This is a genomic window from Janthinobacterium sp. FT14W (assembly GCF_009208755.1).
GTDB lineage: Bacteria > Pseudomonadota > Gammaproteobacteria > Burkholderiales > Burkholderiaceae_D > Janthinobacterium > Janthinobacterium violaceinigrum.
On sequence record NZ_WFLL01000001.1, the window covers coordinates 1 to 115,343 of the forward strand.

At 63.2% G+C, this 115,343-nt stretch carries 99 protein-coding genes and 1 rRNA gene (1 of these 100 running past the window's edge); 67 read left to right on the top strand and 33 right to left on the bottom strand.

What is annotated here, in order from left to right:
- Positions 1-195: 195 nt before the first annotated feature.
- A 5S ribosomal RNA gene (gene rrf / locus GCN74_RS00010) occupies positions 196-308 on the top strand.
- A 183-nt stretch (positions 309-491) separates the two neighbouring features.
- On the opposite strand, the gene GCN74_RS00015 is transcribed toward rrf, so the two are convergent.
- Entirely contained in the window at positions 492-1,064 is a 573-nt protein-coding gene (locus GCN74_RS00015; RefSeq protein ID WP_226938789.1) for an acyloxyacyl hydrolase, read from the bottom strand.
- Between the two features lie 88 nt (positions 1,065-1,152).
- On the opposite strand from GCN74_RS00015, the gene GCN74_RS00020 reads away from it, so the two are divergent.
- The gene (locus tag GCN74_RS00020; protein WP_226938790.1) at positions 1,153-2,055 is read left to right on the top strand and encodes an NAD(P)-dependent oxidoreductase; all 903 of its coding nucleotides are present in this window, start codon (positions 1,153-1,155) and stop codon (positions 2,053-2,055) included.
- A gap of 1 nt (position 2,056) precedes the next feature.
- Here GCN74_RS00020 and GCN74_RS00025 read toward each other — a convergent pair whose 3' ends face one another.
- Positions 2,057-3,250, bottom strand: coding sequence for a M20 aminoacylase family protein (locus GCN74_RS00025; protein WP_152254761.1), 1,194 nt, complete (start codon positions 3,248-3,250; stop codon positions 2,057-2,059).
- A gap of 206 nt (positions 3,251-3,456) precedes the next feature.
- On the opposite strand from GCN74_RS00025, the gene GCN74_RS00030 reads away from it, so the two are divergent.
- The 4 genes from GCN74_RS00030 (at position 3,457) to GCN74_RS00045 (ending at position 10,294) form a co-directional block, all read left to right on the top strand.
- Positions 3,457-5,532 (top strand): molybdopterin-dependent oxidoreductase, encoded by a 2,076-nt coding sequence (locus tag GCN74_RS00030; RefSeq protein WP_152254762.1) that lies wholly within the window; start codon positions 3,457-3,459, stop codon positions 5,530-5,532.
- 52 nt (positions 5,533-5,584) lie between these two features.
- Positions 5,585-6,592, top strand: a complete 1,008-nt coding sequence (locus GCN74_RS00035) for an aminopeptidase (protein ID WP_152255122.1) — start codon at positions 5,585-5,587, stop codon at positions 6,590-6,592.
- Positions 6,593-6,868: 276 nt separating this feature from the next.
- Positions 6,869-8,551, top strand: a complete 1,683-nt coding sequence (locus GCN74_RS00040) for a long-chain fatty acid--CoA ligase (protein ID WP_152254763.1) — start codon at positions 6,869-6,871, stop codon at positions 8,549-8,551.
- A 60-nt stretch (positions 8,552-8,611) separates the two neighbouring features.
- Positions 8,612-10,294: a long-chain-fatty-acid--CoA ligase gene (locus tag GCN74_RS00045; protein ID WP_152254764.1), complete on the top strand. Its 1,683-nt coding sequence runs from the start codon at positions 8,612-8,614 to the stop codon at positions 10,292-10,294.
- A 3-nt stretch (positions 10,295-10,297) separates the two neighbouring features.
- Here GCN74_RS00045 and GCN74_RS00050 read toward each other — a convergent pair whose 3' ends face one another.
- Together GCN74_RS00050 and GCN74_RS00055 are read right to left on the bottom strand one after the other, a co-directional pair.
- Complete coding sequence (locus tag GCN74_RS00050) at positions 10,298-11,887, bottom strand: alkaline phosphatase D family protein (RefSeq protein ID WP_152254765.1); 1,590 nt, start codon at positions 11,885-11,887, stop codon at positions 10,298-10,300.
- A 24-nt stretch (positions 11,888-11,911) separates the two neighbouring features.
- Complete coding sequence (locus tag GCN74_RS00055; protein ID WP_226938791.1) at positions 11,912-12,277, bottom strand: acyl-CoA thioesterase; 366 nt, start codon at positions 12,275-12,277, stop codon at positions 11,912-11,914.
- 136 nt (positions 12,278-12,413) lie between these two features.
- Between GCN74_RS00055 and GCN74_RS00060 the strand changes: the two genes are divergently transcribed.
- The 12 genes from GCN74_RS00060 (at position 12,414) to GCN74_RS00110 (ending at position 26,919) form a co-directional block, all read left to right on the top strand.
- Positions 12,414-14,267 carry an ABCB family ABC transporter ATP-binding protein/permease gene (locus tag GCN74_RS00060; protein WP_152254766.1) on the top strand — a complete coding sequence of 618 codons (1,854 nt, stop codon included), beginning with the start codon at positions 12,414-12,416 and terminating at the stop codon, positions 14,265-14,267.
- A gap of 195 nt (positions 14,268-14,462) precedes the next feature.
- Positions 14,463-15,419, top strand: a complete 957-nt coding sequence (locus tag GCN74_RS00065; RefSeq protein WP_152254767.1) for an amino acid ABC transporter substrate-binding protein — start codon at positions 14,463-14,465, stop codon at positions 15,417-15,419.
- A gap of 97 nt (positions 15,420-15,516) precedes the next feature.
- Positions 15,517-16,266: an amino acid ABC transporter permease gene (locus GCN74_RS00070; RefSeq protein WP_152254768.1), complete on the top strand. Its 750-nt coding sequence runs from the start codon at positions 15,517-15,519 to the stop codon at positions 16,264-16,266.
- Between the two features lies 1 nt (position 16,267).
- On the top strand, positions 16,268-16,960 hold the full coding sequence (locus GCN74_RS00075) for an amino acid ABC transporter permease (protein WP_152254769.1): 693 nt from the start codon (positions 16,268-16,270) through the stop codon (positions 16,958-16,960).
- Between the two features lie 18 nt (positions 16,961-16,978).
- Positions 16,979-17,704, top strand: a complete 726-nt coding sequence (locus GCN74_RS00080; protein WP_152254770.1) for an amino acid ABC transporter ATP-binding protein — start codon at positions 16,979-16,981, stop codon at positions 17,702-17,704.
- Positions 17,705-17,741: 37 nt separating this feature from the next.
- Positions 17,742-19,190 carry an amidohydrolase family protein gene (locus GCN74_RS00085; protein WP_226938792.1) on the top strand — a complete coding sequence of 483 codons (1,449 nt, stop codon included), beginning with the start codon at positions 17,742-17,744 and terminating at the stop codon, positions 19,188-19,190.
- Between the two features lie 151 nt (positions 19,191-19,341).
- Positions 19,342-20,406 (top strand): dihydroorotase, encoded by a 1,065-nt coding sequence (gene pyrC / locus GCN74_RS00090; protein ID WP_152254772.1) that lies wholly within the window; start codon positions 19,342-19,344, stop codon positions 20,404-20,406.
- 7 nt (positions 20,407-20,413) lie between these two features.
- On the top strand, positions 20,414-21,232 hold the full coding sequence (locus GCN74_RS00095) for a DUF3025 domain-containing protein (RefSeq protein WP_152254773.1): 819 nt from the start codon (positions 20,414-20,416) through the stop codon (positions 21,230-21,232).
- 1 nt (position 21,233) lies between these two features.
- Positions 21,234-22,223 carry a Gfo/Idh/MocA family protein gene (locus GCN74_RS00100; RefSeq protein ID WP_152254774.1) on the top strand — a complete coding sequence of 330 codons (990 nt, stop codon included), beginning with the start codon at positions 21,234-21,236 and terminating at the stop codon, positions 22,221-22,223.
- Between the two features lie 11 nt (positions 22,224-22,234).
- Positions 22,235-23,449, top strand: coding sequence for an MFS transporter (locus tag GCN74_RS00105; RefSeq protein ID WP_152254775.1), 1,215 nt, complete (start codon positions 22,235-22,237; stop codon positions 23,447-23,449).
- A complete protein-coding gene (locus GCN74_RS29495; protein WP_257620246.1) occupies positions 23,449-23,574 on the top strand; it encodes a hypothetical protein in 126 nt (41 codons plus the stop codon). The genes GCN74_RS00105 and GCN74_RS29495 overlap by 1 nt, the downstream gene beginning before the upstream one ends.
- A 27-nt stretch (positions 23,575-23,601) precedes the next feature.
- Positions 23,602-26,919 (top strand): DEAD/DEAH box helicase, encoded by a 3,318-nt coding sequence (locus tag GCN74_RS00110; RefSeq protein ID WP_226938818.1) that lies wholly within the window; start codon positions 23,602-23,604, stop codon positions 26,917-26,919.
- On the opposite strand, the gene recG is transcribed toward GCN74_RS00110, so the two are convergent.
- Entirely contained in the window at positions 26,916-29,018 is a 2,103-nt protein-coding gene (gene recG / locus GCN74_RS00115) for an ATP-dependent DNA helicase RecG (protein WP_226938793.1), read from the bottom strand. The genes GCN74_RS00110 and recG overlap by 4 nt on opposite strands.
- A gap of 199 nt (positions 29,019-29,217) precedes the next feature.
- Here recG and queA point away from each other — a divergent pair, with 199 nt between their 5' ends.
- The 9 genes from queA to GCN74_RS28615 all read left to right on the top strand — a co-directional run bounded on the left by queA (position 29,218) and on the right by GCN74_RS28615 (position 37,651).
- Complete coding sequence (queA, locus tag GCN74_RS00120) at positions 29,218-30,279, top strand: tRNA preQ1(34) S-adenosylmethionine ribosyltransferase-isomerase QueA (protein ID WP_152254777.1); 1,062 nt, start codon at positions 29,218-29,220, stop codon at positions 30,277-30,279.
- A gap of 2 nt (positions 30,280-30,281) precedes the next feature.
- Positions 30,282-31,421, top strand: a complete 1,140-nt coding sequence (gene tgt / locus GCN74_RS00125; protein ID WP_152254778.1) for a tRNA guanosine(34) transglycosylase Tgt — start codon at positions 30,282-30,284, stop codon at positions 31,419-31,421.
- Between the two features lie 196 nt (positions 31,422-31,617).
- The gene (gene yajC, locus GCN74_RS00130; RefSeq protein ID WP_152254779.1) at positions 31,618-31,950 is read left to right on the top strand and encodes a preprotein translocase subunit YajC; all 333 of its coding nucleotides are present in this window, start codon (positions 31,618-31,620) and stop codon (positions 31,948-31,950) included.
- A gap of 96 nt (positions 31,951-32,046) precedes the next feature.
- Entirely contained in the window at positions 32,047-33,912 is a 1,866-nt protein-coding gene (gene secD / locus GCN74_RS00135; RefSeq protein WP_152254780.1) for a protein translocase subunit SecD, read from the top strand.
- 90 nt (positions 33,913-34,002) lie between these two features.
- Positions 34,003-35,025 carry a protein translocase subunit SecF gene (gene secF / locus GCN74_RS00140; RefSeq protein ID WP_152254781.1) on the top strand — a complete coding sequence of 341 codons (1,023 nt, stop codon included), beginning with the start codon at positions 34,003-34,005 and terminating at the stop codon, positions 35,023-35,025.
- 74 nt (positions 35,026-35,099) lie between these two features.
- The gene (locus GCN74_RS00145; RefSeq protein WP_152254782.1) at positions 35,100-35,849 is read left to right on the top strand and encodes a hypothetical protein; all 750 of its coding nucleotides are present in this window, start codon (positions 35,100-35,102) and stop codon (positions 35,847-35,849) included.
- The gene (locus GCN74_RS00150) at positions 35,846-36,547 is read left to right on the top strand and encodes a helix-turn-helix transcriptional regulator (RefSeq protein WP_193316913.1); all 702 of its coding nucleotides are present in this window, start codon (positions 35,846-35,848) and stop codon (positions 36,545-36,547) included. Before GCN74_RS00145 ends, GCN74_RS00150 begins: the two co-directional genes overlap by 4 nt.
- Positions 36,548-36,645: 98 nt before the next feature.
- Positions 36,646-37,272: a glutathione S-transferase family protein gene (locus tag GCN74_RS00155; protein ID WP_152254783.1), complete on the top strand. Its 627-nt coding sequence runs from the start codon at positions 36,646-36,648 to the stop codon at positions 37,270-37,272.
- A gap of 214 nt (positions 37,273-37,486) precedes the next feature.
- Positions 37,487-37,651: a hypothetical protein gene (locus tag GCN74_RS28615; protein ID WP_193316914.1), complete on the top strand. Its 165-nt coding sequence runs from the start codon at positions 37,487-37,489 to the stop codon at positions 37,649-37,651.
- Here the strand turns inward: GCN74_RS28615 and GCN74_RS00160 are convergent.
- From GCN74_RS00160 to GCN74_RS00170, 3 genes are all read right to left on the bottom strand, one after another.
- Positions 37,648-38,496, bottom strand: coding sequence for an HDOD domain-containing protein (locus tag GCN74_RS00160; protein ID WP_152254784.1), 849 nt, complete (start codon positions 38,494-38,496; stop codon positions 37,648-37,650). The genes GCN74_RS28615 and GCN74_RS00160 overlap by 4 nt on opposite strands.
- 290 nt (positions 38,497-38,786) lie before the next feature.
- Complete coding sequence (locus GCN74_RS00165; RefSeq protein ID WP_152254785.1) at positions 38,787-39,071, bottom strand: hypothetical protein; 285 nt, start codon at positions 39,069-39,071, stop codon at positions 38,787-38,789.
- 45 nt (positions 39,072-39,116) lie between these two features.
- Complete coding sequence (locus GCN74_RS00170; protein WP_193316915.1) at positions 39,117-39,551, bottom strand: MarR family winged helix-turn-helix transcriptional regulator; 435 nt, start codon at positions 39,549-39,551, stop codon at positions 39,117-39,119.
- Between the two features lie 132 nt (positions 39,552-39,683).
- On the opposite strand from GCN74_RS00170, the gene GCN74_RS00175 reads away from it, so the two are divergent.
- The 10 genes from GCN74_RS00175 to GCN74_RS00220 all read left to right on the top strand — a co-directional run bounded on the left by GCN74_RS00175 (position 39,684) and on the right by GCN74_RS00220 (position 54,701).
- A complete protein-coding gene (locus GCN74_RS00175) occupies positions 39,684-40,628 on the top strand; it encodes a GlxA family transcriptional regulator (protein ID WP_152254786.1) in 945 nt (314 codons plus the stop codon).
- Between the two features lie 141 nt (positions 40,629-40,769).
- A complete protein-coding gene (gene astC, locus GCN74_RS00180; RefSeq protein ID WP_152254787.1) occupies positions 40,770-42,011 on the top strand; it encodes an acetylornithine/succinylornithine family transaminase in 1,242 nt (413 codons plus the stop codon).
- Positions 42,012-42,105: 94 nt separating this feature from the next.
- Positions 42,106-43,137, top strand: coding sequence for an arginine N-succinyltransferase (locus GCN74_RS00185; protein ID WP_152254788.1), 1,032 nt, complete (start codon positions 42,106-42,108; stop codon positions 43,135-43,137).
- Between the two features lie 13 nt (positions 43,138-43,150).
- On the top strand, positions 43,151-44,203 hold the full coding sequence (gene astA / locus GCN74_RS00190; RefSeq protein ID WP_152254789.1) for an arginine N-succinyltransferase: 1,053 nt from the start codon (positions 43,151-43,153) through the stop codon (positions 44,201-44,203).
- Positions 44,196-45,692 carry a succinylglutamate-semialdehyde dehydrogenase gene (gene astD / locus GCN74_RS00195; RefSeq protein WP_152254790.1) on the top strand — a complete coding sequence of 499 codons (1,497 nt, stop codon included), beginning with the start codon at positions 44,196-44,198 and terminating at the stop codon, positions 45,690-45,692. The genes astA and astD overlap by 8 nt, the downstream gene beginning before the upstream one ends.
- 18 nt (positions 45,693-45,710) lie before the next feature.
- The gene (gene astB, locus GCN74_RS00200; protein ID WP_152254791.1) at positions 45,711-47,051 is read left to right on the top strand and encodes an N-succinylarginine dihydrolase; all 1,341 of its coding nucleotides are present in this window, start codon (positions 45,711-45,713) and stop codon (positions 47,049-47,051) included.
- A 150-nt stretch (positions 47,052-47,201) separates the two neighbouring features.
- Positions 47,202-51,929: an NAD-glutamate dehydrogenase domain-containing protein gene (locus tag GCN74_RS00205; RefSeq protein ID WP_152254792.1), complete on the top strand. Its 4,728-nt coding sequence runs from the start codon at positions 47,202-47,204 to the stop codon at positions 51,927-51,929.
- Positions 51,929-52,960, top strand: a complete 1,032-nt coding sequence (locus GCN74_RS00210; protein WP_152254793.1) for a succinylglutamate desuccinylase — start codon at positions 51,929-51,931, stop codon at positions 52,958-52,960. The genes GCN74_RS00205 and GCN74_RS00210 overlap by 1 nt, the downstream gene beginning before the upstream one ends.
- Before the next feature lie 147 nt (positions 52,961-53,107).
- Positions 53,108-54,082: a DUF2167 domain-containing protein gene (locus GCN74_RS00215; protein ID WP_152254794.1), complete on the top strand. Its 975-nt coding sequence runs from the start codon at positions 53,108-53,110 to the stop codon at positions 54,080-54,082.
- Positions 54,083-54,191: 109 nt separating this feature from the next.
- Positions 54,192-54,701, top strand: coding sequence for a DUF1993 family protein (locus GCN74_RS00220; protein WP_152254795.1), 510 nt, complete (start codon positions 54,192-54,194; stop codon positions 54,699-54,701).
- Between the two features lie 6 nt (positions 54,702-54,707).
- Here the strand turns inward: GCN74_RS00220 and GCN74_RS00225 are convergent, their stop codons facing one another.
- A complete protein-coding gene (locus GCN74_RS00225; protein ID WP_152254796.1) occupies positions 54,708-55,277 on the bottom strand; it encodes a glycine zipper 2TM domain-containing protein in 570 nt (189 codons plus the stop codon).
- A 175-nt stretch (positions 55,278-55,452) separates the two neighbouring features.
- On the opposite strand from GCN74_RS00225, the gene GCN74_RS00230 reads away from it, so the two are divergent.
- From GCN74_RS00230 to GCN74_RS00255, 6 genes are all read left to right on the top strand, one after another.
- On the top strand, positions 55,453-56,565 hold the full coding sequence (locus GCN74_RS00230) for an NADH:flavin oxidoreductase/NADH oxidase (RefSeq protein ID WP_152254797.1): 1,113 nt from the start codon (positions 55,453-55,455) through the stop codon (positions 56,563-56,565).
- Positions 56,566-56,727: 162 nt separating this feature from the next.
- On the top strand, positions 56,728-58,311 hold the full coding sequence (locus tag GCN74_RS00235) for an ATP-binding cassette domain-containing protein (protein ID WP_152254798.1): 1,584 nt from the start codon (positions 56,728-56,730) through the stop codon (positions 58,309-58,311).
- A gap of 254 nt (positions 58,312-58,565) precedes the next feature.
- Positions 58,566-59,024, top strand: a complete 459-nt coding sequence (locus GCN74_RS00240; protein WP_070254760.1) for a RidA family protein — start codon at positions 58,566-58,568, stop codon at positions 59,022-59,024.
- 114 nt (positions 59,025-59,138) lie between these two features.
- Positions 59,139-60,569 carry an amino acid permease gene (locus GCN74_RS00245; RefSeq protein WP_152254799.1) on the top strand — a complete coding sequence of 477 codons (1,431 nt, stop codon included), beginning with the start codon at positions 59,139-59,141 and terminating at the stop codon, positions 60,567-60,569.
- A gap of 419 nt (positions 60,570-60,988) precedes the next feature.
- Positions 60,989-62,461, top strand: coding sequence for an amino acid permease (locus GCN74_RS00250; protein ID WP_099666227.1), 1,473 nt, complete (start codon positions 60,989-60,991; stop codon positions 62,459-62,461).
- A gap of 67 nt (positions 62,462-62,528) precedes the next feature.
- The gene (locus tag GCN74_RS00255) at positions 62,529-64,478 is read left to right on the top strand and encodes a S9 family peptidase (protein ID WP_226938794.1); all 1,950 of its coding nucleotides are present in this window, start codon (positions 62,529-62,531) and stop codon (positions 64,476-64,478) included.
- A 128-nt stretch (positions 64,479-64,606) separates the two neighbouring features.
- Here the strand turns inward: GCN74_RS00255 and GCN74_RS00260 are convergent, their stop codons facing one another.
- Both GCN74_RS00260 and GCN74_RS00265 read right to left on the bottom strand, forming a co-directional pair.
- Positions 64,607-66,760 (bottom strand): FUSC family protein, encoded by a 2,154-nt coding sequence (locus GCN74_RS00260; RefSeq protein WP_152254800.1) that lies wholly within the window; start codon positions 66,758-66,760, stop codon positions 64,607-64,609.
- Positions 66,761-66,850: 90 nt separating this feature from the next.
- Positions 66,851-68,539 carry a M14 family zinc carboxypeptidase gene (locus tag GCN74_RS00265; RefSeq protein WP_152254801.1) on the bottom strand — a complete coding sequence of 563 codons (1,689 nt, stop codon included), beginning with the start codon at positions 68,537-68,539 and terminating at the stop codon, positions 66,851-66,853.
- A 149-nt stretch (positions 68,540-68,688) separates the two neighbouring features.
- Here GCN74_RS00265 and GCN74_RS00270 point away from each other — a divergent pair, with 149 nt between their 5' ends.
- Complete coding sequence (locus GCN74_RS00270; protein ID WP_152254802.1) at positions 68,689-69,258, top strand: hypothetical protein; 570 nt, start codon at positions 68,689-68,691, stop codon at positions 69,256-69,258.
- A gap of 69 nt (positions 69,259-69,327) precedes the next feature.
- Here the strand turns inward: GCN74_RS00270 and GCN74_RS00275 are convergent, their stop codons facing one another.
- The 6 genes from GCN74_RS00275 to purB all read right to left on the bottom strand — a co-directional run bounded on the left by GCN74_RS00275 (position 69,328) and on the right by purB (position 75,622).
- Positions 69,328-71,481, bottom strand: coding sequence for a S46 family peptidase (locus tag GCN74_RS00275; protein ID WP_152254803.1), 2,154 nt, complete (start codon positions 71,479-71,481; stop codon positions 69,328-69,330).
- Positions 71,482-71,788: 307 nt separating this feature from the next.
- Positions 71,789-72,058: a GlsB/YeaQ/YmgE family stress response membrane protein gene (locus GCN74_RS00280; RefSeq protein WP_071075198.1), complete on the bottom strand. Its 270-nt coding sequence runs from the start codon at positions 72,056-72,058 to the stop codon at positions 71,789-71,791.
- Positions 72,059-72,224: 166 nt separating this feature from the next.
- A complete protein-coding gene (locus GCN74_RS00285; RefSeq protein WP_152254804.1) occupies positions 72,225-72,800 on the bottom strand; it encodes a YceI family protein in 576 nt (191 codons plus the stop codon).
- Positions 72,801-72,932: 132 nt separating this feature from the next.
- A complete protein-coding gene (locus GCN74_RS00290) occupies positions 72,933-73,487 on the bottom strand; it encodes a YceI family protein (RefSeq protein ID WP_152254805.1) in 555 nt (184 codons plus the stop codon).
- A gap of 42 nt (positions 73,488-73,529) precedes the next feature.
- Entirely contained in the window at positions 73,530-74,054 is a 525-nt protein-coding gene (locus GCN74_RS00295) for a cytochrome b (protein WP_152255127.1), read from the bottom strand.
- Positions 74,055-74,242: 188 nt separating this feature from the next.
- Complete coding sequence (gene purB / locus GCN74_RS00300) at positions 74,243-75,622, bottom strand: adenylosuccinate lyase (protein ID WP_152254806.1); 1,380 nt, start codon at positions 75,620-75,622, stop codon at positions 74,243-74,245.
- A 277-nt stretch (positions 75,623-75,899) separates the two neighbouring features.
- Here purB and GCN74_RS00305 point away from each other — a divergent pair, with 277 nt between their 5' ends.
- Complete coding sequence (locus GCN74_RS00305; RefSeq protein ID WP_152254807.1) at positions 75,900-76,514, top strand: glutathione S-transferase N-terminal domain-containing protein; 615 nt, start codon at positions 75,900-75,902, stop codon at positions 76,512-76,514.
- Positions 76,515-76,694: 180 nt separating this feature from the next.
- Here GCN74_RS00305 and bfr read toward each other — a convergent pair whose 3' ends face one another.
- Positions 76,695-77,171 carry a bacterioferritin gene (gene bfr, locus GCN74_RS00310; RefSeq protein WP_034778875.1) on the bottom strand — a complete coding sequence of 159 codons (477 nt, stop codon included), beginning with the start codon at positions 77,169-77,171 and terminating at the stop codon, positions 76,695-76,697.
- Positions 77,172-77,591: 420 nt separating this feature from the next.
- Between bfr and GCN74_RS00315 the strand changes: the two genes are divergently transcribed.
- A complete protein-coding gene (locus GCN74_RS00315; RefSeq protein WP_152254808.1) occupies positions 77,592-78,272 on the top strand; it encodes a Fe2+-dependent dioxygenase in 681 nt (226 codons plus the stop codon).
- 222 nt (positions 78,273-78,494) lie between these two features.
- Here GCN74_RS00315 and GCN74_RS00320 read toward each other — a convergent pair whose 3' ends face one another.
- Complete coding sequence (locus GCN74_RS00320; protein ID WP_152254809.1) at positions 78,495-79,196, bottom strand: energy transducer TonB; 702 nt, start codon at positions 79,194-79,196, stop codon at positions 78,495-78,497.
- A gap of 17 nt (positions 79,197-79,213) precedes the next feature.
- Positions 79,214-79,429, bottom strand: coding sequence for a bacterioferritin-associated ferredoxin (locus GCN74_RS00325; protein ID WP_152254810.1), 216 nt, complete (start codon positions 79,427-79,429; stop codon positions 79,214-79,216).
- Positions 79,430-79,852: 423 nt separating this feature from the next.
- On the opposite strand from GCN74_RS00325, the gene GCN74_RS00330 reads away from it, so the two are divergent.
- The 4 genes from GCN74_RS00330 to GCN74_RS28620 all read left to right on the top strand — a co-directional run bounded on the left by GCN74_RS00330 (position 79,853) and on the right by GCN74_RS28620 (position 82,558).
- Positions 79,853-80,137: a FeoA family protein gene (locus GCN74_RS00330; protein WP_152254811.1), complete on the top strand. Its 285-nt coding sequence runs from the start codon at positions 79,853-79,855 to the stop codon at positions 80,135-80,137.
- A gap of 2 nt (positions 80,138-80,139) precedes the next feature.
- Complete coding sequence (gene feoB / locus GCN74_RS00335; RefSeq protein WP_152254812.1) at positions 80,140-82,041, top strand: ferrous iron transporter B; 1,902 nt, start codon at positions 80,140-80,142, stop codon at positions 82,039-82,041.
- A 9-nt stretch (positions 82,042-82,050) separates the two neighbouring features.
- A complete protein-coding gene (locus GCN74_RS00340) occupies positions 82,051-82,332 on the top strand; it encodes a hypothetical protein (protein WP_070220612.1) in 282 nt (93 codons plus the stop codon).
- A 64-nt stretch (positions 82,333-82,396) separates the two neighbouring features.
- Entirely contained in the window at positions 82,397-82,558 is a 162-nt protein-coding gene (locus GCN74_RS28620; protein WP_193316916.1) for a hypothetical protein, read from the top strand.
- A 35-nt stretch (positions 82,559-82,593) separates the two neighbouring features.
- Here the strand turns inward: GCN74_RS28620 and GCN74_RS00345 are convergent, their stop codons facing one another.
- Positions 82,594-83,514: an AraC family transcriptional regulator gene (locus tag GCN74_RS00345; protein WP_152254813.1), complete on the bottom strand. Its 921-nt coding sequence runs from the start codon at positions 83,512-83,514 to the stop codon at positions 82,594-82,596.
- Positions 83,515-83,643: 129 nt separating this feature from the next.
- Between GCN74_RS00345 and GCN74_RS00350 the strand changes: the two genes are divergently transcribed.
- Positions 83,644-84,633: an oxidoreductase gene (locus tag GCN74_RS00350; RefSeq protein WP_152254814.1), complete on the top strand. Its 990-nt coding sequence runs from the start codon at positions 83,644-83,646 to the stop codon at positions 84,631-84,633.
- 46 nt (positions 84,634-84,679) lie between these two features.
- On the opposite strand, the gene nagZ is transcribed toward GCN74_RS00350, so the two are convergent.
- From nagZ to GCN74_RS00370, 4 genes are all read right to left on the bottom strand, one after another.
- Positions 84,680-86,221 carry a beta-N-acetylhexosaminidase gene (gene nagZ / locus GCN74_RS00355; protein ID WP_152254815.1) on the bottom strand — a complete coding sequence of 514 codons (1,542 nt, stop codon included), beginning with the start codon at positions 86,219-86,221 and terminating at the stop codon, positions 84,680-84,682.
- Between the two features lie 181 nt (positions 86,222-86,402).
- A complete protein-coding gene (locus GCN74_RS00360; protein ID WP_152254816.1) occupies positions 86,403-88,013 on the bottom strand; it encodes an FMN-binding glutamate synthase family protein in 1,611 nt (536 codons plus the stop codon).
- Between the two features lie 225 nt (positions 88,014-88,238).
- Positions 88,239-89,252 carry a M48 family metallopeptidase gene (locus GCN74_RS00365; RefSeq protein WP_152254817.1) on the bottom strand — a complete coding sequence of 338 codons (1,014 nt, stop codon included), beginning with the start codon at positions 89,250-89,252 and terminating at the stop codon, positions 88,239-88,241.
- Position 89,253: 1 nt separating this feature from the next.
- Complete coding sequence (locus tag GCN74_RS00370) at positions 89,254-90,303, bottom strand: YjgN family protein (protein WP_226938795.1); 1,050 nt, start codon at positions 90,301-90,303, stop codon at positions 89,254-89,256.
- Between the two features lie 165 nt (positions 90,304-90,468).
- Here GCN74_RS00370 and GCN74_RS00375 point away from each other — a divergent pair, with 165 nt between their 5' ends.
- From GCN74_RS00375 to GCN74_RS00385, 3 genes are all read left to right on the top strand, one after another.
- Entirely contained in the window at positions 90,469-91,140 is a 672-nt protein-coding gene (locus tag GCN74_RS00375) for a glutathione S-transferase (protein ID WP_152254819.1), read from the top strand.
- Between the two features lie 71 nt (positions 91,141-91,211).
- Positions 91,212-91,985, top strand: coding sequence for a 5'-3' exonuclease (locus tag GCN74_RS00380; protein WP_034745632.1), 774 nt, complete (start codon positions 91,212-91,214; stop codon positions 91,983-91,985).
- Positions 91,986-92,030: 45 nt separating this feature from the next.
- Entirely contained in the window at positions 92,031-92,438 is a 408-nt protein-coding gene (locus tag GCN74_RS00385) for a response regulator (RefSeq protein ID WP_152255128.1), read from the top strand.
- On the opposite strand, the gene mnmA is transcribed toward GCN74_RS00385, so the two are convergent.
- Both mnmA and GCN74_RS00395 read right to left on the bottom strand, forming a co-directional pair.
- Positions 92,435-93,556: a tRNA 2-thiouridine(34) synthase MnmA gene (gene mnmA / locus GCN74_RS00390; protein ID WP_152254820.1), complete on the bottom strand. Its 1,122-nt coding sequence runs from the start codon at positions 93,554-93,556 to the stop codon at positions 92,435-92,437. The genes GCN74_RS00385 and mnmA overlap by 4 nt on opposite strands.
- A 41-nt stretch (positions 93,557-93,597) precedes the next feature.
- Positions 93,598-94,077: an NUDIX hydrolase gene (locus tag GCN74_RS00395; protein WP_010401817.1), complete on the bottom strand. Its 480-nt coding sequence runs from the start codon at positions 94,075-94,077 to the stop codon at positions 93,598-93,600.
- A gap of 412 nt (positions 94,078-94,489) precedes the next feature.
- Between GCN74_RS00395 and GCN74_RS00400 the strand changes: the two genes are divergently transcribed.
- The 3 genes from GCN74_RS00400 to GCN74_RS00410 all read left to right on the top strand — a co-directional run bounded on the left by GCN74_RS00400 (position 94,490) and on the right by GCN74_RS00410 (position 97,444).
- Positions 94,490-95,602: a Re/Si-specific NAD(P)(+) transhydrogenase subunit alpha gene (locus tag GCN74_RS00400; protein ID WP_152254821.1), complete on the top strand. Its 1,113-nt coding sequence runs from the start codon at positions 94,490-94,492 to the stop codon at positions 95,600-95,602.
- A 64-nt stretch (positions 95,603-95,666) separates the two neighbouring features.
- Complete coding sequence (locus GCN74_RS00405; RefSeq protein WP_152254822.1) at positions 95,667-95,981, top strand: NAD(P) transhydrogenase subunit alpha; 315 nt, start codon at positions 95,667-95,669, stop codon at positions 95,979-95,981.
- Positions 95,982-95,989: 8 nt separating this feature from the next.
- Complete coding sequence (locus GCN74_RS00410; protein WP_152255129.1) at positions 95,990-97,444, top strand: NAD(P)(+) transhydrogenase (Re/Si-specific) subunit beta; 1,455 nt, start codon at positions 95,990-95,992, stop codon at positions 97,442-97,444.
- Between the two features lie 49 nt (positions 97,445-97,493).
- Here the strand turns inward: GCN74_RS00410 and GCN74_RS00415 are convergent, their stop codons facing one another.
- The 5 genes from GCN74_RS00415 to GCN74_RS00435 all read right to left on the bottom strand — a co-directional run bounded on the left by GCN74_RS00415 (position 97,494) and on the right by GCN74_RS00435 (position 103,019).
- Positions 97,494-98,447: a GGDEF domain-containing protein gene (locus tag GCN74_RS00415; protein WP_152254823.1), complete on the bottom strand. Its 954-nt coding sequence runs from the start codon at positions 98,445-98,447 to the stop codon at positions 97,494-97,496.
- 115 nt (positions 98,448-98,562) lie between these two features.
- Positions 98,563-99,705, bottom strand: coding sequence for an FAD-dependent monooxygenase (locus GCN74_RS00420; RefSeq protein ID WP_152254824.1), 1,143 nt, complete (start codon positions 99,703-99,705; stop codon positions 98,563-98,565).
- A gap of 9 nt (positions 99,706-99,714) precedes the next feature.
- Entirely contained in the window at positions 99,715-101,037 is a 1,323-nt protein-coding gene (locus GCN74_RS00425; RefSeq protein ID WP_193316933.1) for an aminopeptidase P N-terminal domain-containing protein, read from the bottom strand.
- On the bottom strand, positions 101,037-101,756 hold the full coding sequence (murU, locus tag GCN74_RS00430) for an N-acetylmuramate alpha-1-phosphate uridylyltransferase MurU (protein ID WP_152254826.1): 720 nt from the start codon (positions 101,754-101,756) through the stop codon (positions 101,037-101,039). Before murU ends, GCN74_RS00425 begins: the two co-directional genes overlap by 1 nt.
- A 195-nt stretch (positions 101,757-101,951) precedes the next feature.
- Positions 101,952-103,019: an aminoglycoside phosphotransferase family protein gene (locus GCN74_RS00435; protein WP_152254827.1), complete on the bottom strand. Its 1,068-nt coding sequence runs from the start codon at positions 103,017-103,019 to the stop codon at positions 101,952-101,954.
- A 99-nt stretch (positions 103,020-103,118) separates the two neighbouring features.
- On the opposite strand from GCN74_RS00435, the gene GCN74_RS00440 reads away from it, so the two are divergent.
- The 4 genes from GCN74_RS00440 (at position 103,119) to rsmA (ending at position 108,768) form a co-directional block, all read left to right on the top strand.
- Positions 103,119-105,368: an LPS-assembly protein LptD gene (locus GCN74_RS00440; RefSeq protein ID WP_152254828.1), complete on the top strand. Its 2,250-nt coding sequence runs from the start codon at positions 103,119-103,121 to the stop codon at positions 105,366-105,368.
- An 88-nt stretch (positions 105,369-105,456) separates the two neighbouring features.
- A complete protein-coding gene (locus tag GCN74_RS00445) occupies positions 105,457-106,869 on the top strand; it encodes a peptidylprolyl isomerase (protein WP_152254829.1) in 1,413 nt (470 codons plus the stop codon).
- 19 nt (positions 106,870-106,888) lie between these two features.
- Complete coding sequence (pdxA, locus tag GCN74_RS00450; RefSeq protein WP_152254830.1) at positions 106,889-107,938, top strand: 4-hydroxythreonine-4-phosphate dehydrogenase PdxA; 1,050 nt, start codon at positions 106,889-106,891, stop codon at positions 107,936-107,938.
- A 50-nt stretch (positions 107,939-107,988) separates the two neighbouring features.
- A complete protein-coding gene (rsmA, locus tag GCN74_RS00455; protein ID WP_152254831.1) occupies positions 107,989-108,768 on the top strand; it encodes a 16S rRNA (adenine(1518)-N(6)/adenine(1519)-N(6))-dimethyltransferase RsmA in 780 nt (259 codons plus the stop codon).
- Positions 108,769-108,854: 86 nt separating this feature from the next.
- Here rsmA and GCN74_RS00460 read toward each other — a convergent pair whose 3' ends face one another.
- Positions 108,855-109,772, bottom strand: coding sequence for a LysR family transcriptional regulator (locus tag GCN74_RS00460; RefSeq protein ID WP_070281784.1), 918 nt, complete (start codon positions 109,770-109,772; stop codon positions 108,855-108,857).
- 238 nt (positions 109,773-110,010) lie between these two features.
- Between GCN74_RS00460 and GCN74_RS00465 the strand changes: the two genes are divergently transcribed.
- The 6 genes in view from GCN74_RS00465 to GCN74_RS00490 are tightly spaced (at most 58 nt apart) and all read left to right on the top strand, a layout consistent with a single transcriptional unit that may run on beyond the window.
- Positions 110,011-111,114, top strand: a complete 1,104-nt coding sequence (locus tag GCN74_RS00465; protein ID WP_152254832.1) for a porin — start codon at positions 110,011-110,013, stop codon at positions 111,112-111,114.
- Positions 111,115-111,172: 58 nt separating this feature from the next.
- On the top strand, positions 111,173-112,195 hold the full coding sequence (locus GCN74_RS00470; RefSeq protein WP_226938796.1) for an ABC transporter substrate-binding protein: 1,023 nt from the start codon (positions 111,173-111,175) through the stop codon (positions 112,193-112,195).
- 21 nt (positions 112,196-112,216) lie between these two features.
- Entirely contained in the window at positions 112,217-113,056 is an 840-nt protein-coding gene (locus GCN74_RS00475) for an ABC transporter permease (RefSeq protein WP_152254833.1), read from the top strand.
- Entirely contained in the window at positions 113,053-113,832 is a 780-nt protein-coding gene (locus GCN74_RS00480; RefSeq protein WP_035822719.1) for an ABC transporter permease, read from the top strand. Before GCN74_RS00475 ends, GCN74_RS00480 begins: the two co-directional genes overlap by 4 nt.
- A 13-nt stretch (positions 113,833-113,845) precedes the next feature.
- A complete protein-coding gene (locus GCN74_RS00485; protein ID WP_152254834.1) occupies positions 113,846-114,877 on the top strand; it encodes an ABC transporter ATP-binding protein in 1,032 nt (343 codons plus the stop codon).
- A gap of 20 nt (positions 114,878-114,897) precedes the next feature.
- Positions 114,898-115,343, top strand: the 5' end (the start) of a protein-coding gene (locus GCN74_RS00490) for a nucleoside hydrolase (protein WP_152254835.1). The gene runs 499 nt beyond the window's last position; 446 of the gene's 945 nt are visible here — the first part of the coding sequence; it begins with the start codon at positions 114,898-114,900; its stop codon lies beyond the right edge, outside the window.

Genomic DNA, 115,343 nt, shown 5'->3' on the forward strand with positions numbered 1-115,343 from the left:
GTGGAAGTGCAGTAATGCATTAAGCTAACCAGTACTAATTGCCCGTACGGCTTGTCCCTATAACCTTAGCAGGTACAGAGGATAAGACGGTACAACGTTGCGTGTGTGTTGATACCATTCATTACCCTTAATCTTTGCTTCTTCCGGATTCAGGCGTTGTCGTCCCACAGGAGACAAACGCCAGTACAAGTTATGCCTGATGACCATAGCAAGTTGGTCCCACCCCTTCCCATCCCGAACAGGACCGTGAAACAACTTTGCGCCGATGATAGTGCTGCAACCAGTGTGAAAGTAGGTTATCGTCAGGCTTGTTATTCGCAGTAGAGAAAAACCCCGCCAGCCATGGCGGGGTTTTTTTTCGTCTGGAGTTTGATCTGTGGCAATGTCGGATGACGCGCTTGCGCTAATCCGACCTACGCGAATCTGGGGTGAATGCAACAGCCGAAAAAAAAGGCAGCGCTGCGCGCTGCCTTTGTCATTTATCAACTCCATTAAAAGTGATAAGCGACTTTGACGTTCATGAAGTTGACGCCGCTATTCGGTTTCTTGTAGCCGCCGTTCGAGAAATGCTGGATCTTCGCAGCGACTTCCCATTTGTTATTGAAGACGTAGCCGACGCCGATATGGTCGCCGAACTGGAAGTGGGTCGACAGGCGGTTATCGTCGTTATCGTACAGCTTGGACAGCATGTGCACGCCAATGCCGCCTTCCGCATAAAAGCCCAGTTTGTTCGTGTTTTCAAAGCGGAACACGGGAGTAAAGCCCAGATCCCACAGTTTTTGATGCTGGCCAGGGACATTGCGATAGCTTTTGCCATCCCAACCGCCGATGCTGGCGTCCCAGTAACCGCTCAGCTGCGTGCCATTCGATACAAACCAGGCCTTGTCCCAGTTCGATGTCACGCCGGCGCGCAGCATTTGCACTTTGACGCCCTTGGCATATTCGCCGTAGACGGAGTCGATCAGTTTGTCGTCGGCGGCAAAGCCGGCGTTGGCGGCCATCAGCGCGGCAACGGCGGCGATGGATTTGAGGAGATTCTTCTTGAAGAACATAGGGGCTTTCATCGTAAAATTGGCCGTTAGGCTCGTCTTGTTTGTACAGGCACCTTGCTTTGCATGCCGCTCTCGCCACTTGTTGATCTCAGGGGTTCAATTGACATTCTCTACAAAAATCGCATTTCTTGGTATCGGTCTGATGGGGGATCCGATGGTCCGGTGCCTGCTACGCGCTGGATATTCTGTCACAATTTGGAATCGCACGCACAGCAAGGCCCAACTCCTGCGTGCGGCAGGGGCGCGGCCGGCCATTTCCGTGGCGGAGGCGGTCAGCGGTGCGGACGTGGTGATCTCGATGCTGGAGGCCGGTCCCATCGTGGCACAGGTGCTGCACGAGGCGCTGCCGGCCCTGCCCGCAGCAGTGGTGTGGATCGATATGAGTTCCACCAAGCAATCAGAAGCCCAGCAATTTCACGCCACCTTGCATGCTGCCGGCCATGCCTTCATCGATGCGCCCGTCTCGGGCGGCGTCGGTGGGGCGCAGGCGGGCACCCTGGCCATCATGGCTGGCGCCAGCAGCAGCGATTACGCACGTGTGGAAACTATCCTGGCCGTCATGGGCCGCCCGACCCTGGTGGGACCGGCCGGCAGTGGGCAAGTTGCCAAGCTGTGCAACCAGCTGATCGTGGGCGCCACCCTGACCATCGTGGCGGAAGCGTTGTTGCTGGCCCAGGCAGCTGGCGCCGATGCGGCTGCCGTCAGGGCGGCCATCCGCGGCGGTTTTGCCGAGAGCAAGATCTTGGATGTACATGGCCAACGCATGCTGGAACGAAATTTTGTTGCCGGTGGGCAGGTGAAAAGCCAGATCAAGGACATGCACAACATCCTCGCGGCGGCCGATGCAGCGCACCTCACCTTGCCGGTGACGCAACTGGTGACGCAGCGCTATGAAAGCATTGCCGAAACGTACTCGACGGCAGACCATGCGGCGGCCTTGCTGGCCCTGGAAGAACTGAATCCGGGCCAGCGCCTGGGCGATGGTCCGGATCAGCTGAGCTGATTCAAGCGACGGGCAGGCTCGCTTCGGCCAGCTTGACCCAGAAACTGGCGCCGATGGGCAGCAGATTGTCGTTGAAGTCGTAGCTGCCATTGTGCAAGACGCATGGCCCCAGGCCGTGGCCGCCATCGCGGTGCTCGCCATCGCCATTGCCGATGAAGATGTAGCAGCCGGCTTTTTCTTGCAGGAAGAAGGCAAAGTCTTCCGCACCCATGGTCGGTTCCACATTCGCGTTGACCTTGTCGGCCCCCACTACGCTTTTCATCACGTCGACGGCAAACGCCGTTTCTTTCGCGTGATTGACCAGGGGCGGATAGTTGCGCTTGAAGTGGAAATCGACTTCTGCGCCAAAGGCGGCGGCCGTGTGCACGGCGATGTCACGCATGCGCTCTTCGATCAGGTCCAGCACGGGCGTGGTGAAGGTGCGCACGGTGCCGACCAGGCTGGCGTCATCGGGGATCACATTGGTGGCGCTGCCCGCATGGATTTGCGTGATCGACAGCACGGCCGTGTCGAGCGGGCTCTTGTTGCGCGTGATGACGGTTTGCCAGCTTTGCGCGATTTGCACGGCCACCATCACGGGGTCGATGCCCTTGTGGGGCTGGGCCGCATGCGCGCCCTTGCCTTTGACGGTGACGTGGAATTCATTGCTGGAGGCCATCATCGGCCCTTCCACCACGCTCAGGGTGCCCGTTTCGGCGCCCGGCCAGTTGTGCATGCCGTAGATGGCATCCATGGGAAAGCGGGTAAACAAGCCGTCTTCGATCATTTCACGGGCGCCGGCACCGCCTTCTTCCGCCGGCTGGAAGACCAGGTAGACCGTGCCATCGAAGTTTCGATGCTGCGCCAGGTAATGGGCCGCGCCCAGCAGCATGGCCGTGTGGCCGTCGTGGCCGCAGGCGTGCATCTTGCCCGGGTGGCGCGACGCGTGTTCGAAGGTATTCATTTCCTGCATGGGCAAGGCATCCATGTCGGCGCGCAGGCCGATGGCGCGCCTGGACGTGCCATGCTGGATGATGCCGACCACGCCAGTGCGGCCCAGGCCGCGTACCACGGGAATGCCCCACTCCGTCAGTTTGGCGGCAACGACATCCGAGGTGCGCTGTTCTTCGTAGCACAGCTCGGGATGCGCGTGCAGGTCGCGGCGGATACCTTGCAGCTCGGATTGAAACGCCAAGATGGGATCAACTAGTTTCATCGGACTCTCCTGTGGATGCTGGCACGCAGCCACGTAGGGCGCGCCGCACCGCGCTTGTTTGATCAAAAACAGGCGCGGCTAATAATGCATTGTAGCCCTTGTTTGCCGGGTAAATCCAGCGCACGGACGTGCTTGCCATGGCGCCAACAGCAAGCGGGCGGAATGGTTTACAGTATCGCCTTCCCCCAACGTTTCTGGATTGCCCCATGACCACCACCCACGTGCGCGCGGCCTGCCCGCTCGACTGCCCTGATACTTGCGCCTTGCTGGTTACCGTGACCGATGGCGTGGCAACCGCCGTCAAGGGCGATCCGGACCATCCCACCACGGCTGGCGTGCTGTGCACCAAGGTGTCGCGCTTCACGGAACGCACCTACCATGCGGACCGGCTGCTGCATCCGCTGCGCCGCGTGGGCAAGAAGGGAGAAGGCAAGTTCGAGCGCATCAGCTGGGAGGAGGCATTGCAGACCATCGCCGCCCGACTGAAACCGATTGCCGCGCGCGATCCGCAGGCAATCTTGCCGTACAGCTACTGCGGCACCATGGGGCTGGTGCAGGGCGAGTCGATGTCGTCGCGTTTTTTTAATCAGCTCGGCGCTTCCTTGCTGGACCGCACCATTTGCGCCTCGGCCGGCGCCACGGGCTACCGCTACACGGTGGGTGCCAGCATCGGCACGGACCTGGAACAGTTTCAGAACGCCAAGTTGATCATCATCTGGGGCGGCAACCCGATCGCCTCGAACTTGCACTTCTGGATGCGTGCGCAAGAGGCCAAGCGCAATGGCGCCACGCTGATCGCCATCGATCCCTACCGTTCGCTGACGGCGGAAAAATGCCATCAGCACGTTGCCTTGCTGCCGGGCACCGATGCAGCGCTGGCACTGGGCTTGATGCATGTCCTGATTGTCGAAGACTGGCTCGATCATGACTATATCGAACGCTACACTGTGGGTTACGACGGCTTGAAACAGCGTGCGCTGGAATGGCCGCCCGAGCGCGTGGCCGAAGTCTGCGGCATCACGGCCACGGAAGTGGTGGAACTGGCGCGCCTGTACGGCCAGGCATGCCGCTCTGGCGAGGGGGCTGCCATCCGTGCCAATTACGGCGTGCAGCGCGTGCATGGGGGCGGCATGGCGGTGCGTAACATCGCCTGCCTGCCCGCCCTGACGGGCGCCTGGCGCCACCCTGCCGGCGGCATGCAGCTGTCGAGCTCGGGGTCTTTCCCCATCAACCGCAAGGCCCTGCAGCGCCCGGACTTGCTGAAAAGCACGCCGCGCACCATCAACATGAGCACCATCGGCGACGATCTGCTGAAAGCCAGCTCGCCCGACTTTGGCCCGCAGGTGGAAGCCGTGATCGTCTACAACTCGAATCCCCTGGCGGTGGCGCCCGATTCCTCGAAAGTGGCGCAGGGCTTTGCCCGCGAAGACTTGTTTACGGTCGTGCTAGAACATTTCCAGACCGATACCGTCGACTACGCCGACATCGTGCTGCCCGCCACCACGCAACTGGAACACGTCGATACGCATGCCACCTATGGCCACCTGTACATGATGGCGAACAACGCGGCCGTGGCACCGCTGGGCGAAGCGAAGGCGAATACGGAAATCTTCCGCCTGCTGGCGCAGCACATGGGCTTTGATGACCCGTGCTTCCAGGAAAGCGACGATGCGCTGGCCGCCAAGGCATTCGATGCGACGGATGCGCGCGCCGTGCATTTCGACTGGGAATCGCTGAAACGCGCGGGCTGGCAAAAGCTGGCCATGCCCGAGGCGCCGTTCGCCACGGGCGGTTTCCCCACGCCATCGGGCAAGTGCGAGTTTTATTCGCAAGCCATGGCGCTGGCGGGCCTCGATCCCCTGCCCACGTATATCGCACCGCATGAATCGCTGGCCAGCAATCCCGCACTGGCGGCCCGCTATCCGCTGGCCATGATTTCGCCGCCCGCGCGCAATTTCCTCAACTCCACCTTCGTCAACGTGAAAAGCCTGCGCGCGGCCGAAGGCGAGCCGCACCTCGATATCCACCCCGAGGATGGCGCTGCGCGCGGCATCGCGGCCGGCGACATGGTGCGCATCTTCAATGACCGCGGCAGCTTTGTTGCCAAGGCCAGGGTCACGGACAAGGCGAGACGGGGCCTGGTGGTGGGCTTGTCCGTGTGGTGGAAGAAACTGGCCAGCGATGGCAAGAATGCCAATGAAGTGACCAGCCAGCGCCTGACGGACATGGGCCGCGCGCCCACCTTCTACGATACGCTGGTCGAAGTCGAAAAGGCCGGCTGAGGTGAACGCGCTGGCGCGCTGGCCGGCCCGGCTGCTCGTCGGCAGCTTGTGCATGCTGCTGGGCGGCTGCACGCAGCTGCGCTACTACACGCAAGCGGCGCAGGGGCAATATGCCTTGTGGTCCGGCGCGCGGCCCATCGGCGACTGGCTCGATGATCCGGCCACCGAGCCGCGCCTGAAAGTGCGCCTGGCCAAGGCGCAGCAGATCCGCCGCTTTGCCGTCAGCGAGCTGGACTTGCCCGACAACGGCAGCTACAAGAACTACGCGGCCCTGCGGCGACCGTTTGTCCTGTGGAACGTGGTGGCCACGCCGGAACTGTCGCTGCAGCCGCTGCAATGGTGTTTTCCCATTGCCGGCTGCGTCAGCTATCGCGGCTATTACAGCAAGGAGGAGGCGCTCGCGTATGCCGAGGAGTTGCGGGCCCAGCATTACGACGTGCAGGTGGGCGGCGTGCCCGCGTATTCCACCCTGGGCTGGTTCGACGATCCCCTGCTGTCGACCTTTATCAATTACAACGATGCGGAACTGGCGCGCCTGATTTTCCATGAACTGGCGCACCAGGTGGTGTACGTGCCCGGCGATTCGGCCTTCAACGAGTCGTTTGCCGGCACGGTGGAAGAGGCGGGCGTGCAGCGCTGGCTGGCGCGCGAGGGCAATGATGCCACGCGTGCGTCGTATGCCCAGTACGCGGCGCGGCGCCAGGACTTTTTGGCCTTGCTGCTGGAATACCGGGGGCGACTGGAGGCCGTGTATGCCAGCGACGCCAGCGATGCGGACAAGCGTGCGCGCAAGGCGCAGGTGTTTTCGGCATTGCAAGATGCATATCAGGTACTGAAGCAGCACTGGGGTGGTTTCGCCGGTTACGACCGCTGGTTCGAGCAGCCATTGAGCAATGCACACCTGGCTTCCGTGTCTACCTACAATGAATTTTTACCTGCCTTCAAAAAATTGCTGGAAGAAAAAAAGAACTTTCGTGCTTTTTATGCTGCAGTGCACACAATGGCCCAGATGAATAAGCCTGAGCGCAGGCGTGCGCTGGAACAATTGTCCAGCCCCTGACCCGTAAAGATTGTCCTGCACGGCAGGGCAAACGATCCTGCAACAGCGTATTTATCATGCTGCAATGCAGCACAAAATACCCCTAGAGTTGCCGCTCGAATACTGTTGAAAGCGCTTGCATGGAAGCGCGGCGCCCGATAGCATCGCATTAGTAGCATAGAGCAAATGCTCGTCAGAATGCTCAAACTGACTGCCGGACGACAGAATCCGCAGCAATGATCCGCGCCGGCAGGGTGCGCCGGCTCCCCCACGATTATTCGAGACAAGAGGCACAGGATGGAAAAAATTTGGCTGAAGTCGTATCCTCCCGGCGTACCCGCCGACATCGATCCTGATCAATATCGTTCGCTGGTGCATTTGCTGGAAGAAGCGTTTCAGAAATATGCAGACCGCAATGCCTATGTCTGCATGGACAAATTTCTTACCTATGCCGAACTCGACACGTATTCGCGCCAGCTGGGTGCCTGGCTGCAAAGCCGCGGCCTGAAAAAAGGGGCCAGAGTTGCCCTGATGATGCCGAACGTGCTGCAGTATCCGGTGGCCCTGGCCGCCGTGCTGCGCGCCGGCTACACGGTGGTCAACGTCAACCCGCTGTACACGCCGCGCGAACTCGAGCACCAGCTCAACGATTCGGGCAGCGAAGCCATCATCGTGCTGGAAAACTTCGCCCATACCTTGGAGCAAGTGCTGGGCAAGACAGCCGTCAAGCACATCGTCGTCGCCAGCATGGGCGAAATGCTGGGCGGCTTGAAGGGCATGATCGTCAATTTTGTCGTGCGCAACGTCAAGAAGATGGTGCCCGCGTATTCCTTGCCGAACGCCATGCGTTTCAAGCAGGCGCTGGCGCTGGGCAGCCGCATGAAACTCACGCCGGTCGAGCTGAGCATCAACGACGCCGCTTTCCTGCAATACACGGGCGGCACCACGGGCGTGTCGAAGGGCGCGACCTTGAGCCACCGCAATGTGATCGCCAATGTGCTGCAAAGCGAAGCGTGGTCGGGCGCGGCGCTCGACCAGAACAGCCAGGAGCAGCTGATCATCGTCTGCGCCTTGCCGCTGTACCATATCTTTGCGCTGACGGCGTGCGCGATGTGGGGCACGCGCGTGGGCGCACTGAATATCCTGATCCCGAATCCGCGCGACATCCCCGGCCTGATCAAGGAACTGGGCAAGTACAAATTCAACTTGTTACCGGCGGTTAATACGCTGTATAACGCGCTGGTCAATCATCCCGATTTTGCCAAGCTCGATTTCTCGGGCTTGAAGATCGCCAATGGCGGCGGCATGGCGGTGCAGCAAGCCGTCAATGACAAGTGGCTGCAAGTGACGGGCGTGTCCATCATCGAAGGTTATGGCCTGTCGGAAACATCGCCCGTTGCCACCTGCAACCGCGCCGACAGCACGGCGTTCTCGGGCACCATCGGCTTGCCCGTGCCGTCGACCGATATCGCCATCCTCGACGATGACGGCAAGGAAGTGCCGCTGGGCCAGACGGGCGAGATCGGCATCCGCGGCCCGCAAGTGATGAGCGGCTACTGGAACCGTCCCGATGAAACGGCCAAGGTCATGACACCCGACGGTTACTTCAAATCGGGCGACGTGGGCATCATGGATGAGCGCGGCTACGTGAAGATCGTGGACCGCAAGAAAGACATGATTCTCGTCTCCGGCTTCAACGTCTATCCGAACGAAGTCGAAGCCGTCGTCGCGGCCCACCCGGGCGTGCTCGAGTGCGCCTGCGTGGGCGTGCCCGACGAGCATTCGGGCGAGGCCGTGAAAGTGTTTGTGGTGCGCAAGGACCCGAACCTGACCCAGGCAGTGCTGGCCGCGTATTGCAAGGAGCAATTCACGGGTTACAAGCGGCCGAAATACATCGAGTTCCGCGATGAACTGCCGAAGACCAATGTCGGCAAGATTTTGCGTCGCGCCCTGCGTGACGAAACGAAGACAGCAGCATAAACAGTGCCGGGGGCGCCCAAGGCTGCGCCCCCTTCAATACAGATAAAGATGAGGCAATTGATGGACAAGATTTGGTTGAAGTCGTACCCGGACAGCGTTCCCGCAGAGATCGACTGCACGCAGTACCGTTCCGTGACGCATTTGCTGGAAGAGTCGTTCCAGAAATATGCGGACCGCAACGCTTTCGTGTGCATGGATAAATTCCTTACCTACCGCGAGCTCGACAAGCTGTCGCAGCAGATGGGGGCCTGGCTGCAAAGCAAGGGGCTGCAAGCGGGCGCGCGCGTGGCGATCATGCTGCCGAACGTGCTGCAGTATCCGGTGGCGATGGCGGCGATCCTGCGCGCCGGCTACACCGTGGTCAACGTCAACCCGCTGTACACGCCGCGCGAACTGCAGCATCAGCTGATCGATTCGGGCAGCGAAACGATCATCGTGCTGGAAAACTTCGCCACCACGGTGGAGCAGGTGCTGCCGCACACCCAGGTCAAGCACGTGATCGTGGCCACCATGGGCGACTTGCTGGGCGGCTTGAAGGGCACGATCGTCAACTTCGTCGTGCGCAAGATCAAGAAAATGGTGCCCGCGTTTTCCCTGCCGAGCGCCATCGGTTTCAACAAGATGCTGGCCGAAGGCGCGCGCCTGACCTTGACGCCCGTGCAGCAGGGGCATGACGATATTGTCTTCCTGCAATACACGGGCGGCACGACGGGCGTGTCAAAGGGCGCGATGCTGTTGCACCGTAACGTGATCGCCAACGTGCTGCAAAACGAGGCGTGGATTTCGCCCGTGATGACCAAGGAAATGCGCGCCAGCTCGATGGGCTTCATGTGCGCCTTGCCCCTGTATCACATCTATTCGCTGACGGTCAGCGCCCTGATGGGCATGCGCGTGGGCGGCTTGAACGTGTTGATTCCCAACCCGCGCGACATCCCCGGCTTCGTCAAGGAATTGTCCAAGCACAAGATCGTCGTCTTCCCGGCCGTCAATACCCTGTACAACGCGCTGCTGAACAATGCCGACTTCGCCAAGCTCGATTTCTCCAGCTACAAAGTGTGCAATGGCGGCGGCATGGCCCTGCAGCGTAACGTGGCCGAGCGCTGGCTGAAACTGACGGGCTGCCCGCTGATCGAAGGCTATGGCATGTCGGAAACGTCGCCTGTCGTGACGGGCAACCGCGTCGATATCACGGAATTCACGGGCACCATCGGCTTGCCGTTCCCTTCGACGGAAGTGGCGATCCTCAACGACGATGGCGTGGAAGTGCCGCTGGGCGAACCGGGCGAGATCGCCGTGCGCGGTCCGCAAGTGATGGCCGGCTACTGGCAGCGTCCGGACGAGACGGCCAAGTCGATGACGGCCGACGGCTATTTCAAGACGGGCGACGTGGGCATCATGGACGAGCGCGGCTACGTGAAGATTGTCGACCGCAAGAAAGACATGATTATCGTGTCCGGCTTCAATGTGTATCCGAACGAAGTGGAAGACGTGGTCGCCTCGTGCCCGGGCGTGCTGGAATGCGCCTGCATCGGCGTGCCGGATGCCAACTCGGGCGAAGCCGTGAAAGTGTTTGTCGTGCGCAAGGACCCGAACCTGACGGTGGAACAGATCCGCGAGCATTGCAAGCATGAATTGACGGCGTACAAGAAGCCGAAATACATCGAGTTCCGCGATGAATTGCCGAAAACCAACGTTGGCAAGATCTTGCGCCGTCAATTGCGCGACGAAAAGAAAGCGGCTTGAATTTTATCTCTGCACGCCAGCCTTGCCGTCCTGCACGGTAAAGCTGGCCAGTGTCGCGATGGGGGACGCGCTGTCGCGCACATTCTCCAGGCCCTGGAACAGGGTCGTGGTTTTCTCTGGCGTGATGTTCAGCAACATGTAGCCGCGTTTGTCGCTGCGTCCGTAGCGGATGTGGGGATTCATCGCCACGTACTGGTCCGTGCGCGCCTGCGGGCGGGAACTCGAGGTGATGGAGGTACCGCAAAACTCGGTGGCCAGCACGGGATTATTCTTGCTGGCGGGGCGCATGGCGTTACGGCTCAGTTCCGTGGCATAAAAGGTGTGCACGTCGCCCGACAGCACCAGCGGATTGCGCGCGCCGCTGCTGCGCAGGGCGTCGAGCAGGTGCTGGCGTGCCATCGGATAGCCATCCCAGCCATCGGTCCAGATGCGTTCGTCGCCGGGCCGCACGATGGGCACCTGGCTCGATTGCGCCATCAGGGTTTGCTGGGCCAAAATATTCCAGTGCGCGGGAGAATTGTCGAGTCCCGCTTGTAGCCAGCGCTGCTGTTCTTCTCCCAGCATCGTGCGCTCCGGCTTGAGCAAGTCGGGGCAGCTGCGCGTGGTGACGGAATTGGAGCCGCCGCGGCCCGGCTTGGCGCACGCGTGGTAGGCACGGTATTGCCGGTCGTCCAGCACGTGGAAGCGCGCCAGGCGGCCCCAGTCGTAGCGCTGGTAGATGCGCATGTCGACAAACCCCCGCCGGCCCAGCGGCAGCAGGCGCAGCGGCATGTGTTCATAGAATGCCTGGTAGGCGGCTGCGCGGCGCTGCAAAAAGGTGGACGTGAGCAACTCGTCGCGGTCATTGCCATAATCGTTGGCCACTTCATGGTCATCCCAGGTGACGATCCACGGCGCGGCCAGGTGCGCGCCCTGCAAATCCCGGTCGCTCTTGTATTGCGCATAGCGGGCGCGGTATTCGTCCAGGGTAAAACTTTCATGCGTGCGCACGGCCCGGCTCGGGTGCTGCAGCTGGTACGGCCCCCATTCATAGATGTAGTCGCCGAGGAAGGCCACCAGGTCGGGCGCGGCCGCCGCGATATGCCGGTGCGCCGCGTAGGCGCCGAATTCCCAGTGCTGGCACGAGGCCACGGCCAGCTTCAGCGAAGCGGGCAGGGTATCGGCGGCGGGCGCCGTGCGCGTGCGGCCCACGGGACTGACGGCGTCGCCCAGCATGAAACGGTACCAGTACCAGCGCCCGGGCGCCAGGCCTGCCACGTCCACATGCACGCTGTGCGCGAGGGCGGGCGTGGCCGTGGCTTGCCCCTTGGCGACGATGCGCCGGAACGCTTCGTCGTCCGCCACTTCCCAGCGCACGCTCAAGGCGATGGCGGGCGTGGCGGCGGCGTGCAGCGGATCGTGGCAGATGCGCGTCCACAGCACGACGGCATCGGGCAGGGGCGAGCCGGAAGCGACGCCCAGCGCAAATGGATAAGCCGCGCCATTGAGGCGCGCGGCCGCGCGCGCGCCGGAACCGGACAGCACGCTGCCGGCGGCGGCCAGGGACGCTATGCGGGCCGCGCTTTGCAGGAAGACGCGGCGCTGGCTATCCATGCCGTCTGAAAATACAACGCGGGATTATTGTGACAGCAGGGTTTCGATGGGCGGCACCTTGCGCGGCTTGCGGTCGGAATCGGTCGCCACATAGATCAGGGTGGCTTCCGTGACTTTCACGATGCACGCCTGCAGGCGGTTGCGCTCGGCATACACTTCCACGTTGACGGTGATCGAAGTATTGCCGACCTTGACGATTTCGGCGTAGAAGGAGAGCAGATCGCCGACGAAAACGGGGTTTTTGAAGACGAAGGAGTTGACGGCAATGGTGGCGACACGGCCGTTGGCGCGCCGCGTGGCCGGCAGGGAGCCGGCGATATCGACTTGCGCCATGATCCAGCCGCCGAACACGTCGCCGTACACATTGGCGTCGGACGGCGCTGGCATCATGCGCAATTCCGGCATTTTTCCGGCTGGGAGGCCGGAGGCGAGGCAGTTATCAGGGCGGTCGGGGGAGGTGCTCATCTTTTATTCTCATGAAAGGCTACAATTGCCCCGATTGAACCATAAAAAGCCGACCTTCGCCATGCGCCGTTCCCAGACTCCCCCTCCGCCCCGCTCGCCAGCCTCCGCCAGCCACAGCGATTTCGCCACCATCAAGACCTTGCTGCCGTATCTGTGGGTCTACAAATGGCGGGTGCTGCTGGCGCTGCTATGCCTGGTGGGCGCCAAGCTGGCCAACGTGGGCGTGCCCCTGATCCTGAAAAAACTCGTCGATGCCATGACCATCACGGCGGCCCATCCGCAAGCGCTGCTGGTGCTGCCCGTGGGCTTGCTGGTGGCGTATGGCTTGCTGCGCCTGTCGACCACCCTGTTTACGGAATTGCGCGAATTCCTGTTCGCCCGCGTCACGCAGCGGGCCGTGCGCACCATCGCCCTGCAAGTGTTCCGCCACCTGCATGCCTTGTCCCTGCGTTTCCACTTGAACCGGCAAACGGGCGGCATGACGCGCGACATCGAACGGGGCACGCGCAGCGTGGGCTCGCTCATTTCCTACACCCTGTTCAACATCTTGCCGACCCTGGTGGAAATCACCCTCGTGCTCGGTTATCTGGTCTTGCATTACGACATCTGGTTCACCGTCATCACGGCCGTGGCGCTGGTGTCCTACATCGCGTTTACCGTGCTGGTGACGAATTGGCGCACGCATTTCCGCCGCACCATGAACGACCTCGATTCGAAGGCAAATACCAAGGCCATCGATTCGCTGATCAACTATGAAACCGTGAAATATTTCGGCAACGAGGATTACGAGGCCAAGCGCTACGACGAGGGTTTGCAGCGCTACGAGTCGGCGGCCGTGAAATCGCAGACGTCCTTGTCCCTGCTCAATACGGGCCAGTCCTTGATCATCGCCACGGCCGTCACCTTAATCCTGTGGCGCGCCACGGTGGGCGTGATCGCCGGCACGATGACCCTGGGCGACCTGGTGCTGGTGAACGCCTTCATGATCCAGCTGTACATTCCCCTCAATTTTTTAGGGGTCATCTACCGCGAAATCAAGCAAAGCCTGGCCGACATGGAGCGTTTGTTTTCCTTGCTGAACGAGAACCGCGAAATCGCCGATACGCCGCAAGCAAAACCGCTCGTCACGCGGGGCGCGGCCGTGCGTTTTGCGCACGTGGACTTCAGCTATGAAGCCAAGCGGCAAATCCTGTTCGATGTGGATTTCCAGATTCCGGCCGGCACCACGACGGCCGTGGTGGGCCATAGCGGCTCGGGCAAGTCGACCCTGTCGCGTTTGCTGTTCCGTTTCTATGAAGTCGATGGCGGCGGCATCACCATCGATGGCCAGGACTTGCGCGCCGTCACGCAGGATTCCCTGCGCGCGGCCATCGGCATCGTGCCGCAGGATACGGTGCTGTTCAACGACACCATCGAATACAACATCGCCTACGGCAAGCCGGGCGCCAGCAAGGACGCCATCGTGGCGGCGGCGAAAGCGGCATCGATCCATGATTTTATTGAAAGCTTGCCTGATGGCTACAATTCCATGGTGGGCGAGCGGGGCTTGAAGCTGTCGGGTGGCGAAAAGCAGCGCGTGGCCATCGCCCGCACCTTGCTGAAGGACCCGGCCATCCTGATCTTCGACGAGGCCACGTCGGCGCTCGATTCGAAGGCCGAGCAGGCGATCCAGTCGCAATTGAAGGAGATCGCCAAAAACCGCACCACCCTGGTCATTGCCCACCGGCTGTCGACGGTGGCCGACGCCCAGCAAATCCTGGTGCTCGACCATGGACGCATCGTCGAGCGGGGCACGCATCCGCAGTTGCTGGCTGCGGACGGCCTGTATGCGCAGATGTGGCAACGCCAGCAGGCAAATCTGGACGATGAGGGGGAAGAGGACGAGGCGCTGGCGGGCCTGGCGCCAGCAAAATAAATCGGGAATGGGAAATCAGTAGGAAAAATGCTACAGCCGCGCCCCTTCAGGCGCGCGTATAGCGCCTATTTGAGGGCAATCGTAGAAAACGGCTAGTCCGGCGCTGAAAATGAAATAAAATTAATTCCATTGGTGGCGTCTGCACCACAGTTGTTTCGTTCGGAGTACATCCGGTTTGTCCGCCCAGGAGAATTTATGAAATTGACCAAAATCTTCGCCACGCTGCTCAGCGTTGGCGTCATCAGCAGCATGTCGCCAGTCCAGGCCCAGGAATTGACCGGCACCTTGGCCAAGATCAAGAAAGCCGGTTCCGTCACCCTCGGTGTGCGCGACGGCTCCGTTCCCTTCTCCTATCTCGATGACAAGCAGCAATATCAGGGTTATTCGATCGACCTGTGCATGAAAGTCGTCACGGCCCTGCAAAAGCACCTGGGCATGAGCGAACTGAAAGTGGTGATGAGTCCCGTCACCTCGGCCAACCGCATTCCGCTGATGGCCAACGGCACCATCGACCTTGAATGCGGCTCGACGACGAACAACCTGGAACGCCAGCAGCAGGTGGCATTCGCGCCCACCATGTTTGTCATCGGCAACCGCGTGCTGTCGAAGAAAACCTCGAACATCAAGACCCTGGAAGACTTGCGCGGCAAGACCCTGGTCGCCACGGCAGGCACGTCGACCATCAAGCAGATGACGATTCTGAACAAGGAAAAGAACCTGGGCATGACGATTGCCGTCGGCAAGGATCACCCTGAATCGTTCCTGATGCTGGAAACGGGCCGCGCGGTGGCCGAAGCCAACGACGATATCCTGCTGGCCTCGCAAGTGGCCAATTCGAAAAACCCGAACGACTACGAAATCACCAAGGAAGCGCTGTCCGTCGAGCCATACGGCATCATGCTGCGCAAGGGCGACCCCGCCTTCAAGAAAGTGGTCGACGAAGCCCTGATCCGCCTGTACAAGAGCGAAGACATCAACCGCATCTACGCGAAGTGGTTTACCTCGCCGATCCCGCCGAAAAACATCAACCTGAAATTCCCCATGCCGCCGCAGCTGAAGGCCGTGTTCATGAATCCGACCGACTCGGGCGACCCGGCTGCGTATGCGGCCGTGCCCGAAGCGCAGAAGACATCGGACAAACGGAAAAAGTAATAAAGACTGCGTAACAAACCGGGGGGCGCAAGCCTCCCGTTTCATTTGCGGGGCGGGCGGCTGGCCGCTGTCCTTGGGTTGCATGGGAAGGATGATCATGAATTACAACTGGAATTGGCGCATTTTCTGGGAGATGTCTCCCGATGGCGTGGGCACGTATATGGACACCCTGTGGTCCGGCCTCGTCTGGACCCTGGCCACGGCCGGCACGGCCTGGATCATGGCCTTGATCCTGGGCCTGGTGATCGGCACCGTCCGCACCTTGCCGAACAAATGGCTGGTCGGCGTGGCCAATGCGTATGTTGAACTGTTCCGCAATGTGCCGCTGCTGGTGCAGATGTTCCTCTGGTATTTCGTCATGCCGGAACTGCTGCCGCCGGACCTGGGCGCCTGGGTCAAGTCGCTGCCGAACGCGCCGTTCGTCACGGCCGTGCTGTGCCTGGGATTCTTTACCTCCTCGCGCGTGGCCGTGCAAGTGACGACGGGCATCGAGGCGCTGCCGCGCGGGCAGAAACTGGCCGGCACGGCGCTGGGCCTGACCCTGCCGCAGACCTACCGTTTCATTTTGCTGCCGATGGCCGCGCGCGTCATCATGCCGCCGCTGACCAGCGAATTTTTGAACATCATCAAGAACAGTTCCGTGGCGCTGACCATCGGCCTGATCGAGCTGACGGCCAGCGCGCGCGCCATCCAGGAGTTTTCCTTCCAGGTGTTCGAAGCGTTTTCCGCCGCCACCATCATCTACGTCGTCGTCAACCTGCTGGTCGTGGTGCTGATGCACCTGATCGAAAAGAAGGTCGCCATCCCCGGCTTCATCGTCGCCGGCGCCAAGACGGGAGGACACTGATATGTTCGGTAATTTCGACTTCGACGTCATTTCCCGCTCGTGGGTCTACCTGTTCCAGACCGGCATGGTGTTTACCCTGAAGCTGACGGCGCTGGCCATGGTGGGCGGCATCGTGCTGGGCACCTTGCTGGCGCTGATGCGCCTGTCCGGCAACCGCATCGTCTCGGGCGTGGCATCGAGCTACGTCAACCTGATACGCTCGATCCCGCTGGTGCTGGTGATCTTCTGGTTCTACTTCCTCGTGCCGTACATCGCCGCCTGGGTCATCGGCGCGAACGAACCCGTGAAAGTGGGCGCGTTTTCTTCCGCGCTGATCACCTTCATCATGTTCGAGGCCGCCTACTATTGCGAGATCATGCGCAGTGGCATACAGTCGATTCCCCGCGGCCAGGTGTGGGCGGGCCAGGCGCTGGGCATGAATTACCGGCAGACGATGGGCAGCATCGTGCTGCCGCAGGCGTTCCGCAACATGATCCCCGTGCTGCTGACGCAAACCATCGTGCTGTTCCAGGACGTGTCGCTCGTGTACGTGCTGTCGATTCCCGATTTCGTCGGCGCCGCCTCGAAAATCGCGCAGCGCGACGGCCGCCTGGTGGAGATGTACGTGTTTGTCGCCGTCGTGTATTTCGTGCTGTGCTATGCCTTGTCGTTCCTGGTAAAGCGCCTGCAGAAACGCGTTGCCATCATTCGCTAACCGAAAAGAAAGAACAAGATGATTGAACTCAATAACGTCAGCAAATGGTATGGCCAGTTCCAGGTACTGACCGATTGCACCACCAAGGTTTCCAAGGGTGACGTGATGGTCATTTGCGGCCCGTCCGGCTCCGGCAAGTCGACCCTGATCAAGACCGTCAACGGCCTGGAACCGATCCAGCAGGGACAGATCATCGTCGACGGCATCACCGTCAACGACCCGAAGACGAATCTGTCGAAACTGCGCGCGCGCATCGGCATGGTGTTCCAGAATTTCGAGCTGTTCCCGCACCTGTCCATCCGCGAAAACCTGACCATCGGCCAGATCAAGGTGCTGGGCCGCAGCGCCGACGAAGCCAATGCCAAGGGCCTGAAATACCTGGACCGCGTGGGCCTGCTGTCGCAGCAGGATAAATTCCCCGGCCAGCTGTCGGGCGGCCAGCAGCAGCGCGTGGCGATCGCCCGCGCGCTGTCGATGGACCCGATCGCCATGCTGTTCGACGAGCCGACATCGGCGCTCGATCCGGAAATGATCAACGAAGTGCTCGACGTGATGGTGGGCCTGGCGCAGGAAGGCATGACGATGATGGTCGTCACCCATGAAATGGGCTTTGCCAAGCGCGTGGCCAACCGCATCGTCTTCATGGACCAGGGCAAGATCATCGAGGATTGCAGCAAGGATGACTTCTTCAACACGACACGCTCGGACCGGGCGCGCGATTTCCTCGCCAAGATCATCCATTAATTTTCCATCACTTTAAAGTAGAGTACCAATGCCTGTCATGAAAAAAATAGCCGGCGCGATGCTGGCGCTGGGCTTGCTCGCCCAAGCCCACGCGGCGGACAAGATCGCCGTCGACATCGTCCTGCGCGACGCCACCCTGATCGATGTTGCCGGCGGCCGTGCCGTCAAGGGACAATCCGTGCTGCTCAAGGGCGACAGCATCGTCGCCGTCGTCGACGATGCGCAGCTGCGCAACTACGCGCCGAAGCAGACCATCCGCCTGCCCGGCAAATACCTGATGCCGGGCCTGTGGGACACGCACGTGCACTTTGGCGGCGGCCCCGAGCTGATCGACGAGAACAAGCAGCTGCTGCCCCTGTACCTGGCGCATGGCATCACCACGGTGCGCGACTGCTCGGGCGACTTGCCCGACACGGTGCTGGCATGGCGCCAGCAGATCAACGCTGGCCAGCTGGAAGGCCCTACGATCTTTACGTCCGGCGCGAAGCTCGAAGGCATCAAGCCGCTGTGGAAAGGCACCATCGAAGTGGGCACGCCGCAGGAAGTCACGCGCGCGCTCGACGGCCTGCAGGCGCAGCGAGTGGACTTCGTGAAGATCACGGAAAACACCCTGAAGCCGGAGCTGTACCTGGAAGCGCTGCACCAGGCGCGCGAACGGGGCATGCGCACCTCGGGCCATATCCCCGTGCAGCTGACCCTGGAGCAGATGGCCGATGCGGGCCTGGGCACCATCGAACACCAGTCCTACCTGCTGCGCGCCGCCACGCCGCGCGAACAGGAGCTGACGGCCAAGGTGGCGGCCGGTACCCTGACCGGCCGCGAAGCCATGCGCGAGAGCCTGCAAAGCTACGACGAGCCGACGGCGCGCAAGGCCTTCAGCTACCTGGCCGCGCGCGGCACGGCCATCGTGCCGACCCTGTGGGGTTCGCGCGTGACGGCTTACCTGGACCGCGAAGATCACACGCACGATCCGGCCCTGCAATACATCGGCAAGGGCTTGCGCGCCACCTACGACTGGCGCGTGCAGCGCGCCGCCAAGGATGGCCCGGAAGCCGTCGCCCAGCGCCACGCGCAGTTTGAAAAGTCGGCGCAGCTGCTGCCGATCCTGCAGCAGCAGGGCGTGAGCATCATCGCCGGCACCGATGCGGGATTCCTGAATTCCTTCGACTATCCGGGCCAGGCCCTGCACGACGAAATCGGCCTGTACGTGCAGTATGGCCTGACGCCGCAGCAAGCCTTGCAGTCGGCCGTCATCAACGGCCCCCGCTTCCTGGGCAAGCTGGATCGCTACGGCAGCGTGGCGGCGGGCAAGGCGGCCGACCTGCTGGTACTCGATGCGAACCCGCTGCAGGACATCGGCGCCACGCGCCAGATCCGCCTGGTGGTCAGCCGCGGCCACGTGTATGACCGCGCCGCGCTGGACCGGATGCTGGCCGATATCCGCGCCTGGGTGGCGAAGCAGGAGGCGCCGCAGGCCAAATCCTGATTCGCGTGCGCTCCTGATATTGAAAACGGCCGGCGCACGCTGGCCGTTTTGTCGTCCGGCAGGGAGCGTGCACGGGCTTCCGCAGCCGGCGGGGCGGCCCCGCGGCTGGTAAAATGGCGCTATTCGCAATGACCGCCTGAGAGCAGCCGCCATGTCCACACTCGATCACACCCAGACCGCCGTTCCATCCTCCATCACCATCACCCGTCCAGACGACTGGCATTTGCACCTGCGCGACGGCGCCGTCATGGCCAGCGTGCTGCCGCACAGCGCGCGCCAGTTCGGCCGCGCCATCGTCATGCCGAACCTGAAACCGCCCGTTACCACCACGGCCGATGCTGCCGCCTACCGCGAGCGCATCCTGGCGGCCGTGCCGGAAGGCGTGAATTTCGATCCGCTGATGGTGCTGTACCTGACGAACAACACCTCGCCCGACGAAATCCGCCGCGCGCAGGACAGCGGCATCGTGCAGGCCGTGAAACTGTATCCGGCCGGCGCCACGACGAATTCCGACCTGGGCGTGACGGATTTGAAGAACTGCTACAAGGTACTCGAGGTGATGCAGGAAGTGGGCATGCCCTTCCTCGTGCACGGTGAAGTGACGGATCCGGAAATCGACATTTTCGACCGCGAAGCCGTCTTCATCGAACGCGTGATGCGCCCGCTGCGCAGCGCCTTCCCGGCCCTGTCCGTCGTGTTCGAGCACATCACCACCAAGGATGCGGCGCAGTACGTGGCCGAAGCGGAAGGCCCGATTGCCGCCACCATCACGGCGCATCATCTGCTGTACAACCGCAACGAGATTTTCAAGGGCGGCATCCGCCCCCATTACTACTGCCTGCCCATTCTCAAGCGCGAAGAGCACCGCCTGGCGTTGATGACGGCCGCCGCCAGCGGCGACGAGCGTTTCTTCCTCGGCACCGACTCGGCGCCGCACGCGCAAGGCGCCAAGGAAATGGCCTGCGGCTGCGCCGGTTGCTACACGGCCCTGCATGCGATGGAAATGTATGCCGAAGCGTTCGAACGCGCCGGCGCGCTCGACAAGCTGGAAGCGTTCGCCAGCTTCCACGGCCCCGCCTTCTACGGCGTGCCGCGCAATACGGACACCATCACCCTGAAGCGCGAAAGCTGGACCTTGCCGGCCTCGCTGCCGCTGGGCGACAGCCATGTGATTCCGCTCAACGCGGGCGAGCAGATCAACTGGAAAATGGTGTAATCGCTCCATGCTGCCATCGATAGACTGGACCCGCCCCTGGTTTGCCACGGTGCTGCCGGCGCGACGGCAGCTGGACCTGCAGCGCGACACGGTGATCGCCGCGCTCAACGGGCAGGCGCGGGCGCTCGACCTGCGCAATCCATCCGGTCTGCCGCTGGCCTTCGTGCCGCAAGCGGACCTGCCCGAAGGCGTGGCCTATGAAGCGTTCATCGGCGCGACGGGCGGCGTGCCCACGCGCGACAATCTGCACGATTTTTTCAACGCGCTCGTGTGGCTTACCTTCCCCCGCATCAAGCGGCAGCTGAACGCGCTGCAGGCGGCGCAGATCGCCCTGTCCGGCGTGGGCAAATCGCGGGGACCCGCGCGCGACGGCGCGACGATCTTTGACGAAAATTCCGCCCTGCTGGTACTGCGCGACAGCGACGCGGGGCGCGCGCTGGAAGCGGCTTTGCGCGGGCATGACTGGCGCAGCGCATTCATTGCGCAGCGCGATAAATTCGGCGCCGGCGGCGACGCCGACGTCTGGCTGTTCGGCCACGCGCTGATGGAAAAACTGGTGGCGCCGCGCAAGGCCATCACGGCGCACACGCGCGTGATCTTCGCGGGCGACACCTACTTTGCGCTCGACGATGTAGCGCGGCGCGCCTGGCTCGACGAGCGGGTGGCGCAGGACCTGGCGCAGCAAGGCCTCACCACGGCGGACTTCACGCCGCTGCCGGTGCTCGGTTTGCCCGGCTGGTGCGCAGACCAGGACGACGATTTTTACAATGACGCGGCGGTGTTCCGCCCGAAGCGCAAGGCAGCAGGCGCAGAAAGAGAGCAATAGCATGGAAAATACCGTCCGCTGGGGCATCCTCGGCACAGGCAAGATCGCCCGCGCGATGGCCAATGGCTTGCGTGATGCGCCCGGTGCGCAGCTGGTGGCGGTCGCTTCGCGCAGTGCTGCCGGCGCGCAGGCTTTCGGCGCCGAATTCGGCATCGAGCGTTGCCACGGTTCGTACCAGGCGCTGGCCCTTGACCCCGGCGTGGACGTGATCTACATCGCCACGCCGCACACCCTGCATGCGGAAAATGCCTTGCTGTGCCTGGCCGCCGGCAAGCATGTCGTGTGCGAAAAACCGTTCACCATGAACGCGCGCGAAGCGCAGGCCGTGGCCGACCTGGCGCGCGAAAAAAAGCTGTTCCTGATGGAAGCCATGTGGAGCCGTTTCCTGCCGGCCGTGCAGGAAGCCAAGCGCATCATCGCCAGCGGCGAAATCGGCGTGCTGCAGCAGGTGCAGGCCGATATCGGCTTTGTCGCCAATTTCCCGCCCGAGCACCGCATGTTCAATCCGGAACTCGGTGGCGGTGCGCTGCTCGACGTGGGCATCTATCCGCTGTCGATGGCGGCGTTTTTCCTCGGCCCCGTATCGCAGGTGCAGGCGTTGGCTGAGATGGGCGCCACCGGCGTCGATGAACAGGTCGTGTTCTCGCTGCTCCATGCGGGCGGCGGCACCTCGTCCTGCGCCTGCAGCCTGCGCGCGCAAACGCCGACGGAAATGAGCATTTCCGGCAGCCTGGGGCGGATTCGCCTGCCCAACCGTTTTTACAAGCCCGACCACCTGATCGTCGAAACGCTGGATGGCAAGCGCCGCGTGGTCGCCGCGCCCCACCTGGGCAACGGCTATGCGCACGAGGCGATCGAGGCGATGCGCTGCATCCGTGCCGGCTTGCTGGAAAGCCCCGTCATGCCGCACGCGGACAGCGTGGCGCTGATGCACAATCTCGACACCATGCGTGGCCAGATCGGCCTCGTTTACCCAGCCGACCAGGCGTGAACAGGAATCCCATGACATTGCACGCATCGCGTCCCAGCCTGAAAACCGTCCTGATCGCCAGCGGCGTCGTGCTGACCCTGGCGATGGGCGTGCGCCATGGGCTGGGCTTCTGGATGCAGCCGATCTCGCAAGCCAATGGCTGGACGCGCGAAACGTATTCGCTGGCGCTGGCCACGCAAAACCTGATGTGGGGCGTCTTCGGCCCGTTCGCCGGCATGGCGGCCGACCGCTTCGGCACCATGCGCGTCGTCATCGTCGGCGCCATCAGCTACATGGCGGGCCTCGTGTGGATGGCGCTCGTGACGCAGCCGACCCTGTTCATCGTCGGTTCCGGCATCTTCATCGGGCTGGCGCTGGCCTGCACGGCCTTTGGCGCCATCAGCGGCATCATCGGCCGCAGCGCGCCGCCCGAGCAGCGCTCGTGGGCCTTCGGCATCTCGTCGGCGGCCGGTTCGTTCGGCCAGTTCCTGATGATGCCGGTCGAACAGCAACTCATTTCCGCCGTGGGCTGGCAAAACGCCTTTTATGTGCTGGCCGCGCTGGTGCTGCTGGCCATGATTCCGATGGCCTTCTACTTGCGCGAGCCGCCCGTGTCGCACGCCAGCGGCCCGCAGCAAAGCGTGGGCGCGGCCTTCGGCGAAGCCATCGCCAGCCGGTCGTTCTGGCTGCTGCTGGCAGGGTATTTCGTCTGCGGCTTCCAGCTGGTCTTCATCGGCGTGCACTTGCCCGCCTACCTGAAGGACCAGGGCCTGATGAATCCGAACATCGCCGTCACGGCGCTGGCGCTGATCGGCCTGTTCAACATCGTCGGCTCCTATTACGCAGGCAAGCTCGGTGGAAAGATCGCCAAGCGCTATCTGCTGTCGGCCATCTACGTGACGCGCGCCGTGGTCATCACCGTGTTCCTGCTGGCGCCACTGTCGGCGTGGTCCGTGTACCTGTTCGCCGCCGGCATGGGCGTGCTGTGGCTGTCGACCGTGCCGCTGACAAACGGCATCATCGCCGGCATCTTCGGCGTGAAGCACCTGTCGATGCTGGCCGGGATGGTGTTCTTCTCGCACCAGGTGGGCAGTTTTCTGGGCGCCTGGCTGGGCGGCTATCTGTACGAGCACCAGGGCAGCTACCACGTCGTGTGGATGATCACCATCGGCCTGGGCCTGCTTGCCGCGCTGATCAACCTGCCCATCGACGAGCGCGCCGTCAAGCGCGTGGCGGTGGCCGCGTAATGGCCAGCTGGCGCACGTGGCTATGGCGCCTGGCCGGCGCCGCGCTGCTGGCCATCGTCTTCCTGGCCTATCTGCGGCCCGACTTCATGCTCGACCTGGCGAACCGCTTCTGGATGTGCATGTAGGTCAATGCGAGGATGGGCAAGTTGATTATTCCTTTTGGTGCGGCCGATGTCGCCGCCAGTTTTGATGCAGGCACCTTGAATCGTGGCCGCGACTATGTGCGCCGTGGCAAGGTGCTGGCCGTTACGGTGGATGGCGATGAGATCAAGGGCCGGGTCAGCGGGAGTGGCCGCCAAAGCTACCGGCAAACGGTGCGCATCAAGCCAGGCAAGCGTGGTATGCATTTCGACGGCGAATGCAGCTGTCCCATGGATTACAACTGCAAGCACGTGGTGGCGCTCCTGCTGCGCTATCTGGAACTGGCGCCGCCGCAGCTTGCTGCCGTGCCTGAGGATGGGCTGACGCCACCTCTGCTTTCCTGGTTGCGCGGCCTGGCGCATGCCGTCGCACCCAGGCCCGTGGTCAAACGTGCAGGCGCTGCGGCGCAATCCATGTATCGCCTGGTGTATGTGCTGATGCCAAGCCCTTCGGGACGCCTGGATCTGTTGCTGTGTCGCGCGCGGCTGCGCGTCGGCGGCGCCATTGCCTCCGTGTCGGTGCTGGCAAACCTCTACGATATCCGTCATCACCCGCCAGCTTATGTGACGGCGGCTGATCGTTACTCGACGCATCTGTTTTACCTGCTGCGTGGAGGTTCCGAGTTTTCCACCGCCATTGCCGACGTGCGCGGCGCCATCGGCGCCGAGTTGCTGCAGGATCTGCTGCGAGGGCAGCGGCTGTTTCGCGCCGCCACACGCGATGAATTGAAGGCCGGCCTGCTGACGCCGATGCAGGCGGCCGATGCGCGCCAGGCGCGCCTGGCCTGGGCCGTACAGGAAGACGACAGTGTCATCCTGCGCTGGGAGTCGGACGATGGCGCGCCGCTGGAACATGTGCTGGCGACGGAGCCGGCGCTGTTTGTTCGGGCTGGAGAGATCGGGCCGCTGCACTTGCCGGAAGGCTTGGCGGGCCTGGCGCTGAACGAATTGAATTTGCTGCTGGCCGGCGCGCCGCGCGTCGCCGGCAAGCAGCGTGCCGTACTGGCGCGTGAGCTGCTGGCGCTAGGACTGGATCGCATCGTTGCGCCGCCGCCAGCGCAGCGCAAGATTGTTCGGCGCGATATCGCGCCGCGTCCTTTCCTGCTGTTGGCCAGCATCGACAGCGATGCCGCCGCCGCGCCGCCGCACGACTTTGTCCTGCTGGCGTTCGATTATGACGGCATGCGCGCGCCGGCCGATGGCGCGTCCCGGCTGCAGCGGCATAACGCCAATGGCAACGAGATGATCGAGCGCGATATGGATGCTGAAAAAGCTGCCATGAGCGCGCTGCGAGCGCGCGGTTTTATCGCCCCCGACGCCAGCATAACGGCGCTGCGTTCGGTGGCCGGCGTCCTGCAATTGCCCAGCCAGGCTGCCTGGCTCGATTTTGCCGCGCATGGCGTGCCTGCCTTGCGCCAGCAGGGTTGGCTGATCGAATACGGCCCCGGCTATCGCTACGATCTGGCCTCGGTCGACGATTGGTATGCCGAGGTGGCGGAAGACGCCGAAGGCGGCAATGCGTGGTTCGAGCTGGAACTGGGCATCGTCGTCAATGGGCAGCGCATCCCCTTGCTGCCGGTGCTGCTGCAATGGATACGCGAGGCGCCCGACCACTTCTATCCGGCCGTGCTGGCCCTGCGCGACGATGACGAACATCTGATTGCCAGTCTGCCCGGCGGCATGCAGGTGGCACTGCCGTGGAGCCGCATCAAGCCGATTCTGCACACCTTGGGCGAGCTGTATTTCAAGGAACGGCTGGGTGCCGGCCTGCGCCTGCCGGCGCTCGATGCGGCACGCCTGGCCGAGCTGGAAGCGGCAGTGCAGATGCGCTGGACGGGCGGCGAGCGGCTACGCCAGCTGGGCGCCAGGCTGCGCGGTTTTGACGGCGTTGCGCCGCTTGCCGCGCCGAGCGGCTTGCAAGCGAGTTTGCGCCCTTATCAGGCAGAAGGCCTGGCGTGGATGCAGTTCCTGCGCGAATACCACTTTGCCGGCATCCTGGCCGACGACATGGGACTGGGGAAAACGGTACAGACCCTGTCCCACATCCTGCTGGAGAAGGAAGCGGGACGCTTGACGGCGCCGGCCCTGGTGGTTGCGCCAACCAGCCTGATGGGTAACTGGCAGGATGAGGCATCCCGCTTTGCGCCTGGCTTGCGGGTGCTGCTGCTGCATGGAGCACAGCGCGCGCAGCATTTCGAACAGATGGGCCAATACGACCTGGTGCTGACCACGTATGCGCTGCTGCCGCGTGACGAGGAGGCCTTGCGCGGCCAGCGTTTCCATCTGCTGGTGCTGGACGAATCGCAATACATCAAGAATCACCGGTCGAAGGCCGCGCAGACGGCGGGCCTGTTGCAGGCCACGCATCGCCTGTGCCTGACGGGCACGCCGTTGCAAAATCACCTGGGGGAGTTGTGGGCACAGTTTCATTTCCTGATGCCGGGCTTGCTGGGCGATGAAAAGAGCTTCAATGCCGAGTATCGCAAGCCGATAGAACAGCTGGGCGATCATGCGCGCAATGCTTTCCTAGTCCGCCGTCTCAAGCCCTTCCTGCTGCGCCGTACCAAGGACAAGGTAGCCAGGGAATTGCCGGCCAAGACAGAGATGGTGCGCGAAGTCGAACTGGCCGGCGCGCAGCGCGACCTGTACGAGACGGTGCGCCTTGCCATGGATAAGAAAGTACGCGCGGCGATTACCGCGAAAGGGCTGGCGCGTAGCCAGATCGTGATCCTCGAAGCCCTGCTCAAATTGCGCCAGGTATGTTGTGATCCGCGCCTGGTGGCGAATGCCGGCAAGAAGGGCGCCGCGCCATCGGCCAAGTTGCTGGAATTGATGGGAATGCTCGAAGCCTTGCTGGCGGAAGGGCGCAAAGTGCTGGTGTTCTCGCAATTTACCAGCATGCTGGCACTGATCGAAGCGCAGTTGCGCGAACGCGGTATCGCCTATGCCTTGCTGACTGGCGATACCAAGGATCGCAGCGCGCAGGTCGACACCTTCCAGCAAGGTAGTGTGCCGCTATTTTTGATCAGCCTGAAGGCTGGCGGTGTGGGCTTGAACCTGACCGCTGCCGATACCGTGATCCATTACGACCCTTGGTGGAATCCGGCAGCGGAAAACCAGGCCACGGATCGCGCCTGGCGTATCGGCCAGGACAAGCCGGTGTTCGTCTACAAATTGATCGCCAAAGGCACGCTGGAGGAAAAAATCCAGGAAATGCAGCGTCGCAAGGCCGAACTGGCCGATGCCGTATTGGCGCAAGGTCCGGCGCAAGCGCTGGCGATCACGCAAGACGACCTGCAGGCGATTTTCGCACCCTTGAAAAGCGTCTAGACTTTTAAAAACTCTTCCTTGCCACCCAGCCAGCGCGCCAAATGCGCTTCCACGGTGGCGGCGGCGGCCGTCGTGGCGGCGTGCAGCAGATCGTGCGCCACGTCGCGCGCCTGGTCGACCAGCCATTGATCCGTTTCCAGGTCGGCGAAACGCAGCATGGCCTGGCCGGACTGGCGCGCGCCAAGGAATTCGCCGGGGCCGCGGATTTCCAGGTCGCGGCGGGCGATTTCAAAGCCGTCCGTCGTTTCGCGCATGGTCATCAGGCGCTGGCGCGCCACGCCACCCAGCGGACCCTGGTACAGCAGCAGGCAGACGCTGGCCGCCGAGCCGCGCCCCACGCGCCCGCGCAGCTGGTGCAGCTGCGACAAGCCAAAACGCTCGGCATGTTCGATCACCATCAGCGAAGCGTTCGGCACGTCCACGCCCACCTCGATGACGGTGGTGGCCACCAGCACGTGGATATGGCCGGCGATGAAGGCATCCATCACTTCCTGCTTTTCCGCCGGCTTCAGGCGGCCGTGCACCAGGCCCACCTGCAGCGCGGGCAGGGCTTCGGCCAGCATCATGTAGGTGTCGGTGGCCGTCTGCAGCTGCAGCGCCTCCGATTCCTCGATCAGCGGACAGACCCAGTACACTTGCCGGCCTTCCAGCGCGGCCGCATACACGCGGGCGATGACTTCGTCGCGCCGGTTCTGGTCGATGGCGCGCGTGACGATGGGGCTGCGCCCGGGCGGCAGCTCGTCGATCACCGACACTTCCAGGTCGGCGTAATACGTCATGGCCAAGGTGCGCGGGATCGGCGTGGCCGACATCATCAACTGGTGCGGCACGGCCGCGCTGTCACCCTTGTTGCGCAGGGTCAGGCGCTGGCCCACGCCGAAGCGGTGCTGCTCGTCGACGATCACCAGGCCCAGTCTGGCAAACAGCACGTTGTCCTGGATCAGCGCATGCGTGCCGATCACCAGCTGCGCCTCGCCCGATTCGATCAGGGCCAGCGCCGCCGCCTTTTCCTTTTTCTTCAGGCTGCCCGTCAGCCAGGCCACCTTCACGCCCAGCGGCTCCATCCAGGCGGCGATCTTGCGGAAGTGCTGCTCCGCCAGGATTTCCGTGGGGGCCATCAGCGCGGCCTGGTAGCCGCTGTCGATGGCCTGCGTGGCGGACAGGGCGGCGACCACCGTCTTGCCGCTGCCGACGTCGCCCTGCAGCAGGCGCTGCATGGGATAGGGCTGGCGCAGGTCGGTGCGGATCTCCTCGAGCACGCGCGCCTGCGCGCCCGTCAGCTTGAAGGGCAGGGCGGCGCCGAAGGCTTCCGAGAGGGGACCGACGACGGGCAGGGAGGCCGCGCCTTTCGAGCGGCGCGCGCGCTGGGCGCGTTTCAGCGACAGCTGCTGCGCCAGCAGTTCATCGAACTTCATGCGCACCCAGGCCGGGTGCGAGCGGTCCATCAGCGCGCTTTCATCGATGTCCTGCGGCGGATAGTGCAGCAGGTGCACGGCGGCGCGGAACGGCGATAGCTGCATCTGGCGCAGCAGATGCTCGGGCAAGGTGTCCTGCCAGTCGATGCGGCGCATGGCGTCGGCGATCTCGCGCCGCAGCACGTGCTGCGACAGGCCTTCGCCCGATGGATACACGGGCGTGAGCGCCGTGGGCAGCGGCGCGCCCTCGTTGACCACCTTGTAGGTCGGGTGCACCATCTCGGCGCCGAAGAATCCGTGTTTGAGTTCGGCGCGCGCGCGCACGCGCGTGCCTTCGGCCAGCTGCTTGACCTGGCTGCCGTAGAAATTCATGAAGCGCAGCAGCAAATTGCCCGTTTCGTCGGCGATCGTCACCAGCAGCTGCTTGCGCGGCTTGAAATTGACTTCGCACTTGGTGACGATGCCCTCGACCTGCCACGATTCGCCGCCGCGCAGGCAGGCGTCGCGGATGGTATAGACCTTGGTCTCGTCCTCGTAGCGCATCGGCAAGTGCAGCACCAGGTCCATATCCGTGCGCAAGCCCAGTCTGGCCAGCCGGCTTTCCGTGCTGACCACCTTTTTGGCCGCTTTCGGCTTCGCGGCGGGATTGGCTATGGGAGGAAGATCGGGCGTTGGATCGGACATATGCAAGGTTTTGGTGCCATTAGCGCAGGTTTTTATGCCGCTAGCGTAAAATAGAGGGTTGTCCGGCACACCCTGTGCGTACCGCAGTCATCGCGTGTTGCGGCGGATTATTGTAATGCCTGTATAGGCGCACAGTATAGTGCCAGATGTTCCATTGCGCACTCCTAATCATTTTTGACGTACTTTTGAAGCAAAACGCATGTATTCGCTTTCCGATTTCGATTTTAATTTGCCGCAAGAAAACATTGCGCAAACTCCGTTGGCCGAGCGCAGCGCCTCGCGCCTGTTGCATCTGGACGGCGAGGCCCTGGCCGATCGCCAGTTCGCCGACATCGTCGGGCTGTTGCAAGCGGGCGACCTGCTGGTGATGAACGATACGCGCGTGCTCAAGGCGCGCTTCTTTGGCGTCAAGGAAAGCGGCGGCAAGATCGAGGCCCTCGTCGAGCGCGTGCTGGACGAGCGCACCGTGCTGGCCCAGGTGCGCGCGTCGAAGTCGCCGCCGCCCGGCTGCCGCATCCGCCTGGCCGACGCCTTCGACGTGACGGTCGGCCAGCGCGCCGGCGAATTTTTTACCCTGCACTTCGACGCCGACGTGTTCGAGCTGATCGAGGCGCATGGCCGGCTGCCGCTGCCGCCCTACATCGAGCACGATGCGGACGCATTTGACGAGACGCGCTACCAGACCGTGTTCAACAAGGTGCCCGGCGCCGTGGCGGCACCGACGGCGGGCCTGCATTTCGACCAGGCCCTGCTCGATCAGCTGAAGGCCAAGGGCGTCAACTTTGCCTATGTGACCCTGCACGTGGGCGCCGGCACCTTCCAGCCCGTGCGCACGGAAGTGCTGGCCGAGCACAAGATGCATACGGAGTGGTACACCATGCCGCAGGAGACCGTCGACGCCGTGCGCGCCACGCAACTGGCGGGACGCGACGTGGTGGCTGTCGGCACGACCAGCCTGCGCGCGCTGGAATCGGCGTCGCAAAGCGGCCAGCTGGTGGCGGGCAGCGCCGATACGGCCCTGTTCATCACGCCCGGCTATGCGTTCAAGACGGTGACGCGCCTGATCACCAACTTCCATTTGCCGAAATCGACCCTGCTGATGCTGGTGTCGGCCTTTGCCGGCTATGCGCCGATCCGCAGCGCCTACGCGCATGCGATCGCACAGAACTACCGTTTCTTCAGCTATGGCGATGCGATGCTGCTCACTACGCAATCGCGCGCGCCGCTTCCGCTGAACCTTACCCATACCGTGAAAGAATAAGAATGCTGGAATTTACCCTCCTCAAGACCGACACGAGCGGCCTGACCAAGGCACGCCGCGGCACCTTGAAACTCAACCACGGTGTCGTGCAGACGCCGATCTTCATGCCAGTGGGCACTTACGGTTCCGTGAAAGCCATGTCGCCGCTGGAACTCAACGAGATCGACGCGCAGATTATCTTGGGCAACACCTTCCACTTGTGGTTGCGTCCTGGCAACACCGTCATGGAGAAATTCGGCGGCTTGCACGGTTTCATGGGCTGGAACAAGCCGATCCTGACCGATTCGGGCGGATTCCAGGTGTTTTCGCTGGGTGCCATGCGCAAGATCACGGAAGAGGGCGTGCATTTCAATTCGCCCATCAACGGCGACAAGCTGTTCCTGTCGCCGGAAGTGTCGATGCAGGTGCAGCGCGTGCTGAACTCCGACATCGTCATGCAGTTTGACGAATGCACGCCGTACGAGATTGCCGGCCGCCCGGCCACCATCGAGGAAGCGGCCAAGTCCATGCGCATGTCCCTGCGCTGGGCGCAGCGCTCGAAGGACGAGTTCCACCGCGGCGAGAACCCGAATGCGCTGTTCGGCATCGTGCAGGGCGGCATGTTTGAAATGCTGCGCGACGAGTCGCTGGCCAAGCTGGAAGAGATCGATTTCCCCGGCATCGCCATCGGCGGCCTGTCCGTCGGCGAGCCGAAGGAAGACATGATGCGCATGCTGGCCCACGTGGGCCCGCGCCTGCCGGCCAACAAGCCCCATTACCTGATGGGCGTGGGCACGCCGGAAGACCTGGTGGCGGGCGTGTCGAACGGCATCGACATGTTCGACTGCGTCATGCCGACGCGGAATGCCCGCAATGGCTGGCTGTTTACCCGTTTTGGCGACATCAAGATCAAGAACGCCAAGTACAAGGAAGACCAGGCGCCGCTGGACGAGACGTGCAGCTGCTACGCCTGCCGCAACTTCTCGCGCGCGTATCTGCACCATTTGCACCGTTCCAAGGAAATCCTGGGCGCGCGCCTGAACACCATCCACAACCTGCATTACTACCTGGACCTGATGCGCCAGATGCGCGAGGCGCTGGACGAGGACCGTTTCCACGCATTTATCTTGCAATTCCATGCGGAACGCGCACGGGGAACTTAAGAAAAGCTTAGCTTGAGCCCTGGCTGCCGCATGGCGGGAAGTTTTGTGTATTGGTGCTTGGACTGGGGCGATAAAGCGTTGCATAATGCTTTTTTAGCCCCATTTAAAGTTGCCATGCCTGCAATTCGGCTTATGGCGTATGGCCAATGCTAGAATACAGCGCTATTTTTTCAAACTGATTAGAACTGGAGTCACCGTGTTTTTCATTTCCAACGCTTATGCGCAAGCCCCAACCGACGCCCTGGGCCTCGGCGGCAACCTGACCAGCTTCCTGCCGCTGGTATTGATGTTCGTGGTCATGTATTTCCTGATGATCCGCCCACAGCAAAAACGCGCCAAAGAACAACGGGCGATGATGGACGCGCTGACCAAGGGTGACGAAGTCGTCACCGCCGGCGGCATGCTGGGCCGCGTTGTCAAGGTAGTGGACGCTTACGTCACTATCGAAGTGGCGACCGGCACCGAAATCACGGTGCAAAAGAGCTCCATTACCACCTTGCTGCCTAAAGGCACCCTGAAGGCGCTGTAATTCCTCGCTGTCATTGCCTCGGCAATGATAGACCGGGGTGGCTATCCGCCGCCCCTCGCGACGCCTCCGACGCTCAACACTGAACGCTGAATCACTATGAATCGCTATCCTGCCTGGAAATACATCATCATCGTCGTCGCCTTATTGCTGGGCGCACTCTATACGGCACCCAATTATTTCGGTGAGTCACCGGCGCTGCAAGTAACCAGCGGCAAGTCGACTGTCAAAGTGACGGGCGAGCTGATGGCGCAAGTCGAGCAAATATTGACGAAAGAGAACGTCAAGTCGGAAGGCGTCACCATGGATGGTGCCGGCAACCTGGCCTCCGTGCGCGTGCGTTTTGCCGATCCCGATACCCAGTTCAAGGCAAAACTGGTGCTGGAAAAGGATTTGAATCCCGATTCCACCGATCCCGCGTTCATCGTGACGGTCAACCTGCAAGCCAATACCCCGATGTGGATGCAAAAATTGCATGCCTTGCCCATGTTCCTGGGCCTGGACTTGCGCGGTGGCGTGCACTTCCTGATGCAGGTCGATGCGAAAGCCGTACTGAACAAGAAAGTCCAGGGCGTCCAGTCCGCCGCGCGTAGCGTGTTGCGCGACAAGAATATCCGCCATGCGGGCATCGAGCGCGTGGGCGATAGCGTGCAAATCAACTTCCGCGACGCGGAAACGCGCCTGAAAGCAAAGAACGTGCTGTCCGACCAGATGACGGAACTGGCGTTCGCCGATGCGGGCGAAGGCAGCGACCTGAAACTGAACATCACCCTGAAGCCGGCCGCCCTGAAAGCAACCATCGATGAAGGCGTGAAACAGAATATCTCCACCCTGTCCAAGCGTGTCAACGAGCTGGGCGTGGCCGAGCCGCTGATCCAGCAGCAAGGTCCTGACCGTATCGTGGTGCAACTGCCTGGCGTACAGGACGTGGCCCGCGCGAAAGCCATCATCGGCCGCACGGCCACCCTGGAAGTGCGCCTGGTCGATGAAACCATCGTGCCTGGCACCGAACTGTCGAGCGCCATCCCGTTCAACTCGGAATTGTTTACGGTTGGCAAGGGCGTACCTGTCGTGCTGGCGAAAGACGTGATCCTGACGGGCGACTACATCTCCAGCGCCACGGCCAGCTTCGACCAGAACCAGCAAGCGGCCGTGTCGATCGACCTGAATGGCGACGGCGGCCGCAAGATGCGCGAAGCGACGCGCGAGCGCGTGGGCAAGCGCATGGCCATCGTGCTGTTTGAAAAGGGCAAGCCGGAAGTATTGTCCGTCGCGACCATCCAGCAGGAACTCGGCTCGCGCTTCCAGATCACCGGCATGGGCGGCGCGGAAAACGCGAATGAACTGGCGCTGCTGCTGCGCTCGGGCGCCCTGTCCGCACCGATGACCGTCATCGAAGAACGCACGATCGGACCGCAGCTGGGCGCGGAAAACATCGCCAAGGGCTTCCATTCGACCCTGTATGGCTTCATCGCCATCGCCATCTTCATGATCGCCTACTACATGCTGTTCGGCGCCTTCAGCGTGCTGGCCCTGGCCACCAACCTGCTGCTGCTGGTCGGCCTGCTGTCGATGATCCAGGTGACCTTGACCTTGCCCGGTATCGCCGCTATCGCGCTGGCGCTGGGCATGGCGATTGACGCCAACGTGCTGATCAATGAACGTATCCGCGAAGAGCTGCGCGCCGGCAATACGCCGCAAGCGGCCATCGCCGCCGGCTTCGACCGCGCCTGGGCCACGATTCTGGACTCGAACGTGACCACCCTGATCGTCGGCCTGGCGCTGCTGGCCTTCGGCAGCGGTCCCGTGCGCGGCTTCGCTGTTGTGCATTGCCTGGGTATTCTGACCTCGATGTTCTCCTCCGTCTTCGTCTCGCGCGGCGTGGTCAACCTCTGGTATGGCCGCAAGAAAAAGCTGACGACCCTGTCGATCGGCACGGTATGGGTGCCGGGCACGAGCAAATAAGCCAGGGCTCCGACTTACCGAATAGCGTCAACAGCGATAGCGTCCGGCGGCCCAGCCGCCGGACGCACAGAATAGAACTCAGAGGATTTCATGGAATTTTTCCGGATCAAAAAAGATATTCCCTTCATGCGCCATGCGTTGATTTTCAACGTCATTTCGGCCGTGACCTTCATTGCCGCCGTCTTCTTCCTGTTCCACAAGGGCTTGCACCTGTCCGTGGAATTCAAGGGCGGCACCGTGCTGGAGGTGAAGTACCCGAAAGCGGCCAATCTCGAAGGCATACGCGGCACCCTGATCAAGATGGGCTACGAAGAGCCGGGCGTGACCAGCTTCGATACGGCGCGCGACGTGATGATCCGTCTGCCGGTGGAAAAGGGCGTGACTGCCGCGAACACTTCGCAGCGCGTGTTTGAAACGCTGTGCAAGGTCGAGCAAGGCACGACCAAGGGCATCGATACCGTTACCGAGAAGGGCGAGCACGTCATCAAGACCGCCTGCGTGGACGCTGCCGGCAACGAAGCGCTGGTGCTGCAGAAAGTCGAATTCGTCGGCCCGCAAGTGGGCGACGAATTGACGCAGAACGGCTTGAACGCGCTGGTGATGGTGATTCTGGGCGTGATGATCTACCTGGCGATCCGCTTCGAGTGGAAATACGCTGTCTCGGCGATTATCGCCAACTTGCATGACGTGGTGATCATCCTGGGCTTCTTCGCCTTCTTCGAATGGGAGTTCTCGCTGACGGTGCTGGCGGCCATTCTGGCGGTGCTGGGCTACTCGGTCAACGAATCGGTGGTGATCTTTGACCGTATCCGTGAAAACTTCCGCAAGCAGCGCAAGGCGTCCGTGCATGAAGTGATCGACAACGCGATCACCAGCACCATTTCGCGTACCATCATCACCCACGGTTCCACCCAGATGATGGTGCTGTCGATGCTGGTCTTCGGCGGCCAGACCCTGCACCATTTCGCGCTGGCGCTGACCATCGGTATCTGCTTCGGTATTTACTCGTCCGTGTTCGTCGCGGCCTCGATCGCCATGTGGCTGGGCGTCAAGCGCGAAGACTTGATCAAGCCGATCAAGGAAAAAGACGAAACCGACGGCGCCGTGGTGTAAACGCAGGTTTTTGCACAGCGAACCCAAGAACGATCACCCCTCGCGGTGGTCGTTTTTTTTTGTGACGGATGACGATGAAGCGTTTTGTATGGATGGCGGCGATGATGGGCGTGACCGCGCTGGCCGGCGCGGCGGATGTCAGCCGGGCGGCCGGCGACGCCATCGTCCTGCGCGGTGCCATCGCTGACGGCGATGTGGAGAAGGTGCGGCAACTGGCCACGTCGGAGACCACTGTGTTGCGCGTGAATAGCGGCGGTGGCGATCCGCAGGCGGCCATGCTGCTGGGGCGCTACCTGCGCCAGCGGCAGTGGGACCTGTCCGTCGATACCGTGTGTGCGGGCAGCTGCGCGCTGTATCTCTTCCCTGCCGCGCGCCGCAAGCATATCCCTGCCGGCGCCGTGCTGGCGCTGCAGGACACGGCCTTCCTGCGCGCGCAGGCAGGCCCGCAGCAGATGCGCCGCAGCCTGGTGGAGGCGGGCGTGCCGGCCGATGAGCTCGAGCGTGAAACGGCGGCGCTGGCGGCGCAACTGGCCGCGACGGCGGCGCAGGAAGCGGCCTTTGCCGCGGAGCTGGGCATCGCGTCCGCCTTCTACCGCGACTTCCGGCAGGTGGCGGCGCAGGCCGACGGCGTGCGCCGGCGCTTTCCCGACCAGGATGCCGCCGTCTACTGGTGGCCGGCCGCGGCCCGCCTGCAGCGCTGCTACGGCATCGCCGGCGTGCAAGAAGGCACGCGCGCGGCGCGTCTGGGGCCCGACGGCTATCTGTACGTGCCGGCCTTGTCTGCCCTGGTCATGGGCGACCAGGCATTGCAGGACTGTCCATGAGCCGCAGCGGACGCCTGTTCCTGCTGATGGACGCCATGCGCGCCAGGCGCGTGCCCGTCACGGCGGCCCAGTTGGCGCAGCAGCTGGGCGTATCCGAGCGCACGATTTACCGCGATATCCAGACCCTGGCCGAACTGGGGGCGCCCCTGCAGGGCGAAGCCGGCATCGGCTATGTGCTGCGCCGTGGCGCCTTCTTGCCGCCGCTGATGTTCGGTCCCGATGAACTGGAGGCGCTGGTGCTGGGCGCGCGCTGGGTGCGCCGGCAGGGCGATGCGGGCCTGGCGCAGGCGGCCAGCAATGCGCTGGCGAAGATCGCGGCCGCCTCGCCGCGCGACCTGCGCGACAGTATGGCCGACACCAGCCTGTGGGTACCGCTGGGCCGTCCCGCCGATGGCAGGCAGCCGGCCGACCGCTACGTGCAGCCCGTGCGCGAGGCGATCCGCTACGAACAGAAGCTCACCCTGGGCTATCAGGATGAACACGGCAGCGCCACTTCGCGCACCGTCTGGCCGTTTGCCCTGGCCTTTTTCGAGGGCAAGCGCCTGCTGGCCGCCTGGTGCGAGTTGCGCGGCGATTACCGGCACTTCCGCATCGACCGCATCGCCAGCGTGCAGCGGCACGAGGAACGCTATCCCACGCGCCGCCATGCCTTGCTCGACACCTGGCGCAAGGCGCATGACATTGATCCGGAAAGCTAGCGATCCGGAGCGCTGGCCGCTGGCGGGATGCTCCTGACAAAAACTGTCAGTGACTGGTTCTACGATGGTGGCTTCTTCACTCACCGGAGTACTCCATCATGCGTCTGTACCACCACCCCATGTCCTCGAATGCCCGCCGTGCCCTGATGACGGCGATCCACCTGGGCTTGCCTCTGGAACTGGCCGAAGTCGACCTGATGAATGCGGATGACCGCCGCCGCCTGGGCGAACTGAATCCGAACGGCAAGGTGCCCGTGCTGGCCGATGGCGCTTTCCTGCTGTGGGAATCGTGCGCCATCATGCAATACCTGGCCGAGCAGGTGCCGGGCCAGACCGTCTATCCTTCGGCGCCGCAGGCCCGCGCCGACGTCAACCGCTGGCTGTTCTGGGCGGCGCAGCACTTCGCGCCCGCCATCAGCGTGCTGGCCTGGGAACGCGCATGGAAAGGCATGACGGGCCATGGTCCGGCCGATCCGCTGGAAGAGGCGCGCGGCGAGCACGAGCTGCACGCCTGCGCCGTGGTGCTGGACGCGCATCTGGCGGGGCGTAGCTGGCTCAGCGGCGAAGACGTGACCCTGGCCGATTTCGCCGTGGCCGCGCCGCTGATGTACAGCGAAGCGGTGCGGCTGCCGCTGGCGCAGTACCAGCACATCCACGCGTGGTTTGCCCGCGTGCGGCAGCTGCGGGCCTGGCAGGAAACGGAAGTGGAGCTGTTGCCGCAATAATGTGCGCGCTAAGTGTGCCAGCGCACGGAGCCGGTGTGGCGCAGCGCATAAGATAGGGCTGTCTCTTTCAGGACATCCCTAGCTTTGGACTTTACCCGCTTTCGAGCGGGTTTTTTTTGTCCGGCGTTTGCGTTTGAAGGGGGGATAATTTAAGGCTTGATAATTTGACACCTGCTGCACATATGGGGCCTATCCCACTGCCAGCAGGTACGCCATGTTCATGCCACGCCATCCGCAGCCCCTGTTGAGCACCAGGGCGGTCGCCACGCAAGTCGCCCAGCAACAGCAGGGCACGCAGGCCATGGACAAGCATGTGCTGGTCGTCGAGACGGCCAGGCCGGCGACGCCGCCGCCAGTGGCCAGGAAGCCGGCAGGCTAGTGCACGAGCACTTTCAGCAGCGACTGCACTTCATCGTCCGATTCTTCCATGATGCTCGACAAGGTCGCATCGTCGCCGATCAGGCAATCGATGCTGCGTGCGGCGCGCGCGGCCCGCACGGCGATGGCGGCCGGGCTTTCGTTGAGGGGCGACGAGACGGGCGCCAGGTCGTTTGCCAGCAGCAGGGTGTCGCCCAGCGATTCGGGCGGGATGGCACGCAGGCCTTCCCACAGCGCATCGATGGCGCCCATCACGGCTTCCGGCACCTTCAGTTTGGTCAGCACGCCATGGCCGATCGCCTGTTCGCCATGTTCGACCCAGTCCTGCGGTTCGCCGTCCAGGAGGCCGGGAAATTCGGCCGCGCGCGACAGCAGATAAAAGCCGCCCACTTCATGCATGATGCCGGCAAACAGGGCCGTATCGGGGTCCACCTTGGTGACGCGGCGGGCCAGTACCTGCGACAGGGCCGCCACGTGGGCCGTGTGTTCCCACAGCTGGTTGGCCTTTGCTTGCAGCGCGGGATCGGTGATGGTGCTGCCCAGCTGGCGCACGATCAGCGATGCCACCACCGATTGCAGGGTACGCACGCCGAGTCGTTGCACGGCATTGCGCACGCTGGTGATTTCGTTGCCGGAACGGTTGAACGCCACCGAATTGGCGATGGCCACCGTGCGCGCGGCCAGCAGCGGGTCGGCCTGCACCAGCTTGGCAGCGGCCTCGATATGGCAGTCGGGGTCCGCCAGCGCCTCTTGCAGCTTGAGCGAAGCGTCCACATTGGCAGGAAAGGTCAGCTCGCCACGAGCGGCTTGTGCGGCGATGCTTTTAAAGGCGTCGAGTCTGTTCATTGAAAAAATTATACTCGCAATATTTCCGTACGGAACTTTTTAACCGTGATCTTTTCGCAAACAGCCGAGCAAAAGGCAAGCAAAGCCCCGTAAACGGGAAAAGGCATGCCTACCTATTGTAGATATGCCTTTTTTTTAACGACAGCGTTCGTCACAGCGCTGGACAGGACCATCGCGAGCGGATGGGATTTGTGGCCGAGAAGCGCAACCGTACTTCAGTACGGGGGCGCCGAGCCGGTGAGCATCGCCGGCCGCAAAGCGCGCCGCGCAGCAGGTACTGTCAAGTGCTACTACAGAGATTCGCTGAAGATGGCGTCGCAGCCCTCGACCAGTTCGTCGCTGTCTTCCAGTTCATCGGTCAGGCCCAGGTCGAACAATTCTTCGACGGCGTTCATGAAGCTGTTGTGCTTGGTGGCGCCGATCAGGCGGTAGATTTCACCGTCTTCGTTGCGCACGCCGATGATCAGTTTTTCCTGGCGGACCAGTTCCGGCGTGCTGGCGTTGAGCAGCAGGTTGCCGATGATGCTTTTATCGAAATGAGCGGGCTTTTTGCCTTCGAGCAGTGTGGTTTTCAACTTGGTTTCCTTTGTCTTGTTTGAATGTCTGTGCTTGATGAATGGTCAGCTGTGGCCGTTGGCGATGGCGTGTTTCAAGCCTGCCAGGGTGGTTTCCAGGCGCATGAAATCGTCTTCCGTATAGCCGTCAAACAAGCGCTGGCCCTGCTTTGTCAGCTTGGGGAACACGTCATGGAACACCTGCTCGCCCTCGCAGCTCAAGCGCACAAAATAGGAGCGCTTGTCTTTCATGCAACGTTCGCGTATCACCAGCCCCTTTTGTTCGAGGCGGTCCACCACGCCCGTCAAGGTGCCCTTGGTAATCAGGGTTTTCTGGCCCAGTTCCTTGTAGGACATGCCGCAGGTGTTGCCGAGCGTGGCAATGATGTCGAATTGCGCATGCGTCAAGCCGTACTGGCGCACGAAGTCGCTAGAAAACCGCTCGAAGCCCTGCATGCATTCGGCCAGCAGCCGGATACTTTTTAAATATCGTTCACCCATAGAGCGTGATTATATCCTTCCGTTCCGCTTTTTTCCGCCGCGTCGGGAGGCGCGGTTGCAACAGGGCTTCGATGGGGCGGAACTCCGGTATCATGTGTGCAACTCAGCCCTTGTCCGTATCCTGCCCCGCCGATGTCTTTTGCAAATCTCTCCCGTATCGGCCTCGATAAACCGTTGCGTTTGCTGCTGGTCCATGCCGGCGATGCCGAGTCGATTACCTGGGCGGGCCTGGTGCAGCCGCTGCGCCTGTGCGCGCGGGCGCTGGGGCCGGAAGCCCTGCAACTGGAGGTGCGTACGCCCGAGCAAGTGGCCCAGCAGGGCGGCAACTGGCATATCGCGCTGCTGGTGGCCGATGAAACGGAGGCGCCGCTGCGCGCCGAGCTGTGCCGGGCTGTGATCGAGCGCTGCCGTTCGGCGCCGTTCTGGGGCGGCGTGGGCGCGGCCGTGCTGTGGCTGGCCGACGCGGGCGTGATGGATGGCGTGCGCATCGCCTTGCCCTGGGCCCTGTACGCGGATGCGGAGGCCAAGGCCGAGCGGGCCATTCTGACGCCGCACCTGTTCGACATCGACGGCCCCCACATCACCTGCTGCGGCGGCGCGGCCAGCATCGACTTTTCGCTGACCCTGATCGAGACCGTGTTTGGCGCCGACGTGCAGGCGCTCGTCAAGGAAGCGCTGTGCGTGGACAAGGTGCGCGGCAAGGAAGAGCGCCAGCGCGTGGCCCTGCAGGCGCGTTTCGGCGTGCTGCAGCCGAAATTGTCGGAAGCGGTGACCTTGATGGAAGCCAATATCGAAGAACCGCTGTCGACCGATGACATCGCCAGCCTGGTGGGCCTGTCGCGGCGCCAGCTGGAGCGGCTGTTCAAGCAATACCTGGGCAGCTTGCCGTCGCGCTACTACCTGGAGCTGCGCCTGCAGCGCTCGCGGCAACTATTGCTCGATACACATTATTCCATCGTGCAAGTAGGCCTCATGTGCGGCTTTTCCTCCGGTTCGCACTTTTCCACGGCGTTTGGCACTTTATTTGGCAATACCCCCCGCGAAGAGCGGCAGCGCAAGCTGATGCCGCCGGCCTAGCCCCGCGTCAAGGCAGCTGTGATGAATTGTGAAAATCCTTGTCGCAGATTCAAAAGAGTTTTAGCATCCCGCTTTTTATAATGCAGTACACACGTAGCTGTCGTAGCTGCGGAGTACCTAACATATTGATGGGGAAATGCTATGAATGCCAAGCTTGATTCGACCGTAACGGCTCGTCCAGTCACCCGGGAAACCTTTGACCAGGTCCTCGTTCCTACCTACGCCCCTGCAGCCATGGTGCCCGTGCGCGGTTCCGGACTGGATCTGTGGGACCAGGCAGGCAAGCATTACCTCGATTTCACCTCCGGCATCGCCGTCAACAGCCTGGGCCACTGCCATCCGGCCCTGGTCGACGTGCTGACCAAGCAAATCAATAATTTGTGGCATTTGGGCAACGGCTACACCAACGAGCCGGTGCTGCGCCTGGCGCTGGCCCTGACGGAAGCGACCTTCGCCGACCGCGCCTTCTTCTGCAACTCGGGCGCGGAAGCCAACGAAGCGGCCCTGAAACTGGCGCGCAAGTATGCGCACGCCAAGTTCGGCGCGCACAAGTCGCGCATCATCTCGTGCTTCAGCTCTTTCCACGGCCGCACCCTGTTTACGGTGTCCGTCGGCGGTCAGGCCAAGTACACGGAAGGCTTCGAGCCGCTGCCGCCTTCGATCGACCACATCGCCTACAACGATATCGAAGCGGCGCGCGCCGCCATCGGCGATGACGTGTGCGCCGTGATCGTCGAGCCGGTACAAGGCGAAGGCGGCGTGGTGCCCGGCAATCCGGAGTTCCTCAAGGAACTGCGCGCCCTGTGCGACAAGACGGGCGCCCTGTTGATTTTCGACGAAGTCCAGTGCGGCATGGGCCGCACTGGCGCGTTGTTCGCCTACATGGGCTACGGCGTCACGCCGGACATCCTGACGGCCGCCAAGGCGCTGGGCAACGGCTACCCGATCGGCGCCATGCTGACCACCAATGAACTGGCGCAGACCCTGGCCGTCGGCACGCACGGCACCACCTACGGCGGCAATCCGCTGGCCGCCACCGTGGCCCTGACCGTGCTGGAGACGATCAACACGCCGGCCTTCCTGGCCCGCGTCAAGGAAGCGAGCGTCAATACCATCGCCATGCTGCAAGGCCTGATCACGGATTACCCGCAAGTGTTCTCCGCCGTGCGCGGCAGCGGTTTGCTGCTGGGCCTGGTAGTCAGCGATGCCTGGAAGGGCCGCGCGAAGGACATCCAGAAAGCGGCCGAAGCGCAAGGCTTGATGGTGCTGATCGCCGGCATGGACGTGGTGCGCCTGGCGCCGGCCCTGATCGTCTCGGACGAACAGATTGCCGAAGCGGGCCGCTTGCTGCGCGTGGCCATCGACGGCATGCTGAAAGCCTGAGGCTAGCCTCGCTCCCTGTTTGATCACCGGCCCGCCGCTTTGCTGCGGGCCGGCTTGGTTCTACCCTGGCATTGTCTGCACTGAAGGAGTATCCATGTATGTTGTCCGTCCGGTAGAAATTGCGGATATCGCAGCCCTCGAAGCGCTGGCCGCGGTAACCATGCCGGGTGTCCATACCCTGCCGAAGACGCGCGAAAAAATCGCCGCCTCCGTCGAGCGCTCCATCGCCTCGTTTGCCGCCCATGTCGACATCCCCAGCGAAGAGTCGTATCTCTTCGTGCTTGAATCCCTGCTCGACAAGAGCATCTTCGGTACGGCCGCCATCTTCGCCTCGGCCGGCTCGAACGGCACCTATTTTTCCTTTCGCAACGACGTCATCCAGCAAGTCTCGCGCGACCTGAACATCAGTCACAGCGTGCATGCGCTGACCCTGTGTTCGGAGCTGACGGCGTACTCGCAGCTGTCCGGCTTCTATGTGCGCAATATGGAACAGGCGGGCCTGGAGGCGGCCTTGCTGTCGCGCGCGCGGCTGCTGTTCGCCGTGCTGGCGCCGCACCGTTTCGGCGACCGCTTCTTCGTGCCGCTGGCCGGCATCACGGACGCCAACGGCCAGTCGCCGTTCTGGGACGCGCTGGGCCGCAAGTTCTTCCAGATGGATTTCCTCGATGCCGAGAAAGTCATCGGCGGCGCGCGCAACCGCACCCTGATCGTCGAACTGATGCCGCATTACCCCGTGTACGTGCCGCTCTTGCCCGGCGACGCGCAGGCGGCCATGGGCCAGATCCACCCGAGCGGCGAACTGGCCTTCAACCTGCTGACGGAAGAAGGCTTCGAAGCCGACGACTACATCGACATCTTCGATGGCGGCCCGATCCTGCAGGCGCACAAGAATTCGCTGCGCTCGTTTACGGGCTCGCTCACGCGCCGTGTCGTCGCAGGCGTCACGCCCAGCCGCACGGGCCTGAAAGTGCATTACGCGATCGCTTCGGGCGCGGAGCGCAACTTCCGCGCCGTCACCTTCACCTGCGATGCGCTCGAAGGGCAGGACACCATCGGCTTGCCGGCCGAGCTGATCGAGGCGCTGGCCGTGGCCGAAGGCGACAGCGTCATCTGCGTGCGCATCTAACCGAGAGAACATTATGCTAGTAGTACGCGCCATCAACGTTTCTGACCTGGACGCCCTGTACGGCCTGGCCAGCCAGGTCGGCACCGGCATGACCACCCTCAAGCCGGACATGAAAATGCTGGGCGACCGCCTGGCCATCGCCTGCGCCTCGTTCGCCGAAACGATCCCGCCCGAAAAGCGCGACTACATGTTCGTCATGGAGGATACCGACACGGGCCGCCTGGCCGGCGTGTGCGCCATCAAGGGCGCCGTGGGCCTGGACGAACCGTTCTATAACTACCGCATCGGCACGCTCGTGCACTCGAGCCGCGAGCTCGATGTGTTTACGCGCATGGAAACGCTGTACCTGTCGAACGACCTGACGGGCAGCACGGAACTGTGCTCGCTGTTTTTGCACCCCGATTACCGCAGCGGCAACAACGGCAAGCTGCTGTCGAAAAGCCGTTTTCTCTTCATCGCCCAGTTCCCGCACCTGTTCACGGAAAAGCTGATCGCGGAAATGCGCGGCTACCAGGCGCCGGACGGCAGCTCGCCGTTCTACGAGGGCCTGGGCCGCCACTTCTTCAAGATGGATTTCCACCACGTCGACGACCTGACGAGCCTGGGGAAAAAATCCTTCATCGCCGAACTGATGCCGCGCCAACCCATGTACGTGGCCTACCTGCCCGACGAGGCGCAGGAAGTCATCGGCAAGGTGCATCTGAGCACGGCGCCCGCGCGCCGCCTGCTGGAACAGGAAGGCTTGCACTTCGAAGGCTATGTCGACATTTTCGACGCCGGTCCCGTGCTGCAGGCGCGCGTCTCCGAGCTGCGCGCCATGCGCGACAGCATGCCGGCCGTGCTCGACGCCGAGGCGGCACCGGAAGCCTGCGGCGACCTTGCCCAGGCCGAGCCGTATCTGGTGTCGAACACCGACCTGAAAGATTTCCGCATGATCGTCACCAGCGCCAATCCGCACAGCGGCAAGATCGCGCTCGATGACGATGAATTGCATTTGCTGCGTAGCCGCAATGGCGACACCGTGCGCACCTTGTCACTCAACCCGAGGAAGCATCCCCATGTCTAAATCGTCCGACCTTCATTCATCTACCGCAGCATCGAACTTCATCAACGGCGCCTGGCTGCCAGGCACGGGCCGCGAACTGGTCACCATCGATCCGTCGAACGGCAAGCAGACCTGGGCCAGCCTGGAAGCGACGGAAAACGAAGTGGAACAGGCTTGCCAGGCCGCCCGCGCAGCGTTCGAAGCGTGGGCCGATACGCCCGTCGAAGAACGCATCGCCATCTGCGTGCGCTTCCGCGAGCTGCTGAAGGAGCACGCCGAAGCGCTGGCGCTGCTGATCTCGGAAGAAGTGGGCAAACCGCTGTGGGAATCGCGCACGGAAGTGGCCACGATGGCCAACAAGATCGATATCTCGGTGCAGTCGTATCACGCGCGCACGGGCATCACGCAAAGCAAGATCGCCGATGGCGACGCCGTGCTGCGCCACCGCCCGCATGGCGTGTTCGGCGTGTTCGGCCCGTATAACTTCCCCGGCCACCTGCCGAACGGCCACATCGTGCCGGCCCTGATCGCCGGTAACACCATCGTCTTCAAGCCCAGCGAATATGCGCCCCGCACGGCCGTGAAAACCGTGCAGCTGTGGCAGCAGGCGGGCTTGCCGGACGGCGTCGTCAACCTCGTCAACGGCGGGCGCGACACGGGCGTGGCCCTGGGCGCCAATGCCCGCCTCGACGGCGTGCTGTTTACGGGTTCCTGCCAGACAGGCATCAGCCTGCACCGCCAGTTCGGCGGCCAGCCGGGCAAGATGCTGGCGCTGGAAATGGGCGGCAACAACGCCCTCGTCGTGTGGGATGTGAAAGATGTGGACGCGGCCGTGCATCACGCGATCTTTTCCGCCTTTGTCTCGGCCGGCCAGCGCTGCACCTGCGCGCGCCGCCTGGTGGTGCAGGACAATGCAGCCGGCGCAGCGTTTGTCGCGCGCCTGGTGGAAGTGGCGGCGAAATTGGGCATCGGCGCTTCCGACGCGCAGCCGCAGCCCTTCATGGGTCCAGTGGTGTCGAGCGCCGTGGCGGCGCGCCTGGTGCTGGCGCAGGCGGACATGGTGGCCAAGGGCGGCACCACCCTGCTGCAGATGCGCCAGTTGAATCCGCAGGCAGGCTTTGTGACGGCCGGCATCGTCGACGTCACCGCTGCCGTTGGCATTGCGGACGAAGAATGGTTCGGCCCCTTGCTGCAAGTAATACGCGTGGCCGATTTCGATGCGGCCCTGAAGGTGGCCAACGCCACCGAATTCGGCCTGGCCGCCGCCTTGCTGTCCGACGATCCGGCTCTGTGGCAAACCTTCCAGGTGCGCGCGCGCGCCGGCATCATCAACTGGAACCGTCCTACCACGGGCGCGGCCAGCACGGCGCCGTTCGGCGGTATCGGCAAGTCGGGCAACCACCGTCCGAGCGCCTATTACGCGGCCGACTACTGCGCCTATCCGGTCGCCTCGATCGAGAACAGCGCACTGGAAATGCCGGCCAAGCTGTCGCCCGGCCTGAATTTTTAAGTTTTGAAGGACATACCCATGCACAGCACGCGCGAATACAATTTTGACGGCCTGGTGGGCCCATCGCATAACTATGCGGGGCTCTCGTTTGGCAACGTGGCTTCGTTCAGCAATGTGAAAAGCGCTTCGAATCCGAAGCAGGCCGCCTTGCAGGGCCTGGCCAAGATGCGTGCGCTGGCCGCGCGCGGCTTTGCGCAAGCCTTGCTGCCGCCGCAGGACCGGCCCAATTTCCGCCTGCTGCGCTCCATCGGTTTCACGGGCACGGACGCCGAGGTGCTGGCACGCGCCTACAAGGAGTCGCCCGTCATCCTCGCTTGCGCGTATTCGGCCTCGCCCATGTGGACGGCGAACGCCGCCACGGTCAGCCCGTCGGCGGACACGCACGATGGCCGCGTGCATTTCACGGCCGCCAACCTGAACAACAAGCTGCACCGCGCCTTCGAGCACGCGCAGTCGGCGCGCAGCCTGCGCGCCATTTTCAGCGACGACAGGCACTTTGCCGTGCACGACGCGCTGCCGTCGACGCCCGCCTTTGGCGACGAGGGCGCGGCCAACCACACGCGCCTGGGCGCGAACCACGGCGCGCCATCGGTCGAGCTGTTCGTGTATGGTCGCGTGGAGTTCGATCCATCGGCGCCGTCGCCGAAGCGCTACCCGGCGCGCCAGACCCTGGAAGCGTCGCAAGCCGTGGCGCGCCTGCATGGCCTGGATGCGAAGCGCACCGTGTACGTGCAGCAGAATCCGGACGTGATCGACCAGGGCGTGTTCCATAACGACGTCATCGCCGTCGGCAATGGCGATGTGCTGTTCTATCACGAGCAGGCGTTTGCCGATGAAGAGGCAAGCCTGTCGCAGTTGCGCCGCGCCGTTGCCGCCACCGGGGCCGATTTGCAGGCGCTGCGCGTGGACACGGGCCAGGTGCCGATCGCGGACGCCGTCAGCAGCTACCTGTTCAACAGCCAGCTGCTGACGAAAGAGGGCGGCAGGATGGCGCTGGTGATTCCGCAGGAATGCCAGGAAAACCGCGCCGTGGCGCGCTACCTGGACGGCCTGGTGGCCAGCGGCGGCCCGGTCGATGAACTGATTCATTTCGACCTGCGCCAGAGCATGCGCAACGGCGGCGGGCCCGCCTGCCTGCGCTTGCGCGTGGCCTTGACGGAAACCGAGGCGCGCGCCATGCACCAGGGCGTGATCATGACGGAAGCGCTGTACCATCGGCTGGTGCAGTGGGTGGAGAAGCACTACCGCGACCATCTGGAGCCGAGCGACCTGGCCGACCCGCAGCTGGCGCTGGAAGTGCATGCGGCGCTTGAAGAATTGACGATCATCCTCAACTTACCGGGATTGTACGACTTGTAGGCGATAGAAAAACACACAGAAAAAATCCGAGACAGACTATCCGTAGCAAAGAATTGGACGGGCGACCCCCGTCTCTTGACACCGCTGCCGCCCAGCCACAAGCCCGAACGACAGCGTTGGACATTCACATTACCGTAATGGAGATGCAAGATGAATCACACGCCACAAGATTTGCGTACACAAACGCTGGAGCTGATTACCGCGGCTGGCAATGCGAACAAGGCGGCAGCGCCTGTCGTGCACCTGGTGCAGGCATGGCTGGACTCGCTTGACGCCGAAGACCTGGCCGACATCGCGCCCGGCAGCCTGGCGCCCGTGCTGGTCGACGGTTTTACGCAAGCGGCCAAGCGCACCGGCAGCGGCTGCCAAATCGCCACCCTGCGCTATGCGGATGGCCGTGGCGGCATGGCGAGCGCCTTGCTGATCCTGAACGAAGACATGCCTTACCTGGTCGATTCCATCGTCATGGCCATGCGCCGCCAGCACCTGGCCGTGCGCGGCGTGATGAATACCGTGCTGCCCGTGCGCCGCGCCGCCGACGGCAGCGTGGAAGCGGTGCGCCAGCCTGGCGACCCGCTCGAATCGTACGTGCTGGTGCTGCTCGACGATGAACTGGCGCCCGATGCGCTGGCCGCGCTGGTCGCCGCCATCGACATGGTGGCGCGCGACGCCGCCGTCGTGCGCCGCGACAGCGCCGCCATGAGCGAGCGCCTGGCGGCCGTCGCCACGGCCGCCGCCCAGCATGGCGAAGAAGGCGCGGAAGTGGCCGCCTTCCTGGAATGGGCCCGCAGCGGCGGCTTTGAAGTGTTCGGCTACGCGTATTACCGCGTCAAGCCGGGCGTGCGCGAACTGGAACGCGACATTCCGAGCCGCGTGGGCGTGCTGCAGGATACGGCGCATCCCGTCTACGGCACCTGCCTGGCGAATATTCCGGGCGATTTCGATACCCTGGCCAAGCGCGAATCGGCGCTGTCCATCGTCAAGGCCGACGTGGCCGGCACCCTGCACCGCGACCAGCAGCTCGATTTCATCGGCGTGCGCGACACGGATGCGCAAGGCGCGATCCTGGGCGAACACTGCTTCGTCGGCCTGTTTACCCGCGCCGGCAATTCCACCCCGCTGGCGGCGCTGCCCTTTGCGCGCGGCCGCGTGGCCAAGGTACTGAGCCTGGCCGGCGTGCGCCAGCAAGGCTTCCGCGCCGAGAAATTCCGCGAGATCCTCGAATCCCTTCCGCGCACCGAAGCGCTGGAAGCGGACCTCGACTGGCTGGCGCAAGTGTGCGGCGCCGTCGTCTCGCTGTACAAGCAGCCGCGCACCAAGGTCTTCGCGCGCCGCGACGTGTACGCGCGCCACCTGAACGTGCTGGTGTACCTGCCGCGCGAGCGCTACAGCGCCAGCGTCGCATCGAGCCTGGCCAAGGCGCTGCAAGCCAGTTCCGGCGCCACGCATGTGAGCACGCAGACCCTGGTGGCCGACGGCCCCCTGGCGCGCGTCTACCTGATCGCCCACGCCGCCCGCTACCCGCTGGACCTGGAAACGGATATCGAACAGCCGCTCTTGGGCGTGCTCGATGGCTGGCATAACGGCTTTGCCGCCGTGGCCGACGCCGTGCCCGACGTGACCCTGCGCACCAGCCTGCGCAAACTCTGCGCCACCCTGCCGCTCGATTACGTGGCCGCCACCGCGCCGGCCGTCGCCTTCCGCGACCTCGACACCATCTTGCGCAACACCGATCCATCGCACGTGGCCGTGCGCATCGAGACGGGTGCCGTCACCACCATCCGCCTGTACTCGGCCAACAAGGTGCCGCCGCTGTCGGCCATCCTGCCGGCGCTGCATAACGCGGGCGTGGCGATCGACCGCGAGCAGGCATTTTCGATTTCGCCGCTGGACGGCACGCGCTATTTCGTCACCAGCCTGACGGTCGATGCCGCCAGCGCGGCGAAACTGGCGCAGCCATCCGTCGTCGCCGTGGCGCAGGAGCTGTTTGCCGCCCTGTTCAACGATGAAGCCGAAGATGGCCGCCTGAACGGCCTGGTCATCGAAGGCGGCCTGTCGACGCGCGAAGTGCAGCTGGTGCGCGCCTACACCAGCTACTGGCGCCAGACGGGCAGCCGCTTCTCGGTGCGCTACATCGCCGAAAGCCTGCGCAAGCAGCCGGCCCACGTGAAAGCCCTGGTCGACGCCTTCCTGCAGCGCTTCGATCCGTCGCTGCCGGACGCGCAGCACGCGGCCGCCCTGGAAGCCATCGCCACCATCAAGGCCGGCCTGCCGTCCGTGAACCATGCGGACACCGAGGAAATCCTCGGCGCGCTGGCCGACCTGATGGCCGCGACCCTGCGCACCAGCTATTTCCAGAATAATCAAGCCGGCGACAAGATCATCTTCAAGTTCGACACCAGCAGCCTGGCGCTGGTGCCGGAACCGCGCCCGTACCGCGAGATCTTCGTCTTCTCGCGCCGCTTCGAAGGCGTGCACCTGCGCGGCGGCCCGGTCGCCCGCGGCGGCTTGCGCTGGTCCGACCGCATGGAAGACTACCGCACCGAAGTGCTCGGCCTGGTGAAGGCGCAGATGGTGAAGAATGCCGTCATCGTGCCGGCCGGCGCGAAGGGCGGCTTTGTCTGCAAGATGATGCCGAAGGACGCCGTGCGTGAAACCATTGCGGCCGAAGGCGAGGCCGTGTACCGCCTGTTCATTTCCAGCCTGCTGGAAGTGACGGACAACCGCTCGCTGGGCAATATCGTCCCGCCCGTCGACACCGTATGCTTCGACGACGCCGATCCTTACCTGGTGGTGGCGGCCGACAAGGGCACGGCCACCTTCTCCGACATCGCCAACGGCATCGCCGTGCAGCGCGGTTTCTGGCTGGGCGACGCGTTCGCCTCGGGCGGTTCGAACGGCTACGACCACAAGAAACTGGGCATCACCGCCAAGGGCGCGTTCGAAGCCGTGAAGCGCCATTTCTATGAAATGGACCACGACCTGAACACCACCCCGATCACCATGGTCGGCGTGGGCGACATGTCGGGCGACGTGTTCGGCAATGGCGTACTGCTGTCGCGCCAGCTGAAACTGGTGGCCGCGTTCGACCACCGCCATATCTTCCTCGACCCGACGCCGGACGTCGCTGTCTCGTTCGACGAGCGCGCGCGCCTGTTTGCCCTGCCGCGCTCCTCGTGGGACGACTACAACAAGGAGCTGATCTCGGCAGGCGGCGGCGTGTATCCGCGCTCCGCCCGCACGATCGAGCTGTCGCCGCAGATCCGCGCCGCGCTCGATATCGCCGAGACCTCGCTGCCGCCGGAAGAACTGATGCACCGCATCCTGAAGTCGCCCGTGGACCTGTTCTACAACGGCGGCATCGGCACCTATATCAAGGCCTCCAGCGAGACCCATGCCCAGGTGAAGGACCGCGCGAATGACCATATCCGCGTCAGCGGCAATGAGCTGCGCGTGAAGGTCGTCGCCGAAGGCGGCAATCTGGGGGCGACGCAGGCAGGCCGCATCGAGTTCGCGCTGGCGGGCGGACGCATCTTCACCGATGCGATCGACAACTCGGCTGGCGTGGATTGCTCGGACCATGAAGTGAACGTGAAAATCTGGCTGGACGTGGAAGTCAATGCGGGCAAGCTGACGGAAGCCGACCGCAACCGCGAGCTGTATGCGATGACGGACGACGTCGAGCGCCTGGTCCTGCGCGACAACACCCAGCAGACGCACTTGCTGGTGCGCGAGTTGCAGGCGCAAGGCGAGAGCGCCGTGCAGGATGGCTATGCCGCCCTGATCGCCAGCCTGGAAGAAGAGGGCGCCCTGTCGCGCGAGCTGGAGCAATTGCCGTCGGTGGCCGAACTGGCGCGCCGCAAGGCCGACGGCCGTGGCTTGACCACGCCGGAACTGGCGGTGGTGATCGCCAACGTGAAGAACCGCTTCAAGCGCATCCTGTCCGCGCTGCCGCTGACGGACGAAACGTGGGCCGAGCCAGTCCTGAAACCCTACTTCCCGTCCCTGCTGGTGGAAACCCGTTCGGCGCTCGACCACCCGCTGGCCAACGCCATCCTGGCGACCGTGCTGGCCAATGAAGTGATCAACCGCTGCGGTCCGCTGATGATACGCAACCTGGCGTTCGAGCATGGCGTGGACGAGTCGGCAGTGATCCTGGCCTGGGGCCAGGCCTGGGTGGCGCTGAACCTGGCGCCCGTGTTCGACGCGCTCGATGCGGATGCCCTGACGATTCCGCGTGCCGTGTCGATCAAGGTCGATGCGCAAACGCGCGTGCTGCAGCAAACGATGATCGCCGGCGTGCTGTCCGTGCCGGCAGAGCAATTGCGCGGCGCGGGCCTGGCCGAACTCACGCGCCTGTTTGGCGCGGAATCGAAGCGCGAACTGCTGCAAGCCGTCGGCATCAAGTCCGAGGCAGCGCTGGTGCCGGGCCTCAAGCCGGCCTTCGTGCAGGCGTGGGATGCGGTCGATGCGCTGGAAGTCGTCTCCGGCTTCCTGTTCCCGGCCCTGTCCGTGCCGCGTCCTGCGTCGATGGACCTGGCGGCCTTCCTGCAAGTGGGCCTGGCCCTGCGCAGCCAGGCGGGCATCGATACGCTGGAACGCGGCCTGAAGCTGGCCGCGCAAGGCAAGTCGCAGGAACAGTTGCGCAACTATGCGCAACAGGCGCTGCGCCGCACGCAACAGCGTCTGCTGACGCAGGTGCTGGCGCGTGCCGAGCAAGGCAACGCGGGCAAGGCCGTCGATGCGGTGACGGGCGCGCTGGGCCTGTCGGCCTATGCGGCGGCGACGGAACTGGAGCAAGCCATGCTGGACGTGTGGACCTTGTCGGAGGCCGTGAATAAGATCACGGCGAAACCTACCGCGGAAGCGACGGTGTAATGACGCAAGCAGCAACACAAGCAGTAACACAGGCAGTGCAGGGCGCCGGCGGCTTGCCGCCGGCCGTGCAGGCGCTGGCGCAGGCCGATTTCGGCGCCGTGGCGCAGCTGTTCTCGGAGGCCGGCTTCACGGTGGCCTTGCCGGCGCCCGGCATGCTGCAGGTGCTCAAGCCGCAAGCCGGTGCGGGCCGCGCCAGCGTGGCCGTCTCTGTGGGCGTGCATGGCGACGAAACGGGGCCGATCGAAGTGCTCGCGCATTTGCTCGACGCCCTGTCGCGCGATGCGTCGAAGCTGGCCGTCGATTTGCTCGTTTGCGTGGGCAATGTCGATGCGATCCGGGCCGGCAAGCGCTTCATCGACGCCGACCTCAATCGCATGTTCCGTCCCGTGCGGGGAAGCCTGGCGCAGGCGGCGGAAAGCGCGCGCGCCGATGAAATGATCGCCGCCACGGCAGCGTTCTTCGGCGCGGCCGGTCCCGTGCGCTGGCACCTGGATCTGCACACGGCCATCCGGCCTTCCGTGTACCCCACGTTTGCCATCGTGCCCGACCTGGTGGCCGACGAGGCCAAGGCGCAGCTGGTCGACTGGCTGGGCCAGGCGGCCATCGGCGCCATCATCATGAACCCGCAGTCGGCCGGCACGTATAGCTATTATTCGGCCGAGCACTTCGGCGCGGCCGCCAGCACGGTGGAGCTGGGCCGCGTGGGCACCCTGGGGCAGAACGATTTGTCCCTGTTCGACGACGTGTCGCGGGCGCTGGACGGTCTGTTGCGGGGCCAGCCTGCGCAACCCGTCAAGGAGGCGCCCCACGTATTCAAGGTGGCGCAGGAAATCATCAAGCACAGCGATGAATTCCGCATGGCCTTCGACCGCAGCACGCAGAATTTCACGTCCTTGCCGCAGCACGCCGTGATCGCCAGCGATGGCGACCACGTCTACACGGTGCAGCACGCGGAAGAGCTGGTGGTGTTCCCCAACCCGGACGTGCGGGTGGGTTTGCGCGCCGGCTTGATGGTGGTGCGCGTGTCTTGATCGCTGTATTGTGTTCGTACGTCAGGCGCCAGCCGGGGAAACCCGCCTGGCGCTTTTTTTGTAAAAAAAATTCCACACGGAAATAATTATCCATTAAGCAATCAATTGATATAAAATATTTACCCTTTGCAATTTTTTGGACCGATCATGTTGAAACGCCTGCTGACAGCCCTGCTGTGCCTGACCCTCTCCGGCCTGACGGCTGCCGCCCCTGCCGATGACAAGGCTTCCGCACCGGAAATGACTGCCGAGCAATTCCTCGCCCAGTTGCACCTGCAGCGTGGCAAGATCACTTTGCCGGGCGGCATCGCCACCCTGGACTTGCCCGCCAACTTCCGTTATCTGTCGCCGACGGACGCCGAGCGCGTGCTGGTCGACGCCTGGGGCAATCCACCGGGCATGGAATCGCTGGGCATGATCGTGCCCGCCAAGACCAGCGTGCTCGAGCGCGACAGCTGGGGTGTCATCGTCACCTATGAAAAGGAAGGACATATCAAGGATGACGATGCGGACAGCATCAAGTATGACGAATTGCTCAAGGAGATGCAGGCGTCCGTGCTGGAAAACAATGCGGAGCGCAAGAAGCAGGGCTATCCCGGCATCCATTTGATGGGCTGGGCGGAAAAACCCAGCTATGCCAAGGATACGCACAAGCTGTACTGGGCCAAGGACCTGATGGTCGATGGCGGCGAGCACTCGCTCAATTACAACGTGCGCGTGCTGGGCCGCGAAGGCGTGCTGAACCTGAACGCGATCGCCGGCATGCAGCAGATCGAGGCGATCAAGAAAGAAATGCAGCAAGTAACGGCGTTCACGGAATTTACCGAGGGTAACCGCTACACGGATTTCGACAGCAAGACGGACAAGGTGGCCGAGTACGGCCTGGCGGCACTGGTGGCGGGCGGCGTGGCCAGCAAGCTGGGCCTGTTTGGCAAGCTGCTGGCGCTGTTGCTGGCCTTCAAGAAAGTACTGATCCTGGCCGTCGTGGGTGCCGGTGCGGCCATCGTCAAGTTCTTTGGCGGCAAGCGCAAGGAGACGCCCGCACCGCAGCCGCTGCCGCAAGCGGAACCGGCAGAACAGCCCGGCCATGCGCCGGATGGCAAGGTCAACCTGGAAAAGTAAAAGCAATTGGGCCGCTCGGTGCGCTGGCGCACGGGAGCGGCATGGCGCGCGCTGCCGGAAGACGAAGCCTCGGGTACACTGGCGCATCGTTCATTATCAGGAGTGCGCCATGTCCGTGTCCATGTATCAGGCAACCATCCCCGTCTTCATCCGCGGCTTGCGCGTCGTCTCGGCCTTGCTGGACAAGGGGCAGGCGCATGTGGAGGAAGACGGCATCGTGCCCGAGATTGTATTGGGCGCGCGGCTGGCGCCTGACATGCTGGACCTGACGGCGCAAGTGCAGCGCGCCAGCGACACGTCGAAGATGTCGGTCGAGCGCCTGAGCGGCGTGCCGGCGCCGAAATTCGACGATAACGAAACGTCGTTCGAACAGCTGCAAGAGCGCATCGCCAACACCATCGCCTACATCGACAGCGTGAATGCGGGCCAGATGGCGGGCAGCGCGCAGAAGGAAGTGGTGCTGAACTGGACCGATGAAGGCACGAAATTCTCGGGCGATGATTACCTGCTCAGCTTTGCCTTGCCCAACTTCTATTTTCACGTCTCCATGGTCCACGCCATCCTGCGAAACAATGGCGTGGCCGTAGGCAAGCTCGACTATCTGGGACCGTACGACTGACTTGGCTTAAGGTTGCGGCTGTTGCACCTGGTTCTGTACCGCATTACCCAGCATGCCGCCGCCGATCACGCCGGCCACGGTCGCCAGCGCCTTGCCGCGGCCGCCACCGACCTGATTGCCGATCAAGCCGCCGATGACGGCGCCCGTGCCGATGCCCACGTAGTTGGGCTGGGCCGGTGCCGGCGCCGGCTGCTGCTGGCGCACGGGTTCGCGGTAAGCCGTGTCGCGGTAGCCATCATTGTTATCGTTGTAGGCAGGGCGTGCTTGCGCCACTTGCGTGTGGTGCACGACGCGCTTGTGCACGACGGGGGCCGGCGCCGGTGCCGGCGCGGGAGCGGCCTGCGCCACGACGGGAGCGGCGAGCGGGGCGGCCACGGGCGCTGCCAGGGCTGCCGCGCTCGCTGGCGTCAGCGCCGCCACGTCCGCAGGGATGGCCGGCGTGGCAGGCACGTTGGCCCGCGAATTGGGCAGGATGCCGGCGATGGATGCCGCGCCCACCAGGCACAGCACCGTGACGGAAATGGCGGCGCCGGCCATCAAGGGGTGGATGCGGTTGGCGGTAGTCGTCGTGTTCATGTGTTCTCCTGGGGGCAATGTGTTGCGCTGTTGTTGATGTGTCCAGCTGGTGTGTCCACATTAACGGCCGCGCCTGCGCAAGGCTAGCCCTTGCGCTGTATCAAACGTAAGCAGGTGTAAGCCGCGCTTTCCAAAGCACAGTAGAATCGGTGCTTCCCCTTTTCCGGAGTCCGCCATGAGCCAGCTATTCACGCCGTATGCACTGGGGCCGCTGCAAGTGGCCAACCGTATCGCCATCGCGCCCATGTGCCAGTACTCGGCCGACAATGGCAATGCCACGGACTGGCACATGATCCACCTGGGCCACCTGGCCCTGTCCGGCGCGGGGCTGCTGATGACGGAAGCGACGGCCGTCTCGCCCGAGGGACGCATCTCGGCCGAGGACCTGGGCCTGTGGTCGGACGCGAATCAGGCGGCGCTGGCCAACGTGGTGCAGGCGATCCGCCGCCACGCCCCGATGCCGCTGGTGGTGCAGCTGGGCCATGCGGGACGCAAGGCGTCGAGCCGCGCGCCCTGGCAGGGCGGCGCCTGCGTGCACCTGGCCGAGGGCGGCTGGCAAACGGTGGCGCCATCGGCCATCGCCCACGCGCCCGGCGAAACGGTGCCGATCGCCCTCGACGAGATGGGCTTGTTGCAAATCAAGGGCGCCTTTGTGGCGGCCGCCCAGCGCGTGCATGCGCTGGGCATCGAGGGCATCGAACTGCACGCGGCGCACGGTTATCTGCTGCACCAGTTCCTGTCGCCCCTGTCGAATCACCGCACCGATGCGTATGGCGGCAGCCTGGAAAACCGCATGCGTTTTCCGCTGGAGGTGTATGAAGCCGTTCGCGCCGCCGTGCCCGCCAGCGTGGCCGTGGGCGTGCGCATTTCCGCCACCGACTGGGTCGACGGTGGATGGGACATCGAGCAAAGCGTGCGCTTCGCGCAGGAACTCAAGCAGCTGGGCGCCGACTTCATCCACGTCTCCAGCGGCGGCATTTCGCCCCAGCAGCAGATTCCCGTGGGGCCTGGCTACCAGGTGGCGTTTGCCGAACGCATCAAGCGCGACAGCGGCTTGCCCACCATCAGCGTGGGTTTGATCACGGAAGCGCAGCAGGCGGAAGACATCGTTGCCAACGGCCAGTCCGACATGGTGGCGCTGGCGCGCGCCATCCTGTTCGACCCGCGCTGGCCCTGGCATGCGGCGGCCCAGCTGGGCGCGCAGGTGCAGGCGCCGCCCCAGTACTGGCGTTCGCAGCCGCGTGAATTCAAGAACCTGTTCGGCGACACGGCCCTGGGCCAGCGCTGAACCGGCTGTCTCTGCTACACTGACGTTTCTTCCCATTTCTCCAGGACGCTTCGACATGCGCCATTGATACTGCCGTGCTGTGTGCACGGCCTCGCCCTTCCCGCCACGGCACCTTGCGCCGCGCGGGTTCGCCAGCCCTGTCTGCACGTACAAGGAGTATCCATGCCCGCATTACTACAACTCGACCGTCTGTCCCATGCCTTGCCCGATGGCCGGGTGCTGTTTTCCGATTTGCAATTTTCCTTTGCCCCGCAACGTGTCGGCCTCGTCGGCGATAACGGCGTGGGCAAGAGCGTGCTGGCCCGCCTGCTGGCCGGCCACGAGCTGCCATCGGGCGGCGCCGTGCGCTGCGACGGCAGCGTGCATTACGTGGCGCAGGAACTCGATCCGCAACACTACCGCACCGTGGCGGCGCTCGCCGGCATGGAGGGCTTGCTGGCGGCACTGGCGCACATCGCCGCCGGCAGCGTCGACGAAGCCGACTACGCCTTGGTGGGCGAGCGCTGGGATGCCTCCGCCCGCCTGCGCCAGGCGCTCGATGCGCTCGATCTGCGCCATGTCGACGCCGGCACGCCCACGGCCAGCCTCAGCGGCGGCGAACGCCAGCGCATCGCCTTGCAGGGCGCCTGGCTGTCGCAAGCGGATTGGCTGGTGCTCGATGAGCCGAGCAACCATCTCGATGCGCAGCAGCGCGCCCGCCTGGTGGCGCAGATGGGGCGCTGGCCCGGCGGTTTGCTGCTGATCAGCCATGACCGCGCGCTGCTGGAGCACGTCGATGCCATCGCCGAATTGTCGCCGCAGGGCTTGCACAGCTATGGCGGCAATTACGCGATGTATGCGCAGCAGCGCGCGCTGGAACAGGCCGGCTACGCCGCCGCCCTGCAGGCGGAAAAGGCCGGCGCCCGACGCGAACAGCGCGAAGCGCAGCAGCAGGCCGAGCGCCAGCAGCGCCGCGTGGGACGTGGCGAGCGCGAGGGCCGCGAAGGCAATCAAAGCAAGCTCTTGCTCGATGCGAAAAAGGAGAAAAGCCAGGATAGCCAGGGCAAGCTGCGCGTGCGTGCGCAGGAAGCGCAGCAGGCGCGCCAGCAACGGGTGATGGACGCCGGCGCCCGCTGCGCGCCGGAGATGGAACGCCTGTTGCTGGCGCCCGACAGCGCTGTGCCGAACGGCAAGTTGATCCTGGCATTGCGCGACGTGGTCTTGCCGCATGGCCAGGCGCAGGCCCTCAACCTGGTATTGAGCGGGCCGCGCCGCCTGGCCGTGACGGGAAATAATGGCAGCGGCAAGTCGACCCTGCTGCGCGTGATCGCCGGGCAACTGATGCCCGTCGGCGGCACCGTGCAATGCCATGCCAGGATCGCCTGGCTGGACCAGCATGCGGGCGCGCGCGAAGGAGACCGCAGCGCCGTGCAGCGCTTGCAGGCGCGCAATAGCATCCTGGCGGAAGGGGACTTGCGCACGCGGCTGGCGCTGCTGGGCATTGCCGGCGCGCGCGCCACCATGCCCAGCCATTTGCTCAGCGGGGGCGAGCGCATGAAGGTGGCGCTGGCGGCCGAACTGTATGCACAGGCGCCGCCCCAGTTGCTGCTGCTCGACGAACCGGACAATCACCTGGATGTGGCCAGCCTGCAGGCGCTCGAGCAGATGCTGTTGCAATATCAGGGGGCGTTACTTGTGGTTTCGCATGACCGGGCATTTCTGGAGGCGATAAACCTTGACCCGGAGGGCTTGACATTGCATAAGTGATAATTGAATGAAAAAATACACGCTCGATGCCTGGAGAGCATGCTTCATGAACCGATGCTGAATTTTGTTTGATTGTCGGTATAATCCACTGAATAACCGGGCCTATTTGTGAACTAAAACTGCTGGTTCACCAATATGATGACGTTTAATCTGGCACTGCTGTCGCTCACTGCCGCGCTGCCAGGGCGACGCTGTCCGTGCCCAGCCGCTCATGAATTTCGGTTTCGTTTATATTGTTTTCTTGGAGAAATAGCATGTCGTTTTACGAAAAACTCAAAGCCCTCAACATCGAACTGCCAGTCGTTGCTGCGCCAGCTGCCGCTTACGTGATGCATGCCCGCACGGGCAACACCGTCTTCCTGTCCGGCCACCTGGCCAAGAAGGATGGCAAGGTCTGGGTCGGCCAGCTGGGCAAGGACGTGACCACGGAAGAAGGCAAGATCGCTGCGCGCGGCATCGCCATCGAACTGATCGCCACCTTGCAAGACGCGTGCGGCGGCGACTTGAACAAGGTCAAGCGCATCGTCAAGGTCATGAGCCTGGTCAATTCCACCTCCACATTCACGGAACAGCACCTGGTCACCAATGGCGCCTCGGAACTGTTCGTCGAAGTCTTCGGCGACAGCGGCAAGCACGCCCGCTCCGCCTTCGGCGTGGCGCAGATCCCGCTGGGCGCTTGCGTCGAGATCGAACTGATCGCCGAACTGGCCTGATCGTCTGAGCATGCCGGCGCTTGCCGCCGGCTCACCGTTTCCTCCCTTCCAGCAAGAGCGGAACCGCCATTGGGTGGAGGGATCGGTGTATTCAAGAAAAAACGGAGACACGTAATGAAAACGAGTGAACAAGGCTTGCACCGCGGCCTGGGCGAGCGGCAGATCCGCCTGATGGCGCTGGGCGCCGCGATTGGCGTGGGCCTGTTTCTGGGGTCCGGCAACGCCATCAAGATGGCCGGTCCCGGCATCATGCTGTCGTACATCATCGGTGGCGCGGTCATCTTCATGATCATGCGCGCGCTGGGCGAAATGGCCGTGCACAATCCCGTGGCCGGCTCCTTCAGCCGCTATGCCCAGGATTACCTGGGACCGCTGCAAGGCTATCTGACGGGCTGGAACTACTGGTTCCTGTGGCTGGTCACATGCGTGGCCGAAATTACCGCCGTCGCCATCTACATGGGCATCTGGTTCCCCGACGTGCCGCGCTGGATCTGGGCCCTGGCGGCCCTGGGTTCCATGGGCGCGATCAACCTGCTGGCCGTGAAAGCGTATGGCGAGTTCGAATTCTGGTTCGCCCTGATCAAGGTCGTCACCATCATCCTGATGATCGTCGGCGGCACGGGCATGATCATCTTCGGTTTCGGCAACGGCGGCGTGGCCATCGGCATCTCGAACCTGTGGACGCATGGCGGTTTCTTCCCGAACGGCGCGCAGGGCGTGCTGATGTCCTTGCAGATGGTGATGTTTGCCTACCTGGGCGTGGAAATGATCGGCCTGACGGCCGGCGAAGCGGCGAACCCGAAGAAATCGATTCCCGACGCCATCAATTCCGTGTTCTGGCGCATCCTGATTTTCTATGTCGGCGCCTTGTTCGTCATCCTGTCGATCTACCCATGGAATGAAATCGGTACCTCGGGCAGCCCCTTCGTGATGACGTTCGAACGCCTGGGCATCAAGACGGCAGCGGGCATTATCAACTTCGTCGTGCTGACGGCAGCCTTGTCCTCGTGCAATGGCGGCATCTTCAGCACGGGCCGCATGCTGTACAACCTGGCGCAGCAAGGCCAGGCGCCGAAGGCGTTTGCGGAAACCACGGCCAGCGGCGTGCCGCGCCGCGCCATCCTGGTATCCGTGTTTGCTCTGCTGCTGGGCGTGCTGCTGAACTACCTGGTGCCGGAAAAAGTGTTTATCTGGGTCACCTCGATTTCCACCTTCGGCGCCGTCTGGACCTGGGGCGTGATCCTCGTCACGCAGATCCAGTTCCGCAAGACCCTGACGCCGCTGGAAATCAAGAACCTGGCCTTCCGCATGCCGTTCGCGCCCTACGGTTCCTGGATTTCGCTGGCTTTCCTGGCGCTGGTGATCGGCTTGATGGCGTATTTCCCCGATACGCGCATCGCCCTGATGGTGGGTCCTGCCTGGCTGATCCTGCTGACGGTGCTGTACTACGTGCTGGGCCTGGCGCCGAAAGACCGCCGCGACGACGTGCCGCAAGGCTACGAAGCAGGCTGGCCACCGGCCGATGTGCCGCACGGTAAAAAGTAATTCGGCGTAGTTGAGCTGAATCAAAAGCGCGCCCCTGCTCTTGCAGCGGCGCGCTTTTTCTTTCATATTGGCAATTCCATGCAGCGCTAGCGCCAGTGCGCGTTTGATGGCGCACGCCTGGCGTTGTTTCCTTGCATCAAACTTCTGTTTAGCTGAGCCGATGAAAGCCCTATAATCGCTTAGTTTTGAAAATGGACGCGATCTTTCCGGTTTTTTGCCAGGTAGGGCCGGAGCGCCATTTTTAAGTGTTTTTACCCGTCATGTTTCGAACGACACCTGACAAAACCGTAGCGAGCGGATGCGAGTTGTGGCTAAGAAGCGCAGCTGTGCGAATGCACAGTGAGCATCGCAGGCCGCAAATCACGACGCGCAGTAGGTTTTGGCAGGTGTTCAAGTGCATGCCTCATAAAGGAATGCTAGTGAGCCAAACCCTGGTCCAGAAACTTTGCCGCACCAAGCCGATCGATACCACGGTCGAATATGGTGAAGGCCTCAGCAGCAGTGGCTTGAGCCGGTCCATCGGCCTGTTTTCCCTCACCATGATCGGCGTCGGTGCCACCATCGGCACGGGCATTTTCTTTACCATGGTCGAAGCCGTGCCCAAGGCAGGCCCGTCGGTCGTCCTGTCCTTTTTGATCGCCGCCATCACGGCCGGTTTGACGGCCTTGTGCTATGCGGAATTGTCGTTCCGCATTCCCGCTTCCGGCTCCTCGTATTCGTTTGCCTACGCCACCGTGGGCGAGTTCCTGGCCTTCATCATGGCCGCCTGCCTGCTGCTCGAATACGGCTTGGCGGGCAGTGCCGTGGCCATCGGCTGGTCGTCCTACCTGAATAATTTCCTGGAAAATGCCTTCGGCTGGCATATTCCCGAGATGCTGCGCACGCCGATGATCGTTTCTGGCCCGCATGGCATGGAGTTTCATGCCGGCCACATCAACCTGCCGCCCATCTTCCTGATCTGCATGTGCGGCTTCCTGCTGCTGCGCGGCGCCAAGGAGTCCGCCCTGATGAACGCCATCATGGTCATCATCAAGCTGGCGATCCTCGTGTTTTTCATCGTCATCGCGTTTTCCGGTTTTAATGCCGACAATTTTTTCCCTTTCTTCAATGCCGACAACAGCAAGGGCTTTGCCGGCATGACGGGCGTGACGGCCGCGGCCGGCACCGTCTTCTTCTCCTTCATCGGCCTCGATACGGTGGCGACGGCGGGCGACGAAGTGAAAAATCCCACGCGCAATGTGCCGCGCGGCATCCTCGGCGCCTTGCTGATCGTCACCGTGTTTTACCTGCTGGTGGCCGTGGCCGCCCTGGGCGCACAACAGGCCAAGCTGTTCGAAGGCCAGGAAGCGGGCCTGGCGGTGATCCTGCAAAACGTCACGGGCAAGACCTGGCCCGCGCTGGTGCTGTCGGCTGGCGCCGTCATTTCCGTCTTCAGCGTGACCCTGGTGACGATCTACGGCCAGACGCGCATCCTGTTTGCCGTCAGCCGCGACGGCCTGATCCCGAAGTCGTTCCAGAAGATTCATCCACGCACCCTGGTGCCGGTCAGCAATACCATCATCGTCTGCCTGGTGGTGGCCGTGGTGGCGGGCTCCGTCGATGCTACTTACCTGTGGGACATGGTCAGCATCGGTACCCTGACCGCGTTCATGGTGGTGTCGATTGCCGTGCCCGTGCTGCGCCACAAGCAGGGCGCCAACCGCATCGAAGGCTTCAGCGTACCGTTCGGGCCGTATGTGATTCCTGGCCTCAGCGTGCTCGCTTGCCTGTACATCATGCGCGATTTGCCGCACACGACGTTTGTCGTGTTCAGCGTGTGGATGGCGGTGACCGTGGCCATTTATTTCTTGTACAGCATGCGGCATTCGCACTTGGGCAAGAAGGCCCGCTGATGCAGTCTGTTCCATCCGAAACCGCCGCGCTTGCCGGCGGTTTTTTTTATTCTTAACTGGAATTTACATGATGAAAATAACTGATCTGGCCGCATGCGGCTTGCTGGCAAGCAGCCTTCTGGGCACCACGGCGCAGGCCGCTCCTGCAGCCGAGCCGGCGTTGCGCGACTACCGTGCCGTTGCCCTGTCGGCCAATGGCCAGCGCATTGCCGCCATCGAATCGAGCAAGACCGGCGAACAGCCGCAGCGTCCGCATGCGGCCATCGTCGTGCGCGACGCTGCCAATGGCGCCATCGTCCAGCAATTCGACCCTTGCGCCGTGTGCTCGTACGATAAGCCCAGCTGGTCGCCGGACGGCAGGCAGCTGGCCTTTGTCGCCTACGATGCCAAGGCGGGCATGGCGCATCTGTACCTGGCCACGATGACACAGGCGCAAGCCCAGATATTGACGAGCATCAAAGGTGTGGCCAGCACGGCGCGCTGGTCGCCCGATGGCAAGCAGCTGGCCCTGCTCGCGACGGTGGGCGCGCGCAAGCTGGCCGGCGCCGTCGAGGCGGGCGCACGCCAGGTGGGCGAAGTGGGCAGCGAAGACGATGCCCAGCGCATCGCCGTCGTGCCTGTCAGCGGAGGCGCACTGCGTCTGCTGTCGCCAGGCGACACCTATGTGTATGAATACAACTGGACGCCCGATGGCCGCGGCTTTGTCGCCACGAGCGCGCAGGGCAATGGCGACAGCAACTGGTGGGTTGCCAAGCTCAGCCATATTGATGGGACCACGGGCGCCCTGCGCGTGATCGCGTCGCCGGCCATGCAGCTGAACTTGCCTTCGGTCTCGCCGGACGGCAAGACGGTGGTCTTCATCGGCGGCCTGATGAGCGATTTCGGCTCCATCGGCGGCGACCTGTACACGGTCCCCCTGGCCGGCGGCACCCCGCGCAATCTCACGCCAGACTATCGCGGCACCTTCAATGGCGTCGTCTGGCGCGGCGCCGGCTTGCTGGCGACCGCGCTGATCGATTCGCAGCTGGCGCTGGTGCCTGTCGATGCGCAAGCCGGTCCGGCCCAGCCGGTGATGCTCGGTGAGCTCAGCAGCAGCGGCAGCGACGGCCGCTTGTCGTTCAGCGCCGATGGCCGCCACGCCGCTGCCGCGCAGGAAGACTTTACGCACGCCAGTTACCTGGTGGCGGGACCGGCGGGCCAGCTGAAAAAAATCACGCGCGACAATGACGGCTTTGCACCGCAGTTGACGGTGCAAAACGTGGGCTGGAATAACGAACAATACAAGGTGCAAGGCTGGCTGCTGGGACCGTTGTCGGTGGAGGCCGGCAAGCGCTACCCGATGATCGTCAACGTGCATGGCGGGCCCGGCGCGGCGGCCTCGCCCCGTTATGTGGCGGCCAGCACCCTGATCCGCGAATTGACGCAAAAAGGCTATTTCGTCTTCCTGCCCAATCCCCGCGGCAGCTTCGGCCAGGGCCAGGCATTTACGCGTGCCAACATGGCCGACTTTGGCGGCGGCGACTGGCGCGACATCCTGGCCGGCATCGATGCGGTGGAAAAAGTGGCGCCCGTCGACGGCCAGCGCCTGGGCCTGATCGGCCATTCGTATGGCGGCTTCATGACCATGTGGGGCGTCACGCACAGCGACCGTTTCAAGGCGGCCGTGGCGGGCGCGGGCGTGTCGAACTGGATCAGCTATTATGGCCAGAACGGCATCAACCAGTGGATGATCCCGTTCTTCGGCGCCTCCGCGTATGACAACCCGGCCGTCTACCGCAAGGCTTCGCCCATCGAATCGATCAAGGCGGCGAAGACGCCGACCCTGATCTACGTGGGCGAGCGCGACGTGGAAACGCCGGCCGCCCAGTCGCTGGAATTCTGGCACGGCCTGCGCGCCATGGGCGTGCCGTCCAGCCTGTTCATCTACGATGGCGAAGGCCATTCCTTCCGCAAGCCCGAGCATCAGCGCGACTTGCAGCAGCGTACTGTCGGCTGGTTTGAACGGTATCTGAAGTAGTCATTGGCGGCCTGCCGCAGGCAGGCCAACCTGGATAAAGCGGCTGACAAAATGTTCAGGGCCAGGCGCCGTGCCGAAGGCAGTACGAATGTACGACGAGGCGCGGCAACAACGCCATGGACTTTTTGTCAGGCGCGCGGTGCCACAATATGCACGATCGCCGCGCTATGTATCACGATCTTGTCCGCATCGGCCTGCAACAATCGGATGCGTCTCTGGACCAGCGGCCAGCCCGACCAGGCCACGTCGCTGACCGGCGGCACGGCTGGGGCGGCCAGCGGCGCGCAGATGGCGGCCTTGTTGTCGAGCTGCTCCAGCGCGCGCGACAGGGTCAAACACACTTGCGTATGGCTGTGGCTGAGCAAGGCGTTGACGGGGGCGACAGGCAGCTGGCTGGCATGCCGCCCCAGGATGGAACGCAGGGCCGCCACGTGGGCGACCAGCAGGTAGTTTTGCACGATGAACAGGTTGATGTCTTCCACGGCCCGCTGTTTGCTGGCCGGTTCGTCGAGCATGCGCACCAGCGCCGAGCTGAGCGCTGCCAGGCTGTCCATCAGGCGTTTGCGCTCGATGCGGTAGGCGAAGTCATCGAAACATTTCCCCTGCAGCAGCTCGAAGCTGGCCTGCATATAGCTCAAGTTCACATTCAGCACCTGGCGCACGAGGCGTGGCAGGCTCTGGTATTCCCAATTGGCCAGCACGAAACTGAACACGGTGGCAACAAACGCGCCGATCAGGGTATCGATCAGGCGTTCGCTGACGAGGTTCGGGTTGCTGGGCGCCACCAGGTGCATTTGCAGCAGAATCATCAGGCTGACGGCGATGGCCGTGTAGCGGTAGCGCAAATAGATGAAGGTGGGCGTGGCCACGATGGACAGGAACAGGATGGCCATCAGCACGATATTGCTGTGCACGAAACGGATCACGATGGCCGTGATGACGCAGCCGATGATGGTGCCGATGATGCGGTCGGCCCGGCGCTGGCGCGTCATGCTGAACGTGGGGCGCAAAATGATGACGATGGTCAGCACGATCCAGTAGCTGTGCGCCGCATACGGCAGCCAGTGGCCGATGGCCAATCCCACGGAAATGGCCATCGATACGCGCAGGGCGAAGCGGAACACGGGCGAGTCCAGGCGCAGGTTCGACAGCAGGGTCTTCAGTTCGTATTTCTGCTGCGACAGGAAGGGCGCCATGTCCGCGCCGCTCCAGAACGGCACGTTGTCATAGACTTTCTGGCTGGCCAGGTGCAGGTCCGCGATCATTTTTAAGATGGCGCGGATCTTGTTGCGCTGTGCGCGCAAGGTGGCCAGCGCTTCCTGCGCGCTGTCGCCTTTCGCATGCAGGCGGGCAATTTCCCCCTCGATGTCGGCCCACTCCTTGTCGTAGCTGATCTGCGCATACGAGGCGCGCTTGCGCGTGACGGCATACGCCACGGATTCGATATCGCGCGCAGCCTTGTAGGCGAGGTCGTGCAGGGATTTGAGCACGTCGGAGTCGGCCAGGTGCTGGCGCAGCAGCGCGTAATCCGTGTGCGTGGAGAGGATCAGCTCATACAGATCCAGCATGCATACGTGGACTTGCACGACGATGGCATCCTTGCTGTTCTTGTGGCTGCGCAAGATCAAGTCGCGCGACGCCTGCTGGCGGTCGGCCAGGATGCTTTGGTGGCGCACCAGCTTGTTGAACTGCTCCGTCAGGTTAAAACGGGTGTCGTAGAAATCGGCCTTGATGTCGATGTAGGCGGCCAGTTCGAACAGGGCTTCGGCCAGCACTTGCTGCTTGATGCGGTGGCGCAAGACCCAGGCGATGGCCATGGCATAGGCCAGGTAAATCAATCCCCCCAGCATGAACAGGCCCGCGTGGTGAAACGATTGCTGCCACGTCATCTGGTGCTCCATCGACATGGTCATGATGAACAGGGCGGCCAGTTGCAAGGGCATCGATTTCTTGCCGTACACCACCATCATGCTGGCGAGGAAACTGACCAGCACGAGTACCGTCAGCAGCAGCCAGTGCACGGGGCCGCACAGGCTGATCAGCAGGGTGACGGCACTGCACAGCAGCACGGAGGCCAGCATTTCGTTGAACTTGTGGCGCAGGGGGCTGGGCATGTCCATCAGGGTCGTGCACAGGGCGCCGATGCATACCGTCATGGCGGTATTGCTGTCGCTGATTTCCTGGGTCAGCAAGGCCAGGCCGACGAGACCGATGGCCACGCGCAAGCCCAGGTAAAAATAATGGCTGTAAATAAAGGTGCGCAGGTTCAGTGCGTAGTGCATGGGATTACCTTGTGGGTAGGGCACAGAAAGAGGCGCCGCACCGGGGTCTCCGATGCGGCGCCAGGATGTTGCATTCGCTACAGCCCCGAGTTACATGAGGGCAATCACGGGATATCGACGCCATTCCGGCTCGGCAAAGCGCTGGCAGTGTGCAAAGATGAAGTTCAGCACGGCTTCCTGATTGCTCAGCAAGGCCGGATTCGCCGCTTTCCATTCGGCAAACTTGGCGGCCAGCGCCGGCTCGTCGCGCAGCAGTTCGGACGCCATGTCCTCGAACACGTAATCGGAAAACGCTTCCTTCTTCTCCAGCACACTGTTGAAGAAGCCCCAGCGGAAGAAGCTGTCGTGCGCCTCGGGTTCCAGGGTTTCCACGGCGTAGCGCGCATTGTCCTGCTCCAGGCTGACCACATAGTCGCCCGCCTGCACGGTGAACTGGCCCGTGCGCGCCTCCACGTCCACCGTGTCGTGGAACATGTGGCCTTCGTAGGCGGTCGCGCGGGTGCCCACGTTATGGATGTGGTAGTAGCGCGCCGTTAAGGTCTGTTCGGCGGTGATGCGGTGCATTTCCACGCCATTCCAGCGCAGGCGCTCGATGACTTCGCGCCATGCCTGCGGCACGACATAGGCCTTCGGCGCGTCCACGGTGACGTCCGCATCGAAGCGGTTGTAGTAGGCGATGTCGCGCTCCCACGGCTGCGAGCGGTCGTAGGACAGGCGCTGGTAGTCGCCGAGGAGACTCGGCGTGTAGGTGGCCGCATAGCCCTTGAAAGGGAAGGTCGACGGTTGCTCTTCGTTCATGGCCCAGTGGATGGGCCATGCGGCTTGCGTGCGTCCTGCCGCCTTCGCTTGCGCGCGCAGCTGCTTGATCTGTTCGCCATGTTTGACCGTGAACGCCATGGTGATGTCGAGCAGGGCGCGCATGGACGCGTAGCGGTCGGCAAACGGTTTCAGCATGTGCGTTTCCGGCATGAAACCGATGACGTGATGCAAGGCGGCAAAACCCGTCGAGAAACGGGGCACTTCGAGGAATTCGGCGATGCCGTGGTCGGGGCTGTCCTTGACGGGATTCACATACGGGCAGGTGGGCCAGCCGGCCTGTTCCATCTGCGCAAAGATGTGCGGCAGCATGGTGTCTTGCAGGAAGGGCCCCAGGCCATTGCCCAGCTTATCCGTCTGCGTGTGGATCAGGGTCATCGTGTACGGGTAGTCGGCGCCGTTGGAGGTATGCGTGTCGACCATCACGTCCGGGTCCCAGCTGGCCAGCAGGCGGTTGAACACTTGCGCGTTCAGGCTGTCGCACTTGATGAAATCGCGGTTCAGGTCCAGGTGGCGGCTATTGCCGCGGAAACCGAACTGTTCCGGACCATCCTGGTTCACGCGCGACGTGTTGGCACGGTTCAGGCTGCCATCGACGTTGTAGATCGGGATGAACAGCAGCACGGTGCTGCCCAGCGCCGCCAGGCGTTCGGGCTGCGTGCAGAGGTCGCGCACGATGGCCATGCAGGCGTCGATGCCTTCCGGTTCGCCCGGATGGATGCCGTTGTTGTTGAAGAACACGGTGCGGCCCGCGCGCTTGATCTGCTCGCGGTCGAAGACGCCGTCCGCGCTGACGACGCCAGCGTGGATGGGCACGCCCGAGTCGGACAGGCCGATCTGTTCGAAATGCAGCACTTGCGGATAGCGTGCGGCGAGATCTTTGTAGAAAGTGATGCATTCCAGCCAGGTCGTGGTCTGGTTGTGGTTACCGAGTTCGTAGGTCGTGCGCAAGTCTGGTGGCATAGCGGTCTGAGTCTGGGAGGGGGAAGGCGCGCTGGGTAAGTACGCCCGCTAGGGGCCAATTGTAGCACCGGCGCCATGGGCTTGAGGCGCAGCAGCAGGCAAGTGCGGGACTTGTGTTATGAATACGTTTCACGCGCAAGGGAGGTGGCATGGGCAAGGCAGCGATGGCGGCGCTGGTGTGGTGGGCTTGCCTGGCGGCACAGGCGGCGCCGTTGCGCTTGCCTGCGGGCAAGGAGCCCGTGGCGCAGGGCGGGTCCGTCACGGCCACGGCGCAGGGCGCGCTGATACGCTACCGGGGCTGGCTGCTGGCTGTCGATGGGGCCGTGCCGGAAGAGCGCCCTGACATCGTGCTGACGTCGGCGCATGCGCACCACGCGCCGCGGCTGCAGATCGGCGCCACGCAGCGCACCTTGCCCCTGTGGTCTGCCTTCGAGCTCGTCAAGGGCAGCGCGCGCCTGCGCATCACGGCGTTGCCGGGGCCGGACGAGGTCGCCGCGCTGTTGCTGGACCTGGGCGATAGCGACTACCGCATCGTGATCCTTGCCGCCCCCGTCGAGCAGCAAGCTTATGCCTTGCTGGCGCAGCGTTTTCCCGGCGCCGACCTGGCCTTGCTGCTGCAGCAGGGGCGGCGCGTGATGCTGCCGCTGGGAAGCGGCCGGGGGCAGGTGTTTGGCGCGGAGCAAGCCGTGCCTTACCGGTTTTCAAAGGTCAGGCGCTAGACGAAAAAAAGCCACTCCCGCAGGAGTGGCTCAGGTGACAAGCGCCCGTTACCGGGTTATTGCTTTTTGTTATTCAGCGCCCATTTCTTTCAACAGGTTGTCTGCGTGGTCGATGTGTTTCATGTTCCACAGCATGTAGCGCAGGTCGACCTGGATCGAACGGGTGTTGGCCTTGTTGTAGTCCCAATCGGAAATGATCGAGTCCAGGGTGCCGTCGAAGGCCAGGCCGATGAATTCGCCTTTCGAGTTCAGCGCAGCCGAACCGGAGTTGCCGCCGGTGATGTCCAGGGTCGCCAGGTAGTCGACCGGCACGGTTTTCAGCTTCGGATCGACAAATTTGCCGAAGTCCTTGGCTTTGATCGCGGCCAGTTGATTTGCCGGTGCATTGAACTCGCCCTGGCCCGTGGCTTTGGCCACCACGCCATTGACGGTGGTGAAGGCGGTCCAGGTGGTGCCATCGGCGCCATGGTCACGGCCGGCAACGCGGCCGAAGGTCACGCGCAGGGTGCTGTTGGCGTCAGGATAGACGGCTTGGCCCTTGCTCTTCATGAAGGCGATCTTGGCTTTCATGTAGTTGGCGTAGGCTTGCTGGATCTTGCCGGCCAGTTCTTCGTCTTCCGCTTCGTTTTTCAGCGAATCCGGATACATGGCAACGGCTGCCTGGATGAAGCTGTCCTTGCTGGCCTGGAATTCGGCTGGCGTGCGTTTCAGCCATGCTGCGCGCTCGGCCTTGTCGGCCAGCTTGCTGCCCGCATACAGTTTGTCCAGGGCGGCGGACAGCTCGGCTTGCGACATGCCGTCCTTGATGCCGATGGCGGCGTCGAAGCTGGCGCGGCGCTGTGCTGCCGGTTGCGCGGCGTACTTGGCCAGGCTGTTCAGTACCAGCGCCTTGTCGACTTTTTCATCGTAGGTGCGTTCGACCGACGTGATGCCCGCTTCCAGGCGTGGCAAGTCGCGCGACTGGTAGCCGGACTTGCGTTCCGTATCGGCCTTGGTGCTTTCGTTGGACAGGCGGTACAGGCTGCGTGCCGTGTTCAGCAGGCGTGGCTGTGCGTAGCCCAGGAAGAAATCGCGCTTGGTGTCGGCATCGCGTTCGGCGATCAGCTTTTCCACTTGCTCGATGTCGCCGGCAAATTCCGCCTTGCGGGCTGCATTCGCGTTGACCCAGGTTTTCAGGGCTTCATGTTCTGCCGTCTTGCGTGCCAGGAAGTCGCTGCCCGCGTACGAATCGAGCATGCCCTGGCGGTTCTTGTAGTAGTTGTTCACGCCAGCCACCTGGCCCGCGTATTTCAGGGCAACATCCTTGTTGTCCTTGGTTTCGCGCGCGATGATGGCCAGGGTTTCGCCCGACGCTTTCACGAAGGCCGGGTAGTTCCAGTCAAACGTGAACGCCACTTCCGATGGCAGGCGGTGACGGTTGGTGCGGCCAGGGTAGCCCAGCGCCATGACGAAATCGCCTTCTTTCAAGCCATCCTTGGCCAGTTTCAGCACGTGTTTTGGCTGGTATGGCACGTTGTCCTTGCTGAAGTCGGCAGCCTTGCCGTCCTTGCTGACATAGGCGCGGTAGAAACCGTAGTCGCCCGTGTGGCGCGGCCACATCCAGTTGTCGGTGTCGCCGCCGAACTTGCCCACGCCGGCCGGAGGCGCGTGCACCAGGCGCACGTCGCGGATTTCCAGTTGCTTGATCAGGTAGAACTCCAGGCCGCCGTAGTAGCTCGACACGGTGCAGCGGAAGCCAGCTTCTTTTTCGCATTCGGCGACCAGTTTCTTCTGGTTTTTCTCGATCGCGTCGATGCGTGCCTTGCCTTGCAGCTTGGCCACGTCGGCCGTGATGATCTTGTCGCTGACATTGGTCACGGCCGAGGTGACGAAGATGCGGCTGCCTGGGGCGGCCGGCAATTCTTCAGCATAGGTCTTGGCCAGGAAGCCGTTGGCCAGCAAATCGCGCTCTTTGGTCGAATTGACCGCCACGCTGTTGTAGACGCAGTGGTGGTTGGTGGCAACCAGGCCTTGCGGCGAGACGAACGACGCCGAGCAACCGCCCAGGCTGACGATGGCGCCCATCGGGAACTCGGTCAGTTTGGTCAGGGTGGTCGGGTCCAGTTTCAATCCGGCGGCTTTCAGTTCCTTGGCTACTTGTGGCAGCTGTTGGGGCATCCACATGCCTTCGTCGGCGTGTGCGAAGTTGCTCAGGATGGCGAGCGCGATTAAAGATTTTTTCATTCGAGTTCTAGTCTTTTTACATGGTGGGAAGTCGGAACCAACGTGTACCCAGTGTTTTTTCTCAGCGGGCGACCTAGAGTATCCGTATCGAACTCGCACTAGTCAATCACATTTTCCGGGCAGCATGTTTGCACTTGCTTGCTTAAATGACATAATTTTTAGTGGTACAGGGGAAGAATCCGGCCGCCAGGCCCCATTTTTCCGTGCAACGGCTGTGGTATTGTCCATACAATTGTCTTGGCGGAAATGAAAAATGGCCGGGCGCTGGCGCGGCCCGGCCACTTCGTGATGGAGGGCGTTTGCCCGTCTAGCGTATTTTGCCGCGGCGCAAAAGATTCACGATGCCCAGCAGGATCACGGCGCCCAGGAAGGAAACGAGCAGCGAGGACAGGCTGAAGTTGTCGCTATTGATGGTGCCCGTGCCGAACAGGGGCGCCAGCAGCCAGCCGCCCAGGAAGGCACCCACGATGCCGACGACGATATTGAGGAAGATGCCTTGTTGCGCATCGGTTTTCATGACCATGCTGGCCAGCCAGCCGATGACGCCGCCAATAACGATCCAGATAATGAAATTCATGTAGTCCTCCGCGCGATGGGTGAGTAGGGGTGCCATGTTAGAAAAACATCATGCCAGGTGATACTGATGCCGCACGATAGAAAAGTCCAGCGGATTCGCGCGGCACATGCAAAAGCCCGCCTGGCTGCGGGCAGCGAGGCGGGCTTGTCAGGCGGCAAGGCGGTACTTAATCGGCCTTGATCGCTTCAACCTGGATGGCCAGCTTGACTTCCGGCGAGAACGCCGGCATGCCGTAGTTCAGGCCAAAGTCGCTGCGCTTGAATTCCGCGCTGGCATCGGCGCCGCACACTTCGCGCTTGTAGCGCGGGTGCATGATGCACTTGAACTTGCTCACGTTCAGCTTGACGGGCTTGGTCACGCCCAGCAGGGTCAGCTCGCCATCGACTTCCACCAGCTGCTCACCGTTGAACTTGAGCGATGTGCTCTTGTAGGTGATCTGCGGGAATTTCTCGACGTTGAACATGTCCGCTTTTTTCGCGTGCGTGTTCATGGCATCGAGGCCGAAGTCGATCGAATCGGCATCGATGACCAGGTCCAGGCTGCCCGTCTTGGCGGCGCGGTCCAGGGCGACCGTGCCCTTGGTCTTGTTGAACTTGCCACGCCATACGGACATGCCCATGTGATCGGCTTCGAAGCTGGGGAAGGTGTGCGTCGGGTCGAGATTGTAGGTGTCGGTAGCGGCCATGGCCGAACCGGCGCCGGCGGCTGCCAGCACGGCGATCATCAAGTGCGAAAATTTCATGCAGATCCTAAAGGGTTGTGGGGTTGTTTTTGCTAACGTCTGAAAAACGTTCAGGACAAGGCGCCTTGCCGAAGGCAGTACGAATAGTACGACGAGGCAAGAGCAACGCAGTCATGGACGTTTTCTCAGGCGTTACTGAGCCGAAACATGGAACTTGATCGTGACCTCATCGGCAACCATGCTCGTGTCCTTCCACTCGCCTTCGCCGATGTTGTAGGTCAGGCGCTTGATGGGCAAGGCGCCGTCAAATGCATATTTGCCGCCATCGGCTTTCACCGTCAGGGGGAAGGTCACGTCGGTGGTCTTGCCTTTGATGCTCAGCTTGCCCGATACCGTCAGCTTGCCCGCACCGGCGGCCTTGATGCTGTTCGAGACGAATGTGGCTTTCGGGAATTGCGCCGCGTTGAACCATTCTTTCTTGGCCACTTCCTTGTTGTATTCCGGGTCGCCGATATCGATGCTGGCCGTCTCGATTTCCACCGACGCTTTCGAGGCGTCCGGCGTAGCCGGGTTGTAATCGATGGCGATATTGAATTTCTTGAACTTCGCTTCCACGGGCACGTTCATTTGCTTGAACACGGCCGACACGCTGGTCTTGGCGGGATCGACTTTCAGCAAGGTGGCGGCGGTGGCGGCCACGGACAGGCCCAGCAGGGAAGCGAGGACGATGCGTTGGGTGGTTTTCATCTTATTTTTCCTGGAGTTTCAGTGAGCAAGGGGAAGGCGGTGTTACGGCAGCATGCGTTTCAGCACGCCGTCGCGGTCGATGAACTGGTGCTTCAGCGCCGCCAGCACATGGGCGGCCACGGCGGCGGCCATCGTCATGTTCAGAACATAATGAATTTCTTTTAAAAGCGGCTTAAGTTCCGGGTTCGGCGCCATGATGACGGGCAGCTGGAACAGGCCCAGGTACACCACCGGCACGCCGGCGGCCAGGGTGTACAGGTAGCCGGAGATGGGCACGGCGAAGATCAGGATGTACAGCAGCACGTGCATGGCGTCGGCCGCCTTTTTTTGCCAGGCAAGCATGCTGGCCGGGTGCGGCGGCGGCACGTTGGCCTTGCGCCACAGCAGGCGGATGGCAGCGATGGCCAGCACGGTCACGCCCAGCCATTTGTGCCAGGAGAAATATTTGAGCTTGGTGGGCGTCAGGCCGGGAATGTCCGTCATGACCAGGCCCATGACAAAGGCGCTGATGATCAGCAGGGCGGTCAGCCAGTGCAGGATGATGGCGGTGGTGGTGTAGCGTTGCATCGGCGGGGCTTTCTTGAAAGTAGTACGCATTAGGACTAATTCGGCCTAATATACCAAAGAAAAGCAAATTGCGCTGCGTGCTGGAGATTCTACAAGAAAGACTGCCGGAAAAACCGCGGGGCGGCCAGCATTTGTGTGCTGGCCGCCCCGCGGCAGCGGATCGGCGCGATCCGGGGAGCGATGGCTGCTTAGATGGCCTTGGCCAGCTGCGCCGCGATACCGATGTAGTTAGCCGGCGTCATGGTCAGCAGCACGTCCTTGGCATCCTGCGGAATGGCCAGGCCATTGACGAAGGTTTGCAGCGCTTCTTTCGAGATGCCCTTGCCGCGCGTCAGCTCTTTCAGCTGCTCGTACGGGTTTTCGATGCCATAGCGGCGCATCACGGTTTGCACGGGCTCGGCCAGCACTTCCCACGTCGTGTCCAGGTCTTGCGCCAGGCGCGCATGGTTCACTTCCAGCTTGTTCAGGCCGCGCAGGCAGCTGTCATAGGCCAGCAGGGTGTAGCCGAGGCCCACGCCGATGTTGCGCAGCACGGTCGAATCGGTCAGGTCGCGCTGCATGCGCGAGACGGGCAGTTTTTCCGACAGGTGCTTCAGCACGGCGTTGGCCAGGCCCAGGTTGCCTTCCGAGTTTTCGAAGTCGATCGGATTGACCTTGTGCGGCATGGTCGAGGAGCCGATTTCGCCCGCCTTCAGCTTCTGCTTGAAGTAGCCCAGCGAGACATACGTCCAGATGTCGCGGTTCAGGTCCAGCAGGATCGTGTTGGCGCGCGCGAAGGCGTCGAACAGTTCGGCCATGTAGTCGTGCGGCTCGATCTGGATGGTGTAGGGATTGAACACCAGGCCCAGGCGCTGTTCGATGACGGCTTGCGAGAAGGCGGGCCAGTCGAAGCCCGGGTAGGCGGACAGGTGGGCGTTGTAGTTGCCGACGGCGCCATTCATCTTGCCGAGGATTTCCACTTGCGCGATGCGTTTCACGGCGCGCTGCAAGCGGGCCACGACGTTGGCAAATTCCTTGCCCAGGGTGGTCGGGCTGGCCGTCTGGCCGTGCGTGCGCGACAGCATCGGTACGTCGGCATTGTCGTGCGCGATCTGCGTCAGCTTGGCCACCAGGCCGTTCAAGGCCGGCAGCATCACGCCATCGCGGGCCGCTTTCAGCATCATGCCGTGCGACGTGTTGTTGATGTCTTCCGAGGTGCAGGCGAAATGGATGAATTCCGACGCCGCCACCAGTTCCGGCACGTCCGCCACTTGTTCCTTCAGCCAGTATTCGACGGCCTTGACGTCGTGGTTGGTGACCGCTTCGATGGCCTTGATGCGGGCCGCGTCGGCTTCCGAGAAGTCGGCCGCCATCTTGTCGAGCAGGGCGGTCGCTTCGGCCGAGAACGGCTTGATTTCAGCGAAACCGGCTTGCGACAGCGCTTGCAGCCAGGAGATTTCCACTTTCACGCGGTGGTGCATGAAACCGGCTTCGGACAGGATCGGGCGCAGCAGATCGGTCTTGCTGGCGTAGCGGCCATCGAGCGGAGACAGGGCCGACAGCGTGGAATACGGAGTAGTAGAAGTCATGAGAGCGGACGCAAGTTAAAGAAACGGTTGGCGTGTGGCGCGCGGGGAGGGCAGGGCTATTGCAATACAGCAACACTGACGGCGCCACAGTAAAGGGCGATTTTACCACCGCTGGCCGCCGGCCAGCCGTCCGTCGGCTGCTGATGGCCCCCATTCCGGCCGAATCGGGCCCCGATGCGGCGTGCCTGCCACACCGTGCCGGGCGCCGGGTGCGCGCTGCCAAATGCCGCTGCCGCCGATGCTATACTGCTTGCTGCTCCTTTACCTTAAAGTACCTATGAAACTGATCGGTTCCCTCGCCAGCCCGTATGTCCGCAAAGCCCGTATCGTGCTGGCGGAAAAAAAGCTCGACTATGTCTTCGAGCTGGAAAACGTGTGGGTGCCGGAAACCCGCATCGCCCAGGCCAATCCGCTGGGCAAGGTGCCCTGCCTGGTGATGGAGGATGGCAGCACCTTGATCGATTCGAAAGTCATCGTCGAATACCTCGACACGCTCACGCCCGTGTGCAAGCTGCTGCCGGCCGGCGGCAATGGCCGCGAGCGGGCCGATATCAAGAACTGGGAAGCGCTGGCCGACGGCATCCTCGATGCGGGCGTGCTGGTGCGCCTGGAGCGCACGCAGCGTCCGCCCGAGCAGCAAAGCGCCGCCTGGATCGCGCGCCAGCTCGACAAGATCACCCTGGGCCTGGCGGCGCTGGAAGCGCGCCTGGGCGAGAGCGCGTATTGCGCCGGCAAGAACTACACCCTGGCCGACGTGGCCGTGGGCTGCACCCTGGGCTGGCTCAGCTTCCGCTTCCCGGAAATCGACTGGCGCGCCGATCACCCCGCGCTGGCGCGTTTGTTCGACAAGCTGTCCGAGCGGCAATCATTCAAGGACACCGTGCCGCAGTAAGGGCCCGGACGTAAAAAAACCGGCAATTGCCGGTTTTTTTATTTCACCACCAAGGTTACGCCGCCTGATCAAACCGTAGCGAGCGGAAGGTAGAGGTGGCCGGGAAGCGCAACCGTACTCCAGTACGGTGAGCATCGCAGGCCGCCTGTGCCGACGCGCAGCAGGTTTGATCAGGTGTCATCATTCCTCAACAGCCATCTGGCTTTGCAGGTAGTTCTGGATGCCGATCTTGGCGATCAGGTCGATCTGCGTTTCGAGCCAGTCGATATGCTCTTCCGTGTCTTCCAGGATCATCAGGAACAGGTCGCGCGACACGTAATCACCCGCTTTTTCGCTGATGGCGATGCCTTCCTTGACGGTGGCGTGCGCGGCGCGTTCCAGCTTCAAATCGCATTCCAGCATTTCCGGCGTGTTCTCGCCGATCAGCAGCTTGTGCAGCGCTTGCAGGTTAGGCAGGCCGTCGAGCATCAGGATGCGGTCGATCAGCTTGTCGGCGTGTTTCATTTCGCCGATCGATTCTTCGTATTCCTTCTTGCCCAGCTTTTCCAGGCCCCAGTGCTTGTACATGCGTGCATGCAGGAAGTACTGGTTGATGGCCGACAGTTCGTTGGTGAGCTGCGCGTTGAGCATGCGGATGACTTCTTTATCGCCCTTCATGGGATTTCCTTTGTTCTGTGTCGCGTTCGATGATGAAACCGGAGGCTGCTGGCGGCCACGGCCGGGTGGCGAAGGGCTGCCTGGTGGCGCGCGATTACCGGTCTCGCTATGCCCGCATGATAGCGCAAAATATGGGCGATTTCGGGCGGTAAACGGCATTTTTCCGTCTTTTTAACGTAAATATCGTGCGAATAAAACCCATTCTCAAATGGATTGCCACATTTTTCCGTTTTTTATTTGTTAAGGAAAATGAAGGCCATTCTCATTCGCGTTCATGCCGTCTTGTGGGGATGGTCGGCACGCCGCTACGGCCGTGTGAAAACGGCGCGCAATGTTTGCGCCGTTCTTGCCTTTATGTATTCTTGGCCGCCGGTGGCGATGCGATAATCAGCGGGGAATTTCACGATAAAGGAAAGCAAGATGATGCTGCATATACCCGGCGTGCTGACGCCGGAACAGGTGACGCAGTTTCGCCAGCGCCTGGCGCAGACGGACTGGGTCGATGGGCGCGCCAGCGTCGGGGCGCAAGGGGCGCAGGTCAAGCGCAACCGCCAGCTGGCCGAGGGCTCGCCGCTGGCGCTGGAATTGGGCGAGATCGTCAGCCGCGCGCTGATGGCCAATCCGCTGTTCTTCTCGGCCGTGCTGCCGCTGCGCATCCTGCCGCCGTTCTTCAACAGCTATGCGGGCGGCGAGCACTATGGCCTGCATATCGACGGCGCCATCCGCACGCCGAAAAACGGCATGCAGTCGATGCGCGCCGACGTCTCGTCGACCGTGTTCCTCAGCGAACCGGACGAATACGAAGGCGGCGAGCTGGTGGTGGTCGATTCCTACGGCACGCATGAAGTGAAACTGCCGGCGGGCGACGTGATCGTGTATCCGTCGAGCAGCGTGCATCAAGTGCTGCCCGTCACCAGCGGCGAGCGCATCTGCTCCTTCCTGTGGACGCAAAGCATGGTGCGCGAGGATTGGAAGCGCAGCATGCTGTTTGAGCTCGACCAGAACATCCAGAGCGTGCGCGGCGCGCACGGCGATTCACCGGCGACCGTGGGCTTGACGGGGCATTATCACAACCTGCTGCGGATGTGGGCGGAGATGTGAGGCTGGGGTCAGACCCCCGGCGACGTTGGCGCTGAGCTTGGCGTTGGCGGTGTTGAGGGTCTGACCCCCATCGCGGACAAAAAAAAGTCTGCCTGGCCCGGGGATGTAGGCTGGCAGACTGAAACAAGCAAATCGCTTGACTAAAAACAGGGCGCAAAAAAGCAAGCAGGGCACACGGTGCGATGCTTGCGGGCTGGCAGCGGCGCAAGGGCCGCCGGAAGGCTAGCTCAGTTGGAAGGTCAGCGGGACGAGCACGTACACGGGCACGGGCTTGCCGTTTTCGATCATGGGTTTGAACAGCGCGCGCTGCGCTGCCTGGCGGCCCGCTTCGTCGAGGTTGCCGTAGCCGGTCGATTTGTGGATCAGGATTTGCTCGGGCAAGCCCTTTTCATTGATCAGGATGCGCAACACCACGGTGCCGCTTTCGCCCAGGCGGCGCGACAGATTCGGGTAGATCAGTTGCGGCGCCTTGATGTATTCGACGCTGCTGACGGTGCGCGGCGTGGACGGGGCCGGCGGCGTGGGCGACGGTGCCGATGGCGCTGTCGGCGCGGCGGTGGCTACGGGGGCCGCTTCGGCGCGCGTCGGCTGCGGCGGCGTGATGGTCGGTTCCGTGGGCGCCACGGCGATCAGCGGCAGCGGCGGGATCACGGCGCGCGGCATGGGCGCGCTCAGTTCCACGGTTTTGGGGACGGACGGTGCCGGCGGCTTGGGCGGCGCCGGCGGGGCGATGATGCTGATGGTGGTGATGGTCGGCATGGCCGCCGTGACGACTTTGCTCAGCAAGCCGCTCTGGATCGCGTAGAACCCGGCGAGGTGCAGGACGACGATGGCCATCAGCGGCGCGAACTTGTTGCGCTTCTTGTCGAAGTCGGCAAATTGTTGCACGGCCTGCACCGTTACGGGCGGGGGCATCATCGTCATGGCGTTCATCGCTTTCTTTAGTTTGTCAGTACAGCCCGAATCAATACGGTTTCTTGCAGCGCTACGGTAGCGCTCAGGTGATCGTTCAGCACTTCCCGTGCGCAGGTGTGGCATTTGCCGCAGCAGGTTGCCACGCCCAGGTCGCGGCGCAGCTCGGCCATGCTGGACAGGCCAAGATCGACGGCTTGACGGATTTCACGATCAGATATGTTGTTGCAGACACATACAATCATTGATACACCTTCTGGCTGGAGGATGAAAATACACTAGTGCCGCGAAGCATTATTGCTAGTGTTTTAATGAGAATCATTATCATTACGTTTCATTGTCGCGCAAAGCGGGGGACAATGCAAGCGATTTTGATCAAGCGTGCGGCCGCTGGCGGCCCGCCGCGGCACGCCGGCGGCCGGGCCGCTATGCCGTGTGCGCGAATGAGACAGCCCTTGACAGGGGCCACTCTCCGGGCTAAATAAAAACTATTCGCATTCATGTTTATAATGCTGGTATTGTCTCGGACGGTCGCCGTCTGGACATAATGAAAGGCCGCTTGTCGGTAATGCGCAACAGTTGCGTTTTACCTCACAACACTGGCAGCATGCCCTGCGCCTGGCGCGGCAACTTGTCTCCGGTGTTCTTAATTTGAACGGATTTTGCTCATGACTCTAGTTCCACCCTTGATGACGCTCGATGCGCTGGCAGTCGGCCAGAGCGGTACGGTGTTGCATATCACGCCCCATGCGGCAGGACAGACGGAGGACGGCGTGGACCTGCCCCGCCGCCTGATGGAGCTGGGATTCGTTCCTGGCGAACGCATCCGCATGCTCAAGCGCGGCATTCCTGGCGGCGACCCGCTGGCCATCAAGGTCGGCAATGCCACGTTCGCACTGCGCCGCTTCGAAGCGGCGCTGATCGCGATTCAACCGTTGACTCAACCGGAATGACCATGGGTGCTGTAGAAACGATCGTCGACGCGGGCCTGCACAAGCCGCCGCATCAGCCGCAAATTGCCTTGCTGGGCAATCCGAACTGCGGCAAGACCGCCCTGTTCAACCGTTTGACGGGCGCGCGCCAGAAAGTGGCGAACTACGCCGGCGTGACCATCGAACGCAAGGAAGGCCATTTCACGTCGCCCGCGGGCAAGCCCGTGCGCGTGCTCGACTTGCCGGGTGCCTACAGCCTGTCGGCCACCACGCCCGATGAAGCCATCACGCGCGACGTGGTAGGCGGCCTGCGCAAGGGCGATCCCCGTCCGGACGCCATCATCTGCGTGGTCGACGCCACCAACCTGCGGCTGAACTTGCGCCTGGTGCTGGAAGTCCAGCGCCTGGGCCTGCCCATGCTGCTGGCGCTGAACATGACGGACGTGGCGCGCAAGCGCGGCATGCTGATCGACACGGTGAAACTGGCACAGGAACTGGGCATGCCCGTGGTGGAAACCGTGGCGGTGCAGCACGATGGCGAAAAAGCCCTGCTGGACGCCATCGACGCCATGCTGCCGCTGCCGGCCGTGGACGCCAAGCCGCTGGCGGCCATCGATGCCGTCACCGTCGAGGAAACCCAGCGCGAAGTGCGCCGCATCCTGGCCGCCGTCAGCAATGACGCCAGCGACCGTGGCAACCTGACGGAAAAGATCGACGACGTGGTGCTGCACCCCATCGTCGGCCCCATGATCCTGGCCGTGCTGATGTTCCTGATTTTCCAGGCCGTGTTTGCCTGGGCCGCCACGCCGATGGAAATGATCACCGATGGCGTGGGCCACCTGGGCGCCGTGCTGACGGCGAACATGCCCGATGGTCATTTGAAGAGCTTGCTGGTGGAAGGCATCATCGGCGGCGTCGGCAGCGTGCTGGTGTTCCTGCCGCAGATCCTGATCCTGTTCTTCTTCATCCTGGCGCTGGAAGACTGCGGCTACCTGCCGCGCGCCGCGTTCCTGCTGGACCGCCTGATGGGCGGCGTGGGCTTGTCGGGCCGCGCCTTCATTCCGCTGCTGTCGAGCTTTGCCTGCGCCATTCCCGGCGTGATGGCGGCGCGCACCATCCAGAACCCGCGCGACCGCCTGGTGACCATCATGATCGCCCCGCTGATGACGTGCTCGGCGCGCCTGCCCGTGTATGCGCTGATCATCGCCGCCTTCATCCCGGAACGCCAGGTGTGGGGCTACCTGAGCCTGCAAGGCCTGGTGCTGTTCGTGCTGTACTTTGCCGGCATCATTTCGGCCATGGCCGTGGCCTGGGTCATGAAGCGCAGCATGGGCGTGCGCGGCAACCAGCCGCTGATGCTGGAACTGCCGGCCTACCACTGGCCGCATTTGCGCAACCTGGCCGTCAGCCTGTGGGAGCGTGCGAAGATCTTCCTGACGCGCGTCGGTACCATCATCCTGAGCCTGATGATCATCCTGTGGTTCCTCAGCACCTTCCCCGGTGCGCCGGACAACGCGGTCCATCCGCCGATCTACTACAGCCTGGCCGGCATCCTGGGCCGCGGCCTGGAAGTGATCTTCGCGCCCATCGGTTTCAACTGGCAGATCTGCATCGCGCTGGTGCCGGGCATGGCGGCGCGCGAAGTGGCCGTCGGCGCCCTGGGCACCGTGTATGCGCTGTCGCAGACGGGCGACGCGCTGGCCTCCACCCTGGAGCCGCTGATCGCCCATTCGTGGTCGATGGCCACGGCGCTGTCCTTGCTGGCCTGGTATGTGTTCGCGCCGCAGTGCCTGTCGACCCTCTCCGTGGTGAAGCGCGAGACGGGCGGCTGGCGCTATCCGCTGCTGATGGCCGGCTACATGTTCGCCCTGGCCTACGCTGCCTCGTTCATTACGTACCGCCTCGCCCTGCTGGCTGGCGCATAGGAGAGCACCATGTGGCAAACCCTTATCGTCGCCCTGATCGTTGCTGCAGCGCTGCTGCATTTTTCGACCAAGTACCTGCCGGCGGGCGTGCGCCGCGCCATCGTGCGTGGCCTCGTGCGCTGCGGCCTCGACGAAGCGAAGATGTCGACCTTCTTCAAGGTGGCGCCGGGCTGCGGCAGCGGCTGCGGTTCCTGCGGTTCCTGCGACAGCCCGCCGCCGCCGTCCGCCACGCCGCCGGCCGACGGCAGCAGCAAGCGCGTGATCCTGATGCAGGTGCAGCGCCAGGACTGATCTACGTCTAGCCACGGGCCCGCCTGTCGGCTACACTGGGCTTTCCGCATGGCAAGGAGTGGCAATGGCGATACTGTTGATCTTCATGTTTTTGTTTGCGATCGCTTCCTGGCTGCTGGCCAGCCGGCGCGGCCGCCACGGGGGACTGTGGTTCGGCATCGGCCTGTTCCTGGGGCCGTTTGCCTTGCTGGCGGTGGCGGCCCTGCCGCCCGTGCCGGCGCGCTGACCTTGTATTATTAAAACCCGCCAGCGCGGGTTTTTTTACGCCTGCGCGTCCGCGTGGCGCAGCCGGTACTGGCGCGGCGAGCATGCCATGATGCGCTTGAAGGCGTGGCTGAAGGCGCTGTCCGAATCGTAGCCCAGCGCCTGCGCGATCGATGTCACTGTCGCGGCACTGTCCTTCAGGCGCCGCGTGGCCAGGCGCATGCGCCAGCGCAGCAGGTAATCGAGCGGGGTCACGCCCACCCGGTTCCTGAAGTGCAGGGCAAAGGCGGAGCGCGACTGTCCCGCGACGGCGGCCAGCTGCAGCAAGGTCCAGCGCCGTGCCGGCTGCGCATGCATGGCCTCGATGGCGGCGCGCAGCCGGGGATCGGCCAGCGCGAACAGCCAGCCCACCGGATGCGACGCCTGCGCCTGCAGATACTGGCGCAGCATCTGCAGCAGCATCATGTGGCCCAGGTGGCGCGTCATCAGCGCCGCACCGGGCGCCGTCGCCTGCAGTTCCTGCGCCAGGCGCTGCAAGGCCCAGTGCAGCACGCTGGCCTGGTCCGTATCGCCGCGCACGTGCAGCAGGGGCGGCAGGCAGTCGAGCAGGATGGCCGCCTCGTCGCCAAAGCTGAAACGTCCGCCGATGAGGAAGAAATCGTGTTCCGGCGCGCCGTGGCGGGCCACGCCCTGCTGCGCGTGCCGGTACACCTCCAGCGCCGGCGTGGCCGGCAAGCCGGGCGCGCTGGCCAGGGTAAACGCGCGTCCCGGGGCCAGCAGGAAGCAGTCGCCCGTCTGCAGCGGCACGGGCGCGTCGATGCCGGCGACCGTCAGCCAGCAGCCGCCCTCGATCACGGCGTTGAACTTGATGCCGTCCGGCGGCGGAAAGTCGATGGCCCACGCGCCGCCCGCCTTCAGGCCGGCAAAATAGGAGCTGCGCGTATCAAACAGCGACAGTACATCGGAAAGCAAATCCATGGCGGGTTCCAGTTCTGGACGATGGCGACAGTATCAAGGATTCTACGCCATTCACAGTCCAGAACAGCCCGCGCAAAATACGCATGTCGCCAGCCATCCCGCGCTGGCCCCCCACATGCAGAGGCAGACATGACATACGGCGATCACAGGCAGACTCCCCTTCACACCGGCTTCGGCGCGGCCACCAGCGCCACCGAAGCGCTGGCCGGGCGCACCCTGTCCGGCATGCAGGCCATCGTCACGGGCGGCGCTTCAGGGCTAGGCCTGGAAACGGTGCGCGTGCTGGCCGGCGCGGGCGCCCGCGTGGTGGTGCCGGCGCGCGACCCGCGCCAGGCGCAAGCGGCATTGGCCGGTCTGGCCGGCGTGGAAATCGCCGCGCTCGACCTGCTCGATCCGCAAGCCATCGACTCTTTTGCCGCCGCCTTCCTCGCCTCCGGCCGTGCCCTGCACGTGCTGCTCAACGGCGCCGGACTCATGGCCTCGCCCTTGCTGCGCGATGCGCGCGGCTACGAGGCGCAGTTCGCGACGAATCACCTGGGGCATTTCCAGTTGACGGCGCGCCTGTGGCCCGCCTTGCGGCGGGCGCAGGGCGCGCGCGTGGTGTGCGTGTCGTCGCTGGGCCACCGGCAGGCGGGCGTCGACCTGGACGACCCGCATTTCCTGCGCCAGCCGTACGACAAATGGCGCGCGTATGCACAGTCGAAAAGCGCCAACGCCCTGTTTGCCGTGGAGCTGGACCGGCGCGGCGCGGCGCACGAGGTGCGCGCCTTTTCGCTGCACCCGGGCGCCATCCTGACGCCGCTGGTGCGCCACCTGGACCAGGATGATTTGCGCAGGGTGGGCGCGCTCGACGATGCGGGCCAGGTGAATCCGCCGCCGCAATCGGGTTTCAAGAACGTGGCGCAGGGCGCCGCCACGGCCGTCTGGTGTGCCACCAGCGCGCAGCTGGACGGTCTTGGCGGCGTGTATTGCGAGGATTGCGATATTGCCGCCCTGGTGGCGGACGACAGCACGGGGCCGGGCGTGCGGCGCTGGGCGGCCGACCCTGCGCAGGCGCGCCAGCTATGGGCGCTGAGTGAACAGATGACGGGCGTGCGTTTCGATCCCGGCGCTGCATGAAAAATGCCGGGCGGCGCCCGGCATGTGCAGGAAGGGCGGCGTGGATTTACGCCTGGCCAGCCAGCTTTTCCACGACGGGTGCCAGCGCGGCCGGGCGGCAGCCGAAGGCGGCCAGGCGGCCTTGCGCGTTCGGCGCCAGGTCCAGGTCATACGGCAGGCGGCCCGCCACCAGCCACAGCTTATCGTGCGGCAGGGCGTCGACGAGGCGGCGCTGGCCGTCGACGAACATGGCGTTATACGTCTGCAGCACGATCTGCTGCGCGCCCTGGGCAAACGCGATGGCGGCGTCCACTTCCTCGTCCAGCGCTTCGGCCGACAGGGCGTACTCGCGCACGTCCAGGCCCGCTTCGAGCAGCGCCGGCAGCATCGAGCTGCGCGCTTCCTTGTTGCGGCCCAGCGCCACTTCGTCGATTTCGCTGCGCGAACGCACTTCCACCGTCAGCAGGGTCACGGGCAGGCCCGCGTCCAGCGGGCGGTAGTCGCCCTGCACGCGCAGGGCCGCTTTTTGCAGCAGCTGCGACAGGGCCATGGCGGCCGGCTGCATCAGGGCCGGCGGGTTGAGCGGACGCGCGCGCCAGTCGCGCACGGCGCGGTTGCGCTTGAGTTCAGCCACGCGGGCACAAGCCGCGTCGATGCGCTCCATGGCGATCTCGCCGCTTTCCACGGCGGCGATGACGGCGTCGATGGCCGCCGTCTGCTGCGCTTCGCGGTGAGAAATCAGGACGATGTCGGCGCCCGCCTGCAGGGTGGCGATGGCGCCCTTGGCGATGCCGATGCCGTCGGCAATGGCCGCCATTTCCAGGCAGTCGGTGATGACCACGCCCTGGTAGTTCATCTCGCCGCGCAGCAGGTCCGTCAGCACGCCTTTCGACAGGGTGGCCGGCACGCTGGTGTCGGCTTCGAAGGCGGGGAAGACCACGTGCGCCGTCATGATGGCGTCCACGCCGCCGGCAATGGCTGCGCGGAACGGCGCCAGTTCCACGGCGCGCAGGCGTTCCTTGTCGTGCGGCACCAGGGCCATGGCGTAATGCGTGTCGATGGCCGTGTCGCCATGGCCAGGGAAGTGTTTGGCGGTCACGGCCAGGCCGCTGGCGCGCTGGCCGCGCATGGCCGCCATGCCGTAGTCGATGACGGTGGCGGCATCTTCGCCATACGCGCGCACGCCGATGACGGGGTTGTTGCGGTTGTTGTTGACGTCCAGCACGGGGGCGAGCAGCATGTTGATGCCCACCTGGCGCATTTCATCGCCGCTGATCTGGTTCATGCGTTCGCAGTCCTCGACGGAACCGGCGGCCTGGAAGGCCATCGCCGCGGGAATCGGCGTGACGCCCTGCTCGATGCGCATGACCATGCCGCCTTCCTGGTCGATGGAGATCAGCAGCGGCGTGTCGGACACTTCCGCGTTGATTTCCTGCAGCTCGCGGCACAGGGCCGACACCTGCGCGGGCGTGTGCACGTTGCGGCGGAACAGGATCACGCCGCCCACCTTCTTTTGCTGTATCAGGGTCTTGATATGCCCGTCCGCCTGCAGGGCATCGAAGCCCACCATGAACAACTGTCCTACTTTTTCGCGCAAACCCTGCTCCATGCTGCAACTCCTCCGGTATTCATTCTGATGACGACAAGTCCGTATTGTGGCCCGCGGCGGCGCAATGGAGCGCTCAGCGGAAAGCTGCCTTGGTTTTGATCTTATTTTGGTATTGTATTGGATTCAGGTTTTTGCGCAAGTGGTTATTAAGTGGTATTGCTCCACTTGCGCAACACGGGACTCAGTCGAGGCGCTGGAACGATGCCGCCTGGGCCTTGGGCCAGTACAGGCCGAACACGGGCGGCAGCTGCGGCAGCTGGCTCGGGTCCAGCAACTGGCCCGCTTCCAGGAAGGGCAGCAGGGCCGAGGCCAGTTTCACCTGGTTCGGCGAGATGCGCCGCACCAGGTGATGCGGGCGCAGCTCCTGCGGATGGGCCAGGCCGGCGGCGGCGATCAGTTCGGCCAGCGCCTTCATGGTGTTCTGGTGGAAGTGCGCCACGCGCGAGATCTTGTCGGACACCACCAGCGCGCGCTGGCGCTGCGGGTCTTGCGTGGCCACGCCCGTGGGGCAGCGGTCCGTGTGGCAGCTTTGCGACTGGATGCAGCCCAGCGCGAACATGAAGCCGCGCGCCGAATTGCACCAGTCGGCGCCCAGCGCCAGCAGGCGGGCGATGTCGAAGGCCGTGATGATCTTGCCCGAGCAGCCGATCTTGATCCGGTCGCGCAGGTTGGCACCCACCAGGGTGTTATGCACGAGCACCAGCGCTTCCTGCAGCGGCGTGCCCACATGGTCCGTGAATTCCAGGGGCGCGGCGCCCGTGCCCCCTTCACTGCCGTCGACGACGATGAAGTCGGGCGTGATATCCGTTTCCAGCATGGCCTTGACGATGGCGAAAAACTCCCACGGATGGCCGATGGCCAGCTTGAAGCCCGTCGGCTTGCCGCCCGACAGATTGCGCAGGCGGTCGATAAAGTGCAGCATTTCCAGTGGCGTGGAAAAGGCGCTGTGCGCGGCCGGCGAGACGCAATCCTCGCCCACCATCACGCCGCGCGTGGTGGCGATTTCGATGGTCACTTTCGGGCCGGGCAGCACGCCGCCGTGGCCCGGCTTGGCGCCCTGCGACATCTTCAGCTCGATCATTTTCACTTGTTCGGAGCTGGCGTTGGCGATGAAGCGTTCTTCCGAAAACGTGCCGTCCTGGTTGCGGCAGCCGAAATAGCCGGAACCGATTTCCCATACCAGGTCGCCGCCGTTTTCGCGGTGATACGGGCTGATGCTGCCTTCGCCCGTGTCGTGCATGAAGCCGCCGCTGCGCGCGCCGCCGTTCAGGGCCAGGATGGCGTTGGCCGACAGGGCGCCAAAGCTCATCGCCGAGATATTGAAGACGCTGGCCGAATACGGCTTTTCGCGCGGACAGTCCGGGTGGTTGCCGATCTCGATGCGGAAGTCGTGGCCCGTGACCTTGGCGGGGGCGATGGAATGGTTGATCCATTCATAGCCCGCTTCATACACGTCGAGCTGGGTGCCGAACGGGCGCTTGTCAGTCTGCTCCTTGGCGCGCTGGTAGACGATGCTGCGCTGGCTGCGCGAGAACGGCGTCGCCTCGCTGTCGCTTTCCAGGAAATACTGGCGGATCTCGGGGCGGATGCTCTCGAAGAAAAAGCGGAAATGCGCGAGGATGGGGTAGTTGCGGCGCAGGGCGCGCTTGGTTTGCAGCAGGTCGCTGATGCCGACCAGGGTCAGCGCACCGGCCAGCACGGGCAGCCAGTAATGGTCATAGTAAAACAGGGACAGGACAAAGATGGCTGCCGTCGCAATGAAGGTCAGGTAGCGAAATGGTACTAGGTGCATGGGCACTCCGGTGAAGTCAGACTGATAACTGATGAGTGTACCGGTGATTTGTAGATCTTGCTGACTGGGAAAGTGTACTGTCAGAGCGACGCTATCCGTACGTGCGACACCTGACAAAACCGTAGCGAGCGGCAGCGCTTTGTGGCCGAGAAGCGCAACCGTACCTATAGTACGGTGAGCATCGCCGGCCGCAAAGCGCGACGCGCAGTAGGTTTGGTCAGGTGTTCACCGTTGTGCGGCGCGGATGCGCTCGACGCGTTCGGCGCTGGCCGGATGGCTCGACAGGTATGGCGTGCCGCCATCGAGCTTGCCCAGCGCGACAAACACTTGCGCCAGGTGTTCCAGGGGAATGCCGTTCTGGCGCAGCATGGCAATCGCGTAGTCGTCCGCGTCGCGTTCCACGTCGCGCGAATACTTCAGGTCCAGCAGCAGCGGCGGCAGGGTCGCCACCACCGTCGAGACGTCGCCGAACAGCAGTGCCGCGCCGGCGCCCACGGCCGAAGTCTGGATGATGCGCCGCGTCAGGTGGCGCTGCTGCAAATGCCCCAGTTCATGCGCCAGCACGCCCATGATGGCCTCGTCGTCCGGCAGCAGTTCGATCATTTCATCGGTCAGCACGATGTCGCCGGACGGCAGGGCAAACGCGTTCGGGCCGATCTTGCTCTTGCGGAACACGATGCGGTGCTCGGGCATGCTGTCGCCAGGCGTGGCCAGGCGGGCGAACTGGGCCCGCAAGGCTTGCTGGCGCGCCCCATCGAGCTTGCTGGGGGCGAACACATGGCGGTCCAGCATGTCGAGCACGCCCTGGCCCAGCTGCCGTTCGACCGACTGCGGCAGGGCATACGCCACGCCCTTGGCCGCCAGCGGCAGCAGGTATTGATAGCAGAGCCACAGGGCGACGATGGTGGCCGCCGTGGCCAGCAGGGCGCCGCGCCAGCTTTGCTGCAGCCGCACCACCCAGCCGTCGCGGTGGCCCGTGTCGTGCAGCAGGCTGTTGAAGGCCGCCTGGTCGGCGATTTCCAGGTAGGCGCCGTCGGCAAAGCTGACCTTGCGCACGGCGTGGCTGCTGCGTTCGGACACGTGCAGCTCGTCCAGGGGGCAGCTGCGCTCGATGTCGCCGGCCAGCACGGCCTGGCCATCGCGCACGCTGAGCGTCACGTGGTACAGGCGCGAAGTCTGGCCGTCGAAATAGCGCGCGGGCACGGGGGCCGCGCCCGGCGCGTGGTGATCGGGCGTCATGCTACAGCGACAGGTCGAAGTCCAGCAGGTCGACCATGCCTTCGCCCGTGGCCGACACTTGCTGGCCCGTGGCGGCGACAAACTCGTCCAGGCTGCCATGCACCAGCATGGATGTCGCTTCCAGGCGGTACTTCAGCCAGCGCACGTGGGCGAACGGCGTAAACAGGCCCAGGGTGACGACGATGCCCAGCAGATTGCTCAGCATGACGAAGGTGGTGCGGCCCCAGGTCAGTTGCGACTGGAACTGGTGCTGCTGCAGGCGCGTATGGTTCCAGATCAGGTTCTGGATCATGGTCAGGAACAGCGGCAGCACGGTGAACGCCCACAGGTACAGCGCGCCGACGGCCAGCAGCAGGCTGCCCACCTTGGTGCTGTCATTCGCATTGGCGGCAAACGAGGCGAACACGCCGCCGAAGACGAGGAAAATCAGCACCAGCAGGCCGCCCAGCAGCAGCGCGAAGAACAGCAGATAGGTCTTGTAGAAGCTGCCGACCGTGGCGTCGAAGCTGAAATGGGTGGTGCCGAAACGGCTTTGCGTATGCTGGAAACGCTTCAGGCGCTGGTGCAGGAACGGCGTCATCAGGCCGCCCGTGAAGGTATTCAGGATAGGCAGCCACAGGAAGTACTTGTAGGCTTCCCCGGCGCTGCCGCCAAAGCCGAAGCGGATGCCCCGGTAGCTGGTGTTGTACAGCTTGAATTGCAGGCTTTTCCAGACCAGCCAGGGCAGGATGGCGGCCATCAGCACCAGCATGATCAGGCCGACGATGGGCGAGACCTGGAAGGCGATGTTGTAGCCGGCGATCAGCACCACGGCCGCGATGCGGCCTTTCAGGATGGCGACGGCGTTGCCGTGGTATTCGAAGCTGCCGCCCGCCAGGTGGGTGCTCGAATAGAAATAGCGGTTGCGGCGCACCTTGGCCCAGGCAGAGTAAATGCCCAGGGTGACAATGCTCAGCAGCAGGTTGACGATCCAGATCCGGAAGTATTCGCTGCCGGTGGCGCTGAAGGTGATGGCTTCGCGTTGGGCGCTGTTGTTGACGTCGACATCCACGGGGAAAATCCTTACTTATTGGAAACAAAACAAGATAAGGGAATATGGGATAGTTATCAATTGAAAATACTGTTTTTCGCAATTTCTTTTTGCGCATCTTTATGCGCTGTCCGATCCGGCCGTCCCGGCTATACTGGAACTCAACCATTGTCTAACGGGAAAACCATGATCGTCGTCCACCATCTGAACAATTCGCGCTCGCAGCGCGTGCTCTGGCTGCTCGAGGAACTGGGCCTCGACTACGAGGTCAAGCGCTACCAGCGCGACCCGAAAACCATGCTGGCGCCCGCGTCCTTGAAGGCCGTGCATCCGCTGGGCAAGTCGCCCGTGATCACGGATGGCGCCAACACCGTCGCCGAATCGGGCGCCATCATCGAGTACCTGGTCGAACGCTACGGCAATGGCCGTTTGATACCGGCGGCGGGCACGCCGGACAAGCTGCGCTGGACCTACTGGCTGCATTTCGCGGAAGGCTCGGCCATGCCGCCGCTGCTGCTGAAGCTGGTATTCGACAAGGTCGAATCGTCGCCCATGCCGTTTTTCGTGAAACCGATCGCGCGCGGCATCGCCGGCAAGGTCAAGCACAGCTTCATCCTGCCGAATATCCACAGCCAGCTGGCCTACATGGAAGCGGAACTGGAGAAAACCAAATGGTTTGCCGGCAATGAATTCACGGCGGCCGACATCCAGATGAGCTTTCCGCTGGAAGCGGCAGCCATGCGCGGCGGACTTGACGAGCGCCTGCCCAAGCTGACGGCCTTCCTGCAGCGCATCCATGCGCGGCCAGCCTACCAGCGCGCGCTCGAACGGGGCGGGCCCTACGATTTCGCCAAATAAGGGGCATGCAGGGACGATGTGCGGGGAACCATACGGTAAAATGCCCGATTCAACCAGTATCCACTTACCGCATGGCCAGACTCCTCGCTATCGACGGCTTGAATATCGTACGCCGCGTCTACGAAGCCAGTCCTGAACCCGATTCCGACCTGAAGGCGGAGATCGCGCTGCGCCATGCGCTGTCGTCGTTCCGCACCCTCATCAACGACCACGAGCCGACGCACATCCTGCCGGCCTTCGATTTTGGCGGGCCCACCTGGCGCCACGCCCTGTATGCGGGCTACCGCGAAGGGCGCCAGCCCATGCCGCAAGTGCTGCGCGACGCCTTGCCCGGCTTCTATGCCACCCTGGCCAGCTTCGGCATGCATGTGGTCAGCATTCCCGAGGTCGAGGCCGACGACGTGATCGGCACGGCCGTCATGCGCTGGCTGCACGAGGGGCGCGGCGCGGCCGTCATCGCCACCACCGACAAGGATCTGCACGGCCTGATCGCGCACGGCGCGCTCGTGTGGGACCATTTCAAGGGCGTCTGGCACGACCATGCCTGGGTCGAGAAAAAGTTCGGCGTGCCGCCGGAACTGCTGCCCGACCTGCTGGCGCTGATGGGCGACGTCACCGACAGCATTCCCGGCGTGTCGAAGATCGGCCTGAAGACGGGCGCGAAACTGTTGCGCGCCTACGGCAATATCGACGCCGTGATGGCGGGCGCGGGGATTTTGCCCGGCGCGCTGGGCGAAAGCCTGCGAAAAGAGCGGGAAATACTGTATCTTTCAAGAAAGTTGGTAGAACTCAAGACGGACGTGACCCTGGGTGTCACCTGGAACAAGCTGGTCTGGGAAAAGTGATACCCGGCGCAAGACAAGAATAATCAAGCAAGGAAAGTAATCATGATGTTAAAGACAGTCCTGATCGATAGCAGCGCCGTGGCGCGGGGCCTGCTGAACACGGTCCTGACCGATGGCGGCTACGATGTCTGCGGGCAGACGCACACCAGCGCGCTGGGACTGGCGCTGCTGGTCAAGCACCACCCGCATTTCGTGTGCATTGCGCGCGAGCAGGTGGAAGACGGCAGCAACGTGGTGCAAACCATCCGCACCCAGTATCCGAAGACGCTCATCTTCATGGTGTCCGGCGGCATCGACGCCGCCTCGCTGCAGGCCGCCCATGCGATGGGCGTGTCGGGCTTCATCGTGAAACCCTTCATGGCCGACACGGTCCTGAAAACCGTGCGCAATACGGTGATCGCCATGGTACGCAAGCAGCAGGCCCTGGCCGCTGCTGCGCAGGGCAACTCCTAGCTGCCGGCCAAACCCGTGGCGCTGGCGATGATGCCGCCGCCCAGGCACACGTCGCCGTCGTACAGCACGGCCGACTGGCCGGGCGTGACGGCCCATTGCGCCTGGTCGAAGGCCAGGCCGAACAGTTCATTTCCATCCGGCAGCAACTGGCAAGCCACGTCGGCCTGGCGGTAGCGCGTCTTGGCGCTCAAGGCGCCCGCCTGCGGCGCCACGCCGGCCACCCAGCTGGCCTGGTCGGCGCTCAAGGCGGGCGACAGCAGCCACGGGTGGTCATGCCCCTGCACCACCCACAAGGTGTTGTTGGCGATATCCTTGCGCGCCACATACCAGGCGTCGCTGCTGCCATCGGCATTCTGGTACGACTTCACGCCGCCGATGCCGATGCCCTTGCGCTGGCCCAGCGTATAGAAACTCAATCCCACGTGTTCGCCCACCGTCTTGCCGTCCGCCGTTTTCATGGGGCCCGGCTTGTACGACAGGTAGCGGTTCAGGAATTCGCGGAACGGGCGTTCGCCGATGAAGCAGATGCCCGTCGAATCCTTCTTCTGCGCGTTCGGCAAACCCAGTTTTTCGGCGATCTGGCGCACTTGCGTCTTCGGGATTTCACCGAGCGGAAACAGGGTCTTGGACAGCTGCGCCTGGTTCAAACGGTGCAGGAAATAGCTCTGGTCCTTGCTGGCGTCGACGGCCTTGAGCAATTCGTAGCGGCCCGCGTCCGTCGGCGCCTGGCGCACGCGCGCATAGTGGCCGGTGGCGATCAGGTCGGCGCCCAGGGTCATGGCGTGGTCGAGGAAGGCCTTGAACTTGATTTCGGCGTTGCACAGCACGTCCGGGTTCGGCGTGCGGCCGGCCTGGTACTCGCGCAGGAAATCGGCGAACACGCGGTCCTTGTATTCGGAAGCAAAGTTGACGGCTTCGATGTCGACGCCGATCACGTCGGCCACGCTGGCCGCGTCGATCCAGTCCTGGCGCGTGGAGCAGTATTCCGAATCGTCGTCATCTTCCCAGTTTTTCATGAACAGGCCGATGACTTCATAGCCTTGTTCCTTCAGCATCCATGCCGCGACCGAGGAATCGACCCCGCCCGACATGCCGATAACGACTTTCTTCTTGCTCATCTTGCTTTCCAGTTACTTTAATAATATGGCAATGCGTGTTGCTATGCGCTATTGAAAACGGACGCATGCGTGTGCAGCAGGGCCAGCGGCGCGCGCCGGCCAGCCAGGTATTCGTCCACGCACTGCAGCACCAGGGGGCTGCGGTGGCGTTCCTGGCACGCGGCCAGCTCGTCGCGCGTCATCCACAGGGTGCGGATGATGCCTTCGTCCAGCGGGCGGTCATGCTCGGCGCCGGCCGTGCCGCAAAAGGTGAAGCGCAAATAGGTCACGTCCTCGCCCGTGCGCAGTGACTGATAGCGCGACATGTACATGCCGACCAGTGCCGTGGGGATGAAATCGTAGGCCGCTTCCTCCAGCGTTTCGCGGATCACCGCCTGCTCCAGCGACTCGAACGGGTCGAGATGGCCGGCTGGCTGATTCAGCTTGATGCCTTCGCTGGTCTCTTCTTCAATCAGTAAAAACAGGCCGTCGCGCTCGACGATGGCGGCAACGGTGACAGAGGGTTTCCAGATTCTCGGCATGATTCCATCCTTGAAAGAGCCGACATTTTATCTTGTTCTGCGCGCGCGGTTTGAACCCGGCCTTTTGTTGCGCGGACATATTGATAAATGACAACGTTTTAGCAAATAGCGGTGGGAGGTACTTACGTCTTTCCCTGGGAGCGCACTAGCATGGGGGCTTTGGCGGCAAGATGGCAGGAAGCGCCCGCTAATATAGGCTTTCCCTGTGGTCAAAACAAGCGGGCACGCACGCTCGACTGTGGTGAGATTGACACAACTTTCCCACCATATGGTCGCCGCGCCGCATGGTGAAACGCATCGGGGGATGCTGGTGAAATTAGTGTCGTACGACTAAAAGTTGCTGGTTCACAAACGTTTAACGCGCTGCTTTCCGTGTTAGATTCTAGTCAGTTTATCAATTAGCGGAGGCATCATGAGGATAGGCATACCGGCCGAAACACGGCCTGGTGAAACACGGGTGGCAGCAACGCCCGAGACAGTCAAGAAGCTGGCAGCCAAACATCAAGTCGTCGTGCAGTCGGGAGCGGGCCTGCAGGCCTCGATTCCCGACGATGCGTATGCCGCCGCCGGCGCGCAGATCGGTAGCGCCCAGGAAGCCTATGGCTGCGCCATCGTGCTCAAGGTGCGCGCGCCCGATGCCGGTGAACGTGCCCTGATGGCCAGCGGCACGGTGCTGATCGGCATGCTGAACCCGTTTGACGCGGACAATATCGCCGCCATGGCCACGGCCGGGCTGTCCGCCTTCGCCCTGGAAGCCGTGCCGCGCATCACGCGCGCGCAGTCGATGGACGTGCTGTCGTCGCAGGCGAACATCGCCGGCTACAAGGCCGTGCTGGTGGCGGCCAATACCTACCAGCGCTTCATGCCCATGCTGATGACGGCGGCCGGCACCGTGAAGGCGGCCCGCGTGCTGATCATGGGCGTGGGCGTGGCAGGCCTGCAGGCGATCGCCACGGCCAAGCGCCTGGGCGCCGTCATCGAAGCGTCCGACGTGCGTCCGCCCGTCAAGGAACAGGTGGAATCCCTGGGCGCCAAGTTCCTCGACGTGCCTTTCCTGACCGATGAAGAAAAGGAAATCGCCAAGGGCTCGGGCGGCTATGCGCGCGCCATGCCGGCCGACTGGATGCGCCGCCAGGCCGAACTGGTGCACGAACGGGCGAAGCTGGCCGACATCATCATCACCACCGCCCTGATTCCCGGCCGCGCCGCGCCCGTGCTGATTTCCGAAGAAACGGTAAAGGCCATGAAACCGGGCTCCGTCATCGTCGACCTGGCCGTGGAGCAGGGCGGCAACTGTCCCCTGTCCGAACTGGGCAAGACGGTGCTCAAGCATGGCGTGTATATCGTGGGCGAGCCGAACCTGGCGACCCTGGTGGCGGCCGATGCCTCGGCCCTGTACGCGCGCAACGTGCTGGACTTTTTAAAGCTCATCATCGACAAGGACGACCAGCTGCTGATCGACCGCGAGGATGAAATCATCAAGGCCAGCCTGGTGTGCGCGGACAGCGCGATCTTGCGCAAGTAAGTTACGCAACCAAGCTACGCAACCAAGCTACGAAAATCACGCGGCACCGGGAGAGAACCACATCATGGAAATCAGTCACACCATCATTAACCTGATCATCTTCGTGCTGGCCATTTATGTCGGCTACCACGTCGTCTGGACCGTCACGCCGGCGCTGCACACGCCGCTGATGGCCGTTACCAATGCCATTTCCGCCATCATCATCGTCGGCGCCATGCTGGCGGCCGGCCTGACGGAAGGCCCGCTGGCGCAGGCGGCCGGCACCCTGGCCGTGGCGCTGGCCGCCGTCAACGTGTTTGGCGGCTTCCTCGTCACGCAGCGCATGCTCGAGATGTTCCGCAAAAAAGAACCGAAGGCCAAGCAAGGAGCAAAAGAATGAGTCATGCCATGAGCTTCGTCACCATGAACCTGGTGACGATGATGTACCTGATCGCCTCGGTGTGCTTCATCCAGGCCTTGAAAGGGCTGTCGTCGCCGTCGACGGCGCGCCGCGGCAATGCCTTCGGCATGAGCGGCATGGCGATTGCGGCCGTCACCACCGTGGCGCTGATCCTGAAACTGAAGGAACAGCAGACGGGCGGCATGGGCCTGACCCTGGTCGTCATCGGCATCGTCACGGGCGGCGCCATCGGCGCCTACCTGGCGAAAACCGTGGAAATGACGAAAATGCCGGAACTGGTGGCGGCCATGCATTCGCTGATCGGCCTGGCGGCCGTCTGCATCGCCGTGGCGGCCGTGTCCGAGCCGTGGGCCTTCAATATCGCCAAGCACGGCGAGGCGCTGCCCATCGGTAACCGTTTCGAACTGTTCATCGGCACCTTTGTCGGCGCCATCACCTTCTCCGGTTCGGTGATCGCCTTCGGCAAGCTGTCGGGCAAATACAAGTTCCGCCTGTTCCAGGGCGCGCCCGTCAGCTTCAAGGGCCAGCACATGCTCAACCTGGTGCTGGCGCTGGTGATGATCGCCCTGGGCCTGGTGTTCTGCTTTGCCGACGGGGTGGAACCGGCGTGGACGCCGTTCATCGTCATGGCCGTCATCGCCTTTGCGCTGGGCGTGCTGATCATCATCCCCATCGGCGGCGCCGACATGCCGGTGGTGGTGTCCATGCTCAACAGCTACTCGGGCTGGGCCGCGGCCGGCATCGGTTTTTCGCTGAATAACTCGATGCTGATCATCGCCGGCTCGCTCGTCGGTTCGTCCGGCGCGATCCTGTCGTACATCATGTGCAAGGCCATGAACCGCTCGTTCTTCAACGTCATCCTCGGCGGCTTCGGCGGCGATGCGCCGGCGGCCGGCGTGGCGGGCGCGCAGGAGCAGCGCCCCGTGAAATCGGGTTCGGCCGACGATGCCGCCTTCATCATGGGCAATGCGGAAACCGTCATCATCGTGCCCGGCTACGGCCTGGCCGTGGCGCGCGCGCAGCACTCGCTGAAGGAACTGGTGGAAAAGCTCACGCACAAGGGCGTCACCGTCAAGTATGCGATCCACCCCGTGGCGGGACGCATGCCGGGCCACATGAACGTGCTGCTGGCCGAGGCGGAAGTGCCATACGACCAGGTCTTCGAGATGGAGGACATCAACGGCGAATTCGGCCAGACGGACGTGGTGCTGGTGCTGGGCGCGAACGACGTGGTGAACCCGGCGGCGAAGGACCCGAAATCGCCGATCGCCGGCATGCCGATCCTGGAAGCGTATAAAGCCAAGAGCATCATCGTCAACAAGCGCTCGATGGCGTCCGGCTATGCGGGCCTGGACAACGACCTGTTCTACCAGCCGAACACCATGATGGTGTTTGGCGACGCCAAGAAGGTGATCGAGGATATGCTGAAGGCCGTCGAGTAAGGCCCCCCCTTGCGTCAGTGAAGATGGCCCGCCTTGCGCGGGCCGTTTTTTATGGGACGGCCGGCGCCGCGATGACCTGGTTGCGCCCCTGGTGCTTGGCCGCATACAGGGCCTTGTCGGCATCGGACATGGCCGCATCCAGGCTGGCGCCGGCCATCAGGGACGCCACGCCGATGCTGATGGTGACCTGCAGCTGGCGGCCGTCGGGCAGGGGGGTGATGGCGGCGGCCACGGCTGCGCGGATGCGTTCGGCCACCTGGTGCGCCTGCTGCACGGTCGCGTCGGGGAACAGCAGGCCGAATTCCTCGCCGCCCAGGCGCGCGGCCACGTCGGTGATGCGTCCCGTGTCGCGCAGCACCTGCGCCACCGTGCGCAGCACGGCGTCGCCCACGGCATGGCCATGGCGGTCGTTGATCTTCTTGAAATGGTCGAGGTCGGCCACGCCCACGGTCAGTGCGGCGCCGCTGCGCGCCGCGCGCGCCATCGCCTGCTCGGCCTGCGCTTCATAGGCGCGCCGGTTGGGCAGCGACGTCAGCGCATCGTGCAGCGCCTGCTGTTCCAGCTGCGCCAGCAGGCTGGCGTTTTTTGCCGCCAGTTCGCGCCGTTCGCGCACGTCGAGCAGAAAGGCGCCGAAATAGCGCAGGCCATCGACCACGCCCAGGTCCAGCGCCTTCATCTCGATGGGGATCAATTGCGTGTCGCGGTGGCGGATGGCGAATTCGCGTATCTTGCCCAGCACGCTGGAGGTGCGCGAGCTGCGGATGTAGTTGATCACGTGGTTGTCGTGCTGCGCGCCGACGGCGTCGGGCAGCAGGCCGTTCAGGGTCTGGCCCAGCAGTTCTCCGCTGGCATAGCCCGACAAGGCCTGCATGGCGCCATTGATGTAGCGGATGCGGCACTGCTCGTCGATGATGATGACGGCGTCGAGGGCGTCTTCCAGCAGGCGGGAAAAAAGGACTTCGGGAAGGGCGGCAGGCGGTGCTGCGGGCAATGCATCTGTCATGGAACGGTCGCCAAAAGCCAGGTGACAGCCATTGTCGCATCCGCGGGCCGTTTACTCCATGCCCGATCTCCCGCCTGTTTCTTTTTCGCCCGTGCTCTTTCCTTATTGTTAAGACTCAGCGGCGGCCGTACATCATCAGTTCCGCCAGGCCTTTGCGGGCCGGGCTGAAGGCGTCCAGCAGGCCCAGCGACAGGCCCAGCAAGCCCTGCGCAGGGGTATTGCCCGTGAAAATGCGCGCCATGGTGTCGGTCACGCGCACGGTCAGCCCCCGGTCGCCCTGGCGCAGGCCGGCGTAGCGTTCCAGCGCGGCGGGGCTGGCATCTTGCGCCAGCACGCGGGCCAGTACGGCGGCGTCGCGCAAGCCCAGGTTCAGGCCCTGTCCCGCCACCGGGTGCAGGGTTTGCGCCGCATTGCCGATGGCCACCGTGCGCGCCGTGCCGCCCGCCTGGGCGTTCAGGCCCAGCGGATAGGCCAGGCGCGCCGTCGCGTGGGTAAAGCATCCCAGGCGGCTGCCGAAGGCGGCGCCCAGGCGCGCCAGGAAGGCCGTGTCGTCGAGCGCCAGCAATTGCTCGGCGCGCGTGGGCGGCACGCACCACACCAGCGCGTAGCCGTCGTCCTGCGGCAGCAGGGCCAGCGGACCCTCATCGGTGAAGCGCTCATACGCGCGGTGGGCGATGGGGCTACTGGTGCGCACATGGGCAATGATGGCGCTTTGGCCATAGTCGCGGCTGACGGCGCGTTCCTGCTGCTGGCCGAACAGGCCGCCCTCGGCCTGCACCAGCAGGCTGGCGCACAAGCTGGACGCGGCGCCCGCCTGGTCGATCTGCACGCTCACGCCGTCGGCGTCTTCCACGCTGCCCGTCACCAGCGCCGGGCGCAGGCTGGCCACGCCCAGGTGTTCGCAGACGTCGGCCAGCGCGCTGACGACGGCGCCGTAGCGGGCCACGTAGCCGAGCGCCTCGACGCCATGTTCGCTGCGGTCCATCAGGCTGCGCCCGAACTGGCCGCGGCGCGAGACGTGGATCTGGTGGATGGGCGTCGCTGCCACGGGCCAGGCGCCCGCTTCCTCGAGAATCTGGCGGCTGCCGTGCGACAGCGCGATGGTGCGCGGGTCGCGCCTGGCCTGTTCGATGGACTTGGCGTCGAGCAGGGCGATGCCGGCGGCGCGGCTGCCGCGCTGCACCAGCAGGGCGGCCAGCGCCATGCCGACGGGGCCGGCGCCGCAGATGGCGAGATCGAAAGTGGACGGTGTATGCATGCGGCGGGGTTAATCCTGTGACATCAGTTGTTCGATTTCAGCGACGCTCCTGGGCGCCGTGCTGAAGACTTCATGGCCTTGCGGCGTGACCAGCACATCGTCTTCGATGCGGATGCCCGTGTGCCAGAACTGCTCCGGCACGCCCGCGCCCGGACGCACGTAGATGCCCGGTTCCACCGTCAGCACCATGCCTGCTTCCAGCGCGCGCCACGGCTTGCCGGGCGCGCCCGTGTCGCGGTAGGCGCCCACGTCGTGCACGTCCATGCCCAGCCAGTGGCTGGTGCCGTGCATGTAGAAGGGCAGGTAGGCCTTGTCGGCGACGACGTCCTGCGCGCTGCCGCTCTTTTGCCGGTCCAGCAGCTGTAAATCCAGCATGCCCTGCGCCAGCACCTGCACGGCCGCCTCGTGGATGGCGCTGTGCGGCAAGCCGGGGCGCACCATGTCCAGCGCCGCCTGCTGCGCGGCCAGCACCAGCTCATACAGGTCACGCTGCGCGGGGCTGAAGCGGCCGTTGACGGGCCAGGTGCGCGTGATGTCGGAGGCGTAGCCATCGAGTTCGCAGCCCGCGTCGATCAGCACCAGTTCGCCCTCTTTCAGGAGCGCGTTGTTGGCGCTGTAATGCAGGATGCAGGCATTGTCGCCGCCGGCCACGATGGAGGAATACGCGGGAAATTGCGCGCCGCTGCGGCGGAATTCATACAGCAGCTCCGCTTCCAGCGCATATTCGTGCATGCCGGGGCGCGTGGCGCGCATGGCGCGCGCGTGGGCCGCGCTGGAAATGGCGGCCGCGCGGCGCATCAGTCCTTGTTCCTGCGGGTCTTTCAGCAGGCGCATGGCGTCGAGCATGCCGTTGATGTCATGCGCGATGGATGGCGCCGTGATGCCGCTGCGGGCTTTTTGCCGCACATTGTGCAGCCAGACCTTCACCTGCGCATCGAGGCTGCCGCCCAGCGCATAGTAGATGGCGGGGGCGTCGGCCAGCAGGCGGCCCATTTCCACGTCGAGTTCCTCGATGGGGAAGGCGCTGTCAAAACCGAAGGTGATGCGCGCCGCCTCGGGGCCGTGGCGAAAGCCGTCCCATATTTCGCGCTCCGTGTTCTTGGCGCGGCAAAACAGGATGGTGCGCGCGGGCGCCGTGGCGCTGGCGGCCACCAGCGCCACGGCGCTGTCGGGTTCCGCAAAACCGCTGAGGTAATAGAAAGAGCTGTCGTGGCGGTACGGATAGTCGCAATCGCTGTTGCGCGGCACTGCGGGCGCCGTGGCGAGGATGGCCACGCTGCCCGGCAGCATCTGCGCCAGCAGCGCGGCGCGCCGTGCCGCGTAGTTGGCCATCATGCCGCAGGCGCCTTTGCGCTCACGCCGTTGAGGGCGTCGAGCTGCTTTGGGGTGCCCACATTGGTCCACTCGCCCGGATAGACTTCGCCGCCCACGCGGCCTTGGTCCGCGTAGCGGCGCAGCACATCGCCCAGCCTGGCGTGGCTGCCCGGCGTGATGCCGTCGAACATCTCGGGACGGTACACGCCGATATTGGCGAAGGTCCACTTGGTCTCGTCCGTATTGTTGATCGAGAACAAAGTCAGGCCGAAGTCGCCCTGCGGATGGAAGTCGGGATTGGGTACCAGGTAGGTCCAGGCGATGTCGCGCTGGTCGGCCGGATACGGCGTGCCCAGCACATCCTTGTCGGCCAGCACGTCGAGCACTTGCGTGAAGTCGAAATACGGGCAATAGATGTCGCCGGAAATGGCGAGGAACGGTTCCTCGCCCAGCAGGTGGCGCGCCTGGGCGATGCCGCCCGCCGTTTCCAGCGGCGTGCTTTCCGGCGAATACGCGATGCGCGCGCCATACGCGCTGCCGTCGCCCAGGGTTTCCTCGATCAGGTGGCCCAGGTGGGAATGGTTGATGACGATCTCCGTGATGCCGGCGCGCACCAGGTTCAGCACATGCCAGACGATCAGCGGACGGCCGCGCACTTTCAGCAGCGGTTTGGGACAGGTATCGGTGAGCGGACGCATCCGTTCACCGCGGCCTGCGGCAAAGATCATGGCTTTCATGGGTAGTCGTTTTCTGTTTTGTTCGGTAATTGTTGCGTGGCGTGAGCCGCACAATAAGTTAATTCTGCAGTAGCGACAGCTGACAAAACCGTAGCGAGCGGCAGTGCTTTGTGGCCGAGAAGCGCAACCGTACTGTAGTACGGTGCGCATCGCCGGCCGCAAAGCGCGACGCGCAGTAGGTTTTGGCGGGTGTCATCAGAAGGTATAGCCGACTTGCGGCGTCTTGTTTTCCAGCGCGTCCAGCAGGCGCACCAGCGGCTTGAGTTCCGTGTAGCGGTTGGCCGTCTTGCGCACGTAGTCGAGCACGGTTGGCAGGTCGCCCATGTACAGGTCCTTGCCGTCGCGGTAGTTCAGGCGCGCGAACAGGCCGAGGATTTTCAGGTGGCGCTGCAGGGCCGTGAATTCGAAATCGCGGTAGAAGGCGTCGATATCGGGATTCACCGGCAAGCCCAGCTGCTTGGCGCGCTGCCAGTAGCGGATCACCCAGTCGAGCACCAGCTCTTCATCCCACTGGATGTAGGCGTCGCGCAGCAGCGAGGCGATGTCGTAGGTGACGGGACCGAAGACGGCGTCCTGGAAGTCGAGGATGCCGGGATTGGGGAGGGAAGCATCGTTGATGTGCATCAAATTGCGCGAATGGTAGTCGCGGTGCATGAAGACTTGTTGCTGCGACAAGATGTTCGCCGTGATGGCTTCGAAGACCTTGTCCAGCTGGGTTTGTTGCACATCCGTCAAGGTGGCGCCCAGGTGCTTGCCGATAAACCATTCCGGGAACAAATTCATTTCGCGCAGGATGAAGGCGCGGTCGAATTCGGGCAAGACGTCGGGCTGGCTGGCCAGCTGGATTTTCATCAGGGATTCCAGCGCTTCGGCGTACAGCACGCTGGCATTGTCGTGGTTCAGCGCGTCCAGGTAGGTGGTGGTGCCCAGGTCGGAGAGCAGCAGGAAGCCATTGTCCAGGTCTTGCGCGATGATCTCGGGCACGGAGACGCCGGCGCCTTTCAGCAAGCCGGCCACCTTGACGAAGGCGGGCACGTTTTCGCGCTCGGGCGGCGCATCCATGGCGATCAATGTACTTCCTGGCAATGTTGTGTTGCCTGGCAGCACGTCGAGACGGTAGTAGCGGCGGAAGCTGGCGTCGCTGGAAGCGGGGCGGGCGGAATCGGGCGAAACGAGGTTCAACGGGGCCAACCAGGCTTTCAACAGGGTCAGGCGAGCGTCGGCGGAGGCCGGCGCGGCAGGGGAATTGGGGGAGAATGACATTAAGCGGCCTGTGGAATCGGGTTGATGGTGCAGATTCCCATATAATAAGGGATTCAAATCAAAAAATCGCCTGTCAATGGTGCTTGCCCCTTCCAATTCATGAGCTGGTTTTCGGCCTCCCCCCCTTCGCAGCGCTGGGCTTTCGCCATCAGCGCGCTCGTCGCCGCCACGACGGTGCCTGTCCACGCCCAGAAAGCACCGCGTCCCGTGCATGTGGAAGATCCCGACGCGCCCACCGTCATGACGGCGAACAGCATGAACGGACGGCCGGAAAGGGAGATCAATCTCGACAAAAATGTCGTGATTGAGCGTGGAAAAACCACAAAAATGACGGCCGATACAGCTTGTTACAAACAAGTTGAAGATCAGTTCGATGCCGAGGGCCATATCAAGATGTGGCGTTTCGGCGATTACTACACGGGCGACGTGCTGAAGCTGAACATGGAGACCGGCAAAGGTTTCCTGCTCAACCCGACGTACCGTTTCGAAGTGGGCGGCGGCCAGGGCAAGGCCGAGCGCGTCGACTTCATCAACCCCGACGAAGCCAATGTCATCGACGGCACGTACAGTACCTGCGAAGGGCCGAATCCCGACTGGTACCTGAAATCGAGCACCTTGAACCTCGATACGGGCCGCGACGTGGGCACGGGCAGCAAGACCATCATCTATTTCATGGACGTGCCTATCCTGGGCACGCCTGGCATCTCGTTTTCGCTGTCGGGCGCGCGCCGCTCGGGCTGGCTGGCGCCCACGCCGGGCTTTGCCTCGAAGAACGGTTTCGAGCTGCTGGTGCCGTATTACGTGAACATCGCGCCGAACCGCGACCTGACCCTGTTCCCCCGCTACATACAACGGCGCGGCATCCAGCTGGGTGCGGCGGGTCGCTACATGGGCGAGACGGATGCCGGTCTGTACAGCGGTGAAACGTCGTTTGAGTTCTTGCCTAACGACAAGCAAACCAAGACCAACCGCTACCTGATCAAGTCCAAGCACGAGCAGGCGCTGGCCAAGGGCTGGACCTACGGCTGGGATCTGCGCGAGGCGTCCGACAATAATTACCCGAACGATTTTTCGAAAACCGTCGCTTCCGCCACCGAGCGCCAATTGCTGCGCGAATTGCGCACCGATTACCGCACCGAGGACTGGAGCCTGACGGCGCGCGTGCAGAATTACCAGGTGCTGCAAGACCCGGATGCCGTCAAGGACCCCAGCCTGACCGTCACGCGGCCGTATGACCGCTTGCCAGCAGTGAACTTCCACGCCGGCAAGTACGACGTGTGGGGCGGTTTCGACTGGACCTTCGACGCGGAAGCGACGCGCTTCGCGCACCCGACCCTGGTGCAAGGATCGCGCCTGGTGGCCGTGCCGCAGGTGAGTTTCCCCATCGTCCGTCCCGGCTACTTCGTCACGCCCAAGCTGATGCTCAATGCCAGCGCGTATCAGCTCGACAACGACGCCAGGACCAAGGCATTGTTCCCGACGACCTCGTTTACGCGCGCCGTGCCGACCTTCTCGGTCGACAGCGGCCTGGTGTTTGAACGCGACACGAACCTGTTTGGCGCCAAGGGCGGCACGCAAACCCTGGAGCCGCGCCTGTTCTATGTCTACACGCCCTACCGCGACCAGTCGCAGTTCCCGAACTTCGATACGGCGGCCGGCACGTTCAACCTGACGCAGATCTTCTCGGAAAACCGCTTCGTTGGCAGCGACCGCATCGGCGACGCCAACCAGGTGACGGCCGCCCTGGTCTCGCGTTTCCTGCAGCCGGACGGCACGGAGCGCATGCGCCTGACCTTCGGCCAGCGTTTCTACTTTGCCGACCAGCGCGTGCAGCTCGATTCGAGCACGCCCGTCAACCAGTCGCGTTCCGATATCCTGCTGGCCGCAACGGGCCGCGTGTCCGAGACTTGGACCGTGGATAGCCTGGTGCAGTACAATCCCAGCGATCGCCAGTTGATGAGCTCGACGTACACCTTGCAATATCAGCCAGGGGCGAAGAAAGTATTGAACTTCAGCAACCGTTTCCTGCGTAACAACATACGCAATACGGAAGTGTCGACGCAATGGCCGTTGACGGACCGCTTGTATGGCGTGGGACGCATCAGCTACTCCTTGCAGGACCGGCGCATGCTGGAAAGCCTGGTCGGCCTGGAATACAAGGGTGATTGCTGGGTCTTCCGCATGGGGGCGCAGCGTTTCGTGACGACGGCCAATACGGTCTCGACACCGATCTTCTTCCAGCTGGAGCTGACGGGGCTGTCGAATGGCCTGGGTCTGGGCGCGAACGGACTGGAAACATTTACAAAAACCATCCCTGGTTACCAGGCACTGAGCCAGCCACTCCGTTAAGATAGGCACCGTTGCCGCCGCCGGTGTTCCCGGCGCTGGCGCAAACCGGTTTTTTTATTCACCTGAACTCATGAGCGCTCTACACATTATGCGTAATGCCAGTATGCACCAATTCAAAATTGCAACGGTTTTGTTGTGCGCCATTTCCGGCGCCACGACCAGTAGTGTCTGGGCGCAACAGGCTGCGCCAGCTCCTGCGGCCACCCCCGCGGCTGCACCCGCTGCCGCACCGGTCAAGGGCTTCACGCCCCCGGCGTCCAGCAGTGGCCAGACCATCGATTCCATCGCCGTCGTCGTCAATGACGATGTGATTACGCGCAATGAAGTGGCGGCCCGTATCAAGAGCGTGGAGCAGCGCATGAAGGCGCAGAACGTGCCCTTGCCCGATCCTGCCGACCTGCGCCGCCAATTGCTGGAGCGCATGATTGTCGAGCGCGCGCAAATGCAGCTGGCCAAGGAAATGGGCGTGCGCGTGGATGACCTGACCCTGGACCGCGCCATCGGCCGTATTGCTGAACAGCAAAAAATGACGGTGCAAGACCTGCGCAACCAGATGGAAAAAGAGGGCACGCCGTTTGCGACCTTCCGCGAAGAAATTCGTGATGAAATCATCATGCAGCGCCTGCGCGAGCATGAAGTCGACGCCAAGATCCAGATTTCCGATTCCGAGGTGGATAACTTCCTGGAAGCGGAAAAAGCGGCGGCCAGCGAGCAAGTCGAGCTGAACCTGGCGCAGATTCTCGTGCGCATTCCGGAAAACTCCAGCCCCGAACAGATCGCCGCACGCCGCGCGCGCGCCGAAGAAGTCAGCCGCCAGCTGCGCACGGGCGCCGATTTTGCCAAGATGGCCGCCAGCTATTCCGACGCCAGCGATGCGCTGAGCGGCGGCGATATCGGCTGGCGCAATAGCGACCGTTTGCCGCCCCTGTTCACGGAACAGCTGGTGAAACTGAAGCCGGGCCAGATCACGCCCATCATCAAGAGCAACACGGGTTTCCACATCCTCAAGCTGGTGGATCGCCGCAGCGCGGCCGAGGCGCAAGCCGTGGCTGCCGTGCAGCAGACGCACGCGCGCCATATCTTGCTGAAAATAAGCCCGACCCTGTCGGCGGCCGAAGCCAAGCGCAAATTGTCGGAATTGAAAGAGCGTCTCGATAACAAGGCCGCCAAGTTCGAAGACCTGGCCCGTTTGTTCTCGAACGACGGCTCGGCGGCCAAGGGCGGCGACCTGGGCTGGCTGTATCCGGGCGACACCGTGCCGGAATTCGAAACGGCGATGAATGCGCTGAAACCGGGCGAGGTGAGCGAGCCGATCGAGTCGAGCTTTGGCTTCCACCTGATCGAAGTGCTGGAACGCAAGAGCGACGATGTCTCGAAAGAGAAGCAACGCAGCGCCGCGCGCAACGCCTTGCGCGAACGCAAGCTGGAAGAAGCGACGGAAAACTGGGCGCGCGAAGTGCGCGACCGTGCCTACGTCGAATTCCGCCCGGACGACCAGTAATGTTGCCGACTATTTGCGCATGAGTAACTTGCCTGTTGCACGCCGCCCGGCCATCGCCATCACCTGTGGCGAACCGGCCGGTGTCGGCCCGGAAATTTCGATCCGCGCCGCCTGGGCCATGCGGCATGAAGTCAACGCCATCCTGCTGGGCGACGCCGCCTTCCTGGCGCTGACGGCCAGCCTGATCGACCCGGACATCCGCCTGGCGGCGCTGTCGCTGCAAGCCGTGCGCAACAGCGGCCTGCCCCAGTTCGGACCGGGCCGCCTGGCCGTGATCGATATTCCCACTGTCAACAATGTCATTCCGGGCGTGCTGGACAAGGAAAACGGGCGCTCCGTGCTCGCGGCCCTGGATGCGGCCGTGGAAGGTATCCAGGCCGGCTGGTTTGGCGCCATGGTCACGGCACCCTTGCAAAAAAGCACGATCAACGACGCGGGCGTGGCTTTTTCCGGCCATACGGAATACCTGGCAGAAAAAACCGGCACGCCGCAAGTGGTGATGATGCTGGCCGGCGAACCCGGCCATGGCGAACCGACCCTGCGCGTGGCGCTGGCCACCACGCATCTGCCATTGAAGGACGTGTCCGCCGCCATCACGATGGACAGCCTGGCCGTCACGCTCGATATCATCGCGGCGGACCTGCAACAGAAATTCGGCATCGCCGCACCGCGCATCCTGGTGACCGGCCTGAACCCGCACGCGGGCGAGGGCGGGTATCTTGGGCGCGAGGAAATCGATGTCATCGCCCCGGCCATTGCCGCGGCGCAAGCGCGCGGCATCGATGCGCGCGGACCGTATCCGGCCGACACCCTGTTCCAGCACAAATACCTGGCCGATGCCGATTGCGTGCTGGCCATGTACCACGACCAGGGCTTGCCCGTGCTGAAATACGCGACCTTCGGGCGCGGCATCAATGTCACGCTGGGCTTGCCGCTGATCCGCACCTCGGTCGACCATGGCACGGCGCTGGATCTGGCCGCACAAGGGCTGGGACTGGCTGATTGCCACAGCATGGAGCAGGCCCTGCAAACGGCGCTCGGCATGCTGCGCGCCAGCAGCCGCGCCTGATATCCCCGGTTTTACCCCGCTACACCGCCCCTAGAATAGAAAAACAGAATATGAAACACGTTGCCCGCAAACGCTTTGGCCAGAACTTCCTGCATGACCGCTTCGTCCTCGACGACATCACGGCCGCCATCGCGCCGCAGGCGGACGATGCCATGGTCGAGATCGGCCCCGGCCTGGGCGCCATGACGGAGCAATTGCTGCGCCATGTGAAACAGATGCATGTGGTGGAACTGGACCGCGACCTGATCGTGCGCCTGGAAAAGGCCTTCGATCCCGCCAAGCTGACGATCCACTCGGGCGACGCGCTGAAGTTCGATTTCGCGCAGATTCCCGTGCCGGCCGGCCAGAAGCTGCGCATCGTGGGCAACTTGCCGTACAACATATCCAGCCCCCTGCTGTTCCACCTGGCCGATTTCGCGCCGCTGGTGCAGGACCAGCATTTCATGCTGCAAAAGGAAGTCGTCGAGCGCATGGTGGCCGAACCGGGCAGCAAGGCGTATGGCCGTTTGTCCGTGATGCTGCAATGGCGCTATGACATGTCGCTGCTGTTCATCGTGCCGCCGACGGCGTTCGATCCGCCGCCGAAGGTGGAATCGGCCATCGTGCGCATGATTCCCGTGGCCCAGCGCCTGGCCTGCGACCAGGCCACCCTGGAAGCGGTGGTGATGAAGGCCTTCTCGCAGCGCCGCAAGGTGATCCGCAACTGCCTGGCCGGCATGTTTACGGAAGAGCAGATCAAGGCGGCCGGCATCGACCCGACCCTGCGTCCGGAAATGGTGGGCCTGGAGCAATACGTGGCCCTGGCGAATTTGCTGAAGGCACCGCAGTAATCGCAGGAGCTGGGGGCAGACCCACTCTACCCGCAGCGCCTGAGCAGGCGTCGACGCGAGTGGGGGTCTGACCCCTGTAGTGACCATCAAAACCACTGGTCGACCTGCTGCAAATCCTGCCGCAACGCGGAAAAGCAGTCGTCCACATGGTGGTTGCGGCTGATTTCATTACGCCGCATCAAGGCGATCTTGCGCTTGCACGTGGGCTGGCGCAGGGGCGCCACGTGCAGGTCCTCGTCGTTGAGGAAGGTCGTGTACAGGCTGGGCATGATGCCCACGGCGATGCCGGCGCGCACCACGCCATACAGCGACTCGCTGTGGATCATCTGGTACAGGCTGGACGGGCTCAAGCCATGCTGGCGCAGCGCGCTCGAAGCGAACTCCCAGATGCTGCCCTTGGTAAAGACGACGATTTCCTGCCCCGCCAGCTGCTCCCAGCGCACTTCCTTCAGCGGCGCCAGCGCATGGCGTCCCGCCGTCACCAGCACCAGTTCATCTTCGAACAGGCCCACGCTTTCCAGCGACACGGAACCGGGCACCTCGATGCCCACGCAAAAATCCAGCTGGCCCGAATGCAGCGCGTGCAGCAAGCCGTCGTTGGGCATGTCCGACAGGACGATTTCCACTTCATCGCCATGCTGCTCGCAGTAGCGCGCCACCACCACGGCCGTCATGGCCATGGCCGAAGGGATGGCGCCGATGCGGATGCGGTGGCGTCCGCTGCCGATGGCGCGCTGGATATCGGCAAAGGTGTTGCTTGCCGTATTCAATAAATGCGTGGCGTAGTCGAGCGCCAGCTTGCCTTCGCGCGTCAGTTCCAGCTGGTGGGTTGTGCGGTTAAACAACTTTTTTCCCAGTTGGTTTTCCAGCAGCTTGATCGACGCGCTGAGGGCCGGCTGGGTCACGCACAATTCCTGTGCAGCCTTGCTGAAGCTGTTTACCCGGGCCAGGGTGGAAAACGCTTGTAAATGTCGTAAGGAAATTTTCTTGCTCAGTTCATGCATGGGTTTGCTTATTAGAAAAAGTAATGGATTTATAAAAATAAACAAATTTTCTTATCCCGCAATTTACCATATTCTGGACTGGTCTTTACTTGTCTTGAATGCAACAATATTCGGGAGAAGCGCCTGGAATGCGGCGCCGGCATTCGCGGCGCAGCGCCAGGCAAGGGACGCATCAATAAAATAATTCCAAAAAAACTCAGGGTTTACTCTTTTTAGGGCGGCGGCGATGAATAAATGGATGACTGGAACGATGGTGGTGGGTGGCTTGCTGGCGGCGCAGGGCGCGGCGCAGGCGCAAAGCAGCGTGCAAGTGTATGGCTTGCTGTCGGCCGGTATCGGCTACGTGTCGGATGAGGGGAACGGCAGCCGCACGCATGCGCTGAGCGGCACGAATCAGAATCCCCGCATCGGTTTCCGTGGCCAGGAAGACCTGGGCAACGGCACCAAGGCCATCTTCGCGCTGGAAAACGGTTTTAATGTGATGACGGGCACGGCGGCGCAAAGCGGCCGCCTGTTCGGCCGCCAGTCGTACGTGGGCCTGTCGAGCAACGACAAGGGCACCCTGACCCTGGGCCGCCAGTACGAGGCCGTCAAGGACCTGCTGGGCCCGGTGGTTATCGCCAGTAACGGCGTGCACATCGGCGACAACGACAATGGCTACAACAACTTGCGCGTGCAAAATGCCGTCAAGTATGTCAGCCCGAACATCAGCAACCTGTCGTTCACGGGCCTGTATGGTTTCAGCGAAAATCCGGCAGATTCCAACCGCAACCGCGTCTACAGCGTGGGTGCCGGCTACAAAGTCGATGCCTTCAGCTGGGCCGTCGCCTACACCAAGATGGATCACCCGAACAGCCCCGATGCGCCGAATGGCGCCATCGGCAACGACTATGGCAGTTCCCTGTTGATTTTCAACAAGAGCGCCGTCAAGGGCGCCGGCGTGGACAGCCAGGCCATCGCCGGCACGGGAGGCTTTTATAATGTGGGCAGGACCAAGTTCGGCGCGCTGTACACCAACGTGCGCTACCACTACCTGGATCAAAGCAATCTGACCTTGCAAAACGTGGATCTGAACGTGAACCACAAGCTGACGGAAGCGTTGAACCTGGGCGCGTCGTATTTCTTTACTACCGGAAAATATGACGTGATCAACAAGACGCCGAAATGGCATCAGGTCAACTTCCAGGCCGATTATTTCCTGTCCAAGCGCACCGATGTCGCCATCACCTGGAGCTACCAGAAAGCGGCCGGCGATGCGACGTTCGCCCGCGTATTCGGCTTCGGCGCCTCCGGCGGCAAGACGCAAAGCGTGCTGATCGTCGGCATGCGACATTATTTCTGAGTCTGATTCATCTTTTACAGGCGCTGTCCCGCAGCGCCGCCCCCTGAAAGGAAGCATCTTGAAAAAGCACCTCATGTTGGCTTTGAGCCTAGGCTTGCTGGCAAACGCCGCCCACGCGGAAAAACGCGAGCTGGTCATTTCGGCCTATCCGATTGCCCAACCCTTGTTCATGAAGTATGTGTACGAGCCGTTCAAGGCCAAATGCGGTTGCGATATCAAGGTGGAAACGGGGAATAACGCGGACCGTATCGCCAAGCTGGTGGTGCACGCGAAAAATCCGGTGATCGACCTGGTGCTGCTGTCCGATTCCGGCATGCTGGAAGCGGCGCAAAAGGGCGTGATCCAGCCCATGGATTACTCCAAGCTGAGCAATTACAAAGCCCTGTACGACGTGGCGAAAAACCCCATCGGCGGCAACTACGCCGTCGGCTACACCCTGTATTCCGTGGGCCTGGTGTATCGCAGCGACAAGATCGCCCCGCTGACGTCGTGGAAAGACCTGTGGCGCCCCGAACTGAAGGGCCGCGTGGCCTTCCCCGACGTGAGCACCACGCAGGGTCCGCTGATGCTGCGCATGGCCGATGCGGCCTGGGGCGGCAAGACGGACGACTACGCGACCGGTTTTGCCAAGATCGTCGGCATGAAGGGCAACGTCGTCACGTTCTCGAAGAATAGCGCGCAGCTGGCCGCCCTGTTCGCCCAGGATGAAATCTGGGCCGCGCCCGTGGCGCGCTTCACCTGGTCGCAGATGCTCAAGACGGGCCTGCCCCTGAAATGGAGCATCCCGGCCGAAGGCCAGGCAGCCGGCATGAACGTGATGGGCATCGTCGCCGGTTCGAAGAATGCGGACCTGGCGTACCAGCTGATGGATTTCTGGCTGTCCAAGGAAGTGCAGACGCAGCTGGCGACCAACCTGGTCGACTCGCCCGTCAACAAGGACGTGCGCCTGTCGGTGGCTGCCGCGCAATTCAACACCTATGGCGCCGACCAGATCAATTCGCTGAAATTCGTCAAGCCGGAAACCATCCTCAAGCAACGCACGAACTGGATGACGCAGTGGAACAAGGCCATGAGCAAATAGTGGTGACGAGGAGAGAACACCATGTTTGCTGATCCAAAAAAGCGCCTGGGCCTGCTGCTGGTCCTGCCGGCGCTGATCTTTATCGTCGTCTGCTTCCTGCTGCCCGTGCTGGCCTTGCTGGTCGACGCCTTCCGCGTCGGCGACGGCATGCAGTGGGGCGTCGACCGCTTCGTCGAATTCTTTTCGCAGGAATTCAACCGTACCATCTTCTGGCGCACCCTGCGCATCGCCGCGCTGGTGACCCTGGCGTCCATCATCCTCGGCTACCCGGCCGCGCAAGCCGTGGCGCGCGTGTCGCCGAAGTGGCGCGGCCTGGTGGTGGGCATGATGATCCTGCCGCTGATGGTCTCGCCGATCGCGCGCACCTATGCCTGGATCGTGCTGCTGGGGCGTAACGGCGCCGTCAACGCGGCGCTCGTCAACATGGGTTTCACGGACGAACCGTTGCGCTTGCTGTTCAGCGAATTTGCCGTGTTTGTCGGCTTGCTGCAACTGCTGCTGCCATTGATGCTGATGTCGCTGGCGGGCGCGCTGGAAAACCTGCCGCGCGACGTGGAACCGGCTGCCGCCACCCTGGGCGCCAATCCATGGCAAGTGTTTTGCAAGGTCACCCTGCCGCTGACGCAGGAGGGCTTGGTCGTCGGCGGCACCCTGGTGTTTACGGGCTGCGTGACGGCCTACGTGACGCCGGCCCTGCTGGGCGGCACCAAGGTGCTGATGCTGGAAACCCTGCTGTACCAGAAGGTCAGCGTGGAGAGCGATTTCGGCGCCGCGAATGTGATCGCCGTCATCCTCGTCTGCATGACCTTGCTGGTGAATGCCGGCCTTAAACGTATTTCCTCGAGCCGGAGTTCCGTATGAAAGAAAGCTTATTCTCGCGCGCCGTCCTGTGGCTGGTGTTTTTGTTCCTGCTGGGACCGTTTGCCATCGTCGTGCTGGCGGGCTTTTCCGGCGGCGAAACGCTGGCTTTCCCGCCCGAGTCCTACTCGCTGCGCTGGATCCTCGAAGTGTGGTCGGCGCCCGAGTTCCGCCGCGCCTTCCAGACCAGCCTGGAAATCGGCCTGATCGCCACCGTCATCGCGCTGTTGCTGGGCATTCCCGTCGCGTATGCGTTTTCGCGCATGCCGCCACCGGGCATCGGCGCCATCCGGCAAATCCTGACGTCGCCGCTGATCATTCCCGCCATCCTCGTGGGCCTGGGCTTGCTGCACCACCTGGTGCTGACCATCAATGCGCCCGTCTACGTGGGCCTGCTGATCGGCCACATCGCGCTGCTGATTCCGTATTCGGTGCGCGTGGTGTACGCGAGCCTGGTGAACCTGCGCGTGGATATCGAGGATGCGGCCATCACCCTGGGCGCGTCGCGCCTGCGGGCGTTCTTCATGATCGTGCTGCCGAATATCCGCAACGCCGTGATCGCCGCCTTCTTCCTTGCCTTCGTCACCTCGTTCAACCAGGTGCCCGTCTCGCTGTTCCTGACGGGACCCGGCATCAGCACCTTGCCGATCGAGATGCTGGGCCATATGGAAAACAGTTTCGATCCGTCGATCGCAGCCCTGTCGACCTTGCTGGTCTTGTTCACCATGGCCTTCGTGATGGTGACCGAGAAGGTGCTGGGCATTTCTAAATACATGTAAGAGGCAACACACCATGAGTTATCTGGAACTGCACAAGCTGAACCTCGGCTACGCCAAGAACACGACGTCCGTGAAGGACCTGGACCTGCACGTCGAGCAGGGCGAACTGATCTCGCTGCTGGGCCCCAGCGGCTGCGGCAAGACCACCACCATGCGCGCGATCGCCGGCCTGATGCCGCTGCAGTCGGGCCGCATCGTTCTGGATGGCCGCGAAATCGGCAAGCTGGCGCCGAACAAGCGCAATATCGGCATGGTCTTCCAGTCGTACGCGCTGTTCCCGCACCTGAACGTGTACGACAACATCGCCTTCGGCCTGCGCCTGCGCAAGGTGGCGCCGGCCCTGCTGAAAACGAAAGTGGAAGCCGTGATCGCCGCCGTGGGCCTGACGGGCTTTGAAACGCGCCTGCCGGCGCAGATGTCGGGCGGCCAGCAGCAGCGCGTGGCGCTGGCGCGTGCCATCGTCGTCGAGCCGGCCCTGCTGCTGCTCGATGAACCGCTGTCGAACCTGGACGCCAAGCTGCGCGTGCAGATGCGCGCCGAATTGCGCCGCATCCAGCGCGAGCTGGGCATCACCATGCTGTACGTGACGCACGACCAGGAAGAAGCGCTGGCCCTGTCCGACCGCATCGTCGTCATGAACGGCGGGCGCATCGAGCAATTGGCTGCGCCGGAAGCCGTCTTCAATACGCCGTCGACGCGCTTCGTCGCCAACTTCATGGGCTTCGAAAATCTGTTCGACTACCGCGACGGCGCGCTGCACCACGCGGGCGCCAGCCTGCCGTACACGGCGCCGGTGAACGCTGGCACCACGGTGCTGGGCTGGCGTCCGGACAAGGTGCGCGTGTGCGCGCCGGACGACGCAAGCGCTCAATACCCGGGCACCGTGCTGGCACGGGGCTTCCTGGGCGACACCGTCGAATACCTGCTGCAAACGCCGCTGGGCCAGGTCAAGGGCATCTGCGCGGCCGGTGGCGCCGCCTGGCGCGAAGGCACGGCCGTCTCGTTCGTGCTGCCGGCCGACAGCGCCCTGTGTTTGGCTGCCTGATGTTTTAACCGGAGACCATCATGGACAAACCCTGCAAGAAAATCTGGCTCGATACCGATCCCGGTTTCGACGACTGGCTGACGATGCTGCTCCTGGGCAGCAATCCCGATATCGAGTGGCTGGGCGTGAGCGTGGTGGCGGGCAATGCGCCCGTCGACATCACCTACGACAATGCCTTGCGCATCAAGGCCCATGATGGCTTGACGGTGCCCATCTACCGCGGCTGCGAAGAACCGCTGGCCGGCGTCATCGAGACGGCGCAGCGCATCCTCGGCGACAGCGGCATGCCGACGACGGGCGAGATCCTGCCGCCCGGCGCGACCACGGATGCTGCCGGCCATGCCGTCGACGCGCTGATCGCCGCCGTGCGCGCGCATCCTGGCCAGATCACCATCATGGCTATTGCGCCGATGACGAACCTGGCCACGGCGCTAACGCGCGCGCCGGACATCGCGGAAAAAATCGT

Excerpts from the sequence above, each read along its gene's own strand:
- astC (WP_152254787.1), top strand. The coding sequence starts at position 40,770 with ATGAATGCCAAGCTTGATTCGACCGTAACGGCTCGTCCAGTCACCCGG.
- GCN74_RS00155 (WP_152254783.1), top strand. The coding sequence starts at position 36,646 with ATGCGTCTGTACCACCACCCCATGTCCTCGAATGCCCGCCGTGCCCTG.
- GCN74_RS00380 (WP_034745632.1), top strand. The coding sequence starts at position 91,212 with ATGGCCAGACTCCTCGCTATCGACGGCTTGAATATCGTACGCCGCGTC.
- GCN74_RS00245 (WP_152254799.1), top strand. The coding sequence starts at position 59,139 with ATGAAAACGAGTGAACAAGGCTTGCACCGCGGCCTGGGCGAGCGGCAG.
- GCN74_RS00315 (WP_152254808.1), top strand. The coding sequence starts at position 77,592 with ATGATGCTGCATATACCCGGCGTGCTGACGCCGGAACAGGTGACGCAG.
- GCN74_RS00360 (WP_152254816.1), bottom strand. The coding sequence starts at position 88,013 with ATGCACCTAGTACCATTTCGCTACCTGACCTTCATTGCGACGGCAGCC.
- GCN74_RS29495 (WP_257620246.1), top strand. The coding sequence starts at position 23,449 with ATGGCCAGCTGGCGCACGTGGCTATGGCGCCTGGCCGGCGCCGCGCTG.
- GCN74_RS00170 (WP_193316915.1), bottom strand. The coding sequence starts at position 39,551 with ATGGGTGAACGATATTTAAAAAGTATCCGGCTGCTGGCCGAATGCATG.
- GCN74_RS00015 (WP_226938789.1), bottom strand. The coding sequence starts at position 1,064 with ATGAAAGCCCCTATGTTCTTCAAGAAGAATCTCCTCAAATCCATCGCC.
- GCN74_RS00050 (WP_152254765.1), bottom strand. The coding sequence starts at position 11,887 with ATGGATAGCCAGCGCCGCGTCTTCCTGCAAAGCGCGGCCCGCATAGCG.
- GCN74_RS00485 (WP_152254834.1), top strand. The coding sequence starts at position 113,846 with ATGAGTTATCTGGAACTGCACAAGCTGAACCTCGGCTACGCCAAGAAC.
- rsmA (WP_152254831.1), top strand. The coding sequence starts at position 107,989 with ATGAAACACGTTGCCCGCAAACGCTTTGGCCAGAACTTCCTGCATGAC.
- GCN74_RS00350 (WP_152254814.1), top strand. The coding sequence starts at position 83,644 with ATGACATACGGCGATCACAGGCAGACTCCCCTTCACACCGGCTTCGGC.
- astD (WP_152254790.1), top strand. The coding sequence starts at position 44,196 with ATGTCTAAATCGTCCGACCTTCATTCATCTACCGCAGCATCGAACTTC.
- GCN74_RS00345 (WP_152254813.1), bottom strand. The coding sequence starts at position 83,514 with ATGGATTTGCTTTCCGATGTACTGTCGCTGTTTGATACGCGCAGCTCC.
- GCN74_RS28620 (WP_193316916.1), top strand. The coding sequence starts at position 82,397 with ATGGCGATACTGTTGATCTTCATGTTTTTGTTTGCGATCGCTTCCTGG.
- GCN74_RS00145 (WP_152254782.1), top strand. The coding sequence starts at position 35,100 with ATGAAGCGTTTTGTATGGATGGCGGCGATGATGGGCGTGACCGCGCTG.
- GCN74_RS00420 (WP_152254824.1), bottom strand. The coding sequence starts at position 99,705 with ATGCATACACCGTCCACTTTCGATCTCGCCATCTGCGGCGCCGGCCCC.
- GCN74_RS00275 (WP_152254803.1), bottom strand. The coding sequence starts at position 71,481 with ATGAAAAAATCTTTAATCGCGCTCGCCATCCTGAGCAACTTCGCACAC.
- GCN74_RS00435 (WP_152254827.1), bottom strand. The coding sequence starts at position 103,019 with ATGTCATTCTCCCCCAATTCCCCTGCCGCGCCGGCCTCCGCCGACGCT.
- GCN74_RS00225 (WP_152254796.1), bottom strand. The coding sequence starts at position 55,277 with ATGAACACGACGACTACCGCCAACCGCATCCACCCCTTGATGGCCGGC.
- GCN74_RS00160 (WP_152254784.1), bottom strand. The coding sequence starts at position 38,496 with ATGAACAGACTCGACGCCTTTAAAAGCATCGCCGCACAAGCCGCTCGT.
- GCN74_RS00280 (WP_071075198.1), bottom strand. The coding sequence starts at position 72,058 with ATGAATTTCATTATCTGGATCGTTATTGGCGGCGTCATCGGCTGGCTG.
- GCN74_RS00385 (WP_152255128.1), top strand. The coding sequence starts at position 92,031 with ATGTTAAAGACAGTCCTGATCGATAGCAGCGCCGTGGCGCGGGGCCTG.
- GCN74_RS00410 (WP_152255129.1), top strand. The coding sequence starts at position 95,990 with ATGAGCTTCGTCACCATGAACCTGGTGACGATGATGTACCTGATCGCC.
- murU (WP_152254826.1), bottom strand. The coding sequence starts at position 101,756 with ATGAAAGCCATGATCTTTGCCGCAGGCCGCGGTGAACGGATGCGTCCG.
- GCN74_RS00460 (WP_070281784.1), bottom strand. The coding sequence starts at position 109,772 with ATGCATGAACTGAGCAAGAAAATTTCCTTACGACATTTACAAGCGTTT.
- GCN74_RS00040 (WP_152254763.1), top strand. The coding sequence starts at position 6,869 with ATGGAAAAAATTTGGCTGAAGTCGTATCCTCCCGGCGTACCCGCCGAC.
- pdxA (WP_152254830.1), top strand. The coding sequence starts at position 106,889 with ATGAGTAACTTGCCTGTTGCACGCCGCCCGGCCATCGCCATCACCTGT.
- GCN74_RS00095 (WP_152254773.1), top strand. The coding sequence starts at position 20,414 with ATGCTGCCATCGATAGACTGGACCCGCCCCTGGTTTGCCACGGTGCTG.
- GCN74_RS00100 (WP_152254774.1), top strand. The coding sequence starts at position 21,234 with ATGGAAAATACCGTCCGCTGGGGCATCCTCGGCACAGGCAAGATCGCC.
- secF (WP_152254781.1), top strand. The coding sequence starts at position 34,003 with ATGGAATTTTTCCGGATCAAAAAAGATATTCCCTTCATGCGCCATGCG.
- GCN74_RS00320 (WP_152254809.1), bottom strand. The coding sequence starts at position 79,196 with ATGACGATGATGCCCCCGCCCGTAACGGTGCAGGCCGTGCAACAATTT.
- astB (WP_152254791.1), top strand. The coding sequence starts at position 45,711 with ATGCACAGCACGCGCGAATACAATTTTGACGGCCTGGTGGGCCCATCG.
- GCN74_RS00285 (WP_152254804.1), bottom strand. The coding sequence starts at position 72,800 with ATGAAATTTTCGCACTTGATGATCGCCGTGCTGGCAGCCGCCGGCGCC.
- GCN74_RS00425 (WP_193316933.1), bottom strand. The coding sequence starts at position 101,037 with ATGGCCAACTACGCGGCACGGCGCGCCGCGCTGCTGGCGCAGATGCTG.
- GCN74_RS00400 (WP_152254821.1), top strand. The coding sequence starts at position 94,490 with ATGAGGATAGGCATACCGGCCGAAACACGGCCTGGTGAAACACGGGTG.
- GCN74_RS00030 (WP_152254762.1), top strand. The coding sequence starts at position 3,457 with ATGACCACCACCCACGTGCGCGCGGCCTGCCCGCTCGACTGCCCTGAT.
- GCN74_RS00075 (WP_152254769.1), top strand. The coding sequence starts at position 16,268 with ATGTTCGGTAATTTCGACTTCGACGTCATTTCCCGCTCGTGGGTCTAC.
- GCN74_RS00175 (WP_152254786.1), top strand. The coding sequence starts at position 39,684 with ATGTCTTTTGCAAATCTCTCCCGTATCGGCCTCGATAAACCGTTGCGT.
- GCN74_RS00305 (WP_152254807.1), top strand. The coding sequence starts at position 75,900 with ATGAAACTGATCGGTTCCCTCGCCAGCCCGTATGTCCGCAAAGCCCGT.
- GCN74_RS00415 (WP_152254823.1), bottom strand. The coding sequence starts at position 98,447 with ATGACAGATGCATTGCCCGCAGCACCGCCTGCCGCCCTTCCCGAAGTC.
- purB (WP_152254806.1), bottom strand. The coding sequence starts at position 75,622 with ATGACTTCTACTACTCCGTATTCCACGCTGTCGGCCCTGTCTCCGCTC.
- GCN74_RS00325 (WP_152254810.1), bottom strand. The coding sequence starts at position 79,429 with ATGATTGTATGTGTCTGCAACAACATATCTGATCGTGAAATCCGTCAA.
- GCN74_RS00035 (WP_152255122.1), top strand. The coding sequence starts at position 5,585 with ATGCTGCTGGGCGGCTGCACGCAGCTGCGCTACTACACGCAAGCGGCG.
- GCN74_RS00330 (WP_152254811.1), top strand. The coding sequence starts at position 79,853 with ATGACTCTAGTTCCACCCTTGATGACGCTCGATGCGCTGGCAGTCGGC.
- GCN74_RS00295 (WP_152255127.1), bottom strand. The coding sequence starts at position 74,054 with ATGCAACGCTACACCACCACCGCCATCATCCTGCACTGGCTGACCGCC.
- GCN74_RS00235 (WP_152254798.1), top strand. The coding sequence starts at position 56,728 with ATGCCCGCATTACTACAACTCGACCGTCTGTCCCATGCCTTGCCCGAT.
- GCN74_RS00215 (WP_152254794.1), top strand. The coding sequence starts at position 53,108 with ATGTTGAAACGCCTGCTGACAGCCCTGCTGTGCCTGACCCTCTCCGGC.
- GCN74_RS00025 (WP_152254761.1), bottom strand. The coding sequence starts at position 3,250 with ATGAAACTAGTTGATCCCATCTTGGCGTTTCAATCCGAGCTGCAAGGT.
- GCN74_RS00405 (WP_152254822.1), top strand. The coding sequence starts at position 95,667 with ATGGAAATCAGTCACACCATCATTAACCTGATCATCTTCGTGCTGGCC.
- tgt (WP_152254778.1), top strand. The coding sequence starts at position 30,282 with ATGCTGGAATTTACCCTCCTCAAGACCGACACGAGCGGCCTGACCAAG.
- GCN74_RS00475 (WP_152254833.1), top strand. The coding sequence starts at position 112,217 with ATGTTTGCTGATCCAAAAAAGCGCCTGGGCCTGCTGCTGGTCCTGCCG.
- GCN74_RS00240 (WP_070254760.1), top strand. The coding sequence starts at position 58,566 with ATGTCGTTTTACGAAAAACTCAAAGCCCTCAACATCGAACTGCCAGTC.
- GCN74_RS00045 (WP_152254764.1), top strand. The coding sequence starts at position 8,612 with ATGGACAAGATTTGGTTGAAGTCGTACCCGGACAGCGTTCCCGCAGAG.
- GCN74_RS00080 (WP_152254770.1), top strand. The coding sequence starts at position 16,979 with ATGATTGAACTCAATAACGTCAGCAAATGGTATGGCCAGTTCCAGGTA.
- GCN74_RS00055 (WP_226938791.1), bottom strand. The coding sequence starts at position 12,277 with ATGATGCCAGCGCCGTCCGACGCCAATGTGTACGGCGACGTGTTCGGC.
- feoB (WP_152254812.1), top strand. The coding sequence starts at position 80,140 with ATGGGTGCTGTAGAAACGATCGTCGACGCGGGCCTGCACAAGCCGCCG.
- GCN74_RS00340 (WP_070220612.1), top strand. The coding sequence starts at position 82,051 with ATGTGGCAAACCCTTATCGTCGCCCTGATCGTTGCTGCAGCGCTGCTG.
- GCN74_RS00065 (WP_152254767.1), top strand. The coding sequence starts at position 14,463 with ATGAAATTGACCAAAATCTTCGCCACGCTGCTCAGCGTTGGCGTCATC.
- GCN74_RS00150 (WP_193316913.1), top strand. The coding sequence starts at position 35,846 with ATGAGCCGCAGCGGACGCCTGTTCCTGCTGATGGACGCCATGCGCGCC.
- GCN74_RS00445 (WP_152254829.1), top strand. The coding sequence starts at position 105,457 with ATGCGTAATGCCAGTATGCACCAATTCAAAATTGCAACGGTTTTGTTG.
- GCN74_RS00085 (WP_226938792.1), top strand. The coding sequence starts at position 17,742 with ATGAAAAAAATAGCCGGCGCGATGCTGGCGCTGGGCTTGCTCGCCCAA.
- GCN74_RS00220 (WP_152254795.1), top strand. The coding sequence starts at position 54,192 with ATGTCCGTGTCCATGTATCAGGCAACCATCCCCGTCTTCATCCGCGGC.
- GCN74_RS00440 (WP_152254828.1), top strand. The coding sequence starts at position 103,119 with ATGAGCTGGTTTTCGGCCTCCCCCCCTTCGCAGCGCTGGGCTTTCGCC.
- GCN74_RS00270 (WP_152254802.1), top strand. The coding sequence starts at position 68,689 with ATGGGCAAGGCAGCGATGGCGGCGCTGGTGTGGTGGGCTTGCCTGGCG.
- GCN74_RS28615 (WP_193316914.1), top strand. The coding sequence starts at position 37,487 with ATGTTCATGCCACGCCATCCGCAGCCCCTGTTGAGCACCAGGGCGGTC.
- GCN74_RS00070 (WP_152254768.1), top strand. The coding sequence starts at position 15,517 with ATGAATTACAACTGGAATTGGCGCATTTTCTGGGAGATGTCTCCCGAT.
- queA (WP_152254777.1), top strand. The coding sequence starts at position 29,218 with ATGTATTCGCTTTCCGATTTCGATTTTAATTTGCCGCAAGAAAACATT.
- GCN74_RS00230 (WP_152254797.1), top strand. The coding sequence starts at position 55,453 with ATGAGCCAGCTATTCACGCCGTATGCACTGGGGCCGCTGCAAGTGGCC.
- GCN74_RS00255 (WP_226938794.1), top strand. The coding sequence starts at position 62,529 with ATGATGAAAATAACTGATCTGGCCGCATGCGGCTTGCTGGCAAGCAGC.
- GCN74_RS00395 (WP_010401817.1), bottom strand. The coding sequence starts at position 94,077 with ATGCCGAGAATCTGGAAACCCTCTGTCACCGTTGCCGCCATCGTCGAG.
- GCN74_RS00210 (WP_152254793.1), top strand. The coding sequence starts at position 51,929 with ATGACGCAAGCAGCAACACAAGCAGTAACACAGGCAGTGCAGGGCGCC.
- pyrC (WP_152254772.1), top strand. The coding sequence starts at position 19,342 with ATGTCCACACTCGATCACACCCAGACCGCCGTTCCATCCTCCATCACC.
- GCN74_RS00480 (WP_035822719.1), top strand. The coding sequence starts at position 113,053 with ATGAAAGAAAGCTTATTCTCGCGCGCCGTCCTGTGGCTGGTGTTTTTG.
- GCN74_RS00105 (WP_152254775.1), top strand. The coding sequence starts at position 22,235 with ATGACATTGCACGCATCGCGTCCCAGCCTGAAAACCGTCCTGATCGCC.
- bfr (WP_034778875.1), bottom strand. The coding sequence starts at position 77,171 with ATGAAGGGCGATAAAGAAGTCATCCGCATGCTCAACGCGCAGCTCACC.
- GCN74_RS00060 (WP_152254766.1), top strand. The coding sequence starts at position 12,414 with ATGCGCCGTTCCCAGACTCCCCCTCCGCCCCGCTCGCCAGCCTCCGCC.
- GCN74_RS00365 (WP_152254817.1), bottom strand. The coding sequence starts at position 89,252 with ATGACGCCCGATCACCACGCGCCGGGCGCGGCCCCCGTGCCCGCGCGC.
- GCN74_RS00290 (WP_152254805.1), bottom strand. The coding sequence starts at position 73,487 with ATGAAAACCACCCAACGCATCGTCCTCGCTTCCCTGCTGGGCCTGTCC.
- GCN74_RS00260 (WP_152254800.1), bottom strand. The coding sequence starts at position 66,760 with ATGCACTACGCACTGAACCTGCGCACCTTTATTTACAGCCATTATTTT.
- nagZ (WP_152254815.1), bottom strand. The coding sequence starts at position 86,221 with ATGGAGCAGGGTTTGCGCGAAAAAGTAGGACAGTTGTTCATGGTGGGC.
- astA (WP_152254789.1), top strand. The coding sequence starts at position 43,151 with ATGCTAGTAGTACGCGCCATCAACGTTTCTGACCTGGACGCCCTGTAC.
- GCN74_RS00205 (WP_152254792.1), top strand. The coding sequence starts at position 47,202 with ATGAATCACACGCCACAAGATTTGCGTACACAAACGCTGGAGCTGATT.
- GCN74_RS00375 (WP_152254819.1), top strand. The coding sequence starts at position 90,469 with ATGATCGTCGTCCACCATCTGAACAATTCGCGCTCGCAGCGCGTGCTC.
- recG (WP_226938793.1), bottom strand. The coding sequence starts at position 29,018 with ATGTCCGATCCAACGCCCGATCTTCCTCCCATAGCCAATCCCGCCGCG.
- secD (WP_152254780.1), top strand. The coding sequence starts at position 32,047 with ATGAATCGCTATCCTGCCTGGAAATACATCATCATCGTCGTCGCCTTA.
- GCN74_RS00265 (WP_152254801.1), bottom strand. The coding sequence starts at position 68,539 with ATGCCACCAGACTTGCGCACGACCTACGAACTCGGTAACCACAACCAG.
- GCN74_RS00185 (WP_152254788.1), top strand. The coding sequence starts at position 42,106 with ATGTATGTTGTCCGTCCGGTAGAAATTGCGGATATCGCAGCCCTCGAA.
- GCN74_RS00465 (WP_152254832.1), top strand. The coding sequence starts at position 110,011 with ATGACTGGAACGATGGTGGTGGGTGGCTTGCTGGCGGCGCAGGGCGCG.
- mnmA (WP_152254820.1), bottom strand. The coding sequence starts at position 93,556 with ATGAGCAAGAAGAAAGTCGTTATCGGCATGTCGGGCGGGGTCGATTCC.